The organism is Pseudomonas farsensis, from assembly GCF_014268805.2.
Taxonomy (GTDB): Bacteria; Pseudomonadota; Gammaproteobacteria; order Pseudomonadales; family Pseudomonadaceae; genus Aquipseudomonas; species Aquipseudomonas farsensis.
Genome location: NZ_JABWRF020000002.1, coordinates 344,003 through 456,474, shown reverse-complemented (window position 1 = coordinate 456,474; position 112,472 = coordinate 344,003). Strand labels below are relative to the sequence as shown.

102 protein-coding genes, 1 tRNA gene, 1 other RNA gene and 1 pseudogene (1 of these 105 cut by a window edge) are annotated in these 112,472 nt (G+C 63.1%); 62 read left to right on the top strand and 43 right to left on the bottom strand.

Annotated elements, in window-relative coordinates:
• Positions 1–45: 45 nt before the first annotated feature.
• Positions 46–2,055 carry a DNA helicase Rep gene (gene rep / locus HU719_RS11415; protein ID WP_186521798.1) on the bottom strand — a complete coding sequence of 670 codons (2,010 nt, stop codon included), beginning with the start codon at positions 2,053–2,055 and terminating at the stop codon, positions 46–48.
• A 291-nt stretch (positions 2,056–2,346) separates the two neighbouring features.
• On the opposite strand from rep, the gene HU719_RS11410 reads away from it, so the two are divergent.
• The gene (locus HU719_RS11410; RefSeq protein WP_186537046.1) at positions 2,347–4,014 is read left to right on the top strand and encodes a putative bifunctional diguanylate cyclase/phosphodiesterase; all 1,668 of its coding nucleotides are present in this window, start codon (positions 2,347–2,349) and stop codon (positions 4,012–4,014) included.
• 275 nt (positions 4,015–4,289) lie between these two features.
• Here HU719_RS11410 and HU719_RS11405 read toward each other — a convergent pair whose 3' ends face one another.
• Positions 4,290–5,675, bottom strand: a complete 1,386-nt coding sequence (locus HU719_RS11405; RefSeq protein WP_186537080.1) for a NorM family multidrug efflux MATE transporter — start codon at positions 5,673–5,675, stop codon at positions 4,290–4,292.
• 156 nt (positions 5,676–5,831) lie between these two features.
• Between HU719_RS11405 and HU719_RS11400 the strand changes: the two genes are divergently transcribed.
• From HU719_RS11400 to HU719_RS23900, 3 genes and pseudogenes are all read left to right on the top strand, one after another.
• The gene (locus HU719_RS11400; protein WP_186537079.1) at positions 5,832–6,761 is read left to right on the top strand and encodes a LysR substrate-binding domain-containing protein; all 930 of its coding nucleotides are present in this window, start codon (positions 5,832–5,834) and stop codon (positions 6,759–6,761) included.
• A pseudogene (locus tag HU719_RS23905) lies at positions 6,706–8,187 on the top strand (Cache 3/Cache 2 fusion domain-containing protein); the annotation flags it as partial. The gene HU719_RS11400 and the pseudogene HU719_RS23905, both read left to right, overlap by 56 nt.
• Positions 8,185–9,054 (top strand): methyl-accepting chemotaxis protein, encoded by an 870-nt coding sequence (locus HU719_RS23900; protein ID WP_422631694.1) that lies wholly within the window; start codon positions 8,185–8,187, stop codon positions 9,052–9,054. The pseudogene HU719_RS23905 and the gene HU719_RS23900, both read left to right, overlap by 3 nt.
• Positions 9,055–9,168: 114 nt before the next feature.
• On the opposite strand, the gene hglS is transcribed toward HU719_RS23900, so the two are convergent.
• Both hglS and HU719_RS11385 read right to left on the bottom strand, forming a co-directional pair.
• Positions 9,169–10,557 (bottom strand): 2-oxoadipate dioxygenase/decarboxylase HglS, encoded by a 1,389-nt coding sequence (hglS, locus tag HU719_RS11390; protein WP_186537077.1) that lies wholly within the window; start codon positions 10,555–10,557, stop codon positions 9,169–9,171.
• A 137-nt stretch (positions 10,558–10,694) separates the two neighbouring features.
• The gene (locus HU719_RS11385) at positions 10,695–11,579 is read right to left on the bottom strand and encodes a LysR family transcriptional regulator (protein WP_186537076.1); all 885 of its coding nucleotides are present in this window, start codon (positions 11,577–11,579) and stop codon (positions 10,695–10,697) included.
• A gap of 133 nt (positions 11,580–11,712) precedes the next feature.
• On the opposite strand from HU719_RS11385, the gene amaB reads away from it, so the two are divergent.
• From amaB to HU719_RS11370, 3 genes are all read left to right on the top strand, one after another.
• Positions 11,713–13,203, top strand: a complete 1,491-nt coding sequence (gene amaB, locus HU719_RS11380) for an L-piperidine-6-carboxylate dehydrogenase (RefSeq protein ID WP_186537075.1) — start codon at positions 11,713–11,715, stop codon at positions 13,201–13,203.
• Between the two features lie 149 nt (positions 13,204–13,352).
• The gene (gene amaA, locus HU719_RS11375; protein WP_186521666.1) at positions 13,353–14,639 is read left to right on the top strand and encodes an L-pipecolate oxidase; all 1,287 of its coding nucleotides are present in this window, start codon (positions 13,353–13,355) and stop codon (positions 14,637–14,639) included.
• A gap of 185 nt (positions 14,640–14,824) precedes the next feature.
• Positions 14,825–15,229, top strand: coding sequence for a flagellar basal body-associated FliL family protein (locus tag HU719_RS11370; protein ID WP_186521664.1), 405 nt, complete (start codon positions 14,825–14,827; stop codon positions 15,227–15,229).
• Here HU719_RS11370 and HU719_RS11365 read toward each other — a convergent pair whose 3' ends face one another.
• Complete coding sequence (locus HU719_RS11365; protein WP_186537074.1) at positions 15,230–15,682, bottom strand: EVE domain-containing protein; 453 nt, start codon at positions 15,680–15,682, stop codon at positions 15,230–15,232.
• Between the two features lie 179 nt (positions 15,683–15,861).
• Here HU719_RS11365 and HU719_RS11360 point away from each other — a divergent pair, with 179 nt between their 5' ends.
• Positions 15,862–16,020: a hypothetical protein gene (locus HU719_RS11360; protein ID WP_186521652.1), complete on the top strand. Its 159-nt coding sequence runs from the start codon at positions 15,862–15,864 to the stop codon at positions 16,018–16,020.
• 18 nt (positions 16,021–16,038) lie between these two features.
• Here HU719_RS11360 and HU719_RS11355 read toward each other — a convergent pair whose 3' ends face one another.
• The 4 genes from HU719_RS11355 to HU719_RS11340 all read right to left on the bottom strand — a co-directional run bounded on the left by HU719_RS11355 (position 16,039) and on the right by HU719_RS11340 (position 17,441).
• Positions 16,039–16,647 (bottom strand): 5-formyltetrahydrofolate cyclo-ligase, encoded by a 609-nt coding sequence (locus HU719_RS11355; protein ID WP_186521650.1) that lies wholly within the window; start codon positions 16,645–16,647, stop codon positions 16,039–16,041.
• Positions 16,648–16,720: 73 nt separating this feature from the next.
• A non-coding RNA gene (gene ssrS / locus HU719_RS11350) (6S RNA) lies at positions 16,721–16,900 on the bottom strand.
• Positions 16,901–16,917: 17 nt separating this feature from the next.
• Complete coding sequence (locus tag HU719_RS11345; protein ID WP_186521648.1) at positions 16,918–17,235, bottom strand: cell division protein ZapA; 318 nt, start codon at positions 17,233–17,235, stop codon at positions 16,918–16,920.
• The gene (locus HU719_RS11340) at positions 17,232–17,441 is read right to left on the bottom strand and encodes a TIGR02449 family protein (RefSeq protein ID WP_186521646.1); all 210 of its coding nucleotides are present in this window, start codon (positions 17,439–17,441) and stop codon (positions 17,232–17,234) included. The genes HU719_RS11345 and HU719_RS11340 overlap by 4 nt, the downstream gene beginning before the upstream one ends.
• A 151-nt stretch (positions 17,442–17,592) precedes the next feature.
• Between HU719_RS11340 and HU719_RS11335 the strand changes: the two genes are divergently transcribed.
• From HU719_RS11335 to gcvH, 9 genes are all read left to right on the top strand, one after another.
• Positions 17,593–18,147 (top strand): YecA/YgfB family protein, encoded by a 555-nt coding sequence (locus HU719_RS11335; RefSeq protein ID WP_186537073.1) that lies wholly within the window; start codon positions 17,593–17,595, stop codon positions 18,145–18,147.
• Between the two features lie 21 nt (positions 18,148–18,168).
• Entirely contained in the window at positions 18,169–19,503 is a 1,335-nt protein-coding gene (gene pepP / locus HU719_RS11330) for a Xaa-Pro aminopeptidase (RefSeq protein WP_186537072.1), read from the top strand.
• Complete coding sequence (gene ubiH / locus HU719_RS11325) at positions 19,500–20,699, top strand: 2-octaprenyl-6-methoxyphenyl hydroxylase (protein ID WP_186537071.1); 1,200 nt, start codon at positions 19,500–19,502, stop codon at positions 20,697–20,699. The genes pepP and ubiH overlap by 4 nt, the downstream gene beginning before the upstream one ends.
• A complete protein-coding gene (locus tag HU719_RS11320; RefSeq protein ID WP_186537070.1) occupies positions 20,696–21,178 on the top strand; it encodes a DUF4442 domain-containing protein in 483 nt (160 codons plus the stop codon). Before ubiH ends, HU719_RS11320 begins: the two co-directional genes overlap by 4 nt.
• Positions 21,179–21,187: 9 nt before the next feature.
• Positions 21,188–22,405, top strand: a complete 1,218-nt coding sequence (locus tag HU719_RS11315; RefSeq protein WP_186537081.1) for a 2-octaprenyl-3-methyl-6-methoxy-1,4-benzoquinol hydroxylase — start codon at positions 21,188–21,190, stop codon at positions 22,403–22,405.
• 248 nt (positions 22,406–22,653) lie between these two features.
• Positions 22,654–23,655, top strand: a complete 1,002-nt coding sequence (locus tag HU719_RS11310) for an extracellular solute-binding protein (RefSeq protein WP_186521637.1) — start codon at positions 22,654–22,656, stop codon at positions 23,653–23,655.
• A 190-nt stretch (positions 23,656–23,845) separates the two neighbouring features.
• Positions 23,846–25,468 (top strand): ABC transporter permease, encoded by a 1,623-nt coding sequence (locus tag HU719_RS11305; protein ID WP_186537069.1) that lies wholly within the window; start codon positions 23,846–23,848, stop codon positions 25,466–25,468.
• A gap of 124 nt (positions 25,469–25,592) precedes the next feature.
• The gene (gene gcvT, locus HU719_RS11300) at positions 25,593–26,675 is read left to right on the top strand and encodes a glycine cleavage system aminomethyltransferase GcvT (RefSeq protein WP_186537068.1); all 1,083 of its coding nucleotides are present in this window, start codon (positions 25,593–25,595) and stop codon (positions 26,673–26,675) included.
• A 50-nt stretch (positions 26,676–26,725) separates the two neighbouring features.
• Entirely contained in the window at positions 26,726–27,109 is a 384-nt protein-coding gene (gcvH, locus tag HU719_RS11295; RefSeq protein ID WP_186537067.1) for a glycine cleavage system protein GcvH, read from the top strand.
• A gap of 425 nt (positions 27,110–27,534) precedes the next feature.
• Here the strand turns inward: gcvH and HU719_RS11290 are convergent, their stop codons facing one another.
• On the bottom strand, positions 27,535–28,446 hold the full coding sequence (locus HU719_RS11290; RefSeq protein ID WP_186537453.1) for a LysR substrate-binding domain-containing protein: 912 nt from the start codon (positions 28,444–28,446) through the stop codon (positions 27,535–27,537).
• Positions 28,447–28,610: 164 nt separating this feature from the next.
• On the opposite strand from HU719_RS11290, the gene ycaC reads away from it, so the two are divergent.
• The 4 genes from ycaC to HU719_RS11270 all read left to right on the top strand — a co-directional run bounded on the left by ycaC (position 28,611) and on the right by HU719_RS11270 (position 32,889).
• The gene (gene ycaC, locus HU719_RS11285) at positions 28,611–29,240 is read left to right on the top strand and encodes an isochorismate family cysteine hydrolase YcaC (RefSeq protein ID WP_186523461.1); all 630 of its coding nucleotides are present in this window, start codon (positions 28,611–28,613) and stop codon (positions 29,238–29,240) included.
• Positions 29,241–29,340: 100 nt separating this feature from the next.
• A complete protein-coding gene (locus HU719_RS11280) occupies positions 29,341–29,907 on the top strand; it encodes an antibiotic biosynthesis monooxygenase (protein WP_186537452.1) in 567 nt (188 codons plus the stop codon).
• A 44-nt stretch (positions 29,908–29,951) separates the two neighbouring features.
• Entirely contained in the window at positions 29,952–30,770 is an 819-nt protein-coding gene (locus tag HU719_RS11275) for an alpha/beta fold hydrolase (protein ID WP_186523466.1), read from the top strand.
• A gap of 277 nt (positions 30,771–31,047) precedes the next feature.
• Positions 31,048–32,889, top strand: a complete 1,842-nt coding sequence (locus HU719_RS11270) for an amidohydrolase (RefSeq protein ID WP_186537454.1) — start codon at positions 31,048–31,050, stop codon at positions 32,887–32,889.
• Between the two features lie 42 nt (positions 32,890–32,931).
• On the opposite strand, the gene HU719_RS11265 is transcribed toward HU719_RS11270, so the two are convergent.
• From HU719_RS11265 to HU719_RS11250, 4 genes are all read right to left on the bottom strand, one after another.
• Positions 32,932–34,185, bottom strand: coding sequence for an OprD family porin (locus HU719_RS11265; protein ID WP_186537451.1), 1,254 nt, complete (start codon positions 34,183–34,185; stop codon positions 32,932–32,934).
• 521 nt (positions 34,186–34,706) lie between these two features.
• On the bottom strand, positions 34,707–35,021 hold the full coding sequence (locus HU719_RS11260; protein WP_186521500.1) for a DUF2388 domain-containing protein: 315 nt from the start codon (positions 35,019–35,021) through the stop codon (positions 34,707–34,709).
• A 92-nt stretch (positions 35,022–35,113) separates the two neighbouring features.
• Complete coding sequence (locus tag HU719_RS11255; protein ID WP_186521509.1) at positions 35,114–36,796, bottom strand: GspE/PulE family protein; 1,683 nt, start codon at positions 36,794–36,796, stop codon at positions 35,114–35,116.
• Between the two features lie 90 nt (positions 36,797–36,886).
• Positions 36,887–37,213, bottom strand: a complete 327-nt coding sequence (locus HU719_RS11250; RefSeq protein WP_186521511.1) for an ACT-like domain-containing protein — start codon at positions 37,211–37,213, stop codon at positions 36,887–36,889.
• 126 nt (positions 37,214–37,339) lie between these two features.
• Here HU719_RS11250 and HU719_RS11245 point away from each other — a divergent pair, with 126 nt between their 5' ends.
• A complete protein-coding gene (locus HU719_RS11245) occupies positions 37,340–37,810 on the top strand; it encodes an Lrp/AsnC family transcriptional regulator (RefSeq protein ID WP_186521545.1) in 471 nt (156 codons plus the stop codon).
• A 158-nt stretch (positions 37,811–37,968) separates the two neighbouring features.
• Here HU719_RS11245 and HU719_RS11240 read toward each other — a convergent pair whose 3' ends face one another.
• Entirely contained in the window at positions 37,969–39,348 is a 1,380-nt protein-coding gene (locus HU719_RS11240) for a CYTH domain-containing protein (RefSeq protein WP_186521513.1), read from the bottom strand.
• A 160-nt stretch (positions 39,349–39,508) separates the two neighbouring features.
• Here HU719_RS11240 and argE point away from each other — a divergent pair, with 160 nt between their 5' ends.
• Both argE and argA read left to right on the top strand, forming a co-directional pair.
• Positions 39,509–40,651: an acetylornithine deacetylase gene (gene argE / locus HU719_RS11235; RefSeq protein WP_186521515.1), complete on the top strand. Its 1,143-nt coding sequence runs from the start codon at positions 39,509–39,511 to the stop codon at positions 40,649–40,651.
• A gap of 126 nt (positions 40,652–40,777) precedes the next feature.
• A complete protein-coding gene (gene argA, locus HU719_RS11230; protein ID WP_186521517.1) occupies positions 40,778–42,076 on the top strand; it encodes an amino-acid N-acetyltransferase in 1,299 nt (432 codons plus the stop codon).
• A 181-nt stretch (positions 42,077–42,257) separates the two neighbouring features.
• Here argA and HU719_RS11225 read toward each other — a convergent pair whose 3' ends face one another.
• Positions 42,258–43,634 carry a glutamine synthetase family protein gene (locus HU719_RS11225; RefSeq protein ID WP_186521519.1) on the bottom strand — a complete coding sequence of 459 codons (1,377 nt, stop codon included), beginning with the start codon at positions 43,632–43,634 and terminating at the stop codon, positions 42,258–42,260.
• 631 nt (positions 43,635–44,265) lie between these two features.
• On the opposite strand from HU719_RS11225, the gene HU719_RS11220 reads away from it, so the two are divergent.
• From HU719_RS11220 to HU719_RS11190, 7 genes are all read left to right on the top strand, one after another.
• Positions 44,266–45,624 (top strand): glutamine synthetase family protein, encoded by a 1,359-nt coding sequence (locus tag HU719_RS11220; RefSeq protein ID WP_186521521.1) that lies wholly within the window; start codon positions 44,266–44,268, stop codon positions 45,622–45,624.
• 48 nt (positions 45,625–45,672) lie between these two features.
• Positions 45,673–47,034 (top strand): aspartate aminotransferase family protein, encoded by a 1,362-nt coding sequence (locus HU719_RS11215; protein WP_186535060.1) that lies wholly within the window; start codon positions 45,673–45,675, stop codon positions 47,032–47,034.
• 159 nt (positions 47,035–47,193) lie between these two features.
• Positions 47,194–48,291, top strand: a complete 1,098-nt coding sequence (locus HU719_RS11210) for a polyamine ABC transporter substrate-binding protein (protein WP_186521525.1) — start codon at positions 47,194–47,196, stop codon at positions 48,289–48,291.
• A 161-nt stretch (positions 48,292–48,452) separates the two neighbouring features.
• On the top strand, positions 48,453–49,547 hold the full coding sequence (locus tag HU719_RS11205) for a polyamine ABC transporter substrate-binding protein (protein ID WP_186521528.1): 1,095 nt from the start codon (positions 48,453–48,455) through the stop codon (positions 49,545–49,547).
• Positions 49,548–49,621: 74 nt separating this feature from the next.
• Positions 49,622–50,764, top strand: a complete 1,143-nt coding sequence (gene potA / locus HU719_RS11200; protein WP_186521530.1) for a polyamine ABC transporter ATP-binding protein — start codon at positions 49,622–49,624, stop codon at positions 50,762–50,764.
• Positions 50,765–50,799: 35 nt separating this feature from the next.
• Complete coding sequence (locus HU719_RS11195; protein ID WP_186521547.1) at positions 50,800–51,681, top strand: ABC transporter permease subunit; 882 nt, start codon at positions 50,800–50,802, stop codon at positions 51,679–51,681.
• Positions 51,678–52,571, top strand: a complete 894-nt coding sequence (locus HU719_RS11190) for an ABC transporter permease subunit (protein ID WP_186521532.1) — start codon at positions 51,678–51,680, stop codon at positions 52,569–52,571. The genes HU719_RS11195 and HU719_RS11190 overlap by 4 nt, the downstream gene beginning before the upstream one ends.
• 80 nt (positions 52,572–52,651) lie before the next feature.
• On the opposite strand, the gene HU719_RS11185 is transcribed toward HU719_RS11190, so the two are convergent.
• Both HU719_RS11185 and HU719_RS11180 read right to left on the bottom strand, forming a co-directional pair.
• Complete coding sequence (locus tag HU719_RS11185) at positions 52,652–53,536, bottom strand: RHS repeat-associated core domain-containing protein (protein WP_186535061.1); 885 nt, start codon at positions 53,534–53,536, stop codon at positions 52,652–52,654.
• A gap of 105 nt (positions 53,537–53,641) precedes the next feature.
• Complete coding sequence (locus HU719_RS11180) at positions 53,642–54,619, bottom strand: RHS repeat-associated core domain-containing protein (RefSeq protein WP_186535062.1); 978 nt, start codon at positions 54,617–54,619, stop codon at positions 53,642–53,644.
• Positions 54,620–54,924: 305 nt separating this feature from the next.
• On the opposite strand from HU719_RS11180, the gene HU719_RS11175 reads away from it, so the two are divergent.
• From HU719_RS11175 to HU719_RS11095, 17 genes are all read left to right on the top strand, one after another.
• Positions 54,925–56,013 carry an efflux RND transporter periplasmic adaptor subunit gene (locus HU719_RS11175; RefSeq protein WP_186521538.1) on the top strand — a complete coding sequence of 363 codons (1,089 nt, stop codon included), beginning with the start codon at positions 54,925–54,927 and terminating at the stop codon, positions 56,011–56,013.
• A complete protein-coding gene (locus HU719_RS11170; RefSeq protein ID WP_186535063.1) occupies positions 56,010–57,077 on the top strand; it encodes an efflux RND transporter periplasmic adaptor subunit in 1,068 nt (355 codons plus the stop codon). Before HU719_RS11175 ends, HU719_RS11170 begins: the two co-directional genes overlap by 4 nt.
• Positions 57,074–60,139, top strand: a complete 3,066-nt coding sequence (locus HU719_RS11165) for an efflux RND transporter permease subunit (protein ID WP_186535064.1) — start codon at positions 57,074–57,076, stop codon at positions 60,137–60,139. Before HU719_RS11170 ends, HU719_RS11165 begins: the two co-directional genes overlap by 4 nt.
• Before the next feature lie 270 nt (positions 60,140–60,409).
• Entirely contained in the window at positions 60,410–60,592 is a 183-nt protein-coding gene (gene oscA / locus HU719_RS11160) for a sulfur starvation response protein OscA (RefSeq protein ID WP_003248957.1), read from the top strand.
• Between the two features lie 47 nt (positions 60,593–60,639).
• Entirely contained in the window at positions 60,640–61,647 is a 1,008-nt protein-coding gene (locus HU719_RS11155; protein ID WP_186535065.1) for a sulfate ABC transporter substrate-binding protein, read from the top strand.
• 185 nt (positions 61,648–61,832) lie between these two features.
• Positions 61,833–62,651, top strand: coding sequence for a sulfate ABC transporter permease subunit CysT (cysT, locus tag HU719_RS11150; RefSeq protein ID WP_186519420.1), 819 nt, complete (start codon positions 61,833–61,835; stop codon positions 62,649–62,651).
• 13 nt (positions 62,652–62,664) lie between these two features.
• Entirely contained in the window at positions 62,665–63,537 is an 873-nt protein-coding gene (cysW, locus tag HU719_RS11145; RefSeq protein ID WP_186519422.1) for a sulfate ABC transporter permease subunit CysW, read from the top strand.
• 3 nt (positions 63,538–63,540) lie between these two features.
• Entirely contained in the window at positions 63,541–64,530 is a 990-nt protein-coding gene (locus HU719_RS11140) for a sulfate/molybdate ABC transporter ATP-binding protein (protein ID WP_186519424.1), read from the top strand.
• 384 nt (positions 64,531–64,914) lie between these two features.
• Positions 64,915–65,700, top strand: a complete 786-nt coding sequence (locus tag HU719_RS11135) for an energy transducer TonB (protein WP_186519426.1) — start codon at positions 64,915–64,917, stop codon at positions 65,698–65,700.
• Between the two features lie 32 nt (positions 65,701–65,732).
• Positions 65,733–66,455: a MotA/TolQ/ExbB proton channel family protein gene (locus HU719_RS11130; RefSeq protein WP_186535066.1), complete on the top strand. Its 723-nt coding sequence runs from the start codon at positions 65,733–65,735 to the stop codon at positions 66,453–66,455.
• A 1-nt stretch (position 66,456) separates the two neighbouring features.
• A complete protein-coding gene (locus HU719_RS11125; RefSeq protein WP_186535067.1) occupies positions 66,457–66,858 on the top strand; it encodes an ExbD/TolR family protein in 402 nt (133 codons plus the stop codon).
• Positions 66,859–67,137: 279 nt separating this feature from the next.
• The gene (locus HU719_RS11120; RefSeq protein ID WP_186535068.1) at positions 67,138–67,719 is read left to right on the top strand and encodes an alpha/beta hydrolase; all 582 of its coding nucleotides are present in this window, start codon (positions 67,138–67,140) and stop codon (positions 67,717–67,719) included.
• Between the two features lie 55 nt (positions 67,720–67,774).
• A complete protein-coding gene (locus tag HU719_RS11115) occupies positions 67,775–68,713 on the top strand; it encodes a sigma 54-interacting transcriptional regulator (protein ID WP_186519434.1) in 939 nt (312 codons plus the stop codon).
• A 306-nt stretch (positions 68,714–69,019) separates the two neighbouring features.
• Positions 69,020–69,805, top strand: a complete 786-nt coding sequence (locus HU719_RS11110) for a MetQ/NlpA family ABC transporter substrate-binding protein (RefSeq protein WP_186519436.1) — start codon at positions 69,020–69,022, stop codon at positions 69,803–69,805.
• Positions 69,806–70,203: 398 nt separating this feature from the next.
• Entirely contained in the window at positions 70,204–70,836 is a 633-nt protein-coding gene (locus tag HU719_RS11105) for a LysE family transporter (RefSeq protein ID WP_186519438.1), read from the top strand.
• Positions 70,837–70,963: 127 nt separating this feature from the next.
• Positions 70,964–71,206: a DUF2789 domain-containing protein gene (locus HU719_RS11100; RefSeq protein ID WP_186519440.1), complete on the top strand. Its 243-nt coding sequence runs from the start codon at positions 70,964–70,966 to the stop codon at positions 71,204–71,206.
• A gap of 68 nt (positions 71,207–71,274) precedes the next feature.
• The gene (locus HU719_RS11095; protein ID WP_186519442.1) at positions 71,275–71,913 is read left to right on the top strand and encodes an NADH:ubiquinone oxidoreductase subunit N; all 639 of its coding nucleotides are present in this window, start codon (positions 71,275–71,277) and stop codon (positions 71,911–71,913) included.
• A gap of 7 nt (positions 71,914–71,920) precedes the next feature.
• On the opposite strand, the gene HU719_RS11090 is transcribed toward HU719_RS11095, so the two are convergent.
• The 4 genes from HU719_RS11090 to HU719_RS11075 all read right to left on the bottom strand — a co-directional run bounded on the left by HU719_RS11090 (position 71,921) and on the right by HU719_RS11075 (position 73,689).
• Complete coding sequence (locus tag HU719_RS11090) at positions 71,921–72,358, bottom strand: CBS domain-containing protein (protein WP_186535069.1); 438 nt, start codon at positions 72,356–72,358, stop codon at positions 71,921–71,923.
• 171 nt (positions 72,359–72,529) lie between these two features.
• On the bottom strand, positions 72,530–72,988 hold the full coding sequence (locus HU719_RS11085; RefSeq protein ID WP_186519513.1) for a DUF805 domain-containing protein: 459 nt from the start codon (positions 72,986–72,988) through the stop codon (positions 72,530–72,532).
• Between the two features lie 25 nt (positions 72,989–73,013).
• Positions 73,014–73,367, bottom strand: coding sequence for a DUF4190 domain-containing protein (locus tag HU719_RS11080; RefSeq protein WP_186519515.1), 354 nt, complete (start codon positions 73,365–73,367; stop codon positions 73,014–73,016).
• A 245-nt stretch (positions 73,368–73,612) separates the two neighbouring features.
• Positions 73,613–73,689: transfer RNA gene (locus tag HU719_RS11075), tRNA-Arg, on the bottom strand.
• A 304-nt stretch (positions 73,690–73,993) separates the two neighbouring features.
• On the opposite strand from HU719_RS11075, the gene gabD reads away from it, so the two are divergent.
• From gabD to HU719_RS11060, 3 genes are all read left to right on the top strand, one after another.
• Positions 73,994–75,436 (top strand): NADP-dependent succinate-semialdehyde dehydrogenase, encoded by a 1,443-nt coding sequence (gene gabD / locus HU719_RS11070; protein ID WP_186519447.1) that lies wholly within the window; start codon positions 73,994–73,996, stop codon positions 75,434–75,436.
• A 183-nt stretch (positions 75,437–75,619) separates the two neighbouring features.
• Positions 75,620–76,897 (top strand): 4-aminobutyrate--2-oxoglutarate transaminase, encoded by a 1,278-nt coding sequence (gene gabT, locus HU719_RS11065; RefSeq protein ID WP_186519449.1) that lies wholly within the window; start codon positions 75,620–75,622, stop codon positions 76,895–76,897.
• Between the two features lie 129 nt (positions 76,898–77,026).
• Positions 77,027–78,373: an HDOD domain-containing protein gene (locus HU719_RS11060; RefSeq protein WP_186535070.1), complete on the top strand. Its 1,347-nt coding sequence runs from the start codon at positions 77,027–77,029 to the stop codon at positions 78,371–78,373.
• A 12-nt stretch (positions 78,374–78,385) separates the two neighbouring features.
• On the opposite strand, the gene HU719_RS11055 is transcribed toward HU719_RS11060, so the two are convergent.
• Positions 78,386–79,375, bottom strand: coding sequence for a GGDEF domain-containing protein (locus HU719_RS11055; RefSeq protein ID WP_186535079.1), 990 nt, complete (start codon positions 79,373–79,375; stop codon positions 78,386–78,388).
• A 140-nt stretch (positions 79,376–79,515) separates the two neighbouring features.
• Positions 79,516–80,700, bottom strand: coding sequence for a delta-9 fatty acid desaturase DesA (desA, locus tag HU719_RS11050; RefSeq protein WP_186535071.1), 1,185 nt, complete (start codon positions 80,698–80,700; stop codon positions 79,516–79,518).
• A 150-nt stretch (positions 80,701–80,850) separates the two neighbouring features.
• On the opposite strand from desA, the gene dibA reads away from it, so the two are divergent.
• Positions 80,851–82,746 carry a phosphodiesterase DibA gene (gene dibA, locus HU719_RS11045; protein ID WP_186535072.1) on the top strand — a complete coding sequence of 632 codons (1,896 nt, stop codon included), beginning with the start codon at positions 80,851–80,853 and terminating at the stop codon, positions 82,744–82,746.
• Positions 82,747–82,769: 23 nt separating this feature from the next.
• Here the strand turns inward: dibA and HU719_RS11040 are convergent, their stop codons facing one another.
• From HU719_RS11040 to tcyJ, 11 genes are all read right to left on the bottom strand, one after another.
• A complete protein-coding gene (locus tag HU719_RS11040; protein WP_186535073.1) occupies positions 82,770–84,023 on the bottom strand; it encodes a HipA domain-containing protein in 1,254 nt (417 codons plus the stop codon).
• A complete protein-coding gene (locus HU719_RS11035) occupies positions 84,020–84,247 on the bottom strand; it encodes a helix-turn-helix domain-containing protein (RefSeq protein ID WP_186535074.1) in 228 nt (75 codons plus the stop codon). The genes HU719_RS11040 and HU719_RS11035 overlap by 4 nt, the downstream gene beginning before the upstream one ends.
• A gap of 182 nt (positions 84,248–84,429) precedes the next feature.
• Positions 84,430–85,074, bottom strand: a complete 645-nt coding sequence (locus tag HU719_RS11030) for a methionine ABC transporter permease (RefSeq protein ID WP_186519458.1) — start codon at positions 85,072–85,074, stop codon at positions 84,430–84,432.
• Positions 85,064–86,173 carry a methionine ABC transporter ATP-binding protein gene (locus HU719_RS11025; protein ID WP_186535075.1) on the bottom strand — a complete coding sequence of 370 codons (1,110 nt, stop codon included), beginning with the start codon at positions 86,171–86,173 and terminating at the stop codon, positions 85,064–85,066. Before HU719_RS11025 ends, HU719_RS11030 begins: the two co-directional genes overlap by 11 nt.
• Position 86,174: 1 nt before the next feature.
• The gene (locus tag HU719_RS11020) at positions 86,175–86,975 is read right to left on the bottom strand and encodes a MetQ/NlpA family ABC transporter substrate-binding protein (protein ID WP_186519462.1); all 801 of its coding nucleotides are present in this window, start codon (positions 86,973–86,975) and stop codon (positions 86,175–86,177) included.
• A complete protein-coding gene (locus HU719_RS11015) occupies positions 86,968–88,356 on the bottom strand; it encodes an LLM class flavin-dependent oxidoreductase (protein WP_186535076.1) in 1,389 nt (462 codons plus the stop codon). Before HU719_RS11015 ends, HU719_RS11020 begins: the two co-directional genes overlap by 8 nt.
• Positions 88,356–89,537, bottom strand: coding sequence for an SfnB family sulfur acquisition oxidoreductase (locus HU719_RS11010; protein ID WP_186519466.1), 1,182 nt, complete (start codon positions 89,535–89,537; stop codon positions 88,356–88,358). Before HU719_RS11010 ends, HU719_RS11015 begins: the two co-directional genes overlap by 1 nt.
• Positions 89,538–89,613: 76 nt before the next feature.
• Positions 89,614–90,855, bottom strand: coding sequence for an SfnB family sulfur acquisition oxidoreductase (locus tag HU719_RS11005; RefSeq protein WP_186519468.1), 1,242 nt, complete (start codon positions 90,853–90,855; stop codon positions 89,614–89,616).
• Positions 90,856–91,252: 397 nt separating this feature from the next.
• The gene (gene tcyN / locus HU719_RS11000; protein WP_186519470.1) at positions 91,253–92,014 is read right to left on the bottom strand and encodes an L-cystine ABC transporter ATP-binding protein TcyN; all 762 of its coding nucleotides are present in this window, start codon (positions 92,012–92,014) and stop codon (positions 91,253–91,255) included.
• Positions 92,015–92,016: 2 nt separating this feature from the next.
• Positions 92,017–92,685 (bottom strand): cystine ABC transporter permease, encoded by a 669-nt coding sequence (gene tcyL / locus HU719_RS10995; protein WP_186519472.1) that lies wholly within the window; start codon positions 92,683–92,685, stop codon positions 92,017–92,019.
• The gene (tcyJ, locus tag HU719_RS10990) at positions 92,682–93,476 is read right to left on the bottom strand and encodes a cystine ABC transporter substrate-binding protein (protein WP_186519474.1); all 795 of its coding nucleotides are present in this window, start codon (positions 93,474–93,476) and stop codon (positions 92,682–92,684) included. Before tcyJ ends, tcyL begins: the two co-directional genes overlap by 4 nt.
• 368 nt (positions 93,477–93,844) lie before the next feature.
• On the opposite strand from tcyJ, the gene epsC reads away from it, so the two are divergent.
• The gene (gene epsC, locus HU719_RS10985; RefSeq protein WP_202883361.1) at positions 93,845–94,762 is read left to right on the top strand and encodes a serine O-acetyltransferase EpsC; all 918 of its coding nucleotides are present in this window, start codon (positions 93,845–93,847) and stop codon (positions 94,760–94,762) included.
• Between the two features lie 394 nt (positions 94,763–95,156).
• The gene (betT, locus tag HU719_RS10980) at positions 95,157–97,118 is read left to right on the top strand and encodes a choline transporter BetT (RefSeq protein WP_186519520.1); all 1,962 of its coding nucleotides are present in this window, start codon (positions 95,157–95,159) and stop codon (positions 97,116–97,118) included.
• A 242-nt stretch (positions 97,119–97,360) separates the two neighbouring features.
• Here betT and tauD read toward each other — a convergent pair whose 3' ends face one another.
• Genes tauD through tauA form a run of 4 tightly spaced genes read right to left on the bottom strand, consistent with a single transcriptional unit; the run spans position 97,361 to position 100,826 of the window.
• Positions 97,361–98,194 (bottom strand): taurine dioxygenase, encoded by an 834-nt coding sequence (gene tauD, locus HU719_RS10975; RefSeq protein WP_186535077.1) that lies wholly within the window; start codon positions 98,192–98,194, stop codon positions 97,361–97,363.
• Between the two features lie 11 nt (positions 98,195–98,205).
• Entirely contained in the window at positions 98,206–99,045 is an 840-nt protein-coding gene (gene tauC / locus HU719_RS10970) for a taurine ABC transporter permease TauC (RefSeq protein WP_186519480.1), read from the bottom strand.
• On the bottom strand, positions 99,042–99,830 hold the full coding sequence (gene tauB, locus HU719_RS10965) for a taurine ABC transporter ATP-binding subunit (protein WP_186535078.1): 789 nt from the start codon (positions 99,828–99,830) through the stop codon (positions 99,042–99,044). Before tauB ends, tauC begins: the two co-directional genes overlap by 4 nt.
• A gap of 24 nt (positions 99,831–99,854) precedes the next feature.
• The gene (gene tauA / locus HU719_RS10960) at positions 99,855–100,826 is read right to left on the bottom strand and encodes a taurine ABC transporter substrate-binding protein (RefSeq protein WP_186519484.1); all 972 of its coding nucleotides are present in this window, start codon (positions 100,824–100,826) and stop codon (positions 99,855–99,857) included.
• 498 nt (positions 100,827–101,324) lie between these two features.
• On the opposite strand from tauA, the gene HU719_RS10955 reads away from it, so the two are divergent.
• The 8 genes from HU719_RS10955 to HU719_RS10920 all read left to right on the top strand — a co-directional run bounded on the left by HU719_RS10955 (position 101,325) and on the right by HU719_RS10920 (position 108,546).
• Positions 101,325–102,677, top strand: coding sequence for an OprD family porin (locus HU719_RS10955; RefSeq protein ID WP_186519486.1), 1,353 nt, complete (start codon positions 101,325–101,327; stop codon positions 102,675–102,677).
• A gap of 164 nt (positions 102,678–102,841) precedes the next feature.
• Positions 102,842–103,480 carry a peroxiredoxin gene (locus HU719_RS10950; RefSeq protein WP_186519488.1) on the top strand — a complete coding sequence of 213 codons (639 nt, stop codon included), beginning with the start codon at positions 102,842–102,844 and terminating at the stop codon, positions 103,478–103,480.
• Between the two features lie 331 nt (positions 103,481–103,811).
• Positions 103,812–104,405 carry an NADPH-dependent FMN reductase gene (ssuE, locus tag HU719_RS10945; RefSeq protein WP_186519491.1) on the top strand — a complete coding sequence of 198 codons (594 nt, stop codon included), beginning with the start codon at positions 103,812–103,814 and terminating at the stop codon, positions 104,403–104,405.
• Positions 104,406–104,504: 99 nt separating this feature from the next.
• The gene (locus tag HU719_RS10940; protein ID WP_186519493.1) at positions 104,505–105,470 is read left to right on the top strand and encodes a sulfonate ABC transporter substrate-binding protein; all 966 of its coding nucleotides are present in this window, start codon (positions 104,505–104,507) and stop codon (positions 105,468–105,470) included.
• Positions 105,471–105,530: 60 nt separating this feature from the next.
• The gene (gene ssuD, locus HU719_RS10935) at positions 105,531–106,679 is read left to right on the top strand and encodes an FMNH2-dependent alkanesulfonate monooxygenase (protein ID WP_186519495.1); all 1,149 of its coding nucleotides are present in this window, start codon (positions 105,531–105,533) and stop codon (positions 106,677–106,679) included.
• Positions 106,680–106,689: 10 nt separating this feature from the next.
• Positions 106,690–107,487, top strand: coding sequence for an aliphatic sulfonate ABC transporter permease SsuC (gene ssuC, locus HU719_RS10930; protein WP_186519497.1), 798 nt, complete (start codon positions 106,690–106,692; stop codon positions 107,485–107,487).
• Positions 107,487–108,299 (top strand): aliphatic sulfonates ABC transporter ATP-binding protein, encoded by an 813-nt coding sequence (ssuB, locus tag HU719_RS10925; protein ID WP_186519499.1) that lies wholly within the window; start codon positions 107,487–107,489, stop codon positions 108,297–108,299. The genes ssuC and ssuB overlap by 1 nt, the downstream gene beginning before the upstream one ends.
• 31 nt (positions 108,300–108,330) lie before the next feature.
• Complete coding sequence (locus HU719_RS10920; RefSeq protein ID WP_008095172.1) at positions 108,331–108,546, top strand: TOBE domain-containing protein; 216 nt, start codon at positions 108,331–108,333, stop codon at positions 108,544–108,546.
• A 305-nt stretch (positions 108,547–108,851) separates the two neighbouring features.
• Here HU719_RS10920 and HU719_RS10915 read toward each other — a convergent pair whose 3' ends face one another.
• The 4 genes from HU719_RS10915 to HU719_RS10900 form a co-directional block, all read right to left on the bottom strand.
• On the bottom strand, positions 108,852–109,484 hold the full coding sequence (locus HU719_RS10915; RefSeq protein WP_186519501.1) for a TetR/AcrR family transcriptional regulator: 633 nt from the start codon (positions 109,482–109,484) through the stop codon (positions 108,852–108,854).
• Entirely contained in the window at positions 109,484–111,061 is a 1,578-nt protein-coding gene (gshA, locus tag HU719_RS10910; protein WP_189659802.1) for a glutamate--cysteine ligase, read from the bottom strand. The genes HU719_RS10915 and gshA overlap by 1 nt, the downstream gene beginning before the upstream one ends.
• A gap of 345 nt (positions 111,062–111,406) precedes the next feature.
• Positions 111,407–111,790, bottom strand: a complete 384-nt coding sequence (locus HU719_RS10905) for a PaaI family thioesterase (RefSeq protein WP_186519505.1) — start codon at positions 111,788–111,790, stop codon at positions 111,407–111,409.
• On the bottom strand, positions 111,790–112,472 hold the end of the coding sequence (locus HU719_RS10900; RefSeq protein WP_186519507.1) for a Tex family protein. 1,645 nt of this gene lie beyond the right edge of the window; only the last 683 of its 2,328 coding nucleotides appear in the window; its start codon lies off the right edge, out of view; the stop codon is at positions 111,790–111,792. The genes HU719_RS10905 and HU719_RS10900 overlap by 1 nt, the downstream gene beginning before the upstream one ends.

The window sequence follows — 112,472 nt, the reverse complement described above, 5'->3', positions numbered from 1 at the left end:
AAAGGTCGCCGCAACACGGCGGCAAAGTTAAAGAGTAAAGGTTGATCAGCGTTTGAGCATCGCCCGGATATCGGCCAGGGCGTTGTTGCCGCGCGCGGCTTTGACTTCCACGGGGGCGTCATCCAAGCCTTCCCAGGCCAGGTCGTCCGGCGGCAGTTCGTCAAGGAACCGGCTGGGCGTGCAGTCGATGATTTCGCCGTACTGCTTGCGCTTGGCAGCGTAGGTGAACGCCAGTGTCTGGCGCGCGCGGGTAATGCCCACGTAGGCCAGGCGGCGTTCCTCTTCGATGGTGTCGGCCTCGATGCTCGAACGGTGGGGGAGGATTTCTTCCTCCATGCCCATGATGAACACGTACGGGAATTCCAGGCCCTTGGACGCGTGCAGGGTCATCATCTGCACGCCTTCGGCGTTCTCTTCTTCTTCCTGCTGGCGTTCGAGCATGTCACGCAGCACCAGCTTGCCGATGGCATCCTCGATGGTCATTTCACCCTCTTCGTCTTTTTCGAGGGTGTTTTTCAGCGCTTCGACCAGGAACCAGACGTTGCTGATGCGAAACTCCGCCGCCTTGTCGCTGGCCGTCTGCTGGCGGATCCAGTTCTCGTAGTCGATGTCGCGGATCATCTCGTGCAGCGCGGCAATCGGGTCGTCCAGCGCGACCTTGTGGCGTACCCCGTCCAGCCAGTGCTTGAAGCGCTGCAGGCGCTCGGTGTAACGGGCGTCCAGGTGTTCGCCAAGGCCCAGTTCTTCGCTGGCGGCATACATCGAAACGCCACGTTCGGTGGCGTAGTTGCCGAGCTTTTCCAGGGTGGTCGAGCCGATTTCGCGGCGCGGCACGTTGATCACCCGCAGATAGGCGTTGTCGTCATCCGGGTTGACCAGCAGGCGCAGGTAGGCCATGAGGTCCTTGACCTCCTGGCGGCCGAAGAAGCTGTTGCCACCGGACAGGCGATACGGCACCTGGTGGTGCTGCAGCTTGAGTTCGATCAGTTTGGCCTGGTAGTTGCCCCGGTAAAGGATGGCGAAGTCGCTGTACGGGCGGTCGGTACGCAGGTGCAGGGTGAGGATTTCCATGGCCACACGCTCGGCCTCGGCTTCCTCGTTCTTGCAGCGGATCACACGGATCTCGTCGCCCACGCCCATCTCGCTCCACAGCTGCTTTTCGAAGGCGTGGGGGTTGTTGGCAATGAGCACGTTGGCGCAGCGCAGGATGCGGCTGGTGGAGCGGTAGTTCTGCTCGAGCATGACGATTTTCAGGGAGGGGTAGTCCTCCTTGAGCAGCATCAGGTTTTCTGGCCGCGCACCGCGCCAGGCGTAGATCGACTGGTCATCGTCGCCGACCACGGTGAACTGGTTGCGCGTGCCGATCAGCATTTTCACCAGCAGATACTGGCTGGCGTTGGTGTCCTGGTATTCGTCCACCAGCAGGTAGCGCACGCGGTTCTGCCAGCGCTCCAGCACCTCGGGGTGCTCCTGGAACAGCTTGACCGGCTGCAGGATCAGGTCGTCGAAGTCCACCGCGTTGAACGCCTTGAGCGTGCGCTGGTAGTGGGTGTAGACAATGGCGGCGGTCTGCTCGCGGGGGTTGCGCGCCTTTTCCAGGGCTTCGGGGGGCAGGATCAGGTCGTTTTTCCAGGCACCGATCATGTTCTTGATCTCGTCGATGCCGTCGTCGCCTGAGTATTCCTTCTGCATGATGTCCGACAGCAAGGCCTTGATGTCGGACTCGTCGAAGATCGAGAACCCCGGCTTGTAGCCCAGCCGCGCGTGTTCCTTGCGGATGATGTTCAGGCCCAGGTTGTGGAAGGTACACACCGTCAGGCCGCGGCCTTCGCCGGGGCGCAGCAGGGTGGCGACCCGCTCTTTCATCTCGCGCGCGGCCTTGTTGGTAAAGGTCATCGCGACGATGTACTGGGCACGGATGCCGCAGTTCTGGATGAGGTGGGCAATCTTGCGCGTGATCACGCTGGTCTTGCCGGAGCCGGCACCGGCGAGCACCAAAAGAGGGCCGCCGACGTAGTCACGGGCTTCCTGTTGCCGGGGATTGAGTCGGGACATGCTAGAACCGGGGGTCGCCAGAAAATAGCCGCGCATTCTAGCAGCATGGGGCGGTTATGGCGTGACCGTCTGACGCCGGAGTCAACGTTTTAACGCAATCGGTTCAGCCAGTGGCCAATCGTCGTGAAAATAGCCGAAATCCCGTTTGCCGGTTGCGCAGCTTTCGCGCAGGATGCACGTCAAAATGCGTCGGACACGGCCAGGGATGGTTTACGACTAAAAATGAAAATCATTTTCATTTGTTGCGGTAGGATATTCCGCATCCGTCGCCTCACCATCTAAGGAGCCTGCTTGTCCACGCCCGCCGAACCCCTGCGTTTGCTGTTGCTGGCCGATGAGCCCGAGTGGGCGGCGCGCCTGCGCGAATGCCTGCAACCGTTGGTGGGCAGCGCGGTGTTGCTGACTGCGCCAGACTGGGCGTCGGTCGACAGCCTGTTCGCTGGCGACCGCCAGGCCGTGGTGCTGGCAACGCCATCCTTGTTACCCGCGCCCGGGCGTTGCGAGTTGCCGACGGTCTTGCTGCTTGAGCAAGAGCCTGGCGCAACGCCGGTTGGGGTCAGCGACTGGCTGGTGCTGGCGCAACTGACCAGCGATGCCCTGCGCCGCTGCCTGCGCCATGTGCGCGAGCGCGGGGTGCTGGTGGCAACGCTGCAGCGCCTGGCCGAACAGGACCCACTGACCGGCATCGCCAACCGCCAGGGCTTCCAGGCATTGCTGACCACGCGGCTGGCCGAAAACGAAGGGCGTGGCGTGGCCCTGGGCCACCTGGACCTCGACAACTTCCGCCACGTCAATGACGCCCTCGGCCACCAAGGCGGCGACCGGCTGATCCTGCAGGTTGTGGCCCGTCTGCAAAAGCAGTTGGAGGCCGGTGACCAGCTGGCGCGCCTTGGCAGCGACGAGTTCGCCCTGCTGATCGACACCCGCCGCGACCCCAACCGCGCCGAGTGGATGGCCGAGCGGATTGTCGAAGCCTTGACCGAAGCCTACTGGATCGACGGCGAAAGCCTGATGCTCGGCTGCAGCCTGGGCATTGCCCACGCCCGCGCCCAGGCGGGCGCCGACCCTTTGATGTGGCATGCCCATATCGCCATGCGCCAGGCCAAGGGCAGCCAGGGCTGCACCTTCCATGTGTTCAACGAACGCATCAACCGCAACGCCCGCAGCCTCGCCGACCTCGAAAGCGAGCTGCGCCGCGCTCTGCGCCGTGACGAGCTGGAGCTGCACTACCAGCCACGGCTGAACCTGGCCGACGGCAGCATTGTCGGGCTTGAAGCGTTGGTGCGTTGGAACCACCCTGAACGCGGCCTGCTGCCGCCCAGCGAGTTCGTGCCGCTGGCCGAGCAGAGCGGGCTGATCGTGCCGTTGGGCTACTGGGTGATTTCCCGCGCGCTGAGCGATATGCAAACCCTGCGCGAGCGCGGCCTGGCGCCGCTGCACATGGCGGTCAACCTGAGTTTCCGCCAGTTCCAGGACAGCCAGTTGCTGGCCACCTTGAGCCGGCTGATTCTTGAACACGGCGTCGATGCGCGCTGGCTGGAATTCGAGCTGACCGAAACAGCGGTGATGCGCCGCAACGAACTGGTGCGCCAGACCATGGACGCGCTGGGCCGGCTGGGTGTGCGGTTTTCGCTGGATGACTTTGGCACGGGGTTCTCGTCGTTCGTGCACTTGAACAGCTTGCCGATCACTTTGCTTAAGGTCGACCGAAGCTTTGTTGCCGGCATGGAGCAACGTGAAGAGAACCGCAAGCTGGTTCACGCCATGATCAACCTGGCGCACAACCTCAACCTAGAAGTGGTGGCTGAGGGTGTCGAAAGCGAGGAGCAGATGGCGCTGCTGCAAACATTTGGCTGCGATCAGGTGCAGGGTTTTCTGGTCAGCCGGCCGTTGCCGGTGGCGGCGCTGATCGAGTACCTGCTGCAACCCGCGCAGCCAGGCCGCTTGCTGGTGCGCTGAAGCGCAATCGTGGTGGTTGCGGATGGCCTCATCGCAGGCCGTGCTCAACCGCAACATTGCTGGTTGGCCCCAATCCTGTGGGAAATGATAGAGAGTCGTGGCGAGCGGGCTTGTCCCGCGTTGGGCTGCGCAGCAGCCCTGAAAACCCCAGGGGCTGCTGCGCAGCCCAACGCGGGACAAGCCCGCTCGCCACAAGGGAGCTCGCCACAATCCCCCAGGGATTTGCGCCGCCACCTCTGTGGGAGCTGGCGCTAGCCTGCGATGAGGCCTTCCGTTCAGGCCGAGACGGCAGCCTCCAGCTTTGCAGCCCTGCCAATCATCCGCTTCATCCGCCACTCAAAGCCCAGCGTCAGCGCTACCGACGCGCAGCCAAGCCCCAGTGCCAGCCCCCACCAGATCCCCGGCGCGCCGCCGCCCAGGGTAAAGGCCAGCAGCCACGCCGCAGGCGCGCCCACCAGCCAGTAGCACACCGCGCCAATCAGGAACGTGGTGCGGGCATCCTTGAGCCCGCGGATCGAACCCATGGCAATCGCCTGTACGCCGTCGAACAACTCGAACCACGCCGCCACCATCACCAGTTGCACCGCCAGCTGGTAAATCGCCGCAAAGGCCGGGTCATCACGGTTTACCAGCAAACTCACCAGTTGCTCCGGCAACAACAGGAACAGCGCCGCAAAGCCGAGCATCAATGCCGCACCAAAGCCGATGCCGACGCGCCCGGCACTGCGTGCGGCCAGCAGCCTGCCGGCGCCGTAATACAAGCCGACGCGCATGGTCACGGCATAGGAAAGCCCGGTCGGGATCATGAACGCGGCGGTGATGATCTGCAGGGCGATCTGGTGCGCGGCAAGCTCGGTGCTGCCCAGCACGCCCATGCACAGCGCGGCGAAGGCGAACAGGCCGACCTCGACCATGTAGGTGCCACCAATCGGCAGGCCCAGCCGCCACAACTCACGCAGCGCTGCCAGCGAAGGCCGTGCCAGGCCCTTGCGCAGCGGGTAGTCGGCATACGCCTTGTGCCAGCGGATATACAGCGCCAGTGCCACTGCCATGCCCACCGAGACCACGGCGGTGACCAGGCCAATGCCCATCAGGCCCAGCTTGGGCAAGCCGTACAGGCCTTCGATCATGGCGTGGTTGAGCAGGTAGTTGAGCACCGTGCCCACCAGGCTGATGACCATCACCGGGGTCGAATGGCCGAGTGCGCTGGTAAAGCCGCGCAGGGCCATGAACGTCAGGTAGCCGGGCAGGGCCAGTGGCAGCAGGGTGAGGAACTGCATGGCCGCATCGACGTTGTCCGGCTGCTGGCCGAACAGCAACAGCACAGGCTTGAGGTTCCACAGCGCCAGCGCCGCCACCAACGCCAGGGCCCAGGCCAGCCACAGGCCGTTCTGTGCAAGGCGCGTGGCGCCCTCGATGTCGTTGGCGCCCTTGCGGATCGCGACCAAGGTGCCGACGGCGGCGATGATGCCCAGGCAGAAGATCGAGATGAACGAATAACTGGCCGCGCCCAGGCCACCGCCAGCCAACGCCTGCGGGCTGATGCGGGCCATCATCAGGGTGTCGGTGAGCACCATCAGCATGTGCGCCAACTGCGAGGCGATCAGCGGCCCGGCCAGGCGCAGCAAAGCCTTGAGTTCGGTAGTGGGCGCGACGTGCATGAAGAAGGTCCTTGTTGGGTGGCGGTAAGCGAGGGGGACGATTCTGAGGCCTGAGTCAACTTTGCACAAAAGGATAAAACCGATCCTTGCCATGAGTATTAGTCATGCCGGTATGATCCCGACATTGCCGTTGTGGCCCAGCAAGTCAGGTGCGTGATGTCCCGTCAGCTCCCTCCGTTGTATGCGTTGCGCGCATTCGAAGCCGCCGCCCGGCTGAATTCCTTCACCCGCGCCGGTGACGAACTGTCGATCACCCAGAGCGCGGTCAGCCGGCATATCCGTACCCTCGAAGAACACTTCGGCTGCCGCCTGTTCGTGCGCGGTGGGCGCAGCCTGCAACCCACCGAAGCCGCGCGCATGCTGCTGCCCGGCGTGCGCGACGGCTTTGCCGCGCTGGAGCGGGCCTGCGATACCCTGCGTGGCGAAGATGACATCCTGCGCATGAAAGCGCCGTCCACCCTGACCATGCGCTGGCTGCTGGCGCGCCTTAGCCGCTTCCGGCATTTGCAGCCGGGCAACGAGGTGCAACTGACCAGCGCCTGGATGGACGTCGACCATGTCGACTTCAATCAGGAGCCGTTCGACTGTGCCGTGTTGCTAAGCGATGGGGTGTTTCCCGCTGATTGGGAGGTGCGCCGCTTGTTCGCCGAGCTGCTGATCCCGGTTGGCGCGCCGGACCTGCTGGCGGAGCCCGCCTGGGACGTGCAGCGCCTGGCCAGCGTCGAGCTGCTGCACCCCACCCCCGACAAGCGCGACTGGCGGGCGTGGCTGGGGCGCATGGGCTTGCTCGATGCGGTATCGCTCAAGGGCGGGCAGGTGTTCGATACCTTGGAGCTGGGCATGATTGCCGCAGCGCGCGGATATGGGGTGTCGATGGGCGACCTGCTGATGGTTGCCGAGGACGTCGCGCAGCGTCGGCTGAGCTTGCCGTGGCCGACAGCGGTGCCCAGCGGCATGGACTACTACCTGGTGTGGCCGCGCACCCGGCCGGGTGCCGAGCGCTTGCAGCGGTTGAGCCGTTTTTTGCAGGATGAGGCGCAGGGCATGGACCTGCCGGCTGTGCAGGTACTCTCGGGCCAGCGCTGATGGCCCTACCGTGCCCGGATGCGATCTGTCTGTAGGAGCGGCCTTGTGTCGCGAAAGGGGTGCGAAGCGCTCCCAGGATTTCTGCACAACGCTGATATGGCAGGGGCTGCTACGCAGCCCTTTCGCGGCACAAGGCCGCTCCTACAGAGAAACCACGGCCAGACGCGATAGTGATGCCAGACGCGGTCCTCGTGGCCGCGCTAGAGCCCTCGCCGCAACGCACAGCGCAAAGGTTTGCGAATACCCGTCGCCGACACTCAAGTATTCCCTGGCGCCGCCGATCCACTGGCACCAGCGTCCCGGAAGAGGGCGCGATTTCCCGTCGATAATGAAGCGGGTGGTCAGCGTGATCAGGATGATCCCGGCCTCTTGCCAGGAGCTTCTCATGTCTCAACCGCGTGCCCGCATAGCCTCGCAGCTCGGCATCGCCCTCGCCATCGTGCTGGCGCTGGTGATCACCGGCAGTACTTTGTTCGCCCTGCGTTCGCTGGACGATGCCAACCTGACTACCCGTCAGCAGCACTTGGGTAGCGAAGCGCGTCTGCTGGCTGACCAGCTCGACACTTTCCATGGCTCGCTCAAGGAAAACACCCAGCGCCTGAGCGGCCTGTTCGAGCGGCGCTTTGCCACCGGCCTGAGCCTGCACGCAGGCGAGACGGTCAATGTGGCCGGCGCCGCTACCCCGGCGCTGTACCTGGGTGAGCAACTGCTGAACAACAACTTCCAGGTGGTCGATGAGTTCCAGCAGATGACCGCTGGTATCGCCACGGTGTTCGTGCGTAGCGGCGAAGACTTCGTGCGCATCACCACCAACCTGAAGAAGCAGGACGGCAGCCGCGCCATCGGCACCCAGCTCGACCGCCAGCACCCGGCCTACGCCAAGCTGCTGGCCGGGCAGATGTATGTGGGCCGTGCGGTATTGTTCGACCGCAACTACATGACCCGCTATGTGCCGGTGAGCGACAGCACGGGCAAGGTGATCGCCGTGCTGTTCGTCGGCTTCGACTACACCGACGCGCAGAATGCCCAGTTCGCCAACCTCAAGCGCTTCCGCATTGGCGAGACCGGTTCGTTGGCGATCCGCGACAACCAAGGCCAGTGGCTGGTACCGCCGGCCAACGCCGACCAGGACTTGTTCAGCGTCGAAGCGCCATTCGCCGAAGGCCCTTGGACCGTGATTGCCAGCATGCCCAAGGCAGAAATCCGCGAAGTGACCTGGAGCGTCGGCATGCGCCTGGCCATTGGCAGCCTGCTGGCCATGCTGCTGGCGGTGGTTGCCACGCTATGGCTGCTGCGCCGCAAGCTGCGCCCGCTGGACGATCTGGTGCGTCAGGCCGAAGCCCTTGGCGCGGGCGACCTGAATGCCCGCCTGAACGTCACCAGCCATGACGAGATCGGCCAACTGGCCGCCAGCTTCAACAAGATGGGCGATGCCCTGGCGACCATGGTCGAGCACATTCGCAGCGCCTCCGAGCAGGTGGCCGGGCGTGCGCGTTCGCTGTCGGGGCTGTCTTCAGGTGCCTGCGAGGGCATGGAGCAGCAATCTGGCGAGATCACCAGCATGGCCGGTGCCGTGGAGGAGTTCAGCGCCACTTCGATGAACATCGCCGATAACATGGCCGGCACCGAACGCATGGCCCGCGACAATGCCCAGCAGACCCGCATTGGCCGTGGCGCCATGGACGAGGCGTCGGCATCGCTCAAGCAGATTGCCGATTCGCTCGGCGGTACCGCCGAGGTGATGGACACGCTGGGTGCGCGCTCGCAGGAAATCGGCGGTATTGTCGGCACGATTACCGCCATTGCCGAACAGACCAACCTGCTGGCGCTGAACGCGGCCATCGAGGCTGCGCGAGCCGGCGAGCAGGGCCGTGGGTTTGCGGTGGTGGCTGACGAAGTGCGCGGCCTTGCGGCGCGTACCCGCCAGGCGACTGACGAGATTTCCGGCATGATCGCCAGCATCCAGCAGCAGACCGGGCATGCCATCAGCACCCTGGAACAGGGCAACAAGCTGATGCAGGATGGCCTGTCGCGCAACGACAAGGTGGCCGAAGCGCTGGCGCGTATCGACGAGCAGAGCCGCACGGCCGGTGAGCAGTTTGCTGCGATCAGCCTGGCGACCCAGGAGCAGAGCAGCACCGCGACCGTGCTGAGCCGCAACCTGCAGAGCATTGCCCAGGCCAACAGCGAGCAACGTGACGTGGCCAATGAGCTGGCCAACACGGCGCGCGAGCTGGAAGGCCTGGCAGGGCAGTTGCGTCAGGAAGTGGACCGGTTCCGCATTAACCGGTAGTCAGGATGGCACCGGCTTTGCCGGTGTTCGCGGCACAAGGCCGCTCCTACAGGCGACCGCGATCCTTGTAGGAGCGGCCTTGTGCCGCGAAGGGCTGCAGAGCAGCCCCCAGCGTCAGTGAAGCTCCGCCAGCCCCAACGCCTGTGCGCAGGCCTGCAGCGAGCGCTGCTCGCTCTGCGCATACAGCGCCAGCTCATCCTGCACCTTCAGCCCCAGTGCTTCCTCGAACGCCTCGCGGTTGGCGTTGCTGCCGTAGTTCGCCTGCCCGTCATCGCCCAGGTTGGACTGGAAAATCCCCGCCGCACTCACCGGCAGGAAATCCTCATACACCAGCGCCTCATAATGCACATGCCCTGCGTCGATCAGCCCTTGCAAGCTGCTCGGCCCGCCCGCCTGCCCACGCGCGGCCAGGCCTTTGTCGGTGGCAAAGTAACGGAAGTACGCCAGCCCCTGTTCGCGCATCTGCGCCAGGTCATCCGGGAACGCTGCAAACTGCGCCTTGAGCAGCGCCATGTAGCGCTCGGCATTCGCCTCGGCCGGCGCGCCGCCGAGGGCTGCGCGGGTGGCGTCGAGCAGCCGGTCATACAACTGGCGGCCCTTGGGCGTCAGCGCCGCGCCGCGTTGCTCGATTTCGCCAAAGCGTGCGGTGTGGCTACCTTGGGCGTCATTGAACGCGACCTTTTCCTGCAACGCCTTGAAGCTGGTCTGACGCAACAGGATGGCGTGGCGGCGAGTCGGCGGGCCTTCGACCACGGCCTTGGGCGGGATGCCCTTGGCCGGCATGCCGAGCTGGATCGCGTCGATGTCCAGGGTGCGCGGGGTCAGGTGGTTGATGTGGGGGCCTTTGAACGCCACCACATCGGCAATCAGCCGGTGCTGGTCATGCAGTTGCTGATACTGCTCGGCGGTCACCGTGGCCTCCTGGTGCCAGCGGAACGTGTGCAGGGCCTCTTGCACGAAGGCCTCGGCGTCAGCGGCGCCCAGGCCACCGTCGCGTTCGCACTGGGCGATCAACGCCAGGGCACGCGGGGTGAAAATCTGCCGCTTGGCCAGAATGCCCTGGGCCAGCTCTCGCAGTTGCGGGTTGTCGATCAGCTCCAGGCGCAGCAGCGAGGTGAACACCCGGAACGGGCTGATGTGCAGCGACTGCTCGTGCACCGCGCGAAATGCCGTGGAGTGCACCGGCACGCCGGCTGAACTGAGGTCGTAATAGCCGACCGGTTGCATGCCCATCACCGCGAACAGGCGGGCAATGGTGGCCAGCTCTTCGGCGGTGCCGACGCGGATGGCGCCGTGGCGCTCTTGGTCGAGGCGCTCCACCTCGCCGGTCCAGCGCAGTGCCTGAGCCACCTCGGGTTGCTGCTGCATCACCTGCTGGTTGATTTCGCTCACCAGCTCAAGCAGCGTGCCGTACAGGGGCACTTCCTGTTTGTACATGAGCGACATGGCGGCAGAGAACTGCGCGCGAATGCTGTCGGGGCTGACGAAATCATGGGCGGGCATCGCAAGCTTCCTGGTTAGGTTCGGACACTTACATGAAAGCTGGGAATGCACTTGGCCCACAAGCGAAAAAAAGTGGGCCTTTCATTCCTTTTTTGATCGACCTTTAGGCGGTGGAATGTAGGAGCGCCCAGCGCGAGCTAAACCTGCGCTTGCACCCATTCCACCAAGGCGCGCACTTTCGGCACTTCGGCAGCATGCTCGGCATAGGCCAGGTAATGCGCGCCGTTGCTCGGCATCGCGTGGTCCCAGGCCACCACCAGGCTGCCTTCGGCCAGCTCGCGGGCCACCAGGTAGCGCGGCACCAGCGCTACGCCACAGCCCGACTGCGCGGCGCTCAAGGCCATATAGAACGTATCGAAGCGCGGCCCGTGGTAGCTGTTCTCGGTTTCCAACCCTTGTTGCTGGAACCACTCATGCCAGGCTTCAGGGCGCGAGGTGCTTTGCAGCAAGACCTGCCCGGCCAGTTCGCCAGGCCCGCTCAGGGCATGGCCCTGCAACAGCTCCGGCGCGCACACCGGCAGCACCTCTTCACCGAACAGCTTTATGCAAGTGGCCCCGGGCCAAGTGCCCTGGCCGTAGAAAAACACCACATCGGCCGAGCCCTGAAGCAAGGCGAAGGGCTCCATCTCGTTGCGGATGTCGAGGTGGATGTTCGGGTGGCGTTTGCCGAAGCCCTTCAGGTGCGGGATCAGCCAGCGCACGCCGAAACTCGGCTGAGTGGCTACTTTCAATACTTCGGTCTGCGTGCCGTAGGTGAGCACGTAGCGGCTCGACATATCCACCTGGGTGAGGATCTTGTTCACTTCGGCCAGGTACAGCGAACCTGCCGGGGTCAGTTGCAGGCGGCGGCGGATGCGCAGGAACAGGTGGTGGTGCAGCATCTCTTCAAGTTGCGCCACCTGCTTGCTGACCGCGCTTTGCGTCAGGTGCAGCTCTTCGGCGGCGCGGGTGAAGCTCAAGTGGCGGGCTGCAGCTTCGAAGCACTGCAGGGCGGTCATGGACGGCACCAGGCGTTTGGACATAGCGGTCTCTGTGGCTCAAGTCATTACCTGACGGAATGATATGCGGAATAAAGGTCGTTTGTTGCACCTGTGTAATCGGATTAATACTGACCCACATCATTTTCCACCCTTCACCGATGATAGGAGAAGCACAATGGTTGCTGCATTGCTCGAGCGTCTTGGCGTTGCCGCCTCGGCTTACACCCAGGGTGACTACCCTGTTCACACCCCGATTGACGGCAGCCAGATCGCCTCGGTGAAGCTGCTCGGCAAGGCCGACACCGTTGCCCGCATCGACCAGGCTCACCAGGCCTTCGAAGCCTGGCGCAGCGTCCCGGCCCCGCGCCGTGGCGAGCTGGTGCGCCTGTTCGGTGAAGTGCTGCGCGAACACAAGGCCGACCTCGGCGAGCTGGTCTCTATCGAAGCCGGCAAGATTACCCAGGAAGGCCTGGGCGAAGTGCAGGAAATGATCGACATCTGCGACTTCGCCGTGGGCCTGTCGCGCCAGCTGTACGGCCTGACCATCGCTTCCGAGCGCCCTGGCCACCACATGCGTGAAAGCTGGCACCCGCTGGGCGTGGTCGGCATCATCAGCGCGTTCAACTTCCCGGTTGCGGTGTGGGCGTGGAACACCGCGCTGGCGCTGGTCGCGGGCAACGCCGTGGTGTGGAAGCCATCGGAGAAGACCCCGCTGACCGCGCTGGCTTGCCAGGCCCTGTTCGACAAAGCCCTGCGCGCCTTTGGTGATGCACCGGCCGGCCTTGCACAGCTGGTGATTGGCGGCCGTGAAGCCGGTGAAGCGCTGGTGGATGACCCGCGCGTGCCGCTGGTCAGCGCTACCGGCAGCACCCGCATGGGCCGTGAAGTCGGCCCGCGCGTGGCGGCCCGCTTCGGTCGCAGCATCCTTGAACTGGGCGGCAACAACGCGATGATCCTGGCGCCAAGCGCCGATCTGGACCTAGCCGTGCGCGGCATTCTGTTCTCGGCAGTCGGCACCGCCGGCCAGCGCTGCACCACCCTGCGCCGGCTCATCGTGCACCGCTCGATCAAGGACGAAGTGGTCGCGCGCGTCAAAGCAGCCTACGCCAAGGTGCGTATTGGTGACCCGCGCAAGGACAACCTGGTCGGCCCGCTGATCGACAAGCAGTCGTTCGATGCCATGCAAGGCGCGCTGGCCAAGGCCCGCGATGAAGGTGGCCAGGTATTCGGTGGTGAACGTCAGCTGGCCGACCAGTACCCGAATGGCTACTACGTATCGCCTGCCATTGCCGAAATGCCGGCGCAGAGCGAGGTGGTGCGCCACGAGACCTTCGCGCCGATTCTGTACGTGCTGGCCTATGACGAGTTCGAAGAGGCCCTGCGCCTGAACAACGAAGTGCCACAAGGCCTGTCGTCGTGCATCTTCACCACCGACATCCGCGAGGCCGAGCGTTTCCAGAGTGCGTCGGGCAGTGACTGCGGTATCGCCAACGTCAACATCGGCACCAGTGGCGCCGAGATCGGCGGTGCGTTCGGTGGCGAGAAAGAAACCGGTGGCGGCCGTGAGTCGGGTTCCGATGCCTGGAAAGGCTACATGCGCCGCCAGACCAACACCGTGAACTACTCGCGTGAGCTGCCGCTGGCGCAGGGTATTGTGTTCGACTGATCCTCCGCAGGCGGGGGCTATGCCCCCGGTTCGCGACACAAGGCCGCTCCTACAGGATGATCGCAATACCATGTAGGAGCGGCCTTGTGTCGCGAAAGGGCCGCAACGCGGCCCCATAGGCAAAAAAGAACAATAGCTGGAGCCGGGCCATGTCCGAACTGCGTCAAGAATGTCTGTGGGAACACGTCACTCGGCCAACCGTCGCCGCCCAGGCCCTGGCCGGCGAGCACAAGGCTGACGTCTGCGTCATTGGCGGTGGCATCACCGGCCTGTCGGCGGCCATTCACCTGCTCGAGCAGGGCAAATCGGTGATTCTGCTGGAGGCCTGGAAAATCGGCCATGGCGGCTCGGGGCGCAACGTCGGGCTGGTCAACGCCGGTACCTGGATCCGCCCCGACGACGTCGAAGCCACCCTCGGTCAGGCCCAAGGCAGCCGTTTGAACCAGGTGCTCGGTGCAGCGCCTGCTGAGGTGTTCGCCATGATCGAGCGCCTGGGCATCGACTGCCAGGCCCAGCACAAGGGCACGTTGCACATGGCGCATAACGCCACCGGCCTTGCCGACCTTGAGGCGCGTCACCAGCAATGGTCGCGCCGTGGCGCCGATGTTGAGCTGCTGACCGGCGCCAAGTGCCAGGAATACTGCGGTACCGACAAGATTTCCGCCGCGCTGCTCGACCGCCGCGCGGGCACCATCAACCCTATGGCGTACACCCAAGGCCTTGCTGCAGCGGTAGCGCGGCTGGGTGGCAAGCTGTTCCAGCAATCGGCGGTCGAGGGCCTGGCCCGCGATGGCGACGCCTGGCAGGTGAAAACCGCGCGCGGCGTGGTGCGGGCCGACAAGGTGGTGATTTCCACGGGCGCCTACACCGAAGGCGATTGGAGCAACCTGCAGAAGCATTACTTCCGCGGTTACTACTACCAAGTGGCTTCCAAGCCGTTGCAGGGCGCGGCGGCCGACCAGGTGCTGCGCCACGGCCAAGGCTCGTGGGATACCCGCACCGTGCTCAGCAGCATCCGCCGCGATGACCAGGGCCGGCTGCTGCTTGGCAGCCTTGGGCGGGTCGACAACAAGCCGGCGTGGTTCGTGCGGCGCTGGGCTGACCGCATCCAGAGCCACTATTTCCCACAGTTGGGCAAGGTGGAGTGGGAAATGCACTGGACCGGCTGCATCGACTTCACCCCCGATCACTTGATGCGCCTGTTCGAACCGGCGCCGGGCCTGGTGGCGGTGACTGGCTACAATGGCCGCGGCAACACCACCGGTACCGTCATTGGCCGGGCGTTTGCCGAATTTCTGCTCAAGGACGACCCGGCCAGCCTGCCGGTACCGTTCTCGCCAATGAAACCGGTCAGCGCGCCGTCATTGCGCACCGCGTTCTATGAGTCAGGGTTCTCGCTGTATCACGCCGGGCAGTGCCTGCGGGTGGTGCTGTAGTCGTTTGTAGTCCAAGCACTCTCTTGTGGCTTTGCACCACAAGGCTTTCATCAGGGCTATTCCTTTGCGGCTGGTGGCCGATAAGTACAGCAGGGCCGTAATAGCGGTCAACGGGCATGAACCCAGGCTTGGGTTTGGCCGGTGCGCTGGGTAAGCTGGCGCCAACTGTATTGAGGAGCGAATTCGTGAAAGCGTGGATCTTGATGGTGCTGGCCCTGATGCTGCCAGCGGCGGCGATGGCCGAGGAAGCCAAGGATGGGCCGCCGAAGGTGTCCTATATCACCCTCAGCCCGCCCTTCGTCGGCAACTATGCCCTCGACGGTGGCCCCAAGCTGCGCGTGTACAAGGCTGATGTGGCCCTGCGCGTGACCGGCGACGCGGCAGCTGCTGCGGTAAAACACCACGAGCCGCTGATCCGCAACCAGCTGGTGGCGCTGTTCACCCAGCAAGGTGTGGACAACATGAGCAACGTCGAGGCCAAGGAAGCCCTGCGCCAGGAAGCCCTGAAGCAGGTGCAGCAGGTGATGGAGGGCGAAGAGGGCAAGCCGATCGTCGAAGACCTGCTGTTCAACAACCTGATCGTGCAGTAATCAACGGCTCAGCGCGACGATGGCTGCCCATTGCTCAGCGCTGACCGGCATGACCGACAGGCGGCTGCCCTTCTGCACCAGCGGCAGCTCTTCGAGCGCCGCCTGCTGCTTGAGCAGGCCCAGGCCCAGCACTTGGCCGAAGGTCTGCACATGCTCCACATCTACTGCACTCCACGGGTTTTTCTCGGCGCTGGCCTTGGCGTCGAAGTAGTGGCTTTGCGGGTCTAGCGCGGTGGGGTCGGGGTAGGCTGCGGCGGTGATTCGCGCAATGCCGGCAATACCCGGTTGCGGGCAGCTCGAATGGTAGAAAAAGAACCTGTCACCCACGCTCATGGCCCGCAGAAAGTTGCGCGCCTGGTAGTTGCGCACCCCGTCCCAGCGAGCGTTGCCCAGGCGCGCCAAGGCTTCGATGGACAGCTCGTCGGGCTCGGATTTCATCAGCCAGTAGGCCATGGGTGCTGCTCCTGAAAGAGTTTGAAATAAATAGTTTCATCAAACCGACAGTCGGTTGGCGTCAACGTTTGCGTGTGGCCTCACGTTGACGGAAAATGCGCCGATTTTAAAGCTATACGCTCCGGCAGCCATCCAGAAAGCCGCCGAGCACGGACTGTTGCCTGGGGGGCAATCAAGCAATGAAACAACGCAAACCCGACCTGCTGTGGATCCTCGCTTTCGTTTTCGGTCTGGGTGTCGTCACCACCGGTTACGCGCAAGGCTTGTGGGAACGCAAGGCAGACGCCGCGTACCAGCAGTTGCCGGCCGACCCTGCACAGCAACAGCAGCGCCGCTAACCGCTTTTCTGCGCCTGCTCACTTAGGCGCCAGGTACCAGCCACGGTCCGAAACCGTGCCGCGCAAGGGTACATCCCAACTGGCCTGTGCCAGCCGCTCGACCTTCTGGCATTCATGCGCCAGCCCCAGCAGCAGTGGTTTTTTCCAGGCCTTGCGGCGGCTTTGATAGGCCAGGCTGCGGTCGTAGAAACCGCCGCCCATGCCCAGCCGACCCCCGACTTCATCGAAACCGACCAGCGGTAGCAGGATCAGGTCCAGCGCCCAGATCGGCCGTTGCCGCTTGCGCTCGACGACCGGCTCCGGAATGCGAAAGCGGTTGGGCCGCAGGCGCTCGCCCGGCTCGAAGCGCTGGAACACCATGCGCGTGCGCGGCCAGGCGTGCAGCACCGGCAGGTACACGTGCTTGCCGCGTTTGTGCGCTTCGCGCAGCAGCAGGCGCGGGTCGATCTCGCCATCATTGGGCAGGTACAGCGCGATGTGGCGGGCGCGGCGAAACAGCGGGTGTTGTGCCAGCTGGCGATACAGCCCGGCGGCGGCCTGGCTTTGCTGGGCGGGGGTGAGGGCGCGGCGGGCGTTGCGCAGCAGACGGCGAAGTTGCGGGCGGGTAGGCGGCGCGGTGTCGGTCATGGCACGGGCGATCCCTTGATGGCCTGGTAACCAGAAACGAAAAGCCCGCCGGGCAGGCGGGCAGTTCTGAAGAAGGCTCCCCGATAAGACCGCTATCGGTGTAGCCCTTGAACCCGAAAGTTCAAGGTGGAGATTGCAGGGGGCGTTAAGGCTTTCCGTCGGGCGGACATGCACACCGGCCCCAGCGTGCAACCCCCGTGGTTGTGCGTATCGGCTCAGGGACATAACCGACTGGCGCATCCACCAGGGAGTGGCGCCAGTATACCCATCTCAATCGTTTTTGCTAACCGGGTCGTCGGACAATGCCTGATCGACGCGTTCCAGCAGGTCGCGCACCTGCTCGCGGGTGGTGCCGCCACCGGTGGCTTCCGGGCGTTCCTGGCGGTGCAGCAGCTCGTGGGTAATATTCAGTGCGGCCATGACGGCAATGCGGTCGGCGCCGATGACCTTGCCGCTGCTGCGGATCTCACGCATCTTGCCGTCCAGGTAGCGAGCGGCACCGACCAGGTTGTTACGTTCCTCGGGCGGACAGATGATGGAATATTCCTTGTCGAGGATCTGGACGGTGACGCTATTGCTTGAACTCATGAGTCTTGCTCCAGGGCCTTGAGGCGCAAGATCATTGATTCGACCTTGCGTTTGGCGGTCTCGTTCTTTTCGATCAAGTGGGCGCGTTCCTCGCGCCAGGATTTTTCCTGAGCTACTAAGAGTGCGTTTTGCCGTTTTAGTTGCTCGACCCGCTCGATCAGCGTCTCGAACCGGCTCATCAGCGCTTGCAGGTCGTCTTCTTGCATGGGGTGCACTCGCTTCGCTCCATCGTCGTCACCGGGCGATCATGCCTGCACAGGGGGCGCAGAGCCAGTGCTGATGGTCTTGGCGCGCCTGCCGGTGCTAGGATACAAGGCCTTCATTCTAGTCATTGCGCCGTCTGGCGCCTAGCAGCCCATGCCCAATACCCAATCGCCCTACATCGCTTTCGCCATGCTGCTTTCGAGCAATGGTCACCCCGTCACTCCCGCCGAGCTGCACGGCCTGTTGATCGGCCGCAGCTGCGCCGGCGCAGGCTTCGATGCCGATGCCTGGCTGGCCGATGCTGCGCAGTTGCTCGAAAACGAGCCTGGCGACAGCGTGCGCAACGCCCTGGTTGGCCTGCAGGAAATGGTCAAGGCCGAGCTCACCGGCGAGGACGTCGCCATCGTCCTGCTGCTGCCAACCGACGACGCCGCGCTTGGCGACCGTGCCGAAGCACTGGGCCAGTGGTGCCAGGGCTTCATTACCGGTTTCGGCTTGAACGCCGGCGGCAAGGACCTGTCCACCGAGGCCAAGGAAGTGCTGCAGGACCTGGTGGCGATTTCCCAGGTGCAAGAAGCGCTGGAAGAGTCCGAAGACGGCGAGAGCGACTACATGGAAGTCATGGAGTACCTGCGCGTCGCACCGCTGCTGCTGTACACAGAACTGGCCGCGCCAGCCGCACCTGCGCCCAAGCCATCGCTGCACTGATCGATACGGGGTCGTTTGCCCATGAGCCACATACCCAAGGCGGAGTACGCCCGTCGGCGCAAGGCGTTGATGGCGCAGATGGTCCCCAACAGCATCGCCATTCTGCCCGCCGCTGCGGTTGCCATCCGCAACCGTGACGTCGAGCACGTGTACCGCCAGGACAGCGACTTCCAGTACCTCAGTGGTTTCCCCGAGCCCGAGGCGGTCATTGCGTTGATCCCCGGCCGCGAGCATGGCGAGTATGTGTTGTTCTGCCGCGAGCGCAACCCTGAGCGCGAGCAGTGGGACGGCCTGCGCGCCGGCCAGGACGGCGCGATGCGCGACTTCGGCGCTGACGACGCCTTCCCCATCACCGACATCGACGAAATTCTCCCCGGCCTGATCGAAGGCCGCGAGCGCGTCTATAGCGCCATGGGCAGCAACCCTGAGTTCGACCGGCGGCTGATGGACTGGATCAACGTGATCCGCTCCAAGGCGCGCCTGGGCGCGCAGCCGCCGAACGAGTTCGTTGCCCTGGATCATCTGCTGCACGACATGCGCCTGTATAAATCGGCGGCAGAAGTGAAGGTGATGCGTGAAGCGGCGGCGATTTCCGCCCGCGCCCACGTGCGGGCCATGCAGGCCTGCCGCGCCGGGCTGCACGAATACAGCCTGGAAGCCGAGCTGGACTACGAGTTCCGCAAGGGTGGGGCCAAGATGCCGGCCTACGGCTCTATCGTGGCTGCCGGGCGCAACGGCTGCATCCTGCATTACCAGCAAAACGACGCACCGCTCAAGCATGGCGACCTGGTACTGATCGACGCCGGTTGTGAAATCGACTGCTATGCCAGTGATATCACCCGCACTTTCCCGGTCAGCGGGCGGTTCTCGCCCGAGCAAAAGGCCATTTACGAGCTGGTGCTCAAAGCCCAGCACGCCGCGTTTGCCCAGATTGCGCCGGGCAAGCACTGGAACCACGCCCACGAGGCCACCGTGCAGGTGATTACCGAGGGCCTGGTGGAGCTGGGCCTGCTCAAGGGTGAGGTGCCGGCGCTGATCGAAAGCGAGGCCTACCGCGCGTTCTACATGCACCGCGCTGGCCACTGGCTGGGCATGGATGTACACGATGTGGGCGAGTACAAGGTCGGCGGCCAGTGGCGCGTGCTCGAACCGGGCATGGCGTTGACCGTCGAGCCGGGCATCTACATTGCCGCCGACAACCAGAACGTCGCGAAGAAATGGCGCGGCATCGGCGTAAGGATCGAGGACGACGTGGTGGTGACCAGGCAAGGTTGTGAAATCCTGACGACGGGCGTACCCAGCAGCGTTGCCGAAATCGAAGCGCTGATGCTCGCCGCCCGCGAGGCGGTGGCATGAGCCGGGTCAACCTGGCCATCATCGGTGGCGGCCTGGTCGGCGCCAGCCTTGCACTCACCTTGCAGGCCGGGGCCAAGGCGCGCGGTTGGAAGATTTTGCTGATCGAACCCTTCGCCCCTGGCGACAGCTTCCAGCCCAGCTACGATGCGCGTTCCTCGGCGCTGTCCTACGGCACCCGGCAAATCTACGATCAGCTTGGCCTGTGGGAGGCTATCAGCCGCCGCGCCGAGCCGATCCGGCAAATCCAGGTGTCTGACCGTGGCCGGTTTGGCGCCACCCGCCTGGACGCCGCCGAAGAGGGCGTTGCCGCGCTCGGCTACGTGGTCGAAAACGCCTGGCTGGGCCAGTGCCTGTGGCAGGCCTTCGACCCTGAAGTTGTGACCTGGCGCTGCCCGGCCGAGGTCAAGGCGTTGCAGCCGATTGCCGGTGGCTACCGCCTGCAACTGGACGACGACACCGCGCTTGAGTGCGACCTGGCGGTACTCGCCGACGGGGGCCGCTCAGGCCTGCGCGAGCAGCTCGGCATCCATGTGCGCACTACGCCCTACGACCAGAGCGCGCTGATCGCCAATATCACCCCAGGCGAGGCCCACTGCGGCCAGGCCTTCGAACGCTTCACCGAGCAAGGCCCGATGGCCCTGCTGCCGCTGCCCGAGAACCGCTGCGCGCTGGTCTGGACCCGCCAGGGCATGGACGCCAAGCGCCTGGCCGAGCTCGATGAGCGTAGTTTCCTGCGCGAGCTGCAAGATGCCTTCGGCTACCGCCTGGGCGGTTTGCGCCAGGTAGGGGCGCGGCATCTGTACCCGCTGGCGCTGGTCGAGGCCCAGGAGCAGGTGCGCCCGCATCTGGTGGTGCTGGGTAACGCCGCGCACAGCCTGCACCCGATTGCCGGGCAGGGTTTCAACCTGTCGCTGCGTGATGTGCAGGCGCTGGCCGAGGCGCTGCTGGCTGGCCCGCAACTGCCGGGCGACCTGGCCACGCTACTGGGTTATCACCAACGCCAACGCCTGGACCAGGCGCTCACCATCGGTTTTTCCGACCAGGTCACGCGGCTGTTCGGCAGCAATCAGCCCCTGATGGCCGCTGGCCGCAACATCGGCCTGCTCGGCCTGGATTTGCTGCCCCCGGCGAAAAGCTGGTTCGCCCGCCAGGCCATGGGCCTGGGCACGCGGCCTGACCCGCGAGGCCGCGCATGAGCGAAGCGCGCCGGCTGGCGCGCCGGGCACGCATGCTGCGCTGGTTGCTGAATTTCTACCCACCGTACCTGGGCGCCGGTATTCGCGTGCAGTCGATCAGCCCCGACCTGCGCAGCGTCAAGGTGCGCATGAAGCTGACCCGCTGGAACCGCAACTACGTCGGCACCCAGTTTGGCGGCAGCCTGTATTCGATGGTCGACCCGTTCTACATGCTGTTGCTGATCGAGCAGTTGGGGCGCGAATACATCGTCTGGGATAAAGCCGCCAACATCGATTTCATCGCACCGGGCAAAGGCCCGGTGTACGCCGAATTCCACGTCGACGACGCGCTGCTGGACGATATCCGCCAGCAAACCGCCAGCGGCAAGAAATGCCTGCCACGGCTGCAGGTCGAGGTCCGCGATGGCGCCGGTGAGCTGGTGGCGCGGGTCGAGAAAACCCTATATGTGCGGCTCAAGCCGCAAGCGAGGCAGGCGTAAGGCATGGAAATGCGCGCAGATGTGTTGATTGTCGGTGCCGGCATGGTCGGCAGCGCCCTGGCCCTGGCATTGCGCCATAGCGGCCTGGAAATTTTCCTGCTCGATGGCGGCCCGCTGTCGGTCAAACCCTTCGCCAGCGACGCGCCGTTCGAACCACGGGTGAGCGCGCTGTCCGCCGCCAGCCAGCGCATCCTCGAACGCCTCGGGGCGTGGCAGGGCATTGCTGCGCGGCGTGTGTCGGCGTATTCGGACATGCACGTCTGGGACGGCAGCGGCACCGGCGAGATTCACTTCTCTGCCGCCAGCGTGCACGCCCAGGTGCTCGGTCATATCGTCGAAAACCGCGTGGTCCAGGACGGCCTGCTGGAGCGCCTGCACGATAGCGACCTGGGTTTGCTGCCCAATGCGCGCCTGGAGCAACTGCGCCGCTCAGGCGATGAGTGGTTGCTGACCCTGGCCGATGGCCGCCGCCTGCGCACGCCACTGGTGATTGCCGCCGATGGCGCCAACTCGGCAGTGCGCCGCCTGGCCGGCTGCCAGACCCGCGAATGGGACTACCTGCACCACGCCATCGTTACCAGCGTGCGGTGCAGCCAGGCCCATCGCGCCACCGCCTGGCAGCGTTTCACCGACGAAGGCCCGCTGGCGTTCCTGCCGCTTGATCGAGATGGCAGCCAGGAGTGGTGCTCGATTGTCTGGTCGACCACACCGGAGCAGGCCGAACGGGCCATGGCCATGGACGATAACGCCTTCTGCCAGGCGCTGGAACGCGCCTTTGAGGGGCGTTTGGGCCAGGTGCTGGAAGCCGACCCGCGGGTGTGCGTGCCGCTGCGCCAGCGCCACGCCAAGCGCTATGTGGATGAAGGGCTGGCGCTGATTGGCGATGCGGCCCACACCATTCACCCGCTGGCCGGGCAGGGGGTCAACCTGGGCTTTCTCGATGCCGCGGTGTTGGCCGAGGAGCTGCTGCGCGCCTGCGAGCGCGGCGAGCGGTTGGCCGATGTGAAAGTGCTGAGCCGCTTCGAGCGCCGGCGCATGCCGCATAACCTGGCGTTGATGGCAGCCATGGAAGGTTTCGAGCGCTTGTTCCAGGCCAACCCACTGCCGCTGCGCTGGTTGCGTAACAGTGGTTTGAAGCTGGTGGAACAGATGCCCGAGGCCAAGGCGTTGTTTGTGCGCCAGGCGCTGGGGCTGTCCGGCGACCTGCCGGAGCTGGCCAAGGCTTGAGCCCCAAGCGCGACCTGGTGGTGTAGGAGCGGCCTTGTGTCGCGATGGGGCGCGTAGCGTCCCCGGCGATTTTGCATGGAGCCGAGGCTTCAGGGCCGCTGCGCGCCCCATCGCGACACAAGGCCGCTCCTACACCGATCTTGTGAACGCGCTGCGCTGCCTGCAACATCCGGTAACTGCTGGACGGATGAGCTGGTTAATGGGTTTCACTACCATTTGCACCTCTCATACCCTGCAGGAGTACTTCCATGTTGCCCCGCAAGCCTCTTCTGGCCGCTCTGGCCCTCACTTTGTTTGCCGGCGCCGCCCAGGCCGCGGACGAAGTGGTGGTGTACTCCTCGCGTATCGATGAGCTGATCAAACCGGTGTTCGACGCCTACACCGCCAAGACCGGGGTGAAGATCAAGTTCATCACCGACAAGGAAGCGCCGCTGATGCAGCGCATCAAGGCCGAAGGCCAGAACGGCGTGGCCGACCTGCTGCTCACCGTCGACGCGGGCAACCTTTGGCAGGCCGAGCAGATGGGCATCCTGCAGCCGATCAAGTCGCCGGTCATCGACCAGAACATTCCGCCTCAATACCGCGCCTCGTCCCACGACTGGACCGGCCTGAGCCTGCGCGCGCGCACCATCGTCTACTCCACCGAGCGGGTCAAGCCGGCCGAGCTGAGCACTTACGAAGCCCTGGCTGACAAACAATGGGAAGGCCGCCTGTGCCTGCGCACGGCCAAGAAGGTCTACAACCAGTCGCTCACTGCCACCCTGATCGAGAACCACGGCGAAGCGGCCACCGAAAAACTGGTCAAGGGCTGGGTCAACAACCTGTCCACCGACGTGTTCTCCGATGACACCGCACTGTTGCAGGCCATCGCTGCCGGCCAGTGCGACGTGGGCATCGTCAACACGTACTACTACGGCCGCCTGCACAAAGAAAAACCCGACCTGCCCGTGAAGCTGTTCTGGCCTAACCAGGCTGACCGTGGCGTGCACGTCAACCTCTCGGGCATTGGCCTGACCAAGCATGCGCCGCACCCGGAAGCTGCAAAAAAGCTGGTGGAATGGATGACCGGCGAAGAAGCGCAGAAGCTGTTCGCCGACATCAACCAGGAATTCCCGGCCAACCCGAAGGTCAAGCCATCGGCAGAGGTTGCGGCCTGGGGCAGCTTCAAGGCTGATGCCATTGCGGTAGAAGTGGCTGGCAAGCGCCAGGCCGAAGCCATCCGCTTGATGGATCGGGCTGGCTGGAACTAAGCCCGGCGCCGTATCCTTGAGGGCCTGATCGCGGGTCAAGCCCGCTCCCACAATGCTGTCCTCCTGTCGATCCGTCTGGCAGGGCACTGGGAAACGTGGGAGCGGGATTGCCCCGCGATCACCGGCGCAGCCGGTGCCAGTGGATTGCGGGTCAGGGCCCATGTATTGAACCGTAACCGAGCACCGCGCCTTGCCCCATACCCCCCAACGCCGCTGGTACCTCCCGGTCCTGCTCACCGCCGCCCTGGTGCTGCTGCCGCTGAGCGTGCTGCTACTGTCGTGGCAGACCATCGACCTGCAAATCTGGTCGCACCTGCTCGACACCCAGTTGAGCCGGCTGCTGGGCAACACCTTGACCCTGGTATTGGGCGTCGGCGTCGGTGTCACCGTGCTTGGCGTAAGCCTGGCTTGGCTTACCAGCCTGTGCGAGTTCCCCGGCAGGCGCTGGTTGGACTGGGCGCTGATGCTGCCGTTCGCCATACCCGCCTATGTGCTGGCGTTCGTCTTCGTCGGCCTGCTGGACTTCGCCGGCCCCGTGCAAAGCGCACTGCGCGAATTGTTCGGCCCGATGCGCCTGCCGCGTGTACGCTCCACCGGCGGGGTGATCACCGTGCTGGTGCTGGTGTTCTATCCGTATGTGTACCTGCTGGCGCGCACCGCGTTCATGGCCCAGGGCAGGGGCCTGATGGAAGCGGCGCGGGTGCTTGGCCTGTCGCCGCTACAAGCGTTCTGGCGGGTGGCGCTGCCGATGGCGCGCCCGGCTATCGGCGCCGGTATTGCCCTGGCCTTGATGGAAACCCTGGCCGATTTCGGCGCAGTGGCGGTGTTCAACTTCGACACCTTCACCACCGCCATCTACAAGACCTGGTACGGCTTCTTCAGCCTTTCCAGCGCGGCGCAACTGGCCAGCCTGTTGCTGTTGGCGGTCATGCTGGTGCTGTATGGCGAGCGCCGCTCGCGAGGCGCCAGCCGTACGGGTAACGAGCGGGCGCGTGGGCAGGCGCTGTATCACTTGCGCGGCATCAAGGCCTACGCAGCCAGTGGCTGGTGCCTTTTGGTGTTTGCCTGTGCGTTTGTCATCCCGATGCTGCAATTGCTGGTGTGGTTCTGGCAGCGTGGCCGTCACGACCTGGACGAACGCTACGCGGGCCTGGTGCTGCACACCCTCTACCTGGGTGCCATGGCGGCCCTGGTGACGGTAAGTGTGGCGCTGCTGCTGGCTTTCGCCCGCCGCCAGGCACCGACTGCTGGCATTCGTGCCGGGGTCGGGCTGGCCAACCTCGGTTATGCCTTGCCCGGCTCGGTGCTGGCGGTGTCGATCATGCTGGCCTTCAGTTACTTGGACAACCAGCTGGTTATCCCGCTGTCGCAATGGCTGGGCGGCGCCGGCAAGCCGCTGTTGCTGGGTAGCTTGTCAGCGCTGTTGCTGGCGTATCTGGTGCGCTTCATTGCCGTGGCCTATGGCCCGCTCGAAAGCAGCCTGGAACGCATCCGCCCGTCGTTGCCGGAAGCATCGCGCAGCCTCGGCGTGTCCGGGCCGCGATTGTTTTTCAAGGTGTATCTTCCGTTGCTGGTGCCCGGCGCCCTCAGCGCCGGGTTGCTGGTGTTCGTCGACGTGCTCAAGGAAATGCCCGCCACGCTGCTGATGCGCCCGTTTGGCTGGGACACCCTTGCTGTGCGGGTGTTCGAGATGACCAGCGAAGGCGAGTGGGCGCGGGCTTCGCTACCGGCGCTAAGCCTGGTGCTGGTCGGGCTGTTGCCGGTGATCGCGCTGATCCGCCGTTCGGCCCGGCGGCCGGGGCATCTGCGCTAAAGGTGCCAGGTTGCGCCCTTGCGGCTACAATGCGCGGCATTCGCAGCGACGGGTCCTACAAGAACACGGGGTGACTAAACACCGCCGGCCGCCGCTGCCTCGCCACGCCCGGAAGGAGAAACCCATGGGACAGCGTACGCTTCTGTACGACCTGCATCTTGCGCTTGGCGCCAAGACGGTCGACTTCGGCGGTTGGGACATGCCCCTGCACTACGGCTCGCAAGTCGAGGAGCACCATCAGGTGCGCAATGACTGTGGCGTGTTTGACGTCTCGCACATGACGGTCATCGATGTTGACGGCGTTGCCGCCACCGTCTGGCTTCAGCGTCTGCTGGCCAATGACGTGACGCGCCTTGAGCGCGTTGGCATGGCGCTGTACAGCCCGCTGCTCAATCACCAGGGCGGGGTTATCGACGACCTGATCGCCTACCGCACCGAAGACGGCTACCGCCTGGTTGCCAATGCATCCACCCGCGCTCAGGTGCTGGCTTGGCTAGAGGCGCAGCGCGCAGGCTTCGAGGTCGGCTTCAAGGCGCGCCCAGACCTCGCAATCTTCGCTATCCAAGGCCCCCATGCGCGAGAAAAAGTCGCCGAACTGCTCAGCGCCTCGCGCGCCGTGCTAATCCGCGAACTGCGCCCCTTCGAAGGCTTGGCTGATGGTGACTGGTTCATTGCCCGCACCGGCTACACCGGCGAGGACGGCCTGGAAATCCTGCTACCTGGCGAACAGGCGCCGGCCTTCTTCAACGACCTGGTCGGGGCCGGCATCGCCCCTAGCGGCCTCGGTGCACGCGATACCCTGCGCCTGGAAGCCGGCATGAACCTCTACGGCCAGGACATCGACACTGCGCACACGCCGCTGACCTCCAACCTGGGCTGGAGCATCGCCTGGGAACCGGCCAGCCGCGAATTCATAGGCCGCGCGGCTTTGCTGGCAGAAATCGAGCAGGGCGTGCAGGACAAACTGGTCGGCCTGGTGCTCGAAGAGCGCGGTGTATTGCGTGCCCACCAGGTGGTGCGTGTAAGCGGTATTGGCGAAGGGGAGATTACCAGTGGTAGTTTCTCGCCTACGCTGAGCAAGTCCATTGCCTTGGCACGTGTCCCCATGGCCACCGGCGACCGCGCCGAGGTCGAGATTCGCGGCAAGTGGTACCCGGTGCGTGTGGTCAAGCCGACCTTCGTGCGCCACGGCAAGATTCTTATCTGAACATTACAACTGGCGGGCCGACCGCTGAGCCAATTTGAGGAAGACACGATATGAGCAATATCCCCGCCGATCTGCGTTTCGCCGAAAGCCACGAATGGGCTCGCCTGGAAGCCGATGGCACGGTGACCGTGGGTATCAGCGACCACGCCCAGCAAGCGTTGGGTGACGTGGTGTTTGTTGAACTGGCCGAGGTTGGCAAAGTGTTCGCTGCAGGCGACGCTGCTGGCGTGGTCGAGTCGGTCAAGGCCGCATCGGACATCTATGCCCCGGTCGGTGGCGAGGTGATCGCGGTCAACGAAGAGCTGGCTGATAGCCCAGAGGCGCTTAACGACTCTCCGTACGAGTCGTGGATCTTCAAGCTCAAGCCTAGCGACAAGGCCGAGCTGGACAAGCTGCTGGACGCTACTGGTTACAAAGCCGCCATCGGCGAGTAAGAGCCCCTGCTGCTCTTGTAGAAAAACGCGGGCTAGCCGATTTGCATCGGACCGTGGGTGATTGCAGGGTTTTATGCAAGCTTGTGGCGGCCTCATCGCAGGCTGTCGCCAGCTCCCACAAAGGCTGCGCACAGCCGCGATATTTAGGCTTGGCCCGGATCCTGTGGGAGATTCCATGGTTTCGTGCAAGCCTGTTCCTGCCAGATATATCTCCTTGTGGCGAGCGGGCTTGCCCCGCGTTGGGCTGCGCAGCAGCCCCTTGGGTTTTCAGGGCTGCTGCGCAGCCCAACGCGGGGCAAGCCCGCTCACCACAACTCTCTATCATTTCCCACAGGTTTGGGTCCAACCAGCAATGTTGCGGTTGCGCATTGCCTGCGTGGCTGTCGACAGCCTTGGGATGAGGCCATCACGGTCAAACCCTGGCCTCAGGCCATATCGCTACTGGCGAACTCTTCAGCCAGATGGTCGATCAGCGAGCGCACCGACGGCAGCAGGCCGCGCCGTGACGGGAAAATGGCATGGACGATACCGCAGCGTGGGTGCCAGCCCGGTAGCAGCTCCACCAACCGCCCCTCGGCCAGGTCTTCACGCACCGCCACCCGCGGCAAATGGGCAATGCCCACCCCAGCCACGACAAAATGACGCAAAGCGAACAGATCGTCAGTCACCATCCTTGGCGTGTGCGTGATGACCATGCTGCGGCTGGTGTCCTCGCCCTGAAACAGCTCCCACTGGTATTCCCGCTGGGCGCTGCCCCAATGCAGGCTGGGCAGCTCGCTCAGTTGCTGCGGGTCGAAGCCTGCGGGCATTTGCGCCAGATACGACGGGTGGCCCACCAGGCACTGGGTACTGTTGCTCAGCACCTTCATCACCATGTCGGTGTTTTCCAAGGGCGGAAAGCGTACCCGCAGCGCCACATCGAAGCCCTCGTGGAGCAAATCGACGCGGCGGTTGGTGCTCTCGATGAACAATTCCACCTGCGGGTACTTGACCATATAGCGAGTGAGCATCGGCCCGACCCACGAGTTGAGCAGGGTCGTCGGGCAACTGATACGCACCAGGCCGCGCGGCTCGCTGCGGTTGCGCTCGATGATCTCGGCGGCGCCCTCGGCCTCGACTCGCATTGCCAGGCAACGGTTGTAGTAGGCCTGGCCAATCTCGGTCAGCGAACAATGCCGGCTGGTGCGGTGCAGCAGGCGCACGCCCAGGCGGTCTTCGAGGTCGGCGATGCGCCGGCTGAGCTTGGACTTGGGCATATCCAGCGCCCGCCCGGCGGGGGCGAAGCCGCCGTGCTCGACCACTTGGGTGAAGTAGTAGAGGGAGTTCAGGTCTTCCAAAGGGTAATTCTCCAAGTGCCTGGGGTGGTGCCTGCTCAGCGTTCATAAAACAGAACGCTAAAGCCAATTTTCGCAGTCTACCGCTCAAAAGGTGATGAATCTAATCTTTGCTCATCAACGCGAAACGCCCAGACCACTCTCAAAACCCTTTAGGAGCAACGACCATGACCCCCTTCAAATACAACCGCCTGAACAAAGACGACGCCGCCGTACTGCTGGTTGATCACCAGGCTGGCCTGCTGTCGCTGGTGCGTGATATCGAACCGGACCGCTTCAAGAACAACGTACTGGCGCTTGCGGACCTGGCCAAGTTCTTCAACCTGCCAACCATCCTCACCACCAGCTTCGAACAAGGCCCCAACGGCCCGCTGGTGCCGGAGCTCAAGGCGCTGTTCCCGGACGCCCCGTACATCGCCCGCCCAGGCCAGATCAACGCCTGGGACAACGAAGATTTCGTCAAGGCAGTGAAAGCCACCGGCAAGAAGCAACTGATCATCGCAGGCGTTGTAACCGAGGTCTGCGTAGCCTTCCCGGCGCTGGCCGCGCTGGAAGAAGAATTTGAAGTGTTCGTGGTCACCGACGCCTCCGGCACCTTCAACGAGATGACCCGCGACGCCGCCCACGACCGCATGAGCCGCGCCGGTGCGCAGCTGATGACCTGGTTCGGCGTGGCGTGTGAGCTGCACCGCGACTGGCGCAACGATGTCGAAGGCCTGGCGGCGCTGTGCTCCAACCACATCCCGGATTACCGCAACCTGATGACCAGCTACAACGCGCTGACTGCTGGTAAATAACCCGCGCCGGGCACCGCAGCCAGCGCAGCACACCTGTTCAATCTTCAGCCCGTGCGCCGTTGCACAGTGGATGCGGGCAAGCTCATCCCAAGGAACGCCGATGAACACCGCAACCCAAGCCAATCGCAACGTCGTGACGCTGGTGATCCAGCACAAGGTGCGCGCCCAGGGCCTGGCCCATTACGAGGCCTGGCTCAAGCGCACCGTCAGCGCCGCGCGCCATCAGCCCGGCCATCTGGATGTGAACGTGATCCGCCCCGACGACGGTGGCCGTCACTTCACCACGGTGGTGCGCTTTGCCGATGCCGCGCAGTTGCAGGCTTGGGTCAATTCCGCCGAGCGCCAGGCGCTGGTCAATGAAGTGCTGCCGCTGCTCGAAGACGGTGACCACACCCAGGTACACGACGACCCGGAGTTCTGGTTCACCCCACCGAGCACCACCGCTGCGCAGCCGCCACGCTGGAAGCAGGCGCTGCTGACCTACCTGGTGATCTGCCCGATGACCATGGTCATACCGCAACTGCTGGCACCGTTTTTCATGCGCTACCCTCAGCTGGGCGGCCCGATTACCGGCAACCTGATCGCCAACCTGTTCGTCATCCTGCCCGTGGTGTTCTACATCATGCCGTGGGTAACCCGCCGCTGCGCCAACTGGCTGCGCGGTTGAACGCTCCTTCGTAACTCACCGACCACTTTTCAGGAGATACCACTATGAGCACGCTCGTTACCCGCGATGGCACCTCGATCTATTACAAGGACTGGGGCACCGGCAAGCCGGTACTGTTCAGCCACGGCTGGCCGCTGGATGCCGACATGTGGGATTCGCAGATGGAGTACCTGGCCAGCCGCGGCTACCGCACCATTGCCTTCGACCGCCGTGGTTTCGGCCGCTCGAGCCAGCCGTGGACCGGCTACGACTACGACACCTTCGCCGACGACATCGCCCAGTTGATCGAGCACCTCGACCTGCGCGACGTCACCCTGGTGGGCTTCTCGATGGGCGGTGGCGACGTCAGCCGCTATATCGGCAAGCACGGCACGGAACGGGTGGCCAAGCTGGTGCTGCTGGGCGCAGTTACCCCGGTGTTCGGCAAGCGTGCAGACAACCCCGAGGGTGTCGATACGGCGGTGTTCGACGGTATCAAGGCTGGCTTGCGCGCCGACCGTGCGCAGTTCATCGCCGACTTTGCCACCCCGTTCTATGGCCTGAACCAAGGCCAGGCGGTATCGCAAGGCACGCAGACCCAGACGTTGAACATCGCGCTGCTGGCGTCGATCAAGGCCACCCTTGACTGCGTAAGCGCGTTCAGTGAAACCGACTTCCGCCCGGACATGGCCAAAATCGACGTGCCGACTTTGGTTATCCACGGCGATGCCGACCAGATCGTGCCGTTCGAGACGACCGGCAAAGTGGCGGCGCAGATGATCTCGGGGGCAGAGCTCAAGGTCTACAAAGGCGCACCGCACGGCTTTGCCGTGACCCATGCGCAGCAGTTGAACGAGGACCTGCTGGCGTTCCTGAAGGGCTGACATCCCTCGCGGTGGTTCGCAATGCCGAGCCACCGCGATGCGGCCACAGCCCGCACCGCACATCCATCCAATCCTGCACCCGGCGCCAACCGGCATGCTCCGCTGTTGCGCCTGCCGCATCCCGTTGGAGAACACCATGTCCCAGGACCCGAACGACAAGAGCCGCCGCCAGTTCCTCGCTACCAGCACCGTACTCGGCGCCGCCGGGGCGCTGTGGTCGGCATTGCCTTTCACCGGCGCCGCCGGTTCCGCCCATGCATCCACCCAAGGAGGCGCCATGACCGCCGATCTCATTCTGTTCAACGGCAAACTGCATACCGTTGACCGTGAAAAGCCCACCGCCACTGCCGTGGCCATCAAGGATGGACGTTTCATCGCCGTGGGCAGCGATGGCGAAGCCATGGCCCACAAGGGTGCCGCTACGCAGATCATTGACCTCAAGCAGCGCACGGTGATCCCGGGCCTTAACGACTCGCACCTGCACCTGATCCGTGGCGGGCTGAACTACAACTTGGAACTGCGTTGGGAGGGCGTCCCTTCGGTAGCCGATGCCCTGCGCATGCTCAAGGACCAGGCCGCTCGCACGCCAACCCCGCAGTGGGTGCGCGTGGTCGGTGGCTGGAACGAATTCCAGTTCGCCGAAAAACGCATGCCGACGCTTGAAGAAATCAACCAGGCCGCCCCGGACACCCCGGTGTTCCTGCTGCACCTGTATGACCGCGCACTGCTCAACCGCGCCGCGCTCAAGGCAGTTGGCTACACCAAGGACACGCCGAACCCGGCCGGCGGCGAGATCCAGCGCGACAAGTTCGGCAACCCCACCGGCATGCTGATCGCCCGCCCCAACGCGATGATCCTCTACGCAACCTTGGCCAAAGGGCCGAAGTTGCCGCTTGAATACCAGGTCAACTCGACCCGCCAGTTCATGCGTGAACTCAACCGCCTGGGCCTGACCAGCGCCATCGACGCCGGTGGCGGCTACCAGAACTTCCCCGACGACTATTCGGTGATCCAGGAGCTGGCGGACAACAACCAACTGACCGTGCGCATTGCCTACAACCTGTTTACCCAAAAGCCCAAGGAAGAGCTGGACGACTTCCGCAAGTGGACCTCCAGCGTCAAGCTGCACAGCGGCACTGACTTCCTGCGCCATAACGGCGCTGGCGAAATGCTGGTGTTCTCTGCGGCTGACTTCGAGGACTTCCTCGAGCCGCGCCCGGACCTGCCGCAAACCATGGAAGAAGAGCTGGAGCCGGTGGTGCGTCACCTGGTCGAGCAGCGCTGGCCGTTCCGCCTGCATGCCACCTACAACGAATCGATCACGCGCATGCTGGATGTATTCGAGAAGGTCAACCGCGACATCCCGTTCAATGGCCTGCCGTGGTTCTTCGACCACGCCGAAACCATCACCCCGCAGAACATCGAGCGGGTGCGGGCACTGGGCGGCGGTATCGCGATCCAGGACCGCATGGCCTTCCAGGGTGAGTATTTCGTCGACCGTTACGGCGCCAAGGCCGCCGAGAGCACCCCGCCGATCAAGCGTATGCTGGAAATGGGCGTGCCGGTCGGCGCCGGCACCGACGCGACCCGCGTCTCGAGCTACAACCCGTGGACCTCGCTGTACTGGATGGTCAGCGGCAAGACCGTCGGCGGCATGGAGCTGTACCCCGAAGGCCTGAGCCGCGACACCGCCCTGCAGCTGTTCACCCAAGGCAGCGCGTGGTTCTCCAGCGAGCAGGGCAAGAAGGGCCAGATCAAGGTGGGCCAACTGGCAGACCTGGCGGCGTTGTCGCTGGACTTTTTCAGTGTCGAAGAAGAGGCGATCAAGGGCATCGAGTCGGTATTGACCGTGGTTGACGGCAAAGTGGTGTACGCGGCGGGCGAGTTCGACCGGCTCGGCCCACCGCAGGTGCCGGTGCTGCCGGAGTGGTCGCCGGTGGCCAAGGTGCCAGGGCACTGGCGCGTGGGCACGCCTTCGCTGGCCGCTGCCGTGCACCAGTGCTCGGGGCCTTGCGGGGTGCATGCCCACAGCCATGAAAAGGCGCGGCATTCGAGCGTGCCGGTGAATGACTTCCAAGGCTTCTGGGGCGCGTTGGGCTGTTCGTGTTTCGCCTTCTGAGATGAACCGGGGCCGCATCGCGGCCCCATTTGTTTCCAGGCCTTAGAACACGCCTTTGAGTGGGTATTCGATGATCACGTACAAACGGTCGATATCGTCGCCCGCCTGCGCGTCGTTGGCGCGGTGGCTGACGTGCGACAGCGACAGGCCCAAGCCTTTGGCGCTGCCGGCCTGCACCACGTACTTGAGGTCGATGTCACGCTCCCAGTGCTCGCCGCCTTCGCCGTACTGGCCAGCGTAAGCACCGCTGCTTGGGGCGTGGCTGCCGTCGATGCCGCGTCCGCTGACATAGCGGCCCATCAGGCTCAGGCCGGGCACCCCGAAGGTTGCGAAATCAAGGTCGTAGCGCAGTTGCCACGAGCGCTCGCCGGGGCCGTTGAAGTCGGCGTACTTGATCGAGTTGGCCAGGTAGATGGAGTCACCCCCGACGAAGTCGAATGGTGTGTCGCCGCGCACCTTCTGATAGGCCAAGGTCAACGCCTGCGCGCCAAGCCGGTATTTGCCGGCCAGGCTGTAGGCGAGGGTGTCGATGTCGCCTGCGCGGGCTTTGCCGCTGTCAACGGTGCGATAGAGGTTGGCGTCCAGGCGCCAGTTGCCCTGGGCGAGGTTGAGGTTCAGGTAGCCCTGGTGCCAGGTGTCTTCAAGCTGCGAAACGAACAGCGCACCGCCCACCGGCCCCGCTGGGGCGAAGGTTGCGCCGGCAAGGCTTATGGCACGGCCACCGGTGCTGGCGCCGTAGCCTGCGAAGTCGTCATGGCTGGCGCTACTGTCCTGGTTGCTGAACGCGGTAAAACGCCCGGCCTGCAAGTGCCAGCCCGGCAGGTCGGTATTTTCCAGCAGCCAGCCGGTGGCGTATTCGGGGTGCAGGCGTTTGTCGCCGGTGTCGAAGACCGGTGTGTCTACCATCATTTCGCCGTAGTGCAGGCGTGTGTTGCCCAGGCGCAGTTTCAGTGCTGCGCCCGCGCTTGAGTAACTGGGTTCGGCCCGGCCATTGCTGTTGCGTGGCAGCAGCCCGGTCCCGGCATGGCCCCGGCCGCCGTCGAGTTTCAGGCCGACGAAACCATGGGCATCTACGCCAACCCCCAGCATGCCGTCGGTAAAGCCCGAGCGCAGTTCGCCGATGAAGCCCTGCGCCCATTCCTGGCGGTAGCTTTGGCCATTGCCGGACGGCGTGCGGTAGTCGTTGTGCAGGAAGTAGTTGCGGCTGAGCAGGGACCAACCTGCGTCGTCGGCCAGCGCAAGCGTTGGGCCGAGCGCGCACAGTGTGGCCAGCAGAGCGCGAGGGGAGAGAGGCATGGTGGCTCCGGGGATATGAGCCGGGACTGTGGGCGATCGCGCAGGAAGGGTCTTGTATGGGTGTGCTGGGCCAGCCTGTCAGGGCCTCATCGCAGGCTGTCGCCGGCTCCCACGCAGGCCGTGCTCAATCGCAACATTGCTGGTGGGACCCAATCCTGTGGGAAATGATAGAGAGTCGTGGCGAGCGGGCTTGTCCCGCGTTGGGCTGCGCAGCAGCCCTGAAAACCCAAGGGGCTGCTGCGCAGCCCAACGCGGGACAAGCCCGCTCGCCACAAGGGAGCTCGCCACAAGGAGATATGTCTAGTGGGAACAGGCTTGTACAAAACCATAGAATCTCCCACAAGGACCGAGCCCGGTCGCAATATTGAGCCCGGGCCTGGATTGCTGTGGGAGCTGGAGCTAGCCTGCGATGAGGCCCGTGGCGCGTTGCACATGACCGACGCGGGCTTGCCTCCGCGATATCCCCGGGCAAGCCCGTTACCACCCTGCCCAGCGATTTTATCTGGGCGTGCCGTTTTGGCTCACTGCGCTACGGCGTTCTTCGCCAGAATGGCATTGGCCAGTTCCATGTCGCTAGCCTGCGCACCTGGGTTGTCGGCGCGCACCTGGCGCATGGCGGCTTCCAGGTAGGGGCCACGAATCGCGCCTTCGCTGGCGACGAAGCTGCCGGCGTCATCCTGGGCGGCGGCGATCAGCTTGTGGTCCTTGAAGGTCAGGTAGGTCGAGCCGGTGGTTGCGCCCGACGAGATGACGTTGCGCCAGAACGAGTCGGCCATGGCCGAACCGACGGGGAGCGACAACACAAGGGTAGCGGCAATGGCTGCTTTGAAACGCATGATGATTCACCTCGATTGATGAGGGCGGTTGAGATGCTCCTTGGAGCTATAAACCACCCACCAAGTTCCCGCACACACGGGGCTCATGTCACTTATCCACAGACCCTCAGCACCTCTTCCAGGCTTGTCAGGCCCTGGCCGATCCGATCCTGCCCGCAACCTCGCAAGTCGCGCATGCCCTCTGCCAAAGCTTGCTGGCGCAACGCCGCAAGGTCGGCGCCGGGGTTGATCCGTTCGCGCAGGCCATTGCTGACCTTGAGCAGTTCGAAAAGCCCGGTGCGCCCGTGAAACCCGGTGCCCCGGCATAAGCTGCATGCGCCATCCCCGTGCTGCGCTGTGCCCCGGCATGCGCTGCACAAGGTACGGATCAGGCGCTGGGCCATGACGCCGATCAAGGTCGCCTTGACCAGATAACTGGCCACGCCCAGCTCCAGCAGGCGGGTGACGGCGCTACAGGCGTCGTTGGTGTGCAGCGTCGACAGCACCAGGTGCCCGGTGAGCGCCGCTTGCACGGCTACCTGGGCAGTCTCTTGGTCGCGGATTTCGCCAATCATGATGATGTCCGGGTCCTGGCGCAGCAGCGCCCGCACGCCATCGGCAAAGGTCAGGTCCAGAGCAGGTTGCACTTGCAGTTGGTTGATTGCAGGTTCCAGCCGCTCGATAGGATCTTCGATGCTGCACAGGTTGACTTGGGGCGTGGCCAGCAGGCGCAGGCTGGCATATAGCGTGCTGGTTTTACCTGAGCCGGTCGGCCCGGTCACCAGCAGGATGCCCTGGCGCTGTTGCAGCAGGGTTTTCCAGCGCTCCAGCAGCGTGCCTTGCAGGCCGAGGCAGGGCAGGGTTTCGTGCTGCTGCTGAGGGTCGAACAGGCGCAGCACGAGCTTCTCGCCAAAGGGCGTGGGCAGGGTTGAAAGGCGCAGCTCGATTTCGGCGCCGCCTGCAAGACGGCTTTTCAGGCGGCCATCCTGGGGCCTGCGTTTTTCGGCCACGTTCATTCGGCCGAGGTGCTTCAAGCGGCTGACCATGGCCAGCGTGACGCCCGCCGGGAACGCGTAGACCGAGTGCAGCAGGCCATCGATGCGCAAGCGCAGATGACCCTGCTCCCGGCGCGGCTCCAGGTGAATATCGCTGGCGCGCTGCTCGATGGCGTACTGCAGCATCCAGTCGACCACATGCACGATGTGCGCGTCGTCCGCGCAGGACTGGGCCTGGCCGGTATCCAGCTCAAGCAGTTGCTCCAGTTCGCCAAGGCGGTTGGGCTGCTGCTGGTCGGCGCCACTCACTGATTGCGCCAGGCCGAAGAACGTGGATGCCAGCTGGCGTATCTGCAACGGGCTGGCCAGCACCCGCTGCACGCGCTTGCCCAGGCTGCCGGCAAGGTCTGCCTCCCATTCACGCTGGTAGGGCTGGGCGCTGGCCACGGTGACGCTGTTGGCATCCACCGCCAGCGCCAGGATGCCGTGGCGGCGGGCGAAGGCTGCTGACATCACCGTGCTGACCTTGGGCAGGTCAACCTGTAGCGGGTCGATGTGGCGAAACGGTTGGCCAACCTGCGCGGCCAGCCACTGGCACAGGGTATCCAGGCCCAGGGCCTGACCGGGGTTTTGCAGGTCAGGCAGGGCCAACGCGGCAATCAGCTCCAGCGGGTGCTGGGCAGGGTGCAGCTTGGCCTGTGCGAGGGCCTCGAGGACTGCGTTGGTGGTGATTCGTTGCTCGGCCAGTAGCACATCAAGCAGGCGGCGCAGGTCGAGGTCGAGGGTGTCGTTGGCGAACATGGCGGCATCCTTGCCAGGAGGGAAGACCTGCAAGGCTAGCCGCAGCTGTGCACCTGCGAGCGGGCAAAGGGTTTCGGAATCTTGCCGGGTTCAGCCTGCCGCCACTTCGGCGAGGCAGGGCGTGTTCTCCAGGCTGACCTCTGCGACGCAGACCAGATTGCGCAATTTTTGTGCAATGACTTCGGCGCGGTGCCAGCTCAGTCCGCCAATGCCGATGTGCATGTCGAGCATGTCTTCGTGCTGGCTGACCTGAACGCTATGCGGGGTCAGAAACTGCAATGCGAACAGGTTCAGCACGCGGCACAGGGTGTCCGGTTCGGCCTCTGCCCGCAGGCGGTACTGCACGGTGCTGTGCGCGGTGCTGGCAGCCCAGGCGTCAAGGCGGGGTGAGGCGAGGGGGCGTTCGAGTGCGTTCATGCTGAGTCTCCGCGAAAGTGCGGAAATTGTTGCATGCCGATCCGGGTATTGTTTCGCTATGATTCAGCTAAACGACTGGGTTGGCGACCTATTCAATTCTTGAATGGCGGATTGGGTGAATTAATCATGCATGGCGAGCTGGACGCTTATGACCGACGGATTCTGGACCTGCTGCAAGAGGACGCTTCGCTGTCCAGTGCGCAGATTGCCGAGCGTGTGGGGCTTTCGCAGTCGCCGTGCTGGCGGCGGATCCAGCGTTTGAAGGAGGAAGGGGTGATTCGCGGGCAGGTGACCCTGCTTGATCGCAAGAAAGTCGGCCTCAATACGCAGATTTTTGCCGAGGTTAAGCTCAATGCCCACGGGCGTTCGAACTTTACCGAGTTCACCGACGCGATTCGCGGCTTCCCCGAGGTGCTGGAGTGTTATGTGCTGATGGGGTCGGTGGATTTCCTGCTGCGCATCGTCACCGCTGATATCGAAGCTTATGAACGCTTCTTCTTCGAAAAGCTGTCTAACGTGCCGGGTATTCAAGAGGTAAATTCGATCGTGGCACTGTCTGAAATCAAGAGCACCACCAGCTTGCCGCTTGGGCGCTAGCGGCCTTGTGTCGCGAAAGGGCTGCGAAGCGGCCCCAGGATTTCGGCATCATGCAAGATCGCCAGGGCTGCTTCGCAGCCCGTTCGCGACACAAGGCCGCTCCTACAGAGACCCCGCCCAGACGCGATATTGATGTCGGGCGCGGTTTCGCGGGCCGATCAGGCCTTGAGCAGCAATTTCCAGGCGCGGTTCTGCTCGATGGCGCGGGCTTGCTCGATGCGCGCCTCCAGCAGTTCGTCCTTCTGCTCTTCGCCCAGCGGCTGCTCGGCCAGCTCGTGCAGCTTGTTCAGCTCACCGTACAGGCGGTCCAGTTGTGGCAGCTCAAGCACCTGGCGGGCGTGGTGCAGCCAGGCCAGGATGCCTTCGATGCGCGGCAACTGCTCAGCCAGGTCTTCCGGGCGCTGCACGTACAGCGGCAGCTTCAGGGCGCGGGCTTCTTCGCCCAACTGATGCTCCAGCCAGCTGTTCAACTGCGCGTTGCCCTGACGCTCGCCACGGCCTTTGCGCTCGACGGTCCAGGCGCGGGCCGTGAGCCAGCGTGCGGTTTCCAGCGAGAACTGGCCCCAGCGCGGGTCCTGCAGCTCTTCGACGAACTGCTCGGGGGCTGCGCGGCGGATGTCTTCGTCGTCGTTACCGGCTTGTACCAGCGGGCGCCAGTCTTCCAGCAAAGCGTCGAGGCTGGTGCGCAGGGCTTTGGTGACCGGGCGCGGCGCGGCCTGGCCAAGGCTTGCGGTAATGGCGCGCAGTTCGGCCAGGCACTGCACCCAGTCCTGCAGCAGGCGCCAGTGGCCGCTGTGGCGATATTGCTCGGCCAGGCGCTGGCTGCTGCCCAGCAGTTGCCAGGCCAGCGCGGCGTAGGCGTCGTCCAGTGGCATTTCGGCGTGCAGCTCGCTGACCGGCAGGTCGAGCTGGTAGCTGCCTTCATCAAGCAGGCGGTAGCCGCGTTCGGCCTTGCTGACATCGCACGGCATCAGCGGCAGGGTTGCAGCCAGCTCGGCGGCCAGTTCAAGCAGGGCGGCAGGGTCGCCTTCGCGCAGCTCAAGCTCCAGCTCGCAGATTTCTTCCTTGCGCTTGCCGACCACCACGAAGCCCAGGTCCAGAGCGGCTTCGATGACCACTTTGGCCTTGCCGCGGCCCCAGGATATTTCGGCGTATTCGCGGGTGAAATCGGTGCTGAACAGCGGCTTGATGGTTTTTTTATCAAGCGCTGCCAGTTGCTCGGGCCAGCAGGTAGCGTCGAGCTTTTTCAGGTCGAGCTTGGCCTTTTCCAGCGGCCACTCGTATTCGTTGCGCTCGGACAGGCCGGCCACGCTCTGGCCACGGCATTTGAGCGTCTGGATGATGACCTCGCCGTCGCGGCGCAGACGCAGGGCAACACGGGCAGCGGACAGCTCACGCGCCGGGGTGTCGAAGTACTGGTTGAGCAGTTCGCGGGTCTGCCAGCCGGACTTGTTGCGCTTTTTCAGCAGGGGGTGCTCGCGCAGGGCGGCAAGGGTCTCGCGGCTGGCGCGGAGTTTGAGTTCGGTTTCTTTGTGCATCGCGGGCTCGGAAGGAAGGGCATCGTTGCCGGGCAGTCTACAGCACTTGGGCGACGAATCCTCTTAGACTGGCGCAGCCGCGCTGCCACGATAACGCCACCGGTTGCCCTATCAAGCGCCTCCATGGTTATGATGCCCCTTGCTTTAGGGGAGCCCGCGCATGCCGTTGCCATCGCTGAAAGACCAGTTCGCCGCCCTGATCGGCGCCCCATCGGTGAGCTGCACCCAGCCTGCGCTGGACCAGTCCAACCGCCCGGTCATCGACCTGCTGGCCGGCTGGTTGGGCGACCTGGGCTTTACCTGTGAAATCCAGCAGGTCACCCCTGGCAAATTCAACCTGCTCGCCAGCCGTGGCACTGGCCCTGGCGGCCTGGTGCTGGCCGGGCACAGCGATACGGTGCCGTTCGACCCGCAACTGTGGGCCAGCGACCCGCTCAAGCTCACCGAGGTCGATGGCCGCTGGGTCGGTTTGGGCAGCTGTGACATGAAAGGCTTCTTTGCCTTGGTGATCGAGGCCATAACGCCGCTGCTTGAGCACGACTTCAAGCAGCCGCTGCTGATTCTGGCCACCTGCGATGAAGAAAGCTCGATGTCCGGCGCCCGTGCCTTGGCCGAAGCCGGCCAGCCACTCGGGCGGGCGGCGGTGATTGGCGAACCTACCGGGCTCAAGCCGATCCGCATGCACAAGGGCATCCTCATGGACCGCATCGACATCCTTGGGCGTAGCGGCCATTCCTCGGACCCGAATCTGGGCCGCAGCGCCATGGAGGCGATGCACGCGGTGATGGGCGAACTGATGGGCCTGCGCCGTGACTGGCAGGCCAAATACAGCAACCCGCAGTTCACCGTGCCCACCCCGACGCTGAACTTCGGCTGCATCCACGGCGGCGACAACCCCAACCGCATCTGCGGCCAGTGCGCCCTGGAGTTCGACCTGCGCCCCCTTCCGGGCATGGATGCCGAGCCCCTGCGTGCGGCCATTCGCAGCAAGCTGGCGCCTTTGGCCGAGCGGTTCGAGGTGCAGATCGACTACGCCCCGCTGTTCCCCGAGGTGCCCTCGTTCGAAGAGGCGGCAGATGCAGAACTGGTACTGCTGGCCGAACGATTGACCGGCCATCGCGCTGAAGCGGTGGCCTTTGGCACCGAAGCGCCTTATCTTCAGCAGCTTGGCTGCCAGACCATCGTGCTCGGCCCAGGCGACATTGCCTGCGCCCACCAGCCTGGCGAATACCTTGAAATGTCACGTATCGAGCCTACCGTGCGTCTATTGCGTGATCTTGTCCGGCACTATTGCCTGGGCTAAACGTCCATTGACCTGATTCGTTGTTTGCCTAAAGGAGACCGCGCGTGACCGCAAGCCTGTACCGACGATGACTTTCGAACGTTGTGCGCCTTTTCGTTCTCCGTTCACTTATCCACAGGCCTTGTCATGCCCGATTACGTCAACTGGCTGCGCCATGCTTCTCCGTACATCAACGCCCACCGCGACTGCACTTTTGTGGTCATGCTCCCCGGTGATGGCGTCGACCATCCGAATTTCGGCAATATCGTCCACGACCTGGTGCTGTTGCATAGCCTTGGCGTGCGCCTGGTCCTGGTTCACGGCTCCCGCCCGCAGATCGAAAGCCGCCTGGCGGCTCGGGGCCTGACGCCGCATTACCATCGCGGCCTGCGCATCACCGATGCCGCGACCCTCGATTGCGTGATCGATGCCGTTGGCGCCTTGCGCCTGGCCATCGAGGCGCGCCTGTCGATGGACATCGCTGCCTCGCCAATGCAGGGTTCGCGCCTGCGCGTGGCGTCCGGCAACCTGGTTACCGCACGGCCGATCGGCGTGCTGGAAGGGGTCGACTACCACCACACTGGCGAAGTGCGCCGCGTGGACCGCAAAGGCATCAGCCGGCTGCTGGATGAGCGCTCCATCGTGTTGTTGTCGCCACTGGGCTACTCGCCCACAGGCGAGATTTTCAACCTCGCCTGTGAAGACGTTGCCACCCGCGCGGCCATCGAGCTTGGCGCCGACAAACTGCTGCTGTTTGGCGCCGAGTCGGGGCTGCTGGATGAGCGCGGGCAACTGGTGCGCGAACTGCGCCCGCAACAGGTCGCCCCGCACTTGCTGCGCCTGGGCAGCGATTACCAGGCCGAGTTGCTCGATGCTGCCGCCGAAGCCTGCAAGGGCGGTGTGGCGCGTAGCCATATCGTCAGTTATGTCGAAGACGGCGCGCTGCTCAACGAGCTGTTCACCCGTGGTGGTGGTGGCACGCTGGTGTCGCAGGAGCAGTTCGAGGTGGTGCGCGAGGCGACCATCGAGGATGTCGGCGGCTTGCTCGACTTGATCAGCCCGCTTGAAGAGCAGGGCATTCTAGTGCGCCGTTCGCGCGAGGTGCTGGAGCGTGAGATCGAGCAGTTCAGTGTGGTCGAGCGCGAGGGCATGATCATCGCTTGCGCTGCGCTGTACCCGATTGCTGATTCCGAAGCCGGCGAGCTTGCGTGCCTGGCGGTGAACCCTGAGTACCGCCATGGCGGGCGCGGTGACGAATTGCTCGAACGCATCGAAACGCGGGCGCGCAAGCTTGGGTTGAATACGCTGTTCGTGCTTACCACGCGCACTGCGCACTGGTTCCGTGAACGCGGCTTCTTGCCCAGTGGTGTGGAGCGGCTGCCGGCAGCGCGGGCTTCGCTGTACAACTTCCAGCGCAATTCGAAGATTTTCGAGAAAGCTTTGTAACCCACCTGCGCGGTGTAGGAGCGGCCTTGTGTCGCGAAAGGGCCGCAGAGCGGCCCCGGTGATTTGTATTTCAAGCTAAGGACTGGGGCGCTACGCACCCCTTTCGCGACACAAGGCCGCTCCTACATCCGCAGGCAGTTTGGCCAACGAAAAACGCCGCCCTTGTGGGCGGCGTTTTTGCTTACACGGTGTGCAGGTACCAGTTGTACTCAAGGTCGGAGATCGAATGCTCGAACTCCTCAAGCTCACTTTCCTTGCACGCGACAAAGATGTCGATGTACTTCGGATCGATGTACTTGTTGAGGATTTCGCTGTCGTCCAGCTCGCGCAGGGCATCGCGCAGGTTGTTCGGCAGGCTCTGGTCCAACTGCTCGTACGAGTTGCCGGCAATCGGCTCGCCCGGCTCGACCTTGTTGGTCAGGCCATGGTGAACGCCGGCAAGCACCGCAGCCATCATCAGGTACGGGTTGGCATCGGCGCCGGCCACACGGTGCTCCAGGCGCACGGCGTCTGCAGAACCGGTGGGCACACGCAGCGCCACGGTGCGGTTGTCCAGGCCCCAGCTCGGTGCGTTCGGCACATAGAACTGCGCGCCGAACCGGCGGTACGAGTTGACGTTGGGGCACAGGAACGCCATGGAGGCGGGCAGGGTCTCGAGCACACCGCCGACAGCGTGACGTAGCGCGGCGTTCTGCTCGGGATCCTCGCTGGTGAAGATGTTGTGGCCATCTTTGTCCAGCACGGAAATGTGTACATGCAGGCCGTTGCCTGCCTGGCCCGGGTAGGGCTTGGCCATGAATGTGGTGTCCATTTCATGGTCGTAGGCGATGTTCTTGATCAGCCGCTTGAGCAGCACTGCATAGTCGCAGGCCTTGAGCGGGTCCGGCACGTGGTGCAGGTTGACTTCGAACTGCGCCGGGGCGCTTTCCTTGACGATGGCGTCGGCCGGAATGCCTTGTTCCTTGGCGCCTTCGAGGATGTCCTGCAGGCAGTCGGCATATTCGTCTAGGTCGTCGATCAGGTACACCTGGGTGGACTGCGGACGCTTGCCCGAAATCGGCGAGCGCGGCGGCTGCGGACGGCCGTTCACGTTTTCCTGGTCGATCAGGTAGAACTCAAGTTCGAACGCGGCGCAGATGGTCAGGCCCATGTCGTCGAACTTGCTCACCACCTGGCGCAGGACTTCACGCGGGTCGGCAAAGAACGGCTGGCCTTCGATCTCGTGCATGGTCATCAGCAGTTGCGCGGTGGGGCGCTTCTGCCACGGCTCGTTGCAGAGGGTGTCCGGGATCGGGTAGCAGATGCGGTCGGCATCGCCGATGTCCAGGCCAAGCCCTGTGCTTTCGACGGTCGAGCCGTTGATGTCCAGGGCAAAGAGAGAGGCGGGGAGGTTGATGCCCTTTTCGTAAACCTTGTGGAGGCTGGTGCGCTCTATGCGCTTGCCGCGCACCACACCATTCATATCTGCAATCAGAAGGTCAACGTAGAGAACCTCAGGATGTTCCTTAAGGAACGCGTTCGCTTCGTTAAGCTGAACGGCACGCGGGGGTACCGACATGATGCAACACCTTTGTTGTTAAAAATATCAATCAAGGGGGGCTTGCAACCCCAGTCAATCGGAAAGACCAGTTGAAGTCAAGCCAGCCCCCTGACGCCCTTAAATGGCACATCTACGGCAGATTTGCTGCATATCGGGGCGTCGCATTATCCGCTATTTTCGTGCTGAAGGGTTATCTGGCGCGGGGCGTCCTTTATTTTTTACGGGGGTGTTGTGTAAAAAAATGAACAAGGCTAAGCTCGGTCGCAACCCAGAACACAATAATACGAGGGTCACATGGTCTGCCTGTCGAGGCCTGAAAACGCCGCCTGCACGGTGCGCTCAGGCATATCTCCCGGTTACCGTCCGGTCATTGCATGCTTGCAACAATGCGTTGCTAGCCTGGCCGCAATAATTGACGGTTTGCACCCACGCGCCATGCCTCGTAACGCTTTACTGCACGTTTTCCTTTCTTTCTGCCCTACGCTTTCACTGTGGACACGCCTTTGCCGGCTGTATCTGCTGTGGTCCTGCGCGAGGGCTTTTGCTTTAGCCAAGCACTCCCTCCAGAATCAGGACGTGGGCCTTCCCAGGCCCCGCGGCGCGCTGTGCGCCGAACTTGAACCGCGCCACACTGCCTCCTGAGGTATTTATGAGTAACAACCTCGACCAGCTCACCGATTGGTTGAAAGAGCACAAGATCACCGAAGTGGAATGCCTGATCAGCGACCTGACCGGTATCACCCGCGGCAAGATCTCGCCGACCAACAAGTTCATCGCCGAAAAAGGCATGCGCCTGCCCGAGAGCGTGCTACTGCAGACCGTGACCGGCGATTACGTCGACGATGACATCTATTACGAACTGCTCGACCCGGCCGACATCGACATGATCTGCCGCCCCGACGAGAACGCGGTGTTTCTCGTGCCTTGGGCCATCGAGCCGACTGCCCAGGTGATCCACGACACCTACGACAAGAAGGGCAACCCGGTCGAACTGTCGCCGCGCAACGTGCTGAAAAAGGTACTCAAGCTGTACGCCGAAAAAGGCTGGCAGCCGATTGTCGCGCCGGAGATGGAGTTCTACCTGACCAAACGCGCCGAAGACCCGGACTTCCCATTACAGCCGCCGGTTGGCCGCTCCGGGCGCCCGGAAACCGGCCGCCAGTCGTTCTCCATCGAAGCGGCCAACGAATTCGACCCGCTGTTCGAGGATGTCTACGACTGGTGCGAACTGCAGAACCTGGACCTCGACACGCTGATCCACGAGGACGGCACCGCGCAGATGGAAATCAACTTCCGTCACGGTGACGCCCTGCACCTGGCCGACCAGATTCTGGTGTTCAAACGCACCATGCGAGAGGCCGCACTCAAGCACAACGTGGCCGCAACCTTCATGGCCAAGCCCATGACCGGTGAGCCAGGCAGCGCCATGCACCTGCACCAGAGCGTGGTCGATGCCGCCACTGGCAAGAACATCTTCAGCAACGAAGACGGCAGCATGAGCGAGCTGTTCCTCAATCACATCGGTGGCCTGCAGAAGTTCATCCCCGAGGCATTGCCGCTGTTCGCGCCTAACGTCAACTCGTTCCGCCGCTTCCTGCCCGATACCTCGGCGCCGGTAAACGTGGAGTGGGGCGAAGAAAACCGCACCGTCGGCCTGCGCGTACCGGATGCCGGCCCGCAGAACCGCCGCGTCGAAAACCGTCTGCCGGGCGCTGACGCCAACCCGTACCTGGCCATTGCCGCGAGCCTGCTGTGCGGCTACATCGGCATGGTCGAGGGCATTGCAGCCAGTGCGCCGGTACAGGGCCGTGGTTACGAGCGGCGCAACCTGCGCCTGCCGCTGACCATCGAGGACGCCCTTGAGCGCATGGAAGTCAGCCGCGCACTCGAGCAGTACCTGGGCAAGAAGTTCATCACCGGCTACGTCGCGACCAAGCGCGCCGAACACGAGAACTTCAAGCGCGTGATCAGCTCCTGGGAGCGTGAGTTCCTGCTGTTCGCGGTGTGATCAACCCTAGGGCCGCCTGCGGGCGGCCAGCCGAAACTGGAGAGGCAGATGAGCGTCGTCAACCCGCAAACCCGTGAATGGCAGGCCCTGAGCGGCGACCACCACCTGGCCCCGTTCAGCGACTACAAACAGCTGAAGGCCAAGGGGCCGCGCATCATCACCAAGGCCCAGGGCGTGCATTTGTGGGACAGCGAGGGGCACAAGATCCTCGACGGCATGGCCGGGCTGTGGTGCGTGGCGGTGGGGTATGGCCGCGAAGAACTGGTGCAGGCCGCCGAGAAGCAGATGCGCGAGCTGCCCTACTACAACCTGTTCTTCCAGACTGCCCACCCACCAGCGTTGGAGCTTGCCAAGGCGATCACCGACCTGGCCCCTGCGGGCATGAGCCATGTGTTCTTCACCAGTTCCGGCTCCGAAGGCAACGACACGGTACTGCGCATGGTGCGGCATTACTGGGCGCTGAAGGGCAAGCCGAACAAGCAGACGATTATTGGCCGGGTCAACGGCTACCACGGCTCCACCGTCGCTGGCGCAAGCCTGGGCGGCATGAGTGGCATGCACGAGCAGGGCGGCCTGCCGATTCCCGGCATCGTGCATATCCCCCAGCCATACTGGTTTGGCGAGGGCGGCGACATGGCCCCGGATGCCTTCGGCGTCTGGGCGGCAGAACAGCTTGAAAAGAAGATTCTCGAAGTCGGCGAAGACAACGTCGCCGCTTTTATTGCCGAGCCGATCCAGGGCGCCGGCGGGGTGATCATTCCACCCGACACTTACTGGCCGAAGGTCAAAGAGATCCTCGCCAAGTACGACATCCTGTTTGTCGCTGACGAAGTGATCTGCGGTTTTGGCCGCACCGGCGAATGGTTCGGCTCTGATTACTACGGGCTGCAGCCTGACCTGATGACTATCGCCAAGGGCCTGACCTCCGGTTACATCCCCATGGGCGGTGTGATCGTGCGTGACAAAGTGGCCCAGGTGCTCAGCGAAGGCGGCGACTTCAACCATGGCTTCACCTATTCCGGCCACCCGGTGGCTGCGGCGGTGGGGCTGGAAAACCTGCGCATCCTGCGTGACGAGCGCATCGTCGAGAAGGCGCGCAGTGAAGTGGCACCCTACTTGCAAAAACGACTGCGTGAGCTGCAGGACCACCCTCTGGTGGGCGAAGTGCGCGGTCTTGGGCTGCTCGGTGCAATCGAGCTGGTCAAGGACAAGGCCTCCCGCAGCCGTTACGAAGGCAAAGGCGTGGGCATGCTGTGCCGCAACTTCTGCTTCGATAACGGCCTGATCATGCGCGCGGTCGGTGACACCATGATCATCGCGCCGCCGCTGGTGATCAGCCACGCCGAGGTAGATGAACTGGTGGAAAAGGCGCGCAAGTGCCTTGATCTGACCCTGGAAGCGATCAGATAACGGTCTGCTAGGCTGGCGAGGTGACATTAAGTCGTTACAAGGGGCGGCTTTCCTTGATACGGCGCCGTGTAACTTGCCAGACTAACGGCTGTTTCAGTCGCCCAGCAGGTGTCCTGGCTGCTGAACAGATGGCTTGATAATAATTCTGGAGCATTACGCATGAAGAAAATGGGCAAGACGCTGCTGGCCGCGGCCCTGATGGGTGCCATGGCGACCGCTGTTCAGGCTGAAGACAAGGTGTTGAACGTCTACAACTGGTCGGACTACATCGCGCCGGACACCATCGCCAAGTTCGAGAAACAGTCGGGTATCAAGGTCAAGTACGACGTCTTCGACAGCAACGAAACCCTCGAAGCCAAGTTGCTGGCCGGCAAGTCCGGTTACGACATCGTGGTGCCGTCCAACAACTTCCTGGCCAAGCAGATCAAGGCCGGCGTCTACCAGGAGCTGGACCGCTCCAAGCTGGCCAACTGGAAGAACCTCGACGAAGACCTGCTCAAGGCCGTGGGCGATGCCAGCGACCCGGGCAACAAGTACGCCTTCCCCTACATGTGGGGTTCGATCGGCATCGGCTACAACCCGGAGAAGGTCAAGGCTGCCCTGGGCGTGGACAAGATCGACTCGTGGGACGTGGTGTTCAAGCCTGAGAACATCGCCAAGCTCAAGAGCTGCGGCGTGAGCTTCCTCGATGCGCCGACCGAAATGCTCCCGGCCGCGCTGCACTACCTGGGCCTGCCGACCAACTCCACCAAGAAAGAAGACCTCAAGGCCGCCGAGGACCTGTTCCTCAAGATCCGTCCTTCGATCACCTACTTCCACTCCTCCAAGTACATTGGCGACCTGGCCAACGGCAACATCTGCGTAGCCGTCGGTTACTCGGGTGACTTGGAGCAGTCCAAGGCCCGCGCCCACGAAGCCGGCGACAAGGTCAAGCTGGACTACGTGATTCCGAAGGAAGGTGCCGGCACCTTCTACGACATGGTCGCCATCCCGAAAGATGCCGAGCATAAAGAAGCCGCCTACAAGTTCATGGATTTCCTGCTGCAACCGGAAGTCATGGCCGAAATCACCAACGCCGTACGTTTCCCGAACGGCAACAAGGCCGCGACCCAGTTTGTCGACAAGGACATCACCGGCGACCCAAGCATCTATCCACCGGCTGAAGTGAAAAAGCAGCTGTACGCCATTGCAGCGCCAGAAGCTGCCGTACAGCGCGTCATCACCCGCAGCTGGACCAAGATCAAGTCGGGCAAGTAAGCCTGATGCGACGCCCTCTGCGCCGGGCTTTTCCGGCCAGGGGGCAGTTTGCGGCAAATAAGTTTGCGGCATCCACGCCGTGACGGTAAGTTGCGCGCCGGTTTTGCGTTAGCGGCCAGTTAGTCCCGCCCGCAAAGGCACTGATTGTGAGGACCATCCACTTGTCTACTTCCCTTTATCGCAAGGCCTTGATGGCTGGAGCGGGTCTGACGCTGGCATGCAGCGTCCAAGCGGCGCCCACGGTGCATTTCTATAACTGGTCCGACTACGTCGGCCCGACCACACTGGCGGATTTCGAGAAAGAAACCGGTATCAAGCCGGTACAGGATGTTTTCGACTCCAACGAAACCCTGGAAGGCAAACTGCTGGCCGGTAACACCGGCTATGACGTGGTGGTGCCGTCCAACCATTTCCTGGGCAAGCAGATCAAGGCGGGCGCCTTCCAGAAGCTCGACAAGACGCTGCTGCCCAACTATTCCAACCTCGACCCGGCGCTGATGAAGCGCCTGGAGAAGAACGACCCCGGCAACCTGTATGCCGTGCCGTATCTATGGGGCACCAATGGCATCGGTTACAACGTCGAGAAGGTCAAGGCCGCGCTGGGCGTCGATACCATCGACTCCTGGGCGGTGTTGTTCGAACCCGAGAACATGAAAAAGCTGTCCAAGTGCGGCGTGGCGTTTCTCGATTCGGCGGACGAAATGCTCCCGGCGGTGCTCAACTACATGGGGCTCGACCCCAACAGCAGCAACCCCAAGGACTACGCCAAGGCCGAGCAGAAGCTGCTGGCAGTGCGCCCGTATGTGACTTACTTCCACTCCTCCAAATACATCACCGACCTGGCCAACGGCGACATCTGCGTCGCGGCGGGTTTCTCGGGTGATGTGTTCCAGGCCAAGGCTCGCGCTGAAGAAGCCAAGAAGGGCGTGAACCTGGCCTACGCCATTCCCAAGGAAGGCGGCAACCTCTGGTTCGACGTGCTGGCGATCCCCAAGGATGCCAAGAACGTCAAGCAGGCCCACGCCTTCATCAACTATTTGCTGAAACCTGAGGTTATTGCCCAGGTCAGTGATTACGTCGGTTACGCCAACCCGAACCCCAAGGCTGGCGACCTGATGGACCAGGCCGTAAGGACTGACGCCGCGGTTTACCCACCGCAGGAAGTGCTGGACAAAATGTTCGTCAACGCCGAGTTGCCACCCAAGGTGCAACGTCTCATGACCCGCAGCTGGACCAAGGTCAAGTCGGGCAAGTAACAACACTCAGGCCCGCCAAGGCCCTTGCGTGAGCGCGCCGGGCGGGCACATAAATCTTGTTGGGAGTTTCACTCATGGCAGTTGCCTCCGGTGCCTATAAGAAAGCCCTCGAGGGTGGCCAGCAACCCAAGCAGGTGCTGGTCAAGATCGACCGGGTTACGAAGAAGTTCGACGAAACCATCGCCGTGGACGATGTGTCCCTGGAAATCCGCAAGGGCGAAATCTTCGCCCTGCTCGGTGGCTCCGGTTCCGGCAAGTCCACCTTGCTGCGCATGCTGGCAGGCTTCGAGCGCCCGACCGAAGGGCGGATTTTCCTCGATGGCGTCGACATCACCGATATGCCGCCCTACGAGCGGCCGATCAACATGATGTTCCAATCCTATGCGCTGTTCCCGCACATGACCGTGGCGCAGAACATCGCCTTCGGTCTGCAGCAGGACAAGATGCCCAAGGCCGAGATCGACGCCCGCGTGGCCGAGATGCTCAAGCTGGTGCACATGAGCCAGTACGCCAAGCGCAAGCCGCATCAGTTGTCCGGCGGCCAGCGTCAGCGTGTGGCCCTGGCCCGTTCGCTGGCCAAGCGCCCCAAGCTGCTGCTGCTCGATGAACCGATGGGCGCGCTGGACAAGAAACTGCGTTCGCAGATGCAGCTTGAGCTGGTAGAGATCATCGAGCGCGTGGGCGTGACCTGCGTGATGGTCACCCACGACCAGGAAGAGGCCATGACCATGGCCCAGCGCATCGCCATCATGCACCTGGGTTGGATCGCCCAGATCGGCTCGCCGGTGGACATCTACGAGACCCCCACCAGCCGCCTGGTGTGCGAGTTCATCGGCAACGTCAACCTGTTCGAAGGTGAAGTGATCGACGACGCCGAAGGCCACGCGCTGATCGCAAGCCCCGAGCTTGAGCGCAAGATCTACGTCGGCCACGGCGTGAGCACGTCGGTGGAAGACAAGCACATCACCTATGCCCTGCGCCCGGAAAAAATGCTGGTCACCACCACCCAGCCTGACTTCGAGCACAACTGGTCGCGCGGCAAGATCCACGACATCGCCTACCTGGGCGGCCACTCGGTGTTCTACGTGCAACTGCCCAGCGGCAAGATCGTCCAGTCGTTCGTGGCCAACGCCGAACGCCAGGGCACCCGGCCGACCTGGGACGATGAAGTGTTCGTGTGGTGGGAAGACGACAGCGGCGTGGTACTGCGGTCATGAAAGTTCGCAAGCTCAAGCGAGCCTTCCAGCGCCTTATCCCAGAGGGGCGGCATGTGGTGATCGGCGTGCCGTTCATCTGGCTGTTCCTGTTCTTCATGCTGCCGTTCTTCATCGTGTTGAAGATCAGCTTTGCCGAAGCCGACGTTGCGATTCCGCCGTACACCGAGATCTACACCTTCGTCGAAAGCAAGATCCAGCTGGTGCTGAACCTTGCCAACTACGGCCTGTTGACCGAAGACGAGCTGTACCTGGCGGCCTATCTGGGCTCGCTGAAAATGGCATTCTTCAGCACGCTGTTGTGCCTGCTGATCGGCTACCCGATGGCCTATGCCATCGCCAACGCGCGCAAGGAGTCGCAGACGGTTCTGCTGCTGCTGATCATGATGCCGACCTGGACCGCGATCCTGATCCGCGTGTATGCCTGGATGGGCATTCTCAGCAACAACGGGCTGCTCAACAGCTTCCTGATGTGGCTGGGGCTGATCGATCAACCGCTGCAGATTCTGAATACCAACCTGGCGGTGTATATCGGCGTGGTCTATTCGTACCTGCCGTTCATGATCCTGCCGCTGTATGCAAACCTGGTAAAACACGACCAGAGCCTGTTGGAAGCTGCGTCCGACCTGGGTTCGAGCACGTTCAACAGCTTCTGGAAAATCACCGTGCCGCTGTCGAAAAACGGCATCATCGCCGGCTGCATGCTGGTGTTCATCCCGGTGGTGGGCGAGTTCGTCATCCCTGAACTGCTGGGCGGCCCGGAAACCCTGATGATCGGCAAGGTGCTGTGGCAGGAGTTCTTCAACAACCGTGACTGGCCGGTGGCTTCGGCGCTCGCCGTGGTAATGCTGGCGATCCTGATTGTGCCGATCCTGCTGTTCAACCGCAGCCAGGCCAAAGAAATGGAGGGCCGCGCATGAAACGCTTCAGTTTCTCCAAGCTGATGCTGGTGCTCGGCTTGCTGTTCATCTACCTGCCGATGCTGATCCTGGTGATCTACTCGTTCAACGCCTCGAAGCTGGTGACGGTGTGGGGTGGCTGGTCGATCAAGTGGTATGTCGGCCTGCTCGACAACACCCAACTGATGGGTTCGGTGATGCGCTCGCTGGAGATCGCCCTGTACACGGCGGTCGCTGCGGTGGCGCTGGGCACCTTGGCAGCGTTCGTGTTGACCCGGGTTACCCGCTTCAAGGGCCGCACGCTGTTCGGCGGCCTGGTCACCGCGCCGCTGGTGATGCCAGAGGTGATCACCGGTCTGTCGCTGTTGCTGCTGTTCGTGGCCATGGCGCAGATGATCGGCTGGCCGCAGGAGCGTGGCATCGTCACCATCTGGATCGCCCACACCACGTTCTGCGCGGCTTATGTGGCGGTGGTGGTGTCGGCGCGGCTGCGTGAACTGGACCTGTCCATCGAAGAAGCCGCCATGGACCTGGGCGCCAAGCCATGGAAGGTGTTCTTCCTGATCACCATCCCGATGATTGCGCCGTCGCTGGCAGCGGGCGGCATGATGTCGTTTGCCCTGTCGCTGGATGACCTGGTACTGGCAAGCTTCGTATCCGGCCCAGGCTCGACCACGTTGCCGATGGAAGTGTTCTCGGCTGTACGCTTGGGCGTCAAGCCTGAAATCAACGCCGTGGCCAGTTTGATCCTGCTGTCGGTGTCGCTGGTGACATTCCTGGTCTGGTTCTTCAGCCGCCGCGCCGAAGAGCGCCGCCGCAAGGCGATTCAGCAGGCTATCGAGGAAGGTGCCGTGGCCAACGCTGGCCAGGCGCAAAGCCGCCGCCCGGCCCAGGCTGTCAGCCAGGTCTGAGGCAGCTCATCGATGGGTAAACGGCCCTGCAAGGCCCTGCACTGTGCAGGGCCTTGCAGGGCCGGCTCATCTGCGAGGTTTCAAACAGCGCTGTTCGGTGTTGGGCCGCTTTCGGTTTGACGAATGTTGGTCGCTTTTCGTTCTACTCCACCTGACGCAGCCGTCTGCGCAGGGGGAGCAGGCGTTTGGGATGAAGTGGTGCTCTGGATAGGTTCTCTCACTGTGGGAGGAACGCCATTTCCTTGTACGCTTGGCTGCGCTCCAGCGGAATTGAGCGTAGCTGAACCCCTGCTGGCCCTTGAGCGGGGTGTGGCATGCGCACCGAAGTTAAGCCTTCTGTTCACGAGGGCTTGTTGCCCTAATAGTGGGGTCGTAAAGATGGCGACAGCTGCTATGACCCCGAGGGCTATTTTTGCTGCATCGGGCTTCACAAGGAACGCCGCCACGATCGCCGCCACGGCTGTCACTGCAGAGGTTATAGCGAAGTACCCCGCAAGCCCGAACCCGGCGAAGTGACCTGATGGGTCAACCTTGTTTACCGGGTCCCCGGCGCAGTATACATAAGCATTCACTCCGCCTCGTTCAAATGGGCTCAGGCTGTCAGGGCTGATGAACCTCATGAGGACGGGGTTGAACAGCCGATAGCCATTACCTAGCAAGTAACAACCGGTGGCCACATCCAGCGGCTCCCCGTTGAACGCCAGGGGGTTGTGCAACGCGTCGCGGGCCAGGAACTCGCCATAGGCGGTGTAACGGCGTTGCTCGTTATCTTCTAGCCCACACAGGGTAGTGACGGTATTGCTACAGTTCACCGCTAAGAGTAAACGGCTGGCCTTTGCACCTGTGTTTAGTTGCGCCAAGAGGCCAGTGGGGTGCTGAAAAATCGTGCGCGTTGACAATTCGTTCTGCTGAGTAAACACACGCCCGTTCTGGTAAAAACAAGCTGATCTTTCTGACGCTGCCATGGCGCCCTCCTGATGTTCACCTTCGGAACCCTGTCCCTATCCGGTCGTAGGCTCGCGAGTGCGCGATGGGCGGGAGCAAACTCACCCGACAGGCCCGCTCCGAACTCAAAACCCTCGCATTTCGCTAGCTGTGGATGACACGCTTCTGGCTGTGGATGACACGCCTGTTGAAGACGATCGCCTCTGGGCATACGTACTCATCTCATAGCCAGTATTCGATGACCCGCTTGTTGAAGCCAATTGCCGCGTGCGGGCCATAGCCTCCTCGTAGCTAGGAGGCGACGACGCTGCATTTAATACTGTGGCATCCGTGATTGAGGGGGGTGTGCGAACAGCCTCTTCGTAACTTGGTGGTGGGTCGTTAAATTGGTTGCTTGTACGGCTATTTGAATTCAATGAATTTAGGTTTCGTCTGCGTATCGAAAGCGTTGCACGGCGTGCAAGGCCTGCAGCGCTTATAGCAATAATACCTAAACCCAAAGCGGCAGCACTTACCGTCTGAAGCGCTTTTTTAGCGTCTTCAGACTTTACGAAACTTGCCAAAGCGACCGTGATTGTTGATGTTATGCCTGCGATTAATGCGATTGCACCGGCGACGTGGTTTACTCTCTGAGCCAATAGGAAACTAATGTGGCCTGAAGGATCAACGTAATTGGTCGGATCTCCCGCGCAGTAGGCATAAGCATTCACCCCGCCTCGCTCAAACGGGCTCAAGCTATCAGGACTGATGAATCTCATGAGAACGGGGTTAAACAGGCGATAGCCATTGCCTAGAAAGTAACAGCCGGTGGCCAAATCCAGCGGCTCACCATTAAATGCCATGGGGTTGTGCGACGTGTTGCGGGCCAGGTGCTGGCCATATGCAGTGTAACTACGATGCTCATTATCATTTGGACCACACAGCGTTGCGACGGTGTTGCTGTTATTTACGGCTACGAGTGAATGGCCGGCCTTTGTCCCAGCGTTAATCTGCGCCAAGAGGCCAGTGGGGTGCTGAAAAATCGTGCGCGTTGACAATTCGTTCTGCTGAGTAAACACACGCCCGTTCTGGTAGAAACAAGCTGATCTTTTTGACGCTGCCATGGCGCCCTCCTGATGTTCACCGTCGGAACCCTGTCCATATCCGGCCGTAGTCGGTAAAGCGTTCGTATTGCACCCATGCTGCTAGAGCCGGTGTAGAACGGCTACTGGCAAAAATACTAGGTTCCGTATGAAGGGTTCTGACGTGCTTGCCAATCAAGGCCGTTCCCACAGGCCCTGATAATGCGGCAGATGCAGTGCCGTCATCCCGCTTCGCTTTCTTGAACCTGTTTCCCCTTTCGTTTGTCGATCCCTGATCTACGCTTTCATCGCGTCCTACAAACCATTCGTAGATGCAAGGAGCCTGCATGACGGTAACGCGTGCGCCGATGGTTGTTTGCCTGGGGCTGTTGTCACTGCTTGCAGGCTGTGGAGAAGAAAAGGTCCCCGAGGAGCTGCCACGGGTGGTGGTCCAGCAGGTGCAACCCACCGACTTTGCCGCGCGGGTGACGCTCACCGGCGATGTGCAGGCGCGGGTGCAGACTGACCTTTCGTTCCGTGTGGGCGGCAAGATCGTCTCGCGCAGCGTCGATGTGGGCGACCACGTCAAGGCCAATCAGGTGCTGGCGCGGCTCGACCCGAAAGACCTGCAGAACAACGTCGATTCGGCCAAGGCCGCAGTGTTCGCCGAGCAGGCACGGGTCACCCAGACCAGCGCCGCCTTTGTGCGCCAGCAAAAACTGCTGCCCAAGGGCTATACCAGCCAGAGCGAATACGATGCAGCCCAGGCCGCGCTGCGCAGCAGCCAGAGCGCACTCAAGGCGGCCCAGGCGCAGTTGGCCAATGCCAATGAGCAACTGAGCTACACCGCGCTGGTGTCGGAGGCTGACGGGGTGATTACCGCGCGCCAGGCCGAGGTGGGCCAGGTGGTGCAGGCGACCATGCCGATCTTCAGCCTGGCAGTGGATGGCGATCGCGACGCGGTGTTCAACGTCTATGAGGCGCTGCTGGTCAGCCCGCCCAGCAACGAAGGCGTAGTGGTCAGCCTGCTCGACGACGCCAGCGTCACGGCCCATGGCTATGTGCGCGAGATTACCCCGACGGTGTCGGCGCAAAGCGGCACCGTGCAGGTCAAGGTGGCGCTGCGCAATGTGCCGTCGGGCATGCAACTGGGCTCTGCGGTAACCGTCACCAGCAACGCGCAGAGCCGCCCCAGCATCGAGCTGCCCTGGGCGGCGCTGACCAAGGCGCTGCACGAACCTGCCGTGTGGGTGGTGGGCGAGGGTGACAAGGTCGAGCTGCGCAAGGTGCAGGTGGCGCGTTACCTGACCGGCAAGGTGGTCATCGCCCAAGGCATCAAGGGCGGCGAAACCGTGGTGGTCGGCGGCGCCCAACTGCTGCACCCGGGCATGAAAGTGGAAAAGGTCACAGCGCAGAGCGCCGGAGGCAAGCCATGAGCCGCCTGATCCTGCTGTTGCCCGCCGCGCTGTTGCTGGCTGCTTGCGGCAGTGAAAAAGAGCAGGCCGCGCCGGTGCGCCCGGTGCTGTCGGTGGTGGTGCAGCCCCAGGTGCAATCGCAGCTGGGGCGCTTCGCCGGGTCTATCCAGGCGCGCTACGAGAGTACCCTGGGCTTTCGCGTGTCCGGGCGCATTGCCCGGCGCTGGCTGGATGTTGGCGCTCAGGTGAAACCAGGCGACACCCTTGCCACCCTTGACCCGACCGACCAGCAGAACCAGTTGCGCGCCGCCGAAGGCGACCTGGCCAGGGTGCAGGCGCAGTGGATCAACGCCCAGGCCGATGCCCGCCGCCAGCAGCAGTTGTATGACCGTGGTGTGGGCGCCCAGGCCCAGCTGGACATCGCCCGGACCAACCTGAAAACCACCGGGGCGTCGCTGGAGCAGGCCCGCGCCGCGGTCAGCCAGGCCCGCGACCAGCTCGACTACAGCACCTTGCGCACCGACCATGCCGCCGTGGTGACCGCCTGGCAGGCCGAGGCCGGGCAGACGGTCAGTGCCGGCCAGGCCGTGGTCACCCTGGCGCGGCCCGATATCAAGGAAGCCGTCATCGACTTGCCGACCCATCTGGCCGAGCAGTTGAGCGAAGGCCTGGCCTTCACCGTCTCCCTGCAACTCGACCCCAGCATCAATACCAGCGCCACCCTGCGCGAGCTGGAGCCGCAGGCCGACGCCACCACCCGCACGCGGCGGGCGCGGCTGTCGCTGGACAGCACGCCGGACACCTTCCACCTCGGCACCGCCGTGAGCGTCACCCTGACCTCCGAGGTGACCCCGCGCAGCGAGTTGCCGCTGACCGCGCTGCTGGAGCGCGACGGCAAGACCCAGGTGTGGGTGGTGGACCCGCAGACCAAGACCGTCGCCACCCGCGACGTGCTGCTGATCGACCGCGATGGGGAGCGCATCGTCCTGTCTTCAGGCGTACAGCCAGGCGAGCGCGTGGTTACCGCAGGGGTCAACCTGCTCAAGCCTGGCCAGAAGGTCACATTCGATGGGGACGTGCGATGAAAGGAAGCTTCAACCTCTCCGAATGGGCGCTGCGCCATCAGTCGTTCGTCTGGTACTTGATGGCGGTCAGCCTGCTGATGGGCGTGTTCTCCTACTTGAACCTGGGCCGTGAAGAGGACCCCTCGTTCACCATCAAGACCATGGTGATCCAGAGCCGCTGGCCCGGCGCGACCCAGGACGAAACGCTGCTGCAGGTCACCGACCGTATCGAGAAGAAGCTCGAGGAACTCGACTCGCTCGACTATGTGAAAAGCTACACCCGCCCCGGCGAATCCACGGTCTACGTGTACTTGCGCGACACCACCAAGGCCAAGGACATCCCGCAGATCTGGTACCAGGTGCGCAAGAAGATCCAGGACATCAGCGGGCAGTTCCCCAAAGGCCTGCAAGGCCCGGCGTTCAACGATGAATTCGGCGATGTGTATGGCTCGATCTACGGCTTTACCGCCGACGGCCTGACAATGCGCCAGTTGCGCGACTACGTGGAGCAGGTGCGTGCTGAAGTGCGCGATGTGCCCAACATCGGCAAGATCGAGCTGGTCGGCACCCAGGACGAGGTGCTGTACCTGAATTTCTCGACCCGCAAGCTGGCAGCCCTCGGTATCGACCAAGGCCAGGTGATGCAGGCTTTGCAGGCGCAGAACGCGGTTACGCCTGCCGGGGTGATCGAGGCGGGGCCCGAGCGCATTTCGGTGCGCACCAGCGGCCAGTTCGCCTCGGAAAAAGACCTGGTCAACGTCAACCTGCGCATCAAGGATCGGTTTTTCCGCCTGGCCGACATTGCCGATATCGAGCGTGGCTACGCCGACCCGCCATCACCGATGTTCCGCTACAACGGCCAGACCGCCATCGGCCTTGCCATTGGCATGAAAGCCGGCGGCAATATGCAGGTGTTTGGCCAACTGCTGCGTGAGCGCATGGACAAGGTCACCGCTGACCTGCCGGTGGGCGTTGAGGTCCACACCGTGTCTGACCAGGCGGTGGTGGTCAAACAGGCGGTCGGTGGCTTTACCAGCGCGCTGTTCGAGGCGGTGGTGATCGTGCTGGTGGTGAGCTTCGTCAGCCTCGGCTGGCGCGCCGGGCTGGTAGTCGCGTGCTCGATCCCGCTGGTGCTGGCCATGGTGTTCGTATTCATGGAGTACACCGACATCACCATGCAGCGTATTTCGCTCGGCGCGCTGATCATCGCCCTGGGGTTGTTGGTGGATGACGCGATGATCACCGTGGAGGTGATGGTCACGCGGCTGGAAATGGGGGACAGCAAGGAACAGGCGGCCACCTTTGCCTATACCTCGACCGCGTTCCCGATGCTCACCGGCACCTTGGTGACGGTGGCGGGGTTCGTGCCCATCGGCCTCAACGCAAGCTCGGCGGGGGAGTACACCTTCACGCTGTTCGCGGTCATTGCCGTGGCCTTGCTGGTGTCGTGGGTGGTGGCGGTATTTTTTGCCCCGGTACTGGGTGTGCACTTGCTTAACAGCAACAAGCTCAAGGCCCACGATGCCGAGCCCGGGCGGATAGGGCGGGGCTTCGAACATGGCTTGCTGTGGTGCATGCGCCACCGCTGGATAACGGTCGTCGGCACCATTCTGCTGTTCGTGCTGTCGGTGGTGGGCATGCGTTTTGTGCAAAACCAGTTCTTCCCCTCGTCGGACCGGCCAGAAATCCTGGTCGACCTGAACCTGCCGCAAAACGCCTCCATCGAAGAGACCCGCAAGGTGGTAGACCGCTTCGAGGCTACCTTGAAGGGCGACCCGGATATCGTCAGTTGGAGCACCTACATTGGCCAAGGCGCGCTGCGCTTCTACCTGCCGCTGGACCAGCAACTGCAAAACCCCTATTACGCCCAGTTGGTCATCGTCAGCCAAGGCCTTGAGGTGCGTGGCGAGCTGATGGCGCGGCTGCAGGAGCGCCTGCGCAAAGACTTCGTCGGCATCGGCACCAATGTCCAGTCGCTGGAAATGGGCCCGCCCGTGGGCCGGCCTATCCAGTACCGGGTCAGCGGCAAGGACATCGACCAGGTCCGCGCCCATGCCATCGATCTTGCCACCTTGCTCGACAGCAACCCCAACATTGGTGAGATGATTTTTGACTGGAACGAGCCAGGCAAGGTGCTGCGCGTGGAGATTGCCCAGGACAAGGCGCGCCAGCTGGGGTTGTCGTCCGAGGATGTGGCCAATGTGATGAACAGCATCGTCAGCGGCGTACCGATTACCCAGGTCAACGACAACATCTACCTGATCAACGTGGTCGCCCGCGCCGAGGACAGCGAACGCGGCTCGCCCGACACGCTGCAGAACCTGCAGATTGTCAGCCCCAGCGGCGCCTCGATTCCGCTGCTGGCGTTCGCCACGGTGCGCTACGAGCTGGAGCAGCCGCTGGTGTGGCGACGTGACCGCAAACCGACCATCACCCTGAAGGCATCGGTTAACGGCGACATCCAGCCTACCGACCTGGTGGCCCAACTGAAGCCGAAGATCGACGAGTTTGCCGCTGCGCTGCCGGTTGGCTATGAAGTGGCGACCGGCGGCACGGTGGAGGAGAGCGCCAAGGCCCAAGGCCCGATCCGCCAGGTGGTGCCGCTGATGATCTTCCTGATGGCCACCTTCCTGATGATCCAGCTGCACAGCGTGCAGAAGCTGTTCCTGGTGGTCAGCGTGGCGCCGCTGGGGCTGATCGGTGTGGTGCTGGCGCTGGTGCCGACCGGCACGCCGATGGGCTTTGTGGCGATTCTCGGGGTGCTTGCGCTGATCGGCATCATCATCCGCAACTCGGTGATTCTGGTGACCCAGATCGACGAGTTCGAGGCCCAGGGCTTTGCCCCGTGGGATGCGGTGGTGGAGGCGACCAATCACCGCCGCCGGCCGATCCTGCTGACGGCAGCCGCTGCGAGCCTGGGCATGATCCCGATTGCCCGCGAGGTGTTCTGGGGGCCGATGGCCTACGCCATGATTGGCGGCATCATCAGTGCAACGCTGCTGACGCTGCTGTTCCTGCCGGCGCTGTATGTGGCCTGGTACAAGATTCGCGAGCCGGAACATAAACCTGAAGCGCACCACTGACCCTTGTAGGAGCGGCCTTGTGTCGCGAAAGGGCTGCGCAGCGGCCCCAGGTTCTTGCCATCATGCAAAATTGCCGGGGCTGCTGCGCAGCCCTTTCGCGACACAAGGCCGCTCCTACAGAGGGTCTGAGGTGAAATGTAAAAGTGGTTATATAAACATTCTTAAACAGTATTTTTAAGAATAACCGCGCCTCACTACTATTGCCCTCAAGCCAGGCGCAAATCCCCTTCGAACCCATGCCCGGCACCCTTATTCACCAGGAGAACGAGCATGAGTGCATCTCTGCGTAGCATTGATGGTCAGGACGAAGCCACCATTTTGCGTGAAATCCAGAGCGCCCTGCGCGACCTGCGCTTTGGCGCGGTAGAGATCACCGTGCACAACGCCCAGGTGGTGCAGATCGAGCGCAAAGAGAAGTTCCGCCTGCAACAGCCCGGCAACAAGCCCGGCTGAACCGCACTACCCAACTAATTAGAAAAATGCCAATCGGGAGCTTCACCATGTCCATCCGCCGTTATGCGCTCGCCGCTCTGGCCAGTGCCGTTTTTGCCGGTTCCGCCATCGCCAAGGACTACGAACTGCTGAACGTGTCCTACGACCCTACCCGCGAGCTGTACCAGCAGTACAACGCCGAGTTCATCAAGCACTGGCAGCAGAGCCACCCGGACGACAACGTGAAGATCCAGCAGTCCCACGGCGGTTCGGGCAAGCAAGGCCGGGCGGTCATCGACGGCCTGCGCGCCGACGTCGTGACCCTGGCACTGGCCGGTGACATCGACGAAATCGCCAAGCTCGGCAAGACCCTGCCAGAGAACTGGCAGACCCGCCTGCCGGACGCCAGCACCCCGTACACCTCGACCATCGTGTTCCTGGTGCGCAAGGGCAACCCGAAAGGCATCAAGGACTGGGGCGACCTGGTCAAGAAAGACGTTTCGGTCATCACTCCCAACCCGAAAACCTCCGGCGGTGCGCGCTGGAACTTCCTCGCCGCCTGGGCCTATGGCCTGAAGGCCGGTGGTAGCGAAGCCAAGGCCAAAGAGTATGTGCAGGAGCTGTTCAAGCATGTCCCCGTGCTGGACACCGGCGCCCGTGGCTCGACCATCACCTTCGTCAACAACGGCCAGGGCGACGTGTTGCTGGCCTGGGAAAACGAAGCCTTCCTGGCGCTGAAAGAAGACGGCGGCGCCGACAAGTTCGAAATTGTCGTGCCTTCGCTGTCGATCCTGGCCGAGCCGCCAGTGGCCGTGGTGGACAAGAACGCCGAGAAGAAGGGCAACACCGAGATTGCCACCGAGTACCTCAAGCACCTGTACAGCCCGGCTGGGCAGAAGATTGCCGCCGAGAACTTCTACCGCCCGCGTGATGCGAAAGTGGCTGCCGAGTTTGGCAAGCAGTTCCCCAAACTGGACCTGGTGACCATCGACAAAGACTTCGGCGGCTGGAAGACTGCGCAGCCGAAGTTCTTCAATGACGGCGGTGTGTTCGACCAGATTTATCAGGCACAGTAAGTCCAAGGAAAAGCGGGGGCCGCTTTGCGGCCCTTTCGCGGCACAAGGCCGCTCCTACAGGGCATCGCGTGCTTTTGTAGGAGCGGCCTTGTGCCGCGAAAGGGCTGCAACGCAGCCCCAGGATTCACAAGCCTGCACCGGCCCGGCATAACCGCCGGGCCTCGTGCGTTCAACCAGGGACCTTTATGTCACGTCGCATTTCCCCCGTCATACCCGGCTTCGGGCTGACGCTGGGCTACACCTTGGTGTACCTCAGCCTGATCGTGCTGATACCGCTGGCGGCCATGTTCATCCATGCCTCGCAGCTGACCTGGGAGCAGTTCTGGACCATCATCAGTGCACCGCGTGTCATTGCGGCCCTGAAGCTGAGTTTCGGTACCGCCCTGTTCGCCGCCATCATCAATGGTGTGATCGGCACCCTGCTGGCCTGGGTGCTGGTGCGCTACACCTTCCCAGGGCGCAAGATCATCGACGCGATGATCGACCTGCCGTTCGCCTTGCCCACCGCGGTTGCCGGTATCGCCCTGACGGCCTTGTACGCGCCCTCGGGCTGGGTCGGCCAGTTCGCCACCGACCTTGGCTTCAAGATCGCCTACACCCCGCTGGGCATCACCTTGGCGCTGACCTTCGTGACCCTGCCGTTCGTGGTGCGCACGGTGCAGCCGGTGCTGGCCGATATCCCGCGTGAGGTGGAGGAGGCCGCCGCCTGCCTGGGCGCCAAGCCGTTGCAGGTGTTCCGCCATGTGCTGGCGCCGGCGCTGCTACCGGCCTGGCTGACCGGTTTTGCCCTGGCGTTCGCCCGTGGGGTCGGTGAGTACGGTTCGGTGATTTTCATCGCCGGCAACATGCCCATGAAGACCGAGATTCTGCCGCTGCTGATCATGGTCAAGCTCGACCAGTACGACTACACCGGCGCCACCGCCATCGGCGTTCTGATGCTGGTGGTTTCCTTCATCCTGCTGCTGCTGATCAACCTGTTGCAGCGGCGCATCGAAACCCCATGAAGGAGGCCGGTTAATGTCTTCATCAACTCTTGGCGCCAGCGCCGCCGCCAATGCAGCCCGGCGCGGCAGTGCCACCTCGCGCCGCGTGCTGATCACCCTCGGCTGGGTCGTGTTCGCGCTGTTTTTGCTGCTGCCGCTGGTGATCGTGGTGTCGCAGGCATTGAAGAACGGCTTCGGTACGTTCTTTGAGGCCATCTTCGAAGCCGACGCATTGTCGGCGCTCAAGCTCACCTTGCTCGCCGTAGCGATTTCGGTGCCGCTGAACCTTGTGTTCGGGGTGTCCGCCGCCTGGTGCGTGAGCAAATACACCTTCCGTGGCAAGAGCATCCTGGTGACCCTGATCGACCTGCCGTTCTCGGTATCGCCGGTGATCGCGGGCCTGGTCTACGTGCTGATGTTCGGTGCCCAAGGCCTGTTCGGGCCGTGGCTGCAGGACCACGATATCCAGATCGTCTTCGCCCTGCCGGGCATTGTGCTTGCGACCATCTTCGTCACCGTGCCATTCGTGGCGCGTGAACTGATCCCGCTGATGCAGGAACAGGGCACACAGGAGGAAGAGGCCGCGCGCCTGCTGGGCGCCAATGGCTGGCAGATGTTCTGGCACGTGACCCTGCCCAACATCAAGTGGGGCCTGATTTACGGCGTGGTGCTGTGTACCGCGCGGGCCATGGGCGAGTTCGGCGCGGTGTCGGTGGTGTCCGGGCATATCCGCGGCGTCACCAATACCTTGCCGCTGCACGTGGAGATTCTCTACAACGAGTACAACCACGTCGCCGCCTTCAGTGTGGCCAGCCTGTTGCTGATCCTGGCGCTCTTCATCCTGCTGCTCAAGCAGTGGAGCGAGAACCGTATTAACCGCCTGCGCCACAGCGCCGCGGAGGAATGAGTCATGTCGATCGAAGTTCGTAATGTCAGCAAGCGCTTCAACAGCTTCCAGGCCCTGAACAACATCAACCTGGATATCAACAGCGGTGAACTGGTGGCGCTGCTGGGCCCGTCCGGCTGCGGCAAGACCACCCTGCTGCGCATCATCGCCGGCCTGGAAACCCCGGACGATGGCAGCATCGTGTTCCATGGCGAGGATGTTTCCGGCCACGATGTGCGTGATCGCAACGTCGGCTTTGTGTTCCAGCACTATGCGTTGTTCCGCCACATGAGCGTGTTCGACAACGTAGCCTTCGGCCTGCGCATGAAGCCCAAGGGCGAGCGCCCGAGCGAAAGCAAGATTGCCGAGAAAGTGCATGAACTGCTGAACATGGTCCAGCTCGACTGGCTGTCCGACCGTTACCCCGAGCAGTTGTCCGGTGGCCAGCGCCAGCGCATCGCCCTGGCCCGCGCCTTGGCGGTCGAGCCCAAGGTGCTGCTGCTCGATGAGCCGTTTGGTGCGCTGGATGCCAAGGTGCGTAAAGAGCTGCGCCGCTGGCTGGCGCGCCTGCACGAGGACATCAACCTGACCTCGGTGTTCGTGACCCACGACCAGGAAGAAGCCATGGAAGTGGCGGACCGTATCGTGGTGATGAACAAGGGGGTGATCGAGCAGATCGGCTCGCCCGGCGAGGTGTATGAGAAGCCGGCCAACGACTTCGTCTATCACTTCCTGGGCGACTCCAACCGTTTCGCCCTGAGCGAGGGCAACCATGTGTTGTTCCGCCCGCATGAGGTGTCGCTGTCACGCCACGAAACCGAAGGCCACCACGCCGCCGAAGTGCGTGACATCCGCCCGTTGGGCGCGACCACGCGGGTGACGCTGAAGGTGGAAGGGCAGAGCGAGCTGATCGAAGCCGAAGTGGTCAAGGACCACGATAGCCTGGCCGGGCTGGCGCGGGGCGAGACATTGTTCTTCCGGCCGAAGGTTTGGCAGAAGGTGGCGGATATCTGAGCTGCTGTTTGCTGAGTGGAACCCGGGCCTGGTCCCGGGTTTTTTTATGCCTGATGAATGGCCGGGCTGCTTTGCAGCCCTTTCGCGGCACGAGGCCGCTCCTACAGGGGGCCGCGTAACCCTGTAGGAGCGGCCTTGTGTCGCGAACGAGGCCGCAGCCCTCGCGGCAATTCGATGCCTTGCACGAATATTTCTCATGCTCACAAGGCATTGACGGGTTAATACCTCCCCACACCCCCCGAAATACGCGGGCTTGAGCCATTCGCCAAAAAACAATATGAATAATTGTTATAACGTTAACTTCAAACATTACTTCAAAGCATAAGCCTCGACCCCCGATGATTCAGCCACACACCTGAATCCAGCCCACAGGGAGTTGAGCAAATGGGTAATGTCCAGACGGCCGTCAGAGCCTTCGACCAGCCATGGCACCCGGCAGCGGGTGAACTGGTCGAGCTCGGACGCACGCCACGCCTGCCGCTGGGCCAACTGCGTCTGCAACGCACGCCAGCAAGCGGCCTCAAGCGCCGCGACAAACTGGTGTTGGGCTTGCTGGTGCTGGCCTTGCATGGCGCCGCCGCCTACTGGGTCAGCCAAACGCCGACAGCAGCGCTGCCGATTGTACCGCCGCAGATTCCCCCCATGACCATCGAGTTCGCCGCGCCTGCGCCGCCCGTTGTCGAGCCGCCGCCACCCGCGCCTGCACCCCCTGTGGTCGAGCCTCCAGCACCGGTGATCGATGAGCTGGCGGCAAAGCCCAAGCCGAAGGCCAAGCCCGTGACCAAGCCTGTGGTCAAGGCCAAACCCGAGCCGAAACCCGTACCCACGCCTGTCCAGGCGCCAACCCCTGCGCCGGTCGCGGCCCCTGCGCCACCCGCACCGGCCCCGGTCACGCCGCCGTCGGCCAATGCCGCTTACCTGAAGAACCCGGCGCCGGAGTACCCGCAGATGGCTCAGCGCCGTGGCTGGGAAGGCACTGTGCTGCTGCGGGTCGAGGTGCTGCCAAGCGGCAAGCCGGGGCAGATTCAGGTCCAGCAAAGCAGCGGCCGCGATGCCCTCGACGCCGCCGCGCTGGCAGCGGTCAAGCGCTGGAGTTTTGTCCCGGCCAAGCAGGGCGATGTCGCGCAGGCCGGCTGGGTCAGCGTACCGATCGATTTCAAGCTTCGTTAACTTTGCGAGCGCATACATAGGAAGGACTACCCATGAGCCTGTTGGCATCCCCCCTCGAATCCGTTGAAAGCACCGTCATCTGGCTGCTGGTTGGCTTTTCCGTGGCCACTTGGGCGCTGGCGCTGGTCAAGGCCGTGCAGTTCGGCCGGTTGAAAAACCAGGACAAGCGCTTCCACAAACAGTTCTGGGCGGCTTCCAGCCTGGATTCGGCCGCCGAGATCAGCCACCAGCAACCAGGCCCGGCCGCCCGCGTGGCACAGGCCGGCTACGCGGCCATCGCCGTGGGCGAGCCCGGCCTGGCGAACGACCTGAGCCATGCCATCAACCATCAGGACCGCCTCGAGCGTGCCCTGCGCCAGCAGATCGTGCGTGAGCGCCGCTCGCTTGAAACCGGCCTGGCGGTGGTTGCCAGTATTGGCAGCACGTCGCCCTTCATCGGCCTGTTCGGCACCGTGTGGGGCATCATGGAAGCGCTCAAGGGCATCAGCGCGGCTGGCTCGGCCAGCCTCGAAACGGTGGCCGGCCCGATTGGCGCAGCGTTGGTGGCGACGGGGGTGGGGATCGCCGTCGCGGTGCCTGCGGTGCTGGTCTACAACTACTTCCTGCGGCGCCTGAAGCTCACCGCTGCCGACCTGGATGACTTTGCCCACGATTTCTACAGCCTGGCGCAGAAGAGTGCCTTCCGTGTGCTGGTACACCCGGCTGTGCAGCGCACGCACAGCGGTTTCACCCAGCCTGTGCAGGAGGCTTCCTGAGATGGCCTTCTCGACCCAGGACAGCGATGAAGTGTTGAGTGAAATCAACGTCACGCCGTTGGTGGACGTCATGCTGGTGCTGCTGGTGGTATTCATCGTCACGGCGCCGCTGTTGACCAACGCGATCCCGATCAACCTGCCCAAGACCGAGGCCGTGGCCCCGGTCGAGCAGAAGGACCCGCTGGTGGTGAGCATCGATGGCAGCGGCCAGTTGTTCATCAATAAAGAGCAGATCCAGCCCGACCAGCTTGAGAGCAACCTCAAGACGGCCAAGAGCAAAGACACCGAACTGCGCGTGCAATTGCAGGCCGATGATGGCGTGAACTACGGCGAAGTCGCGCGCGCGATGGCAGCCATCGAACGTGCCGGCATCAGCAAGCTGGCGGTCATCACCGCCCGCTGACGCGGGAGCGGCAAGCTGCAAGAGACAGCAGACCGCGTGCGCCTGCTCGGCAGTGACTTTCTTCAGGCAAGTGCTTACGGACCATTTTCCTTGGCAGGGGATGGTCCTTTTTTTTTTAGCTGCAAGCTGAAAGAAAGATCCGATGCGCCGCAGCGGCTGCTTCTTGTAGTTTGCAGCTTAAAACTTACAGTTATTAACAAATAGCTTCTTATTCCTTTACGCATATATCAACCTCCCTATACTTGCACCCCAAGCACGCAAACTTTCGGAGGCGTCCCCATGCGCAATGAGTCGATTCGTTACCTGATTGTGCCGGGCTGGCAAGGATCGCCAGACAACCATTGGCAAAGCCACTGGCAGCGGACACTGCCCAACAGCGCACGGGTCGAGCAGCGCGACTGGCTGACACCGCAAAAACACGATTGGGTGCAAGCGCTGGAGCAGGCTATCGCCGCCGAGCGCTCGCCGGTCATCCTGATTGCCCACAGCCTGGGCTGCATCACCGTCGCCCACTGGGCTGCACAGGCAAGCCCCGCGCTGCTGCGCCGGGTACGCGGTGCGCTGTTGGTGGCGCCGGCTGATGTTGAACGCCCAGCCTGCGCGCAAGCGCTGCGCAACTTTGCGCCGATTCCACTGCAGGGCCTGCCGTTTCCAAGCCAGGTGGTCAGCTCGGACAACGACCCGGCGGTGAGCGTGCCGCGTGCGCTGCACCTGGCCCGCGCCTGGGGCGCTGAGGCCGGGCTGCTGGCCAATGCCGGGCATATCAACGTCAAGTCAGGCCACCAGCGCTGGGAGCAGGGCTTCGCTTACCTGTTCCGCCTGCAGGCCCGTGTCGACCAGCGCGCGCTGCGCCGCGCCTGACGCCATCAACCGCTTGCCTTGAACCCCGGCTGGGTGGCCGGGGCGGGAGTATTCCATGACGTTTCATGCCCCATTCGGCCAGCCGCTGCTGACCTTTCCCGAACTGGACAAAAGCCCGCTGAGCATTCGCGCCAAGGCGCTGGTGTTTGTCGACCCGCGCTCCCAGGCGCTGCGCCAGGCCCTTGAACGCCTGGCGCCACAGCCGTTGCCGGTGCTCATCCGCGGCGAGTCCGGCACCGGCAAGGAGCTGCTGGCGCGGCAAATCCATCGGGCCAGCGACCGTGCGGGGCTGTTCGTTTCGGTCAACTGCGCGGCCATCAGCCCGACCTACGCCGACGCCGAGCTGTTCGGCTACAGCGCCGGCAGCCAGGGCGGCACCGCCAGCAGTCGTGCAGGCTGGTTCGGCTCGGCCAATGGCGGCACGTTGTACCTGGACGAAATCGCCGACCTGCCGCTGGCCATTCAGGGCAAGTTGCTGGCAGCGCTGGAAAACCGCGAGGTGACACGGGTCGGTGCCAGCCATCCACAGCCGGTGGACGTGCGTCTGGTGGCCGCTTCCAGTATTGACCTGGCATTGGCGGTGCAAGCCGGGCGCTTCAACGAGCGGCTATACCACTATTTGCATGAGGGCGAGCTGGAGCTGCCGGCACTGCGGGAGCGGGTCGGCGATATCCTGCCCTTGGCCGAGTACTTCGTCGGCATCTACAGCGTGCGCCTGGGCCGCCCCTTGCCGCTGATCAGCGAAGCCGCCCAGCAGGCGCTGGAGGCCCATGCCTGGCCTGGGAATACCCGCGAGCTTGAGAACGTTATCCACTTTGCGTTGCTGGTCAGCGATGGCGAGGAAATCCTCCCCGAGCACCTCGACCTGCCCGACCGTAAGCCGCTCGACTCGCTGGCGCGCACCCTCGGGCAACTGGCCCGCAGCCGCGAAACCCAGACTGTCGCCGAGCTGCGCCAGTTGCTGCTAAACACCCTGCAAACCCTAGACCTGTAGGAGCGGCCTTGTGCCGCGAAAGGGCTGCGCAGCGGCCCCAGAATCTCGGTTTCATGCAAAATTGCTGGGGCGCGCTGCGCAGCCCTTTCGCGACGCAAGGCCGCTCCTGCGCGGGGTTAATCGTCAGTGGGGCGGGCTCATAAGCAAAGCAATTGATGGCAATTTGCTTTTGGAATAAGCAGCTACGTAAAAGATATTGTTACGGAATAAAAATTACCGGTATCGTCCGCTTCACGCTCACCCGCGAGGGTGGGCCCCGACCTAGCCGCCATCTGCGATGGCCCAGCATTCAGAACAAGGATCACCATGAAAAAAACACTGCTGACCACCGCCCTGGCCGCTGCCCTGTCGTTTGCCGGGCTGGCCTCTGCTGCCGAAAAACTGGTGGTTGCTGCTACCCCGGTGCCGCACGCTGAAATTCTTGAGCTGATCAAGCCGACCCTGGCCAAAGAAGGCGTCGACCTTGAGATCAAAGTCTTCACCGATTACGTGCAGCCCAACGTGCAGGTCGACCAGAAGCGCCTGGACGCCAACTACTTCCAGACCCTGCCGTACCTGCAAAGCTTCAACGAAGGCAAAGGCACCCACCTGGAAACCGTGATCGGCGTGCACGTCGAACCCTTCGGTGGCTACTCGAAGAAGGTCAAGAACCTGGCTGACCTGAAGGAAGGCGCTACCGTTGCCATCCCCAACGAAGGTAGCAACAGCGGCCGCGCCCTGCTGCTGCTGCAGAAGGCTGGCCTGATCACCCTGAAAGACCCGAAAAACGCCTTGGCTACCCCGAAAGACATCGCCGAGAACCCGAAAAAGCTCAAGTTCCGTGAGCTGGAATCGGCCATGCTGCCGCGCGTGCTGGACCAGGTCGACCTGGACATGATCAACACCAACTATGCGCTGGAAGCCGGCCTGAACCCGGCCAAGGATGCCCTGCTGATCGAAGGCAGCGACTCGCCTTACGTAAACTTCCTGGTTGCCCGCCCGGACAACAAGAACAGCGACGCCATCCAGAAGCTGGCCAAGGCCCTGACCAGCCCTGAAGTGAAAGCCTTCATCGCCAAGAAATACCAAGGCGCGGTACTGCCGGCGTTCTGATCCGGCCCTTTGCGCTGTGGGAGGTTCCATGGTTTTGCGTAAGCCTGCACTGGCCTCATCGCAGGCTGTCGCCAGCTCTCATAGAACAAACGCTAACTATCTGATTTACATGGATAACGTGGGAGCGGGCTTGCCCCGCGATAGCGATAGCACTGCCAACATCGCATCGCGGGGCAAGCCCGCTCCCACGGTGCCCAGCTCTCTGCGCGACAGCGCAGCCCGGAAGGGCTAGGTGATCTCCCACAGTGAACTTGCCCTGCCTTGGTATAGGGGCTGACCCAGACCCTGTGGGGGCTGGCGATAGCCTGCTACGAGGCCACCGCGCAGAAATCACTGGTCATCTTTTCACCGAAACCTTAGCTTAACGTTTTGCAACATTCGTTCGAGCGAGGTGTGTGATGTCGATGGAAACCTGGTTGGCTTTCTTTGCCGCGTGCTGGGTCATCAGCCTGTCGCCGGGGGCCGGTGCGATTGCCTCGATGTCCAGCGGGCTGCGTTATGGTTTCTGGCGCGGTTACTGGAATGCCCTGGGTTTGCAACTGGGCCTGATCGTGCAGATCGCGATCATCGCCGCCGGCGTCGGCGCCATCCTGGCGGCCTCCGCCACCGCGTTTCACGCCATCAAGTGGTTCGGCGTGGCCTATCTGGTCTACCTCGCCTACAAGCAATGGCGCGCCCTGCCCATGGATATGAGCGACGACGTCGCTGTGCGGCCCATCGGCAAGCCGTTGAGCCTGGTGTTCCGCGGGTTTCTGGTCAACGTCAGCAACCCCAAGGCACTGGTATTCATGCTCGCGGTGCTGCCGCAGTTCATCAACCCGCACGCGCCGCTGCTGATGCAGTACGTCATGATCGCCGTGACCATGGTCAGCGTCGACATGCTGGTCATGGCCGGCTACACCGGGCTTGCCTCCAAGGTGCTGCGCCTGCTGCGCACGCCCAAGCAGCAAACGCGGGTCAACCGCACCTTTGCCGGGTTGTTCATCGGTGCTGCGACTTTCCTCGCTACGCTGCGCCGCGCACCGCTCTGAACCGGCGCGCGGCGCATCGGGTTGAGTCTTGGCCAGCTGGGTGCTGTCTACCTGAAGGCGGGTGATTACCAGCACCTGCCCGCTATCGCCACCATGCCAGCCAGCCTGGCTCGACAGGAGACTACCCATGGACGCCCCGATCCATCCGTTTTCCGAGATTTTCAAGCAACTTGGCCTGGAAGATGACCCGGTCGAGATCGAACGTTTCATCGCCACTCACTCACCCCTGCCTGACGATGTAAAGCTGGTCGATGCCTGGTTCTGGAGCGACGCCCAGCGCGCATTCCTGAAAGAAGCCTACATTGCCGACGCCGATTGGATACCGATGATCGACCAACTCAACGAGGCCCTGCACGCCAGCAAGAAATAAGCGCCGAGCGGCACCTGTTGGGTGAACGGGCCGTTGCTATGCTCAGGAAAACAATAGGGGATGGCGCGATGAAAGATCCCTACGCACCAGGCTTCTGGTGCACCGTGACGATCCTGGGCACCCTGACCACCGGTTATTACTACGGCATCCGGCACACCCAGCACATGAACCACGCCGTGCAGTTTCTGTACGCTGCCGCCGCTGTTACCGCAGCGGTGGCGCTGTGCGGGCTGACGTGGATCGCCTGGCAATACCTGCACCTGAACCGCCGCGAAGTGGCCCAGGGCCGCACGTTGTTGACCATCTGGAACACAAAGGTGGCGCTGCGCCGGGTCGAAACGGTATTCGACCGCTATTTCTGGGGCAGCTACTGGCATTCCGGGCGCACCTTCGAAGAGGTGATGGGCGAGCTAAAGGGCACGCCGCTGGAGCAGAGCCTGGATGCACTCAAGCGCCAATGCCGCGAGCTTGACCGCGAAATCCACGATCACCACCACCACTGGCTGGCCAATGCCCGCGACCTGTCGAGCGTGGCTACCGCCATGGCCCGGGAGCGCTACCAGTTGGACCTTGGTGACGCGCCGGTACGGGCGGGGGGCAACACGGCGCTGCTCAACCGCGACCTGGAGGTACTGGTTTACACCTGGTCGGCGCGGCTACGCAGTTTCGATCATCAGCTCGACGAACTGGAACGTGGCTACCACTGAGCTGGGCTCATTCGCCGCGGATGTACTGCTCCAGTTGCGCGATCAGGCTGGCTTGCTCGGCGATGGTTTCCTTGACCAGGTCGCCAATCGACAGCAGCCCCAGCAGGACGCCGTTGCTGACCACGGGCAGGTGGCGCAGGTGGCGGTTGGTCATGAGGTTCATGCAGTACTCAAGGTTCTGCTTGGGCTCAACGGTGACCACTGGCGAACTCATGATCTCGCGTACCGGCGTTGCCGCCGAAGAGCGGCCCTTGAGCACCAGCTTGCGGGCGTAGTCACGTTCGCTGACGATGCCGACCACCTGGTTGTCTTCCACCACCGGTAGCGCGCCGACGTTTTTATCAGCCAGCATCCGCAGGGCATCGAGGACCGAGTCATCGGGGCTGATGGTGTAGACGGTCTGGTGCTGGGCTTTGGCTTTGAGGATTTGCTCGACGTTCTTCATACAGGCCTCGGTGGGTGGAAAACGCGATGTGTCGGATTAAATAAAGCATCCGGCACCGCGCTCTGCACGGCAATGCAGGAAACGGCATGGAGCCGATTGAAAAACGTCATGAGGCGGGATTTTCTGCGGGCATGAAAAAGGCGGCCCGCAGGCCGCCTTTTCCAGTTTCGCTTACAGGCCTTTAGGGTTCGGGCCGAAGCGGTTGTTGCCTGGGGTGCTGTCCTGGCACAGGAACACCAGGTTGACGATCGGCACCAGCAGCCACCAGCCGCTGCGGTCGGTGTCGTGCAGGCGGCGTACGCCGACGGCGATGGCCGGGATCATCACGGCCAGGCTGAACAGCATGTTGATAAAGCCAGCCATGCCCAAGGTGCCTTCAATGAAGCTGATGGCCAAGCCGATCAGGTTGATGACCAGGGTAAACAGCCAGTATTCCTTGCGGCGGGCACGGCCGCTGAAGGTGGCGTACTGCTTCATTACGGTGAAGAACACGTTGCCGAAGGTAATGTTGGCAACGTCGCCTTTGATACCAGGCGCCGCGCCGGCATTGCCGTTTTGGGTCGCGCCGCAACCTGGGCAGCTGACGGCCGATTGATGGATCTGTTTGGCGCAGCCACGGCAGAACACCATGCTCATTTGTTTTCCCTCACATTAGTTAGCTGGCTGATAGGCCGATTAGGCACAGCAGCGAAATGACTGCCATGACGACGCCGGCGATGGCCATGCCATTGCCGGGCTTTTTCTGGTTGATGCTGATGATGCCCATGATCAGGCCGGTGCCTGCGAACAGGCCGAGGCCGGCCATGGTATCCATGTCCCACTCGCTGTCATCGAACAGCGCGAGCGTGCAGAGGATGCCCAGGCACAGGGAAACGATCGCCAGCCACGCCGAGCCGCCGCTGGCAGGCCCTGCGTTGGACGTTGCGAATTGAGGGGCGCCGCACTGGGGGCAGGTAGGTGCTGATTCGTGCAGCTGTTTGGCACAGCCGCGGCAATAGACCATCGCCATCGCAAGTCCTTCTTGGCGTTCGTCGAACGCATCCATGTTCGTATAAAAGGCTGCCGGAGCCGGCAGCGGCGCAGAGGTTACCAAACATTTCGCAAGTGGCGAAACAGTGGCGTCAGAAAAGATGTGCGCTGTGAACGGCGTCACCCTGTGCCGCTTGGGGCCTCATACGCAGCCCGCAGTAACGAAAAAGCCCCATCAGGCGTACCTGATGGGGCTTGGTCTGTCGCGATGCTCGCGAGAATTCATGGCGCACTCGGCGGGATTCGAACCCACGACCCCTGCCTTCGGAGGGCAGTACTCTATCCAGCTGAGCTACGAGTGCAACGGGGCGCATGATACCGGTCTGGACCGAGGACGTCCATCGCCTTGATCTGTAGCTGTTTTTACCTGTCGGACGGCAACGTGGCGCACGCTTGGCCGGCGATTTCAGACGGGGTGTTCAACCATTCGTTCTTTTTTTCGAACAGGCTATTGTCCAACCCCCCAGCACCCGCTTAGCATTCCGTTTGAGATTTCAAACGCTCAGCCGCCAGGCGTCGAACACCCTGGTGCACGAATTCCTGACGGCCGCCCGCGTTATGGGCGCCTTTTCAACAATCAATAATTCGCAGTAAAGGGAAGCCGACATGCAGCTCAAAGACGCTCAGTTGTTCCGCCAGCAGGCCTTCATCAACGGTGAATGGCTGGATGCGGACAACGGTCAGACCATCAAGGTGACCAACCCGGCCACCGGTGACGTGATCGGTACCGTGCCGAAGATGGGCGCTGCCGAAACCCGTCGCGCCATCGAAGCTGCCGACAAAGCGCTGCCGGCCTGGCGTGCCCTGACTGCCAAAGAGCGTGCCGGCAAGCTGCGCCGCTGGTTCGAGCTGATGATCGAGCACCAGGACGACCTGGCCCGCCTGATGACCACCGAGCAAGGCAAGCCGCTGGCCGAAGCCAAGGGCGAAATCGCCTACGCCGCCTCGTTCATCGAGTGGTTCGCCGAAGAAGCCAAGCGCGTCTATGGCGACGTCATTCCCGGCCACCAGCCGGACAAGCGCCTTATCGTCATCAAGCAGCCTATCGGCGTTACCGCGGCCATCACCCCGTGGAACTTCCCGGCGGCAATGATCACCCGTAAAGCCGGCCCAGCCCTGGCCGCCGGCTGCACCATGGTGCTCAAGCCTGCTTCGCAGACCCCTTACTCGGCCCTGGCCCTGGTCGAACTGGCTACCCGTGCCGGCATCCCGGCTGGCGTGCTCAGCGTCATCACCGGCAGCGCTGGCGAAGTCGGCTCCGAGCTGACCGGCAACTCGCTGGTACGCAAGCTGTCCTTCACCGGCTCCACCGAAATCGGCCGTCAGCTGATGCAAGAGTGCGCCAAGGACATCAAGAAGGTTTCCCTGGAGTTGGGTGGCAACGCCCCGTTCATCGTGTTCGACGACGCCGACCTGGACAAGGCGGTCGAGGGCGCGATCATCTCCAAGTACCGCAACAACGGCCAGACCTGCGTCTGCGCCAACCGTATCTACGTGCAGGACGGCGTCTACGACGCGTTCGCCGAGAAGCTCAAGGCTGCGGTGGCCAAGCTGAAGATCGGTAACGGCCTGGAAGAAGGCACCACCACCGGCCCGCTGATCGATGGCAAGGCTGTAGCCAAGGTCCAGGAACACATCGAAGACGCCGTCTCCAAGGGCGCCAAGGTGCTGTCCGGCGGCAAGCTGATCGAAGGCAACTTCTTCGAGCCGACCATTCTGGTCGATGTGCCGAAAAACGCCGCTGTCGCCAAAGAAGAGACCTTCGGCCCCCTGGCGCCGCTGTTCCGCTTCAAGGACGAGGCTGAAGTCATCGCCATGTCCAACGACACCGAGTTCGGCCTGGCCTCGTACTTCTATGCGCGCGACATGAGCCGCGTGTTCCGTGTGGCCGAAGCCCTGGAATACGGCATGGTGGGTATCAACACCGGCCTGATTTCCAACGAAGTGGCACCGTTCGGTGGCATCAAGGCCTCGGGCCTGGGCCGCGAAGGTTCCAAGTACGGCATCGAGGACTACCTCGAAATCAAATACCTGTGCCTTAGCATCTGATCCGGCACTCGCTGTTTTTACCTCTGCCAGCGGGGCGCGAGAGCGACGCCTCGCTGGTCTTTTTGACATTGCAGTACCTGGTGGCCAGGGTGTTCGCGACAGTCGATCAACGAATACTGATCACGCACGTTCCAGCCACCCCCGAATAAAAGCGCCGTTTCCATCGGCGCGAATGAGGGCATTATGAGCAAGACCAACGAATCCTTGATGCAACGCCGTATCGCCGCCGTCCCACGTGGCGTTGGCCAGATCCACCCGATCTTCGTCGAGTCGGCGAAGAACGCGACGGTAATCGACGTTGAAGGCCGCGAACTGATCGACTTCGCTGGCGGCATCGCCGTACTCAATACCGGCCACCTGCACCCGAAAGTGGTTGCCGCTGTGCAAGAGCAGCTGACCAAGGTCAGCCACACCTGCTTCCAGGTGCTGGCCTACGAGCCCTACGTCGAGCTGTGCGAAAAGATCAACAAGCTGGTCCCAGGCGACTTCGAGAAGAAGACCCTGCTGGTCACCTCCGGCTCCGAAGCCGTTGAAAACGCCGTGAAGATCGCCCGCGCCGCCACTGGCCGTGCCGGCGTCATCGCCTTCACCGGCGGCTACCACGGCCGCACCATGATGACTCTGGGCCTGACCGGCAAAGTCGTGCCGTACTCGGCAGGCATGGGCCTGATGCCAGGTGGCGTGTTCCGCGCGCTGTTCCCGAGCGAGCTGCACGGTGTCAGTGTTGACGACGCCATTGCCTCGGTAGAGCGCATTTTCAAGAACGATGCCGAGCCGCGTGATATCGCTGCCATCATCCTCGAGCCGGTACAAGGCGAAGGCGGCTTCCTGCCAGCGCCTAAAGAGCTGATGAAGCGCCTGCGCGCGCTGTGCGACCAGCACGGCATCCTGCTGATCGCTGACGAAGTACAGACCGGCGCTGGCCGTACTGGCACCTTCTTCGCCATGGAGCAGATGGGCGTCGCGCCTGACCTGACCACCTTCGCCAAGTCCATCGCTGGCGGCTTCCCGCTGGCCGGTGTGTGCGGCAAGGCCGAATACATGGACGCCATCGCCCCGGGCGGCCTGGGCGGCACCTACGCCGGTTCGCCGATCGCTTGTGCGGCGGCCCTGGCGGTTATCCAAGTGTTCGAGGAAGAAAAACTGCTGGACCGCAGCAAGGCTGTTGGCGAGCACCTGACCGCTGGCCTGCGTAAAATCCAGGCTAAACACGCCATCATCGGTGACGTGCGCGGCATGGGTTCCATGATCGCGGTAGAAGTGTTCGAGAAAGGCACCCACACCCCGAACGCCGCTGCTGTTGCTCAGGTGGTGGCCAAGGCGCGTGACAAGGGCCTGATCCTGCTGTCCTGCGGCACCTACGGCAACGTCCTGCGGATTCTCGTGCCGCTGACCGCCGAAGATGCCCTGCTGGACAAAGGCCTGGCCATCATCGAAGAGTGCTTCGCTGAACTCGGCTGATGTGACCCGCTTCAGAAAAAACCCGCCTCGGCGGGTTTTTTTGTGCCGTTTGCAGGCGTGTGGCGCTAAGGTTGTAAGAGGAATCCGTGGAAGCTGCGATGGATCGCGTGTCATTACTGGAGATTCGCCATGAGTGCGGCCGACCCCTTACCCCCCCGCGTGCTGATCGTCGAAAGCGACCCTTGGGTGCGCGACATGCTCAGCGAGATGCTGCTTAGCGTGCGCTGCGATGCGCGCCTGCAGATCTGCGCCGATGGCGCGCAGGCGGTCACCGCGCTGGCGGCCAACCCTGACCTGATCATCGCAGCCCGTGAACTGTCCGGCGTCGATGGCCTCGACCTGCTGCGCAAGGTGCGCGCCAAGGGCGCGCGCGCGGGCCTGCCGTTCATTCTGCTGAGCAATCGTGCCGACAGCGCCAGTGTGCGCGAAGCGTTGCCGCTGCAGCCCACCGCCTACCTGAGCAAGCCGCTCGACATGGACAACCTGCGCAAGCGCCTGGAGCACCTGCTGCTCGATGCCGGTCAGCAGGTTGCCTGCCCGGTCCCGGCGCTGCAAGCGGGTGCCCGGCTTGTGGACTTTCTGGAACAGCGCCGCGCCACTGCCGATGGCGGCCCGTTGTTCGCCGATGTGGAGGTGGCGATCAAGCGCGCCCTTAACCCGCACGGGCTGGACCTCAAGGTGTTGGAGCAAGAGGTGCGCAGCGACCCGCAGATCACCGGTGTGCTGATTGCCGCTGCCAATAGCGCAGCGTTGCACCGCGATGGCTCGGTGCAAACGCTGTTGCAGGCGTTGAACAAGCTCGGCAGCACCCAGAGCATGAACCTGATCCTGGGCCTTACGCTCAAGCGCAGCGCCCGCCTGAGCGACCCGCTGCTGGCGCGGCATGCGGCGCATTACTGGAACCTGTCGCTGCATACCGCCGAGTACGGCCGCACCTTGGCGCGGCAGTTGGAGGTCGACGAAGAGCGCTGTTATTGCGCCGGGCTTTTGCATTGCCTGGGCGATCTGGCGGTGTTGCGGACGTTGCAGGAGTGGCGCCTGGCCGGGGGCGAGCTGGATGAAGACCAGGTGCAATTGTCGCTCAACGAGTTCGGCGCCCCGTTCGGCTCGGCGCTACGGACTCGCTGGCGCTTGCCGCTGGATCTGCGCGAGCTCATTGCCGCTGTCTATCAACTGGGCGGCGGGGTGTATTCCCGCGAGATCCTCGCCATGAGCCTGGCCGGGCAGATGGCCCGGCTCAAGCCCAGCGCCGGGCTTGAGAAGATTGCCGGCGGCAAGACTGCGCGCTTGCTCAAGCTTGGGCTGCCCGAGCTTACCGCGCTGCGCAAGGTCAACCCGCATGCGGTGGCCGAGGAAGAGGCCGAGCGCCAGGCGGCGCTGGCCCGCGAACAGGCGGCGCAGCAGGATGAGGTGGAGGGTACGGTAGGCGAGGGGGAGGCTGTTTCGGATGAGGCTGTCAAAGCCAGCCCTGAATAGCGCTTCAGAAAATCAGCCCAGTACGATCTGATTCTTGCCCTGCCGCTTTGCCTGGTACATCGCGGCATCGGCACGGGCATACAGGGTGTCCAGCGTTGCGTCTTCATCGCGTAGGCCGGTCAGCCCCTGGCTGACGGTCACACCATAGGTTTGCTCGCCATGGCTGAAGCTCAAGCGCTGGATCTCGCGCTGCAGGCGCTCGGCGATCTGCTCGGCGACCTCTGCTGTGCAGCCGGGGAACACCGCCGCGAACTCTTCACCGCCAATGCGCCCGAACAGGTCGCCCCGGCGTAGCACGGCCTTGCCACTGTCGGCGATGCGTTGCAGCACCTGGTCGCCTTCCTGGTGGCCGTAGCTGTCGTTGATGAGTTTGAAATCGTCGATGTCCAACAGCAAAAACGCCATGGGCGTGCCGTCTTCACGGGCCTTCTCGAAAGCCTGCTGGGCACACTCGAAGAAGTGCCGGCGGTTGCTGCTCTGGGTGAGCACATCGGTGGTGGCCAGGCGTTGCAGTTCGCCTTCAAGCTGCTTCTTTTCGGTGATGTCTTCAGCAATACCGACGATGATCACCCGCGGGTCACCCTCGCGCTGCTGGTTGATGTAGCACTTGTCGCTCAGCCAACGCACTTCGCCCGCGGCGTTGATGATGCGGTACTCACGGTCCTCGACGGTGCCCTTGACCAACACTTGCGCCAGGCTGCGCTCGGCGTATTCCAGGTCGTCGGGGTAGATCGCATCGCGCCATTCGTTGTAGTCGGCCATCACCAGGCTTGCGGGGCGCCCAAAAATGCGCTCGAACGCCGGGCTTACATAGAGCACCTGGCGGGTTTCCCAATCGAAGGCCCACAACGCTGCATTGACGCTGTCGAGCAGCGACGAATACAGCTGCTCGCGTTCACTGAGGCGCGCCACTTCACCCTGGGCGTGCAGCAGGGCGAGTAGTGTTTGGGCAGCCTCGGGGCGGGGGCCGCCGGTGGGCAGGGTTGGGCGGTCTTTGGCCATGAGCACGAAACGAATCTCGACGAAGGGCGTGCGGCCTGGGACCGGCCCGCCACGCGGGCGATGTGCCGGGTTTGAGTCGTTGCGCGGGGGTAAAGTTCCAGATGTCATGCCCTGTTGCAGGGCATGGCGATCAGCGGGCGTCAGGCGCCGGTGGGGCGCAGCGAGTAGGTTTTAAGCTGTGCGGCGAAGTCGCGCAGCGACTGGATACCACTGGCTTCGGCCTCGTGGACCCAGTCTTTCATGGCCGCGAGCATGTCATGGCCGTTGGCGCTGGTGCGGGCCCATATCTGCTGCAGGGCAAGGCGTTTTTCGTAGATGGTCTTCAGCGCCTGGCTGTGCGCCAGCATCGACTCGATACGCAGGTGATGACGGTCCTGCAGCAGGCTGGTTTCACGCGACAGCAGGCGCTTGGCGCGGCGGAAGTGATGCCGCACCGAGGTGTCGAGATTGCCGACTTCCTGCTTCACCAGCGGCGCGATGACCAGCTTGCGGTACTGCGCCATGATCTGGAACCGGTTGTTGAGGATGGCCATGGCGGTGTCCATGTCCAGCGAGGCCTTGCCCTCGACCCGGTGCGCGATAGGCGCCACACGCTGCACCTTGGCCAGGCGCAGCATGCTCAGCAGGCGGATCCACATCCAGCCCATGTCGAACTCCCAGCGGCGCACCGACAGCTTGGCCGAGTTGGGGTAGGTGTGGTGATTGTTGTGCAGTTCTTCGCCGCCAATGATGATGCCCCACGGCACCAGGTTGGTGGCAGCGTCACGGCACTCGAAGTTGCGATAGCCCACGGCATGGCCCAAGCCGTTGACCACGCCGGCCGCCCAGAAGGGAATCCAGGCCATTTGCACGGCCCAGATGGTAATGCCGATGGTGCCGAACAACAGCAGGTCGATGACTGCCATCAAGGCGATGCCACCGAGCTTGTAGCGCGAGTAGAGGTTGCGCTCGATCCAGTCGTCCGGGCAGTTTTTGCCATAGATGCGCAGGGTTTCGGGGTTGCGTGCCTCTTCGCGGTACAGCTCGGCGCCCTTGCGCAGCACGGTGCCCAAGCCCTTGTGCACGGGGCTGTGGGGGTCGTCCGGGGTTTCGCATTTGGCGTGGTGCTTGCGGTGGATGGCTGTCCACTCGCGGGTGTTCTGCGCCGTGGTGAGCCACAGCCAGAAGCGGAAGAAATGCTTGAGGCCTGCGTTGAGTTCGAGCGCGCGGTGCGCCGAATAGCGGTGCAGGTAGATGGTCACGCTGACGATGGTCACGTGCGTCATCAGTAGGGTGACGCCGACCAGTTGCCAGGCCGACAGATCGAGCAAACCGTAATACCACATAACGGGAAAGACCCTCGGAAAAACAGGGAAACAGCGGTTGCATTATCCCTTGGCAGTGAAATAAAACCAGTCGCCCTTTTGGATAGGAAGTCACAGGGTGTTTCAGCCTTTATAATGCCCCCTTAATTTCAAAGGGCTCATCCACCCGACATGTCCGTTTCCGTTCGCGACGCCTTGCGCATGGCCGCGCTTTACGTGGTGCTTTCGATCCTCTGGTTGGGGCTCTCGGAGCTGTTGTTGCAGCGTATGGCGGATACCCCGCTGGCCTTGGCCATCGGTCGGCAGATCAACCTGGTGGTCTGGGTGCTGTTCAGCGCCGTGCTGATTTTTGTCTCGCGCGCACGGCTGCTCAATTTCATCGGCGCCGGTGCACGGCTGCGCAGCGAGGACCGCGAGCGCCTGCGCATGGCGGCAGCGGTGTTCGACAGCACCCTGGAAGGGGTGCTGGTCACCGACCGTAACGGCCTGATCGTGCACGTCAACCGCGCTTTCATGCGCATTACCGGTTACCAGCAGGACGAAGTCATCGGCCAGCGCCCGAGCAAGTTCAAGTCTGGCCGCCATGGGGCTGCGTTCTACCAGCAGATCTACACCACCCTCACCGAGCAGGGCGAGTGGAGTGGCGAGATCTGGAACCGGCGCAAAAGTGGCGAGATCTACCCGCAATGGCAGACGATCCGCGCCATTTGTGACGACAGCGGCGAGCTGAGCCATTACGTGGCGGTGTTCAGCGATATCAGCGCGATCAAGCACAGCGAGCAGGAACTGGCCTTTCTGGCCCACCATGACCCGCTGACGGGCCTGCCCAACCGCCTGTTGTTCAACGACCGCGCCGAACAGGCGATTGCCGCTGCGCAGGCCAACAAGCGCGGTTGCACCTTGCTGCTGCTCGATCTTGACCACTTTCAGAGCATCAACGACGGCCTGGGCCATACCATCGGCGACCAGTTGCTCAAGCTGGTGGGCGAGCGCCTGCGTGAGGTGCTGGGCACCAGCGTGACCCTGGCGCGCCTGGGGGGCGACGAATTTGGTGTGCTGGCCGAAAACTGCCAGCAGATCGGCCATGCCGGCAAACTGGCGCAGACCATCATCGAGCGGCTGCGCGAGCCGTTTCTGTGCGATGACCATCGCCTGTTCATCAGTGCCAGCATCGGCATCAGCCTGTTCCCAAGCGATGCGCTGAGCGCCGAGCAACTGCTGCGTAACGCGGATTCTGCGCTGTTCAAGGCCAAGAACAACGGCCGCGCCTGCTATGCGTTGTACACCGAAGAGCTGACCGCCCACGCCCAGCACCGGGTAGAAACCGCAGGTGAACTGCGCCGGGCGCTGGAGCAGCAAGAGCTGCGCGTGTTCTTCCAGCCGGTGCACGACCTGTTCAGCAGCCAGATGGTCGGCGTCGAGGCGCTGGTGCGCTGGCACCACCCGGAGCGCGGCCTGGTGCCGCCGGGGGAGTTCATCCCGATTGCCGAGCGCACCGGGCTGATCGCTGAAATCGATGCCTGGGTACTTCGCCAGGCCTGCCGGCAGATGGTGCAGTGGCAGGCGCAGGGCAAGCACTTGGAGTTCGTTGCGGTGAATATCTCCAGCCGCCTGTTCGGCCAGCACGAGCTGTTCCGCGAGGTGGCCGATGTGCTGCACGACACCGGCCTGGACCCGGCGCTGCTGGAGCTGGAAGTGACCGAAAGCGCGGTGATGGAAGACCCTGAAGTGGCGCTCGAACAGTTGCACCGCCTGCGCGAATTGGGCCTGAACCTGGCCATCGATGATTTCGGCACCGGTTATTCATCACTGCTGCGCCTCAAGCGCATGCCGGTGCAGAAACTCAAGATCGACCAGGGCTTCGTCGCCGGCTTGCCGTGCGATGAAGACGATGTCGCCATTGTGCGGGTGATCATCGCCCTTGCCCGCAGCATGGGCATGAAGGTGCATGCCGAAGGGATCGAGCAGGCCGAGCAGGCGCGCTTTCTGCTGGAGCAGCAGTGCCAGCTGGGGCAGGGCTACTGGTTCGGCAGGCCCGTGCCCGCGCAGGAGCTGCGCTGGGGGTGAGGCTTCGGTGCTTGCCGATACCCTCAGCTTTTGAGTCTCAGCACCATATCTCGAATAACCCCATGCACGATTCGTCGCACCAGCCGCGCCTCGCCGGCAGTCAGGGTATGAACATGCGCCTGCAAGAGCTCCTGGGCCCGGCTTTCAATCACAGTGGCCAGCTCATCGATGATTTTTTTGCCCAAAATGCTCGGAACGCCGATCGCCTCACCCAGGCTTAACACACTGTTGCGCGTGACTTCTGCGTGAGTACGCACCCCATCAGGTTTCCAGACCAGCTCAGCGTCGAGCCACGGCGCCGATGTTTCGCCGTAGACCGCTGTACACAGCAGGTCGTAATGCGGCGCCAGATAGCATGCATCGGCTTGCACATGGAACGACAGATTCTTTAGATGCGCATCGTTGTTTCCCACCAGAATGTTGAAAACCAGCCAGCGGAACAGGCGCATCCGTGTCTGCGCCACATTACGCACGCGGGCCAGGATTTTCAGTAGTGTCTGAACGGTTGCCTGCTGGTACTTGAAGCTTTTGTCCAGCGTCAGCAATTGGCATGCATCCAGTACGTGCAGGCGTTCCAGCTCGCCTTGCCGCAAGCGGCGGTCGAATCGCTCGATCAGATAGACAGGCTCCGGCACCCGTCGCAGCGCTACGGGCGGGACATCAAGTTTCATGGCTTGCGCCAGGCTCATTACAAACCATTCATTCACGGCAGTCGCATCGTACAGCTCGCGCTGCGGGTGATCCGGCTTGAGGATGTGGGTTGAAGCCGTACTGCCGACGGGCTCTGACAAAACGCCGTCGATCATCACGATCGGCAATTTGTGCTGTGCACCGGCCAGGGACATGCGCTTGGGCGCGCCTGTCGTCAGGGCAACGCGCGGCAGATTGCCGATGCGCTCACTCAGTTGCGAGTCGCTCAAGGGTTTCAAGCCTTGGAGGCGGACCTGCTCGCCATCGTCCAGCAAGGTAATCGCCCCGGCAGATTCAGCCCCGTAATAGCCCAGCAGGCCGAACGCATCGGCAAACGCGATACGCGCGTCGCTCGCCAGTAATTCGCGGGCATGCTCCTCCGGCAGAAGGTTGTCGAAGAACCACTGCACAGGGCGTTGCGATGAGCCATCGACGATTGCCCCTTTGTTGCGCGGGAGCGCTGGGGAAAGATCGTAACCGTCGCTACGTTCGGCCCATTCCGATGTGTATTCCAGGCTCCATATGCCTGCGTCATCACGCAGCGTGGCGACATGCTGATCGTTGATGAAAACTTCGAGCTTTCTCATTCGTCGCGAACGTCCACATACAGGCGGATGCCCAGTTCCTGCATGATCTGAAGCACACTGCCGACGGACACACTGCCTTTACCCCTTTCGATGTCTCGCAGCAAGACATGGCTTTTACCCACCAGCAGCGCGAGATCGGATTGAGTGATCCCTTGGGACTTTCTGGCGTGGCGTATGGTGCTGCCCAGGTCATCAGCAGTGAGGATCTGACGCAATGGGTTCATGGGATTCGCTCGTTAAAAACGAAATAATAGCTTCGATTATGCTTTCCTGTGAGTGCCACGACCTAAAAGCTAAGTTTTATTTTAGTTTTTTGCTATTTAATCTGTTGTGAGCATAAAAACGAAGACATAGTTTCGTTTTGTGCGGTGCTGTCTAACCTGGCTTTCAGCGCACGGAACGCTGTTCAGCGCTTGTTCAACCCCTTCGCCAGCCGGTCGCCGCCCACCTGAATAACCGCCACCAGCACCACCAGCATCACGATTACCGTCAACATGATCTGGCTGTCGAAGCGTTGGTAGCCATAGCGGTAAGCGATGTCGCCCAGCCCGCCGGCGCCAATGGCCCCGGCCATGGCGGATGAGTTGATCAGCGTTACCAAGGTGATGGTAAAGCCGCCGACGATGCCCGGCAGTGCCTCGGGCAACAGCACGTGCCAGACGATATGCCAGCGCCGGCAGCCCATGGCCTGGGCGGCTTCGATCAGGCCATGGTCGACTTCGCGCAGGCTGACTTCGGCAATGCGCGCAAAAAACGGCGTGGCGGCGATGGTCAATGGCACCACGGCCGCCCACACCCCGTAGGTAGTGCCGACCACCAGCCGGGTGAAGGGGATCAGCGCCACCATCAGGATCAGGAACGGGATCGAACGGAACAGGTTGACGATGGCGCCCAGCACGCGGTTCAGCGCGGGCGCTTCGAAGATGCCGCCCTTGTCGCTGGTGACCAGCAGCACCGCCATCGGCACCCCGACCAGCAGCGCCACCAGCGAAGACACACCGACCATCAGCAGGGTGTCGAGCAAGCCTTGCAGCAGGCGATCAATCCACATGGCCCAACACCTCCACATCGGCGGCCCAGCGGCGCGCGCGTTCGAGTAGTTGCGCGGTGCCCAGCGGCGAGCCGCGCACCGCAAGTATCAATTGCCCCAGCGCATGCTCGCCGATGGTCTCGATGCCGCCTTGCAGTAGCCGCACCGTGCCGCCCAGGTCGGTGAACAGTTCGCTCAGTTGCGGCTCGCCGACCAGTTGCAGGCGTAGCACCACGGCGGCGCTTTGGCTGCTGGGGCTGGCGCGCAGGCTACCTTGCAGGCTGGCCGGCAGCCGCGCCTGAAGCGGTGCCAGCAAGGTGCGGGTGACGTCGTGGCGGGGGGCCCCGAACACCTGCCAGACCTCACCCTGTTCCACCACCGCGCCGCGTTCCAGCACCACCACGCGGTGGCAGATATCGCGGATCACCGCCATTTCGTGGGTGATCAGCACCACGGTCAGGCCCAGGCGCGCGTTGATATCGCGCAGCAGCTCAAGAATCGAGGCAGTGGTCTCTGGGTCCAGCGCCGAGGTGGCTTCATCGCACAGCAGAATTTCCGGGTCATGCACCAGCGCCCGGGCGATGCCGACCCGCTGCTTCTGCCCGCCAGACAACTGCGCCGGGTACACATGGTGCTTGTCGGTCAGGCCCACCAGCTCCAGCAACTCGCGCACCTTGCGCTGGCGCTCAGGTTTGCCGACCCCGGCCACCTTCAGCGGCAGCTCGACGTTCTGCCACACGGTCTTGGCCGACATCAGGTTGAAGTGCTGGAAGATCATGCCAATGCGCCTGCGCAGCGCGACCAACTGGTTTTCGTCGAAGGGCGCGATATCCACCTGGTCGATCAGCACCCGGCCTTGGCTCGGCTGTTCCAGGCGATTGATCGTGCGCAGCAACGATGACTTGCCGGCGCCGCTGCGGCCAATGATGCCGAAGATCTCGCCACGGCGGATGTTCAGGTCGATGCCGTGCAGCGCAGGCTGGGCCTGCCCGGGGTAGGTCTTGCCCAGGCCGATGAAGCGCACATGGGCCTGATTGACCTCCGGGCGCAGCACCTGCTCGGTGGCAAGCGCGGGTGTGCTGTGCGCAGTAGGCGCCTTGAGGGCGCGGGCCTGGCTCATGTCAGCCTTCCCAGCCGGCCTGGTACAGCGAGCCGTGGGCTTTGTCGAGCGCGGCACGCACGGCTGGCGAGTGCTGGTAGATGTCGACGAACTTGGCCAGGCGCGGGTCGTTTTTCTCTTGCGGGCGGATGACGAACTGGATCACGTATTCCTTGTTTTCCAGGCCGTCGAACAGCAGCGCCGAGGTGGCATCGAAGGTGTTGGCCAGGCGGATGTACGCCGGGTAGCCCTGCACCAGGTCGGCGTCATCGTAGGCACGCACCAGTTGCACCGCCTCCACCTGCAGAATCTTGATTTTCTTCGGATTGGCGATGATGTCGTCTTCGGTGGCCTTGTAGCCGACCCCGGGCTTGAGGGTAATCAGCCCGGCCTTGGCCAGCAGTTGCAGGCCGCGCCCGCTGTTGATCGGGTCGTTGGCGATGGCAACGCTGGCGCCTTCGGGCAGCTCGGCAAAGCTTTTGTACTTTTTCGAGTACAGGCCGACGTTGTTGATGATGCCGGGCGCATAGGGCACCAGGTTGAAGCCGGCGGCGGCCTTGGCGTTTTCCAGGAATGGAATGTGCTGGAAGTAGTTCACGTCGATGTCGCCGCTGTTAAGGCTCACGTTCGGCGCGATCCAGTCGCTGAACTCGATCAGCTTCACCTCAAGGCCTTGTTTGTGGGCCTCTTCGACGGCGGCTTCCAGAGGGATGGCGAATGCTGCCGTGGTGCCGATTTTCAGCGGCTCGGCGGCAAGTACCGTGGCCGACAGGCCGAGGCCCAGGGCAATGGCCGCAACGGGCCGGAACAGTTTTTCAAGCATGGTGCAAAGCTCCAGTCGGGGCGGTTTGGGGTGTGCGGTAGGTAGCGCCTGGGTGGTCGGCAGGCAGGTGCGGATGGTCGCTGGCGAAGAGTTTTTCGCGCAGCGTGCCCTCGGCGTAGGCGGTCTTGTAGCGGCCGCGCTGTTGCAGTTGCGGGACCACCAGGTCGATGAAGGCCTCGAAGCTTTCCGGGGTGACAGTGCGGGTCAGGTTGAAGCCGTCCAGGCCGGTGTCGTCGATCCAGCTGATCAATTGCTCGGCCACCTGCTCGGGTGAGCCGACCAATGTCACGTAGCGCCCGCCAAGGGCGTGCTGTTGCAGCAGGCGCCGGCGCGTCCAGGCGTTTTCCTGCAACTGGCGGGTGGCGGACTGGATGGCGTTGCCTTTGCTGAAGGCAATCGGCTCGTCCAACTCGAAGGCCGCGAAGTCGATGCCGGTGGAGGCGGCAAAGTGCGCGACCCCGGCCTCGGGGCTGGCATAGCGCAGGTACTCGGCGTGGCGCTCGTGGGCTTGCTGCTCGGTCGGCGCGACGATCACTGTGATGCCCATGAATACTTTGATGGCATGCCCATCGCGGCCAGCGGCGCTGGCAGCCGCGCGCACCTTGTCGACCTGGGCGCGGGTGCCGGCCTTGTCCTGGCCGCTGATGAACACGCATTCGGCATGCAGGCCGGCAAAACCCAGGCCCCGTGCCGAGCTGCCGGCCTGGAACAACACCGGCGTGCGCTGCGGCGAGGGCTCGCACAGGTGGTAGCCCTCGACATCGTAGAACTCGCCGTGGTGGCGCACCTTGCGCACCTTGGCCGGGTCCGCGTACACCCGCTGGGCGCGATCAGCCAGCACGGCATCGTCGTCCCAGCTGCCTTCGAGCAGTTTGTAGAGCACTTGCAGGTATTCGTCGGCCTGGTCGTAGCGGCGGTCGTGCTCGGGCTGCGCGTGCAGGCCCATGGCGCGGGCGGCGCTGTCCAGGTAGCCGGTGACGATGTTCCAGCCCACCCGGCCATTGCTCAGGTGGTCAAGGGTCGAAAGCCGCCGGGCGAACAGGTACGGCGCCTCGTAGGTGAGGTTGGCGGTGATGCCGAAGCCCAGGTTGCGGGTCACGCCAGCCATGGCCGAGACCAGCAGCAGCGGGTCGTTGACCGGCAACTGGATGGACTCCTTGAGGGTCACGTCCAGCGACTGGCCATAGACATCGTAGGTGCCGACGATATCGGCAATGAACAACCCGTCGAACAGGCCGCGCTCGAGCAACTGCGCCAGCTCTGTCCAGTAGGCCAGGGTCTTGTACTGGGTGGAGGTGTCGCGCGGATGGGTCCACAGCCCATGGTTGATGTGGCCGATGCAGTTCATGTTGAACGCATTGAGCAGAATCTGCCTGGCCATCAGATGGTCCCCCGGCGTGGCGGGTTTTCGTCGTTGAGGTAGTAGTTGCCGATGGCGTGGTATTTCCAGCGCACCGGGTCGTGCAGGGTGTGCACGCGGGCGTTGCGCCAGTGGCGGTCGAGGTTGTGCTCGGCCAATGTGGCCTGGCTGCCGGCCAGTTCGAACAGTGTGGTGCCGGCGGCCAGCGAGATTTCGGTGCTGATCGCCCGCGCCTCGGCCACGGCGATGGACGCGGCGGCGACGTTGTCGGCGCTGCTGTCGTGTTGGGCGCGGTCGAGGATCTCTCCGGCGCGTTCCAGCAAGGCTTCGGTGGCGTGCAAGCGGATCGCCAGGTGGCCGAAGCTCTTGAGCGTCAGTGGGTCATCGCAGGCTTTGTCCAGGCCGGAATCGACCCAGGGCCGGCTGCGGGTGCGCACGAAGTGCAGGGCGTCTTCGAAGGCTGCGCGGGCAATGCCGGTGTCGATGGCTGCGTGGAGAATCTGCGCCAGTGGGCCGACCGTGGTTGGGCGCTCGAAGGCGCTGCCGAACGGCACCACGTCTTCGCTACGCACCTGCACGTTGTCGAATACCACCGAGCCGCTGCCGGTGGTGCGTTGGCCGAAGCCGCTCCAGTCATCGATCACTTGCAGGCCGTGGCTGTCGGCGGGGACGAAGGCCAGGTGCTGGGCATCCTGTTCATCGATGACCAAGGTCGGGATACGTTGGGCGTACAAGGCGCCAGTGCAGTAGAACTTGCGGCCATTGATGCGCAACTGGTCGCCGTCGCGGGTCAGGCGGGTGGTGCGCTCGTGGGCATTCTTGGTGCCGATTTCGGCCAGGGCATTGCCGAAACGCCGGCCCGCCAGCACTTCGGCGTACAGGCGCTGCTGTTGTTCGGGGGTACCGTTAACGCGCAGCACTTCCAGGGCGTAGTAGTGGTTCTGCGGGATCTGCCCGATGGAGGCGTCGGCCTGGGCGATGCGGGCAACGACCTTGGCCAGGGTGGCGTTGGACACGCCCGCGCCGCCAAAGGCCTTGGGCACGCTGATGCCCCACAGGCCCGATTGCACGAAGCGGTCGAGTTCGGCGTGGGGCAGGCGGCGCTCGCGGTCGCGGGTGGCGCTTTCAGGGCGCAGCAGCACGGCGATTTCTTCGGCGACAGCCAGGGCCTGGGCGTCGCTGGTGATAAGGGATGCAGTCATGGTGCTCTCCGAGGGCCCATCGCGGGGCAAGCCCGCTCCCACAAGGGGGCTGGCTTGCCGGTTGATGGGCAATGTTTCAGATCCAGGAATGGCGGGCGGGCAGGGTGCCGTTGAGGTAGTAGGCGCCGACCGCGTGGTACTTCCAGCGCACCGGGTCATGCAGGGTGTGCACCCGGGCATTGCGCCAGTGCCGGTCCAGGTTGAATTCGGCAAGGCTGGCGCGGCTGCCGGCCAGCTCGAAGAGCTTTTCGCTGGCTTGCAGGGCGATCTCGGTGGTGAGCACCTTGGCTTCGGCCACGGCAATCGAGGCACGGGCGGCGGAGGCGGCGTCGATGGGCGCGGCGTTGACTTCGTCAAGCACCCTGCCGGCCTTGCGCAGCAGCGCCTCGGCGGCATGCAAGTCGAGTTTCAGGCGGCCGATGTCGGCGATGACGTAAGGGTCATCGCTGGCGCGCTCGACCTTGGCTTCGATCCACGGCCTGGATTTTTCACGTACAAAGGCGATGGCGTCGTTGATGGCGGCTTCGGCAATGCCTGCGTCGATGGCCGCCTGCACCAGCTGCGAGCTGGCGCCCTGGATATTCGGCACGTCACGCTGGCGCCAGTTGTCCAGCACCAGCTCTGCCTCTACCGGTACCTGGTCCAGCAACACGGTGCCGCTGGCGGTGGTGCGTTGGCCGAAGCCTGACCAGTCGTCGACGATGCGCAGGCCAGGGCTGCCACGGCGCACGAACGCCAGGCGCTGGCGGCCTTGGTCATCCAGTGCCTTGACCGTGACCCAGTGCGCGTACAGGGCGCCGGTGGAATAGAACTTCTCGCCGCTGACGACAAAACCTTCGCCTTCGCGGGTGATGCGCGCCTTGAGGGTGAGGGTGTCCTTGGTGCTGCGCTCGGGGCCGGCATTGCCGATACGCCAGCCGTCCAGCACCGAGCGGAAGATGCGTTGCTTCTGCGCTTCGGTGGCGGTCAGGTTGACCAGTTGCAGCATGCCGAACTGGTTCTGCGGGATTTGCCCCAGCGCCGGGTCTGCGGCGCTGATCAGGCGGAATACTTCGGCAGTGGTTTCGAAGGAGACTTGCGGGCCGCCATAGGCCTTGGGCACGCTGATGCTGCCCAGGCCGCTGCGGGTGAACTGTTCGATTTCTGCCCACGGCAGCTTGCGTTGCTGATCGCGGCGCGAGGCTTGCTGGCGGGCGGCCTCGGCCAGTTCGCGGGCGGCTTGCAGGGCTTCTGCGTCGTTGCGCAGCACCTTGGCCGGCAGCAGCGGTGGCGAGCTGTCGATATCGCTATGCAGGGGTTTGGTTGGCTGGCTGGACATCAGTGCCGCTCCTTGGCTGCACTCAATGCCCTGGCGTTACGCACTGGGGTGATTGTGACCCTGACCATCGTTGACCTCACAAAATAGTTGGGGCCGCCTTATTGGTTGGCGGCCGACGTTTGCTGGTCCGGTGGTCCGGTGGATATACCCTAATGGCTTATTAAAAGTTTATGAACTAACTCTTTGGAATATGAATAGAAGAGCTGGGTTGGTGGTTTTGCACAAGTCTGCTCTGCTCCCATCGCAAAACCATAAGCGACGCGGTCTTTTGTGTAGGAGCGGCCTTGTGCCGCGATGGGCTGCAACGCAGCCCCAGTGTCTGTGCTTCATGCGCAATCGCTGGGGCTGCGTTGCAGCCCATCGCGGCACAAGGCCGCTCCTACCGTGTAAAGCTGTATCAATCCTGCGCTGCTGCAGTACCCAGGAACTTGCTCAGAAACTGCCGCGTGCGCTCCTGCTGGGGGTTGGCGAACAGCGCCTTGGCCTCACCCTGCTCGACGATCACGCCCTTGTCGAAAAACACCACGCGGTTGGCCACATCCCGGGCAAAGCTCATCTCATGGGTGACGATGACCATGGTGCGTTTCTCTTCGGCCAGGCCACGAATGGTTTCCAGCACTTCGCCCACAAGCTCCGGGTCGAGCGCCGAGGTGGGTTCGTCGAACAGGATCACCTCAGGCTCCATGGCCAGCGCCCGGGCGATGGCCACGCGCTGCTGCTGGCCACCGGACAGGCGCCGCGGGTAGGCGTCTTCACGCCCGGCCAGGCCAACCTTGGCCAGTAGCCTTCGGCCAAGCTCGATGGCTTGCTCACGCGGGGTCTTCTTGACGATCACCGGCCCCTCGATGACGTTTTCCAGGGCCGTGCGGTGCGGGAACAGGTTGAAGTTCTGGAACACGAACCCGGCCTGCTGGCGCAGACGGCGGATCGCGCCTTGCTGGCTGCCCAGCGACACGTTGGCGTCGATACGGATGTCGCCCACCTGGATGCGCCCGGCGTCGGGGGTTTCCAGCAGGTTCAGGCAGCGCAGGAAGGTGGTCTTGCCCGAGCCGCTGGGGCCGATGATGGCCACCACTTCGCCAGGCTGCACGGTCAGGTCGATGCCCTTGAGCACGGTCTGGCCATTGAACCGCTTGGTCAGGCCTTCTACTACGATCATCTTCAGCGCTCCACGTCGTGCTGGTTGACCCGCGCTTCCATGCGGTTCTGGAAGTGCGCAAGGATGCTGCAGAGGACCCAGTAGATCACTGCCACCGCCACGTACATGGTGAACACTTCAAGGGTACGCGCGGTAATCAGCTGCGCCTGGCGGAACAGCTCGGGCACCTGGATGGTGGCCGCCAGCGCGGTGTCCTTGACCAGCGAGATAAAGCTGTTGCCCAACGGCGGCAGGGCTGTGCGCAGCGCCTGCGGCAGGATCGCCCGGCGCATGGCCTGGGTGCGGGTCATGCCGATGGACGCTGCAGCTTCCCACTGGCCACGGTCGATCGAGGAGATCGCCGCACGCAGGATTTCACAGATATACGCCGCCATGTTCAGCGACAGGCCGATCAGCGAGGCGGGGATGGGGTCGAGTTCGATGCCGATCTGCGGCATGCCGAAGTAGATCACGAACAGCTGCACCAGCAGCGGCGTGCCTCGGAAGAACGACACATAGATACGCGCCAGCCAGTCCAGCGGCAGGATCTTCGACAACCGCATCAGCGCCAGGGCAAAGCCCAGCACCAGGCCGAAGAACATGCCGCCAACGCTGAGCAGCACCGTGTAGCCTGCGCCCTTCAACAGGAAGGGCGCGGAGTCGGCAACGAGTTGCAGGCTTTCAGGGATCATTGGGTGACATCAGCACCGAAGTATTTCTCGGACAGCTTGGCCAGGGTGCCGTCAGCCTTGAGCTTGTCCAGCGCCTTGTTGATGGCGGCCAGCAGCTCCGGTTCACCTTTGCGCAGGGCTACGCCGCTTTCGAGGCGCGAGAAGGCATCGCCAGCCAGCTGGGTGTCCTTGGCTTTTTGCGCGTATTCGAGTGCGGCCAGGCGGTCGACCAGAATGGCGTCGATACGGCCGTTGCGCAGGTCGGCAAACTTGCTTGGGTCGTCTTCGTAGGTGCGCACGTCAGCCTTAGGCACGTCCTTTTTCACCCACTGCTCGTAGTTGGTGCCCAGGCCCACACCGACCTTTTTGCCGGCCAGGTCCTGTGCGCTCTTGATGTTCAGCTGCTCGGCCTTTTTCTTCAGGATCAGCGCCTGGATGCCGGAGATCGTGTAAGGCTCGGAGAAGTCGTATTTCTTCTTGCGCTCGTCAGAGATGGTCACCTGGTTGATGACGACGTCCAGCCGCTTGGACTCCAGGGCCGCAAGGATGCCGTCCCACTTGGTTGGTTGCACCTTAGCCTTGACGCCAAGCTCCTTGGCCAGCAGCTCGGACAGCTCGACTTCGAAGCCGGTGAGCTTGCCGTTTTCGTCCTGGAAGCTGAACGGTGGGTAGGTGCCTTCGAGGCCGACGTTGATCACGCCCTTTTCCTGGATGGTCTTCAGTTGCTCGCCGGCAAAGGCCTGGCCGAGCAGGCCTGCACCCAGCAGCAGCGCCAGGCTTGCGTTGAGGATCGGTTTGGCGAATCTGGTCATGTGTGGCCCCGCGCTTGTGGTGTAAGTAGTGGGTGGCAACTATAAAGGTGGGCTGTATAGGCCTGGAAATAATAAAAAAACCGGTTGTTATTCCCTGTGAGCAGATTGCCATCCCGTGGCAGGGTTGAGGGTAGTCACGAATGGACGGCCCGTCAGCGTTGCTTATGCCCGACTGCGCGCAGAATGGAATAAAGCGTTGTTTTTTCCAAGAGGGGGATTTGTCGTATGGTGATGGCACTACAACTCTGAGCACTTGTGGGAGCGGGCTTGCCCCGCGAGCGCCATCGCGGGGCAAGCCCGCTCCCACGGGGACAAGCACCCGGAAAATGGCCTGGCAGGAGAACACCGTGAGCGAACACCCAATATCCATGCAGTGGCAGCTGCCTGCCATTGTCAGTGGCCTGCGTAGCGCCCGTGAACAGTGGCGCAGTGGCAATGGCCGGTGCAGCGGCGAGCATGGCGGGCGTGAATTGCCCTCGCGCGAGGCGCTGCGCCAGATCCTCGAACACCTGTGCGGTGCGCTGTTCCCGATGCGCCTGGGGCCTGTAGACCTGCGCGAAGAAAGCGAAGATTTCTATGTTGGCCACACCCTCGACGTGGCCCTCACTGCACTGCTGGCGCAGGCGCGCCTGGAGCTGCGCTACGCGGCCCGCCACGGCAAGGCCGACGTCGAGAACGTCGACGCCCATGCCCTGCGCCTGATTCAGGGCTTTGCAGCCGCCTTGCCGCAGCTGCGCGTGCTGCTGGACACCGATGTGCTGGCCGCCTACCACGGCGACCCGGCTGCGCGCAGCGTCGATGAAGTGCTGCTGTGCTACCCCGGCATTCTTGCGGTGATTCACCATCGCCTTGCGCACCATTTGTACCAGGCTGGCCTGCCGCTGCTGGCGCGGATCATCGCCGAGTTGGCGCATTCGGCAACCGGCATCGACATCCACCCCGGCGCGCAGATTGGCCAGAGCTTCTTCATCGACCATGGCACCGGCGTGGTAATTGGCGAGACGGCGATCATTGGCGAGCGGGTGCGGATTTACCAGGCTGTGACGCTGGGCGCCAAGCGCTTCCCCAGCGACGAATCGGGCACCCTGCACAAGGGCCTGGCGCGTCACCCGATTGTCGAGGACGACGTGGTGATCTATGCCGGTGCGACCATTCTGGGCCGCATCACCATCGGCAAAGGCTCGACCATCGGCGGTAACGTCTGGCTGACCCGCAGCGTGCCGGCTGAAAGCAACATCACCCAGGCCAATCTGCAGCTTGATTGCGAGGGTAAAAAGGCGCTTTGAGCAGTCGCGGCTCGACGCGGTCAGGCGTGTATGAGCGGCCTGGTGCCTCAGGGTATGTGCCTTATGCAAGATCGCAGGGTCGCCGGGGGCGCTTCGCACCCCTTTCGCGGCACAAGGCCGCTCCTACAAAGACCGCACTCAGCTGCGTTTTTGATGTCTGTGACATGACCCGTATGCAACCAGGGCGGCACCGCCGCTCAGCCCTTGCGGGTCGCATTGATAGTCAATCCATGTTTAACTTGAACGCTTGTTCAACGAAAAAACGCTGGTCCATTGCTGGTGTTCAAAAGGAGGATCCGCCTTTGCTGAACCCGTTCAATCCGCACCTCCCGTGCCACGAGGTGCCTGTTCGATGAGTGCATCAACCCCCTCCCTTGCCAACGGCAAGGTCCGCATGAACCCCCCGGTGTTCTACTTCGCGGCAAGCTTCATTCTGATCTTCGGCCTTGTTGTAATCGCCTTCCCACAGGCCTCTGGTGAGTGGCTGATGGCTGCGCAAAACTGGGCGGCCAACACGGTCGGCTGGTACTACATGCTGGCCATGACCTTGTACCTGGTGTTCGTGGTGGTTACCGCGCTGTCGGGCTACGGCAAGATCAAGCTCGGCGCCGACCATGACGAGCCCGAATTCAGTTATCTGTCCTGGGCGGGCATGCTGTTTGCCGCCGGTATCAGCATTACGCTGTTCTTCTTCTGCGTCTCCGAACCGCTGACCCATATGCTCCAGCCCCCGGTGGGCGAGGCGGGTACGGCCGAGGCCGGGCGCCAGGCGATGCAGATACTGTTCCTGCACTGGGGCCTGCATGGCTGGGGCGTGTTTGCCTTCGTCGGCATGGCGCTGGCCTACTTCGCCTACCGCCACAACCTGCCGCTGGCGCTGCGTTCGGCGCTGTACCCGCTGATCGGCAAGCGCATCAACGGGCCGATCGGCTATGCAGTGGATGGCTTCGGCATCATCGCCACAGTGTTCGGCCTGGGCGCCGACATGGGCTTTGGCGTGCTGCACCTGAACGCTGGCCTGGATTACTTGTTCGGCATCAGCCACAGCCAGTGGGTGCAGGTGCTGCTGATTACCCTGATGATGGGCGCTGCGGTGGCCGTGGCAGTAGCCGGGGTCGAGAAGGGCGTGCGGGTGATGAGCGACATCAACCTGTTCCTGGCCTGCGCGCTGTTGCTGTTCGTGCTGTTTGCAGGCCCTACCCAGCACCTGTTCAACACCCTGATCCAGAACCTTGGCGATTATCTGGGCGCCTTGCCGCGCAAGAGCTTCGATGTTTACGCCTATGGCGAGCAGCGCGACTGGCTGGGCGGCTGGACGGTGTTCTACTGGGCCTGGTGGATTGCCTGGGCGCCGTTCGTTGGGCTGTTCATTGCGCGCATTTCGCGCGGGCGTACCATCCGCGAGTTCGTCTTCGGCGTGCTGCTGATTCCGCTGGGCTTCACCCTGGCGTGGATGTCGATCTTCGGCAACAGCGCGCTCGACCAGGTGATCAACCACGGCATGACCGCGCTGGGCCAGTCGGCCATCGACAACCCGTCGATGAGCCTGTACCTGCTGCTTGAGACCTACCCGTGGAGCAAGACGGTGATCGCCGTGACGGTGTTCATCAGTTTCGTGTTCTTCGTCACCTCCGCCGACTCCGGCACCGTGGTGCTGTCGACGCTTTCGGCCAAAGGCGGCGATGCCGACCAGGACGGGCCGAACTGGCTGCGCATCTTCTGGGGTGCAATGACCGCGCTGGTGACCAGCGGCCTGCTGTTTGCGGGCAGCATCGACTCATTGAAGTCGGCGGTGGTGCTGACGTCGTTGCCGTTCTCGCTGATTCTGCTGTGCATGATGTGGGGCCTGCACAAGGCCTTCTATCTGGAGAGCCAGCGGCAGATTGCGCAGATGCACTCGCTGGCGCCGTTTGCCCAGTCGCGCCGTGGTCGTGGTGGCTGGCGGCAGCGCCTGAGCCAGGCTGTGCACTTCCCGTCACGTGATGAGGTGTACCGCTTCATGGACGACGTGGTGCGCCCGGCCATCGACGACGTGCGCGAGGTGTTCGAGCAGAAGGGCCTGGTGCTGGTGACCCAGGACGACCCGAGCCATGACAATGTCAGCCTCAAGGTGGGCCATGGCGAGGAACAGCCGTTCATTTACCAGGTGCAGATGCGCGGCTACTTCACGCCGTCGTTCGCGCTGGGTGGGCTGGGTGCGCAGGAGTTGAAGAACCGCCGTTATTACCGGGCGGAGGTGTACTTGAGCGAAGGCAGCCAGAACTACGACCTGGTGGGCTACAGCAAAGAGCAGATCATCAACGACATCCTCGACCAGTACGAGCGGCACATGCAGTACCTGCATCTGGTCCGCTGATAGCGTCGGTGTAGTGGGTGGCTCTGTGGTTTTGTGCAAGCTCGTTCTCGCCAGACATGTCTCCTTGTGGCGAGCGGGCTTGCCCCGCGTTGGGCTGCGAAGCAGCCCTATAACCCAAGGGTGACCCTCAGGGCTGGTGCGCAGCCCAACGCGGGACAAGCCCGCTCACCACAGCTGTCTCTGTGTGGCGCCAGCCTGCGATGAGGCCAGCACAGGTTTGCACAATACCCGCCGTATTCTCATCAGAACGGCGCATCCCCCAGAATCGTCGCCCGGTGCATCACCCGCCGATTCGGCCGGTAATCATCCACCGCAAAGTGCTGGGTCACGCGGTTATCCCAGAACGCCACGTCGTTTTCCTGCCAACGCCAGCGAATGCTGAACTCTGGCCGGGTGGCATGGGCAAACAACAATTTCAGCAACGCCTCGCTCTCGTATTCATTGAGCTCGTTGATGCGCGTGGTGAACCCTTCATTGACGAACAACGCCTTGCGCCCGCTGACCGGATGGGTGCGCACCACCGGGTGCGTCAGCGGCGGGTTGTTGCGCCGTGCCGCTTCCCAGCGCGCCAGGTCTTCAGGCGTGGTGCCAAAGCGCTCAAGCGGGAATGACTTGGTGAAATCGTGGGTGGCCGTGAGGCCATCAAGCATTTGGCGCAGCGGCGCCGAAAGTGCTTCAAACGCCGCAATGCCACTGGCCCACAGGGTATCGCCACCGTAGGCCGGCAGTTGCTTGGCGCTGAGCACCGCACCCAGCGCCGGGGTGGGTAAAAAGGTCACGTCGGTGTGCCACACGGCGTTGTCGCGCACGTCGGTCACGGCGGTGTCGAGCACCAGCACCTGCGGGGTTTCGGGCACGTTGGGGTAGATCGGGTGGATATGCAGGTCGCCGAAGCGCGCGGCAAAGCGGGCTTGCTGCGCCGGGGTGAGCGGCTGCTCGCGCAGGAACAGCACCTGGTGCTGCAGCAGCGCCTGCTCGATGGCGTCACACTGCTGGGCAGTGATCTCGCGGCTGATATCCACACCGCTGATCTGCGCGCCCAGGGCCGGGCTCAAGGGGGTAATGGTCAGGCTCATGGTTGGCTCTCTCAGTGGCTCTGCCCGTGCCAGGGCACCAGCTTGCGTTGCAGGGCGCGCAGGCTCATTTCCAGCGCGAAGGCGATCAGGGCTATCAGCAGGATGCCCAGCACCACCACATCGGTGACCAGAAACTGCGCCGCCGACTGCACCATGAAGCCCAGCCCGCTGGTTGCGGCGATCAGCTCGGCGGCCACCAAGGTCGACCAGCCGACGCCCAGGCCGATGCGCACGCCGGTCAGAATGTCCGGCAAGGCGCTAGGCAAAATCACATGGCGGATCAGTTGCGCTCGGCTGGCGCCCAGCGACTGCGCGGCACGCAGCTTGGCCGGGTCGACGGTGCGTACCCCGGTGGCCGTGGCAATGGCAATGGGGGCAAAGATCGCAAGATAAATGAGCAATACCTTCGACAGCTCGCCGATGCCGCACCAGATCACGATCAGCGGCAGGTAGGCCAGCGGCGGGATGGGCCGGTAGAACTCGATCAACGGGTCGAAAATGCCACGGGCCACGCGGTTGCAGCCAATGGCGATGCCCACCGGGATTGCGCTCAGGGTTGCCGCCAGCAGCGCCACGCCGATGCGCCCAAGGCTTGCGCCAAGGTGCTGCCACAGGCTTGCGTCCATGTAACCCTGGGTCAGCAGGCTCCAGCCTTTGCCCAGAATGTCGGCAGGCGAGGGCAGGAATAGCGGCTCGACCCATCCGGCAGCCGTCACCAGCCACCAGACCAGCAACAACGTCGCCAAGGTCAGCGTGCTTATCCAGCGGGTGGACAGGCTGCGCGGTGGGTTGCTGGCCGTTTGCGCAACGGCTTCGGGCTTGCCGGTGACCGGCAGGTTCAGGCTGCTCATGCGGGCTCCTGCAGGGTCTGGCGTTGTGAGAACACCCGCGCCAGCACATGCTCGCGGGTTTCGATGAAACGCGGGTCGGACTTGATCGCACGGGCTGGCTCACCGGCGGCGTAGCGCTGGCCGAAGTCCAGGTGCAGGCGCTCGACCACGCGCCCGGGGTTGGGCGCCAGCAGCACCAGTTCGGTGGCCAGAAACACGGCTTCTTCGATGTCGTGGGTAATCAGGAACACCGGCTTGGCCGTGCGTTGCCACACCTGCAGCAGCAATTCCTGCATCTGTTCGCGGGTAAAGGCATCGAGGGCGCCGAACGGCTCGTCCATCAGCAGCACCCGTGGGTCGGCGGCCAGCGCCCGGGCCAAGCCCACGCGCTGTTTCTGCCCACCCGACAATTGCCACACACGGCGTTGGGCAAAACCTTCGAGGTCGACCAGCTTGAGCATTTCACGGGCCTTGGCTTCGCGCTGCAGGCGCGGCACACCGGCCAGCTCAAGGCCAAAGGCGACGTTGCCCAGCACGTCCTGCCAAGGCAGCAGGGCATCGTCCTGGAACACCACGCCACGCTCGGCGCCCGGCCCTTGCACCGGCACGCCATCCAGAGTGATGCGCCCGCCACTGGGGGCGACGAAGCCTGCAATCAGGTTGAGTAGCGAGGTCTTGCCGCTGCCGGACGGCCCAAGGGCCACCAGCAGCTGGCGCGGGCCCAGCGAGAGGTCGATGTCGGCCAGCACCGGGGTGCTGGCGCCGGGGTACTGTGCGCTGATGCGCTCCAGTTCAAGCAAGGCCATGACGGGCTCCGGTCTGCGGGCAGGTTAGTTGGGCAGGAACTGCTTGCTGACGTAGGGCGCGTAGTCCGGCAGCACCGCATCGACCTTGCCCTGCTGCTTGAGGAAGGTAGCGGTATCGGTCAGCGCCTGGGTGGTCGGCGCGCCGAGCGCAGCGGCCTGGTCAGCCGCCAGCGGGTAGACGTTGCCCTGCAGCAATACCGGGATGTCGGTAGGTTTGGCGCCGGACAGCTTGGCCAGTTTGGCGATGTTGTCGGGGTTGGCCAGCCAGGCTTTCGGGTCTTTGCGGTAGTCGGCGTAGGCGTCCAGGGTGACTTTGGCGAAGGCCTTGACCACCTCGGGGTGCTTGGCGGCGAAGTCCTTGCGTACGATCCACGCGTCGAAAGTGGGGGCGCCTTTGCTGGCCAGTTCGCCCGAGGTGATCAGCACCTTGCCGTTCTCCTTGGCAACGCCCAGCGCCGGGTCCCACACGTAGGTGGCATCGATGTCGCCACGCTTCCAGGCGGCGATGATGGCCGGTGGCGCGAGGTTGAGAATCTGCACTTTCGAGGGGTCGATGTTCCAGTTCTTCAGCGCCGCCAACAGGCTGTAATGGCCGGTGGAAACGAACGGCACGGCGATTTTCTTGCCGATCAGGTCTTGCGGGGTCTTGATGCTGTCGCGGGCGACCAGCGCTTCACCGGCGCCGATCTGCGTGGCGATCAGGAAGGTTTCCACCGGCAGCTTGCGGGTGGCGGCGGCGGCCAGCGGGCTGGAGCCGAGGTAGCCGATCTGCACATCGCCGCTGGCAACCGCGGTGATCACATCGGCGCCGTTATCGAACTTGCGCCAGTCGATGCTGGCCTTGCTGGCTTTTTCGTAGTCGCCGTCCACCTGCGCCACTTTGGCCGGGTCGACGGTGGTCTGGTAGGCAACGGTCAGGTCGGCGGCATGGGCCAGCCAGCTGGCACTGGCGAGGGTCAGGGCGGCGAACAGGCGCAGCGGGGTGTGCGGGATCATGGTGAACCTCTCGTCAGGCAGGGTTGAATGACGAAAAGACTAAATGATCTAAGAAAACTCAAATAAATAACTTTTTAGCATTAGCTTAAAAGCCAAACGCTCTGAGCGAAACGCCGGGGGGCATACGGCCGTTGGCTGGCGGAATCGACGGCAACTGCTAGCCTGTCTCAGCCGCGCTGCGAGGATTGGATGCGGGGGAGTGGGGCAAACGTTTTCACATAACCTAAAGCTATGTGGGCGCACGTCGATACAACTTTACGCAGTAAAGGTTCAGACGTTATTCCTTAATAATCTTACAGATTCACAAAACGGTCATTTTGGATTTATAGGATTGTCATTATCCTGTAGCGCAGGTGGCGGGTTAGACCAAAGTCGTGGAACAGCCATTAGGGATTGACTTAGTGGTCACGCTTTAGGGCTAATCGCCAAACCGGGTGAGTGGGGCTTCAGATCCTGCCGCTTGAGACGCACAAAAATTAGAACGTAGAGGAGCAAAGCATGTACAAGTCTAGCCTGGCCCTGGCCGTGGCACTGGGGGTTCTCGCCCAACAAGCAGGCGCTGCCGGTTTCGTTGAGGACAGCAAACTGTCCCTTAGCTCGCGCACCATGTATTTCGATAACAACGTCCGTGAAGATCATGCTGCTGCCAGCACCAACTTCAAGCGTCGCGACCAGCGTGAAGTCGGTCAGGGCTTCAAGCTCGATTATATTTCCGGCTTCACTGAAGGCACTGTAGGGTTCGGCGTTGACGCTCAGGCCATTTGGGGTATTCACCTAGATGGCGGCCGTGGTTACCACAAGACTGGTTTCTCCCCAGACTCTAGCGATGGCTCTTCGGAAAGCCAGTGGGGTCGTATTGGCGCTAATGCCAAGGCTCGCTTCTCCAAAACCGAGGCGCATTTCGGTAGCGCCCTCGCGCCAATGCTGCCAATCCTCGTGACTAACGATGGTCGTCTGCTGCCTCAGTCCTTTGAGGGTGGCACTATCACCTCGAAGGAAATCGACAACCTGACCATCAACGCTGGCCAGCTGACCCATGCCATGGGTCGTGCATCGACCAACCGCACCGGTATGTCTGTTTCTGGCGCTAGTGCCGACAGCAACAAGTTCCGTTACGGTGGCTTGGATTACAAGCTCACCCCGGATCTGACGCTCCAGTACTACTACTCGAACCTAGAAGACTTCTACAAGCAGCAATTCCTGGGCGCGACTCACGTGTTCAAAATCGCTGATGACCAGTCGTTCAAGACCGATCTGCGCTACTTCGACAGCAGCAGCGACGGTAAGAACGGCAGCGGCGGTGGCTACAATTTCGACAACAACGGCGGCTATGCCAAGCACGCTGGGGAAGTTGATAACAAGACCTGGTCCGCAATGTTCACCTACACGCTCGGCGGCCACGCGCTTATGCTCGGTCACCAACAAGTCAGTGATGATGGCGGCTTCGTGTGGTTGAACCAAGGTGGTGTTGTTGACGGCAATGGTCGTAGCGAAGGCGCAGGTGGTGCTAGCTTCTACCTGTTCACCGACAGCATGATCAACCAGTTCGCCAAGGCCGGTGAAAACACCACCTTCGGTCAGTACTCTTACGACTTTGCTCGCCTTGGTGTACCGGGCCTGAAAGCCTCGGTTTCCTACCTGCGCGGTGAAGATGGCCGTAACCAGAATGGCAACGGTACCTTCAGCGAGTGGGAACGTGACGCACGCGTTGACTACGTGCTGCAGGAAGGCACCCTCAAAGGCCTGGGCTTCAGCCTGCGTCAGGGTGTTTACCGTGGTACTGGTACCAGCTCTGCACGTGACGTCGACCAAACCCGCTTCATCGTGAACTACACTTACGCCTTCAAGTAAGTCGTAGCTGCACACAAGAAGCCTCGCCTAGTGCGAGGCTTTTTTGTACGCAAAATTCGATATGTAATTAAGTTATAAATAAATCGATATTTATTCTTTTTGTTTTGTTTCAGAAGCAGGCACATTGAACCCATACAGGCCAGACACAGCACAGGAGCCGCTCCATGAGCCTCAAACTCGGTGACATCGCCCCAGACTTCGAACAGGATTCCAGCGAAGGCAAGATCCGCTTCCATGAGTGGCTGGGCAACAGCTGGGGCGTGCTGTTCTCCCACCCGGCCGACTTCACCCCGGTGTGCACCACCGAGCTTGGGCTGACGGCCAAACTCAAGGACGACTTTGCCAAGCGTGGGGTCAAGGCCATTGCGCTGTCGGTGGACCCGGTGGACTCGCACCACAAGTGGATCGATGACATCAACGAGACGCAGAACACGGTGGTCAATTTCCCGATCATCGCCGACGCCGACCGCAAGGTGTCCGACCTCTACGACCTGATCCACCCTAATGCCAGCGACACCCTGACCGTGCGCTCGCTGTTCATCATCGACCCGAACAAGAAGGTGCGCCTGACCATCACCTACCCGGCCAGCACGGGGCGCAACTTCAATGAAATCCTGCGGGTGATCGACTCGCTGCAACTGACCGATAACTACAAAGTGGCCACGCCAGGTAACTGGCAGGACGGCGACGACGTGGTGATCGTGCCTTCGCTCAAGGATGAAGACGAAATCAAACAGCGTTTCCCGAAAGGGTATCGGGCCGTCAAACCCTATCTGCGCCTGACCCCGCAACCGAATCGTTGATGTAATCCTCGTTGTAATGCTCTTAGCCATAGCAGGGATTTTCGGGCCGTTTCGACGGCCCTTTTTTTATGCCTGTCGTAGGAGCGGCCTTGTGTCGCGAAAGGGGCGCGCAGCGGCCCCCCGGTCTATGCAGGCATCGCCGGGGCCGCTTTGCGACCCATTCGCGGCACAAGGCCGCTCCTACAGGGTCAGTAATGCTCATAGTCCTTTATCGAATAAACAAATGAAAAAATATGATTTATAGATATATGTATTGAGCTGTTACTGTCAGTTCCATCCAGCGGGGCCATCCCCTCGCGGCCCTGCAATCGAATCGAAGGAAGCGTTTTCCATGCTGGTTGTTTCTATCGGTGGTAGCCCAAGTCTTCGTTCACGTTCCGGCGTGCTGCTCGATCGTTCGCGCGACTGGCTGCAAGAGCGTGGCGTCGAGGTGGTGACCTTCCAAGTGCGCGAGTTCAGTGCCGAAGACCTGCTGCATGCACGTTTCGACAGCCCGCAAGTGCGCCACTTCAACGAACTGGTCGCCCAGGCCGATGGCCTGGTGGTCGCTACCCCGGTGTACAAGGCCTCGTTTGCCGGCGCCCTGAAAACCCTGCTCGACCTGCTGCCCGAACGCGCCCTGGAGCACAAAGTGGTGCTGCCAGTGGCCACCGGCGGCAGCATCGCCCACATGCTGGCCGTGGATTACGCGCTCAAGCCCGTGCTGTCGGCACTCAAGGCGCAGGAGACCCTGCAAGGGATCTTCGCCGACGACAGCCAGATCGCCTACGGCGAAGGCAGCAAGCCTGCGCAATTGTCCCAGGCCTTGGAACAACGCCTGCTCGACTCGCTGGAGACCTTCCACAGCGCCCTGGCGCGCCGGCCCAAGCCGGTCGCTCCGGGCCTGCTCAACGAACGCCTGCTCAGTGCTCGCTGGAGCATCTGAGCCCGCTGTAGCGCTAACGCTTTACCGCTGTCCCACCTTACTCGCCCGTCAACGAGGCAAGCAGGTGCTACCCGAACCCAAATCGCACAGGAGAGCGCCATGCGCACTGTCTTCTTGCGTCGTGGTCTGGTCGCCCTGTTTGCGGCGGCTGTATCCCTCGGCGCCATTACCCAAGCCCAGGCCGAAAGCCTGCGTATCGGTTATCAGAAATACGGCACGCTGGTGCTGCTCAAGGCCAAGGGCTCGCTGGAGCAACGCCTGAAGGCGCAGGGCATCGACGTGCAATGGACCGAGTTCCCCGGCGGCCCGCAGCTGCTTGAGGGCCTCAACGTGGGCTCCATCGACTTCGGCGTCACCGGCGAAACGCCACCGGTGTTCGCCCAGGCCGCAGGCGCCGACCTGCTGTATGTCGCCTACGAGCCGCCAGCGCCGCACAGCGAGGCGATCCTGGTTCCCAAGGGCTCGACGATCCAGTCGGTGAAGGACCTCAAAGGCAAGAAAGTCGTGCTCAACAAGGGCTCCAACGTGCACTACCTGTTGGTGCGCGCCCTGGAAGACGCGGGCCTCAAGTACAGCGATATCCAACCTGTGTACCTGCCGCCCGCCGACGCCCGCGCCGCCTTCGAGCGCGGCAGTGTCGATGCCTGGGTGATCTGGGACCCGTACCAGGCTGCCGCCGAGCAGCAGCTGCAAGCGCGCACCCTGCGTGACGGCAAGGGGCTGGTCGACAACCACCAGTTCTACCTGGCCACCCGTAGCTACGCCACCCAGCACCCGGCGGTGATCAGCGCGCTGATCGAGGAAGTGCGCGCCGTGGGCCAGTGGTCCCAGGCCAACCCGCAGCAGGTCACCGACCAGGTCGCACCGCTGCTTGGCCTGCCTGCCGACATCACCCTCACCTCGGTCAAGCGCCAGGGCTACGGCGCTGCGCCTTTGACCCCTGAGGTGGTCGCAGCACAGCAGAAGATCGCCGACACCTTCCAGGCCCTGAAGCTGATCCCCAAGCCCTTGAGTATCAAGGACGTGATCTGGACCCCGCCGGCCAAGGTTGCCAGCGCGCCCTGAACCTTTTGCCTGCGCCGGGGCGCCGCCTCGGCCAGTGCCACCCTTGAGGAGACAACTCCAATGAGCCTGAACATCTTCTGGTTTCTACCCACCCACGGTGACGGCAAGTACCTGGGCACCAGCGAAGGCGCCCGCGCCGTCGACCATGGCTACCTGGCGCAGATCGCCCAGGCCGCCGACCGCCTTGGCTTTGGCGGTGTGCTGATCCCGACCGGGCGGTCCTGCGAGGATTCCTGGCTGGTTGCCGCGTCGCTGATCCCGGTCACCGAACGCCTGAAGTTCCTGGTTGCCCTGCGCCCGGGGATCATTTCGCCGACCGTGGCGGCGCGCCAGGCGGCCACCCTCGACCGGCTGTCCAATGGCCGTGCGCTGTTCAACCTGGTGACCGGCGGTGACCCGGACGAGCTGGCCGGCGATGGCCTGCACCTGAACCATCAGGAGCGCTACGAAGCCTCGGTCGAATTCACTCGCATCTGGCGCAAGGTGCTCGAAGGCGAAGTGGTCGACTACGACGGCAAGCACTTGCAGGTAAAGGGCGCCAAGCTGCTCTACCCGCCCATCCAGCAACCGCGCCCGCCGCTGTACTTTGGCGGCTCTTCCGACGCCGCCCAGGACCTGGCCGCCGAGCAGGTCGAGCTGTACCTGACCTGGGGTGAGCCGCCGGCTGCGGTCGCCGAAAAAATCGCCCAGGTGCGCGCAAAAGCTGCCGCCCAGGGCCGTGAAGTCCGCTTTGGTATCCGCCTGCATGTGATCGTGCGCGAAACCAACGAAGAAGCCTGGGCTGCGGCTGACAAGCTGATTTCGCACCTGGACGACGACACCATCGCCCGCGCCCAGGCCTCGCTTGCGCGCTTCGACTCGGTGGGCCAGCAGCGCATGGCGGCGCTGCACAACGGCAACCGCGACAAGCTCGAAGTCAGCCCCAATCTGTGGGCCGGCGTGGGCCTGGTACGTGGCGGTGCCGGTACGGCACTGGTCGGCGATGGGCCGACGGTGGCGGCGCGGGTCAAGGAATACGCGGCGCTGGGCATCGATACCTTCATCTTCTCGGGCTACCCGCACCTTGAAGAGTCGTACCGGGTTGCCGAGCTGCTGTTCCCGCACATCGACGTCAATCGCCCCGAGCAACCCAAGAGCGGTGGCTATGTGAGCCCGTTTGGCGAAATGGTCGCCAACGACATCCTGCCCAAGTCCGTTGCGCAAAGTTGAGGGTGGGGTCATGAGTCGAGCAACTTCCACAACCTGGTCCAAACGCTTTGCGCCCTGGGCCCTGCCATTGCTGCTGCTGGCGGTCTGGCAACTGGCGGTCAGCGCAGGCTGGTTGTCCACGCGCATTCTGCCGGCGCCGAGCGCGGTGGTCAGCGCCGGTGTCGAGCTGGTGCGCAGTGGCGATATCTGGACGCACCTGGCCATCAGCGGCTGGCGTGCCGGGCTGGGCTTTGCCATCGGCGGCAGCATCGGCCTGCTGCTGGGCTTCATCACCGGCCTTTCGAACTGGGGCGAACGCCTGCTCGACAGCTCCGTGCAGATGATCCGCAACGTGCCGCACCTGGCGCTGATCCCGCTGGTGATCCTGTGGTTCGGCATCGATGAGTCGGCGAAGATTTTCCTGGTAGCGCTGGGCACCTTGTTCCCGATCTACCTCAACACCTACCACGGCATCCGCAATGTCGACCCGGCCTTGGTGGAGATGGCGCGCAGCTACGGGCTGTCGGGCTTCGGCCTGTTCCGCCAGGTAATCCTGCCGGGTGCGCTGCCGTCGATCCTGGTGGGTGTGCGCTTCGCGCTGGGCTTCATGTGGCTGACGCTGATCGTCGCCGAGACCATTTCGGCCAGTTCCGGCATTGGCTACCTGGCGATGAACGCCCGTGAATTCCTGCAGACCGACGTCGTGGTGCTGGCCATCGTGCTGTACGCCGTGCTCGGCAAACTGGCCGACCTGGCCGCCCGTGGCCTGGAACGTGTGTGGCTGCGCTGGCACCCGGCGTACCAGGTCGCCAAGAAGGAGGGCGCGTGATGACTGTGCTCAAAGAACAGCCGCCGCGCCTGCTGCGTGGCATCCCGCTGGCTGCCAAGGGCGTGCGCAAGACGTTCGGCCAGCGTGAAGTACTGCGCGGTATCGACCTGCATATCCCGGCCGGCCAGTTCGTCGCCATCGTCGGGCGCAGCGGCTGCGGCAAGAGCACCTTGCTGCGCCTGTTGGCCGGGCTCGACCTGCCCAGCGCGGGTGAGTTGCTGGCAGGTGCTGCGCCCTTGGCCGAGGCCCGCGAGGAAACCCGGCTGATGTTCCAGGACGCACGCCTGCTGCCGTGGAAAAAAGTGATCGACAACGTCGGCCTTGGCTTGACTGGCAACTGGCGCCAACGCGCGCTGGATGCGCTGGAGGCGGTGGGCCTGGCGGACCGCGCCAATGAATGGCCGGCTGCGTTGTCGGGCGGGCAGAAGCAGCGCGTGGCCCTGGCCCGTGCGCTGATCCACCAGCCGCGCCTGCTTTTACTGGACGAGCCGCTGGGGGCGCTGGATGCCCTGACCCGGATCGAGATGCAGCAACTGATCGAGCGCCTGTGGCGCCAGCACGGTTTCACTGTGCTGCTGGTTACCCACGACGTCAGCGAGGCTGTGGCGGTGGCTGACCGGGTGATCCTGATCGAGGACGGCGCCGTAGGCCTGGACCTCAACGTCGACCTGGCAAGGCCCAGGGCGCGTGGGTCGCACCGCCTGGCGTCGCTTGAAAGCGAAGTACTCAACCGTGTTCTGTCGGCGCCGGGCATTGCCCCGGAGCCGGAACCTGTAGCCCCTTTGCCCACGCAACTGCGTTGGGCGCACTGAACCCCAGAAGCCAATCAGAAGGAATGACCCCATGACTATCAAAGCCATCAACGTGCGCAACCAGTTCAAAGGCACCGTGAAGGAAATCCTCGAAGGCCCGGTACTGTCGGAAATCGACGTGCAGACCGCCTCCGGCATCGTCACCTCGGTGATCACCACCCGTTCGGTGAAAGAGCTGGAGCTGCAAGTGGGCAGCGAAGTGATCGCCTTCGTAAAATCGACCGAGGTGTCCATCGCCAAACTGTGATGGGCGGTTGACGAGATCGCACAGCCTTTTGGGCTACGTTCCCACACAGTGGACTGCTCACCCGCAACATTGCTGGTTGGACCCAATCCTGTGGGAAATGATAGAGACTTGTGGCGAGCGGGCTTGCCCCGCGTTGGGCTGCGCAGCAGCCCTGAGGATTACCCTTGTGTTTTCAGGGCTGCTGCGCAGCCCAACGCGGGGCAAGCCCGCTCGCCACAAGGAGATATGTCTGGCGAGAACAGGGTTGTGCAAAACCAGAGAATCTCCCGCGCTGCCCAAGGGCTACGCGATTTCCTGCAAAGCGCTCAGGCTATACGCCTGGCCAGAAACGCCGGCAGATACAGCCCCATATACGCCTCGAACACGCGCATGCCTTCCTCGGCCATGCGCGGCGTTATCTGCTCATGCAGCTGCATCGAGCGGGCATACACCCGGTCACTCAGCTCCATCGCCAAGGCGAACACATCGACATCGTTGGGCATGACCGGTAAATGGAAATGCCGGTCGAACAGGCGGTGCATCAGCTCGCCGAGTTCCAGGTCATGCTGGCGGTCGGCCTGCACCACATCGCTTAGCCCATGCTGGGCCAGGATCAGTTGCCGTGCGGCGGCATCGCCGTTGTAGATATCCAGCATGCGCTGCTCGATCAGCCTGCCGAGGCCTTGCCAGGTGTTGAACGCGCTGCTGTCGATGGGCGCATTCAAGGCCTCGCGGAACGCCCGGTGCACGTCTGCCGTCAGCGCCTCCAGCAACGCGGGCACGCTGGCAAAGAAGTGATACACCGACGACGGTGGAATCTGCGCCCGCTCGGCCACGCTGTACATCGACAACCCCGCCACCCCTTCGCCTGCCAGCAACTCGCGCGCCGCCGCAAGGATTGCCGCGATGCGGGCCTGGCTGCTGGCGCGTGGCTTGCGCGAAGGTACGGGGCGGGTCATCAGTTGCTGATGGCCAGGATGCTTGCCTGGTAGGCGCCGACGAACAGGTCGAAGTCGCCGACCTCTTCCTGTTCCAGGCGCGACTGCTCGACCAGCGACTCGCGGGCAATGCGCTCGAAGCGCTGTTGCTGGTCGGGGCTCAACGGCTGCTCACGCAAGCGCTCGGCGTGCACCTGGCTTTGGCGCAGCGAGAACTCGAGGAAGCTTTCACCGTGCTCGGTCATGCGCGCCAGCACCTGCGCCGACGGGGTCAGCGCCGCGTCATCGACCTTGGCTTGCTGCTCTGCCAGGGCCTCGGCATGGGCGTCGCCGCCATGCACACGGTCGAGCAGGTCGGCCAACGGGCCAATACGCCCGATCAGCTCGGTGGCCCAGGCCTTGAGGGTGACTGCCTGGCCGTCGCGTTGCAGCTCAAGCCCTGGGCGGCGGCCTTCCTTGACCACGGTCAGGAAGTTATCGGTGCACTGGCCGCACTCGCCATTCTCGAACTGCGGGCTGGCTTCGAGGGCACAGAACAGCAGGAAGGCATCCAGGAAGCGCGCCTCGGTGAGGTCGATACCCACCGGCAGGAACGGGTTGATATCCAGGCAGCGCACTTCGACATACTGCACGCCGCGCGAGGTCAGGGCCTGGATCGGCCGTTCGCCGGTATAGGTGACGCGCTTGGGGCGGATGTTCGAGTAGTACTCGTTCTCGATCTGCAGGATGTTGGTATTGAGCTGCACCCAGTCGCCATCGACATGGGTGCCGACTTCGACATACGGCGGGTAGGGCGTGCCGACGGCCTTGCGCAGGCTGTCGGTGTAGCTGGCCAGGTCGTTGTAGCAAGGGGTAAGGCCGGCCTGGGCATTGCTCTGGTAACCCAGGTCGCTCATGCGCAGGCTGGTGGCGTACGGCAGGTACAAGGTGTCGGCGTCGAGCTCGTCGAGCTGGTGCGGGTGGCCGCGCAGGAAGCCTTTGTCCAGCGTCGGCGAGGCGCCGAACAGGTACATCAGCAGCCAGCTGTAGCGGCGGAAATTGCGGATCAGCGCGATGTAGGCCGAGGACTGATAGTCACGGTTGTCCAGCGGGCTGCCTTCGGCTTCACGCAGCAGCGGCCACAAGGCCTCGGGCAGCGAGAAGTTGTAATGGATGCCGGCAATGCACTGCATGGTGCGGCCGTAGCGCAGCGCCAGGCCCTTGCGGTAAACGTGCTTGAGCTTGCCGATGTTCGAGGTGCCGTATTCGGCGATCGGGATGTCTTCTTCGGCCGGCAGCGCACACGGCATCGAAGGGCTCCACAGGTATTCGTCACCGAGCTTGGTGTAGACGAAGCGGTGGATCTGTTCGAGGTTGTCGAGCACCTCGGCAGGGTCGGCCAGGGCTGGTGTGATGAACTCCAGCAGCGACTCGGAATAATCAGTGGTGATCTGCTCGTTGGTCAGCGCCGAACCCAGGGCTTCGGGGTGCGGGGTCTGGGCCAGGCGGCCTTCGCTGGTTACCCGCAGGCATTCGCGCTCGATGCCGTGCAGGCACTGCGCGAGTAGGGGAAGATTCGCGCCGAGCAGGCTCAGGCGGCGGTTGAGGAGTTCGCTCAAGATGGATTCCTTCACGCGTCAGTCGCCCCAATATGGGGGTGGAAGTGACCGTCTACAAGGGTAGTTTGGTAAGGAACTGGCGTTGTCGCCTGGTTTACGCGGTTCCGGCCTGTCGCTCAAGAGCAACGCAGACCCCTGTGGGAGCTGGCGCAAGCCTGCGATGAGGCCAGAACAGGTTTGCACCCAGATCACAGAATCAGAGGCGGTTCGGCCCTGTTGTTCGGTTGCTGCTGAAAATACCGCAGATCGGCCATTATCAGCTAGAGAACTGTGCAAGGTTGCTGCATCGGGCCTTTGCGGCTGTCGCCGGCAAGCATGCCGGCGTCGACGCTGGGCGGTCTTGCCTCAAAGCACCGCAAAGGTGCCCTGTGCCTTGGCCACGAGCTTTTCGTCCTGCAGCACCTGGGCCTCGACCACCAGCGTGCGCCGCCCGGCATGCAGCACCCGCGCGGTGCAGACCACTTCGCCGTCACTGACGGCGCGCATGTAGTTGATCTTGCACTCAATGGTCACGCTCTGCTGGTCGAAGCCATGGCTGGCCGAGCAGGCCAGGCCCATGGCGATGTCCACCAGGCTGAAGATCGCACCGCCGTGCAGCTTCTGGCCACGGTTGCGCAATTGCGGCTGCAACGCCAGCGCCACCTCGGCAACGCCGGCATCGAGGCGTTGCAGGTGGCAGCCGAGCAACTGGCTGAAGGCGCTTTCGACGTATTCCTTGGGTACGTCCATCACTTCTTCTTGATCTGCTTGGCGTTGGCGAACAGCGCCGCCATGGCGTTGTTGGCTGGCGCTGCGGTAGCGGTTTCGCGTTGGCGTGGCGCCTGTTGCGGGCGCTTGCCGCCATTGCCGCCACGGTTACCGCCGCGGTTGCCCTCGACCTTTTCGCCTGGGGTGTCGCTCATGCGCATGGTCAGGCCGACGCGTTTGCGCGGGATGTCCACTTCCATGACCTTGACCTTGACCACGTCGCCGGCCTTGACCGCCTCACGCGGGTCCTTGACGAACTTTTCCGACAGCGCCGAGATGTGCACCAGGCCGTCCTGGTGCACGCCGATGTCGACGAAGGCACCGAAGTTGGTGACGTTGGTCACCACGCCTTCAAGGATCATGCCCGGTTCCAGGTCCTTGAGGTCTTCGACGCCGTCCTGGAAGGTGGCGGTCTTGAACTCTGGGCGCGGGTCGCGGCCCGGTTTATCGAGTTCCTGGAGGATGTCGGTGACGGTCGGCAGGCCGAAGCTTTCGTCGGTGAACTGCTTCGGGTCCAGGCGCTTGAGGAAGGCGCTGTCGCCGATCAGCGAGCGGATGTCGCGGCCGGTATCGGCGGCGATGCGCTTGACCAGCGGGTAGGCCTCCGGGTGCACCGCCGAGGCGTCCAGTGGGTTGTCGCCGTTCATCACACGCAGGAAGCCTG

What these genes read in the sequence shown, in the direction of transcription:
- rep (WP_186521798.1), bottom strand. Translation starts at nt 2,055, where the DNA reads ATGTCCCGACTCAATCCCCGGCAACAGGAAGCCCGTGACTACGTCGGC.
- HU719_RS11405 (WP_186537080.1), bottom strand. Translation starts at nt 5,675, where the DNA reads ATGCACGTCGCGCCCACTACCGAACTCAAGGCTTTGCTGCGCCTGGCC.
- HU719_RS11400 (WP_186537079.1), top strand. Translation starts at nt 5,832, where the DNA reads ATGTCCCGTCAGCTCCCTCCGTTGTATGCGTTGCGCGCATTCGAAGCC.
- HU719_RS23900 (WP_422631694.1), top strand. Translation starts at nt 8,185, where the DNA reads ATGGGCGATGCCCTGGCGACCATGGTCGAGCACATTCGCAGCGCCTCC.
- hglS (WP_186537077.1), bottom strand. Translation starts at nt 10,557, where the DNA reads ATGCCCGCCCATGATTTCGTCAGCCCCGACAGCATTCGCGCGCAGTTC.
- HU719_RS11385 (WP_186537076.1), bottom strand. Translation starts at nt 11,579, where the DNA reads ATGTCCAAACGCCTGGTGCCGTCCATGACCGCCCTGCAGTGCTTCGAA.
- amaB (WP_186537075.1), top strand. Translation starts at nt 11,713, where the DNA reads ATGGTTGCTGCATTGCTCGAGCGTCTTGGCGTTGCCGCCTCGGCTTAC.
- amaA (WP_186521666.1), top strand. Translation starts at nt 13,353, where the DNA reads ATGTCCGAACTGCGTCAAGAATGTCTGTGGGAACACGTCACTCGGCCA.
- HU719_RS11365 (WP_186537074.1), bottom strand. Translation starts at nt 15,682, where the DNA reads ATGGCCTACTGGCTGATGAAATCCGAGCCCGACGAGCTGTCCATCGAA.
- HU719_RS11360 (WP_186521652.1), top strand. Translation starts at nt 15,862, where the DNA reads ATGAAACAACGCAAACCCGACCTGCTGTGGATCCTCGCTTTCGTTTTC.
- HU719_RS11355 (WP_186521650.1), bottom strand. Translation starts at nt 16,647, where the DNA reads ATGACCGACACCGCGCCGCCTACCCGCCCGCAACTTCGCCGTCTGCTG.
- HU719_RS11345 (WP_186521648.1), bottom strand. Translation starts at nt 17,235, where the DNA reads ATGAGTTCAAGCAATAGCGTCACCGTCCAGATCCTCGACAAGGAATAT.
- HU719_RS11340 (WP_186521646.1), bottom strand. Translation starts at nt 17,441, where the DNA reads ATGCAAGAAGACGACCTGCAAGCGCTGATGAGCCGGTTCGAGACGCTG.
- HU719_RS11335 (WP_186537073.1), top strand. Translation starts at nt 17,593, where the DNA reads ATGCCCAATACCCAATCGCCCTACATCGCTTTCGCCATGCTGCTTTCG.
- pepP (WP_186537072.1), top strand. Translation starts at nt 18,169, where the DNA reads ATGAGCCACATACCCAAGGCGGAGTACGCCCGTCGGCGCAAGGCGTTG.
- ubiH (WP_186537071.1), top strand. Translation starts at nt 19,500, where the DNA reads ATGAGCCGGGTCAACCTGGCCATCATCGGTGGCGGCCTGGTCGGCGCC.
- HU719_RS11320 (WP_186537070.1), top strand. Translation starts at nt 20,696, where the DNA reads ATGAGCGAAGCGCGCCGGCTGGCGCGCCGGGCACGCATGCTGCGCTGG.
- HU719_RS11315 (WP_186537081.1), top strand. Translation starts at nt 21,188, where the DNA reads ATGCGCGCAGATGTGTTGATTGTCGGTGCCGGCATGGTCGGCAGCGCC.
- HU719_RS11310 (WP_186521637.1), top strand. Translation starts at nt 22,654, where the DNA reads ATGTTGCCCCGCAAGCCTCTTCTGGCCGCTCTGGCCCTCACTTTGTTT.
- gcvT (WP_186537068.1), top strand. Translation starts at nt 25,593, where the DNA reads ATGGGACAGCGTACGCTTCTGTACGACCTGCATCTTGCGCTTGGCGCC.
- gcvH (WP_186537067.1), top strand. Translation starts at nt 26,726, where the DNA reads ATGAGCAATATCCCCGCCGATCTGCGTTTCGCCGAAAGCCACGAATGG.
- ycaC (WP_186523461.1), top strand. Translation starts at nt 28,611, where the DNA reads ATGACCCCCTTCAAATACAACCGCCTGAACAAAGACGACGCCGCCGTA.
- HU719_RS11280 (WP_186537452.1), top strand. Translation starts at nt 29,341, where the DNA reads ATGAACACCGCAACCCAAGCCAATCGCAACGTCGTGACGCTGGTGATC.
- HU719_RS11275 (WP_186523466.1), top strand. Translation starts at nt 29,952, where the DNA reads ATGAGCACGCTCGTTACCCGCGATGGCACCTCGATCTATTACAAGGAC.
- HU719_RS11270 (WP_186537454.1), top strand. Translation starts at nt 31,048, where the DNA reads ATGACCGCCGATCTCATTCTGTTCAACGGCAAACTGCATACCGTTGAC.
- HU719_RS11265 (WP_186537451.1), bottom strand. Translation starts at nt 34,185, where the DNA reads ATGCCTCTCTCCCCTCGCGCTCTGCTGGCCACACTGTGCGCGCTCGGC.
- HU719_RS11260 (WP_186521500.1), bottom strand. Translation starts at nt 35,021, where the DNA reads ATGCGTTTCAAAGCAGCCATTGCCGCTACCCTTGTGTTGTCGCTCCCC.
- HU719_RS11255 (WP_186521509.1), bottom strand. Translation starts at nt 36,796, where the DNA reads ATGTTCGCCAACGACACCCTCGACCTCGACCTGCGCCGCCTGCTTGAT.
- HU719_RS11250 (WP_186521511.1), bottom strand. Translation starts at nt 37,213, where the DNA reads ATGAACGCACTCGAACGCCCCCTCGCCTCACCCCGCCTTGACGCCTGG.
- HU719_RS11245 (WP_186521545.1), top strand. Translation starts at nt 37,340, where the DNA reads ATGCATGGCGAGCTGGACGCTTATGACCGACGGATTCTGGACCTGCTG.
- HU719_RS11240 (WP_186521513.1), bottom strand. Translation starts at nt 39,348, where the DNA reads ATGCACAAAGAAACCGAACTCAAACTCCGCGCCAGCCGCGAGACCCTT.
- argE (WP_186521515.1), top strand. Translation starts at nt 39,509, where the DNA reads ATGCCGTTGCCATCGCTGAAAGACCAGTTCGCCGCCCTGATCGGCGCC.
- argA (WP_186521517.1), top strand. Translation starts at nt 40,778, where the DNA reads ATGCCCGATTACGTCAACTGGCTGCGCCATGCTTCTCCGTACATCAAC.
- HU719_RS11225 (WP_186521519.1), bottom strand. Translation starts at nt 43,634, where the DNA reads ATGTCGGTACCCCCGCGTGCCGTTCAGCTTAACGAAGCGAACGCGTTC.
- HU719_RS11220 (WP_186521521.1), top strand. Translation starts at nt 44,266, where the DNA reads ATGAGTAACAACCTCGACCAGCTCACCGATTGGTTGAAAGAGCACAAG.
- HU719_RS11215 (WP_186535060.1), top strand. Translation starts at nt 45,673, where the DNA reads ATGAGCGTCGTCAACCCGCAAACCCGTGAATGGCAGGCCCTGAGCGGC.
- HU719_RS11210 (WP_186521525.1), top strand. Translation starts at nt 47,194, where the DNA reads ATGAAGAAAATGGGCAAGACGCTGCTGGCCGCGGCCCTGATGGGTGCC.
- potA (WP_186521530.1), top strand. Translation starts at nt 49,622, where the DNA reads ATGGCAGTTGCCTCCGGTGCCTATAAGAAAGCCCTCGAGGGTGGCCAG.
- HU719_RS11190 (WP_186521532.1), top strand. Translation starts at nt 51,678, where the DNA reads ATGAAACGCTTCAGTTTCTCCAAGCTGATGCTGGTGCTCGGCTTGCTG.
- HU719_RS11185 (WP_186535061.1), bottom strand. Translation starts at nt 53,536, where the DNA reads ATGGCAGCGTCAGAAAGATCAGCTTGTTTTTACCAGAACGGGCGTGTG.
- HU719_RS11180 (WP_186535062.1), bottom strand. Translation starts at nt 54,619, where the DNA reads ATGGCAGCGTCAAAAAGATCAGCTTGTTTCTACCAGAACGGGCGTGTG.
- HU719_RS11175 (WP_186521538.1), top strand. Translation starts at nt 54,925, where the DNA reads ATGACGGTAACGCGTGCGCCGATGGTTGTTTGCCTGGGGCTGTTGTCA.
- HU719_RS11170 (WP_186535063.1), top strand. Translation starts at nt 56,010, where the DNA reads ATGAGCCGCCTGATCCTGCTGTTGCCCGCCGCGCTGTTGCTGGCTGCT.
- HU719_RS11165 (WP_186535064.1), top strand. Translation starts at nt 57,074, where the DNA reads ATGAAAGGAAGCTTCAACCTCTCCGAATGGGCGCTGCGCCATCAGTCG.
- oscA (WP_003248957.1), top strand. Translation starts at nt 60,410, where the DNA reads ATGAGTGCATCTCTGCGTAGCATTGATGGTCAGGACGAAGCCACCATT.
- HU719_RS11155 (WP_186535065.1), top strand. Translation starts at nt 60,640, where the DNA reads ATGTCCATCCGCCGTTATGCGCTCGCCGCTCTGGCCAGTGCCGTTTTT.
- cysT (WP_186519420.1), top strand. Translation starts at nt 61,833, where the DNA reads ATGTCACGTCGCATTTCCCCCGTCATACCCGGCTTCGGGCTGACGCTG.
- cysW (WP_186519422.1), top strand. Translation starts at nt 62,665, where the DNA reads ATGTCTTCATCAACTCTTGGCGCCAGCGCCGCCGCCAATGCAGCCCGG.
- HU719_RS11140 (WP_186519424.1), top strand. Translation starts at nt 63,541, where the DNA reads ATGTCGATCGAAGTTCGTAATGTCAGCAAGCGCTTCAACAGCTTCCAG.
- HU719_RS11135 (WP_186519426.1), top strand. Translation starts at nt 64,915, where the DNA reads ATGGGTAATGTCCAGACGGCCGTCAGAGCCTTCGACCAGCCATGGCAC.
- HU719_RS11130 (WP_186535066.1), top strand. Translation starts at nt 65,733, where the DNA reads ATGAGCCTGTTGGCATCCCCCCTCGAATCCGTTGAAAGCACCGTCATC.
- HU719_RS11125 (WP_186535067.1), top strand. Translation starts at nt 66,457, where the DNA reads ATGGCCTTCTCGACCCAGGACAGCGATGAAGTGTTGAGTGAAATCAAC.
- HU719_RS11120 (WP_186535068.1), top strand. Translation starts at nt 67,138, where the DNA reads ATGCGCAATGAGTCGATTCGTTACCTGATTGTGCCGGGCTGGCAAGGA.
- HU719_RS11115 (WP_186519434.1), top strand. Translation starts at nt 67,775, where the DNA reads ATGACGTTTCATGCCCCATTCGGCCAGCCGCTGCTGACCTTTCCCGAA.
- HU719_RS11110 (WP_186519436.1), top strand. Translation starts at nt 69,020, where the DNA reads ATGAAAAAAACACTGCTGACCACCGCCCTGGCCGCTGCCCTGTCGTTT.
- HU719_RS11105 (WP_186519438.1), top strand. Translation starts at nt 70,204, where the DNA reads ATGTCGATGGAAACCTGGTTGGCTTTCTTTGCCGCGTGCTGGGTCATC.
- HU719_RS11100 (WP_186519440.1), top strand. Translation starts at nt 70,964, where the DNA reads ATGGACGCCCCGATCCATCCGTTTTCCGAGATTTTCAAGCAACTTGGC.
- HU719_RS11095 (WP_186519442.1), top strand. Translation starts at nt 71,275, where the DNA reads ATGAAAGATCCCTACGCACCAGGCTTCTGGTGCACCGTGACGATCCTG.
- HU719_RS11090 (WP_186535069.1), bottom strand. Translation starts at nt 72,358, where the DNA reads ATGAAGAACGTCGAGCAAATCCTCAAAGCCAAAGCCCAGCACCAGACC.
- HU719_RS11085 (WP_186519513.1), bottom strand. Translation starts at nt 72,988, where the DNA reads ATGGTGTTCTGCCGTGGCTGCGCCAAACAGATCCATCAATCGGCCGTC.
- HU719_RS11080 (WP_186519515.1), bottom strand. Translation starts at nt 73,367, where the DNA reads ATGGCGATGGTCTATTGCCGCGGCTGTGCCAAACAGCTGCACGAATCA.
- gabD (WP_186519447.1), top strand. Translation starts at nt 73,994, where the DNA reads ATGCAGCTCAAAGACGCTCAGTTGTTCCGCCAGCAGGCCTTCATCAAC.
- gabT (WP_186519449.1), top strand. Translation starts at nt 75,620, where the DNA reads ATGAGCAAGACCAACGAATCCTTGATGCAACGCCGTATCGCCGCCGTC.
- HU719_RS11060 (WP_186535070.1), top strand. Translation starts at nt 77,027, where the DNA reads ATGAGTGCGGCCGACCCCTTACCCCCCCGCGTGCTGATCGTCGAAAGC.
- HU719_RS11055 (WP_186535079.1), bottom strand. Translation starts at nt 79,375, where the DNA reads ATGGCCAAAGACCGCCCAACCCTGCCCACCGGCGGCCCCCGCCCCGAG.
- desA (WP_186535071.1), bottom strand. Translation starts at nt 80,700, where the DNA reads ATGTGGTATTACGGTTTGCTCGATCTGTCGGCCTGGCAACTGGTCGGC.
- dibA (WP_186535072.1), top strand. Translation starts at nt 80,851, where the DNA reads ATGTCCGTTTCCGTTCGCGACGCCTTGCGCATGGCCGCGCTTTACGTG.
- HU719_RS11040 (WP_186535073.1), bottom strand. Translation starts at nt 84,023, where the DNA reads ATGAGAAAGCTCGAAGTTTTCATCAACGATCAGCATGTCGCCACGCTG.
- HU719_RS11035 (WP_186535074.1), bottom strand. Translation starts at nt 84,247, where the DNA reads ATGAACCCATTGCGTCAGATCCTCACTGCTGATGACCTGGGCAGCACC.
- HU719_RS11030 (WP_186519458.1), bottom strand. Translation starts at nt 85,074, where the DNA reads ATGTGGATTGATCGCCTGCTGCAAGGCTTGCTCGACACCCTGCTGATG.
- HU719_RS11025 (WP_186535075.1), bottom strand. Translation starts at nt 86,173, where the DNA reads ATGAGCCAGGCCCGCGCCCTCAAGGCGCCTACTGCGCACAGCACACCC.
- HU719_RS11020 (WP_186519462.1), bottom strand. Translation starts at nt 86,975, where the DNA reads ATGCTTGAAAAACTGTTCCGGCCCGTTGCGGCCATTGCCCTGGGCCTC.
- HU719_RS11015 (WP_186535076.1), bottom strand. Translation starts at nt 88,356, where the DNA reads ATGGCCAGGCAGATTCTGCTCAATGCGTTCAACATGAACTGCATCGGC.
- HU719_RS11010 (WP_186519466.1), bottom strand. Translation starts at nt 89,537, where the DNA reads ATGACTGCATCCCTTATCACCAGCGACGCCCAGGCCCTGGCTGTCGCC.
- HU719_RS11005 (WP_186519468.1), bottom strand. Translation starts at nt 90,855, where the DNA reads ATGTCCAGCCAGCCAACCAAACCCCTGCATAGCGATATCGACAGCTCG.
- tcyN (WP_186519470.1), bottom strand. Translation starts at nt 92,014, where the DNA reads ATGATCGTAGTAGAAGGCCTGACCAAGCGGTTCAATGGCCAGACCGTG.
- tcyL (WP_186519472.1), bottom strand. Translation starts at nt 92,685, where the DNA reads ATGATCCCTGAAAGCCTGCAACTCGTTGCCGACTCCGCGCCCTTCCTG.
- tcyJ (WP_186519474.1), bottom strand. Translation starts at nt 93,476, where the DNA reads ATGACCAGATTCGCCAAACCGATCCTCAACGCAAGCCTGGCGCTGCTG.
- epsC (WP_202883361.1), top strand. Translation starts at nt 93,845, where the DNA reads ATGCAGTGGCAGCTGCCTGCCATTGTCAGTGGCCTGCGTAGCGCCCGT.
- betT (WP_186519520.1), top strand. Translation starts at nt 95,157, where the DNA reads ATGAACCCCCCGGTGTTCTACTTCGCGGCAAGCTTCATTCTGATCTTC.
- tauD (WP_186535077.1), bottom strand. Translation starts at nt 98,194, where the DNA reads ATGAGCCTGACCATTACCCCCTTGAGCCCGGCCCTGGGCGCGCAGATC.
- tauC (WP_186519480.1), bottom strand. Translation starts at nt 99,045, where the DNA reads ATGAGCAGCCTGAACCTGCCGGTCACCGGCAAGCCCGAAGCCGTTGCG.
- tauB (WP_186535078.1), bottom strand. Translation starts at nt 99,830, where the DNA reads ATGGCCTTGCTTGAACTGGAGCGCATCAGCGCACAGTACCCCGGCGCC.
- tauA (WP_186519484.1), bottom strand. Translation starts at nt 100,826, where the DNA reads ATGATCCCGCACACCCCGCTGCGCCTGTTCGCCGCCCTGACCCTCGCC.
- HU719_RS10955 (WP_186519486.1), top strand. Translation starts at nt 101,325, where the DNA reads ATGTACAAGTCTAGCCTGGCCCTGGCCGTGGCACTGGGGGTTCTCGCC.
- HU719_RS10950 (WP_186519488.1), top strand. Translation starts at nt 102,842, where the DNA reads ATGAGCCTCAAACTCGGTGACATCGCCCCAGACTTCGAACAGGATTCC.
- ssuE (WP_186519491.1), top strand. Translation starts at nt 103,812, where the DNA reads ATGCTGGTTGTTTCTATCGGTGGTAGCCCAAGTCTTCGTTCACGTTCC.
- HU719_RS10940 (WP_186519493.1), top strand. Translation starts at nt 104,505, where the DNA reads ATGCGCACTGTCTTCTTGCGTCGTGGTCTGGTCGCCCTGTTTGCGGCG.
- ssuD (WP_186519495.1), top strand. Translation starts at nt 105,531, where the DNA reads ATGAGCCTGAACATCTTCTGGTTTCTACCCACCCACGGTGACGGCAAG.
- ssuC (WP_186519497.1), top strand. Translation starts at nt 106,690, where the DNA reads ATGAGTCGAGCAACTTCCACAACCTGGTCCAAACGCTTTGCGCCCTGG.
- ssuB (WP_186519499.1), top strand. Translation starts at nt 107,487, where the DNA reads ATGACTGTGCTCAAAGAACAGCCGCCGCGCCTGCTGCGTGGCATCCCG.
- HU719_RS10920 (WP_008095172.1), top strand. Translation starts at nt 108,331, where the DNA reads ATGACTATCAAAGCCATCAACGTGCGCAACCAGTTCAAAGGCACCGTG.
- HU719_RS10915 (WP_186519501.1), bottom strand. Translation starts at nt 109,484, where the DNA reads ATGACCCGCCCCGTACCTTCGCGCAAGCCACGCGCCAGCAGCCAGGCC.
- HU719_RS10905 (WP_186519505.1), bottom strand. Translation starts at nt 111,790, where the DNA reads ATGGACGTACCCAAGGAATACGTCGAAAGCGCCTTCAGCCAGTTGCTC.